This window comes from Sphingomonas sp. LaA6.9, assembly GCF_022601895.1.
GTDB lineage: Bacteria > Pseudomonadota > Alphaproteobacteria > Sphingomonadales > Sphingomonadaceae > Sphingobium_A.
In genome coordinates, this window is sequence record NZ_JAKVIO010000014.1 from 1 (window position 1) to 88,159 (window position 88,159).

General features: G+C 64.9%; 92 protein-coding genes and 3 tRNA genes. 33 read left to right on the forward strand and 62 right to left on the reverse strand.

Annotated elements, in window-relative coordinates; genetic code table 11:
• Positions 1-139: 139 nt before the first annotated feature.
• Complete coding sequence (locus MKI88_RS09140) at positions 140-514, reverse strand: hypothetical protein (RefSeq protein WP_241631042.1); 375 nt, start codon at positions 512-514, stop codon at positions 140-142.
• Between the two features lie 190 nt (positions 515-704).
• Here MKI88_RS09140 and MKI88_RS09145 point away from each other — a divergent pair, with 190 nt between their 5' ends.
• The 4 genes from MKI88_RS09145 (at position 705) to rplI (ending at position 3,384) form a co-directional block, all read left to right on the forward strand.
• Positions 705-1,826, forward strand: coding sequence for a hypothetical protein (locus MKI88_RS09145; RefSeq protein ID WP_241631043.1), 1,122 nt, complete (start codon positions 705-707; stop codon positions 1,824-1,826).
• A 281-nt stretch (positions 1,827-2,107) separates the two neighbouring features.
• The gene (gene rpsF, locus MKI88_RS09150) at positions 2,108-2,533 is read left to right on the forward strand and encodes a 30S ribosomal protein S6 (RefSeq protein WP_241631044.1); all 426 of its coding nucleotides are present in this window, start codon (positions 2,108-2,110) and stop codon (positions 2,531-2,533) included.
• A gap of 13 nt (positions 2,534-2,546) precedes the next feature.
• The gene (gene rpsR / locus MKI88_RS09155; RefSeq protein ID WP_119759194.1) at positions 2,547-2,771 is read left to right on the forward strand and encodes a 30S ribosomal protein S18; all 225 of its coding nucleotides are present in this window, start codon (positions 2,547-2,549) and stop codon (positions 2,769-2,771) included.
• 13 nt (positions 2,772-2,784) lie between these two features.
• Complete coding sequence (gene rplI, locus MKI88_RS09160; protein ID WP_241631045.1) at positions 2,785-3,384, forward strand: 50S ribosomal protein L9; 600 nt, start codon at positions 2,785-2,787, stop codon at positions 3,382-3,384.
• 221 nt (positions 3,385-3,605) lie between these two features.
• Here the strand turns inward: rplI and MKI88_RS09165 are convergent, their stop codons facing one another.
• Entirely contained in the window at positions 3,606-5,057 is a 1,452-nt protein-coding gene (locus MKI88_RS09165) for a PLP-dependent aminotransferase family protein (RefSeq protein ID WP_241631046.1), read from the reverse strand.
• A 60-nt stretch (positions 5,058-5,117) separates the two neighbouring features.
• Between MKI88_RS09165 and MKI88_RS09170 the strand changes: the two genes are divergently transcribed.
• A complete protein-coding gene (locus MKI88_RS09170; RefSeq protein ID WP_241631047.1) occupies positions 5,118-5,726 on the forward strand; it encodes a YitT family protein in 609 nt (202 codons plus the stop codon).
• A 9-nt stretch (positions 5,727-5,735) separates the two neighbouring features.
• Here MKI88_RS09170 and folE read toward each other — a convergent pair whose 3' ends face one another.
• The gene (folE, locus tag MKI88_RS09175; protein ID WP_241631048.1) at positions 5,736-6,353 is read right to left on the reverse strand and encodes a GTP cyclohydrolase I FolE; all 618 of its coding nucleotides are present in this window, start codon (positions 6,351-6,353) and stop codon (positions 5,736-5,738) included.
• A 304-nt stretch (positions 6,354-6,657) separates the two neighbouring features.
• Between folE and MKI88_RS09180 the strand changes: the two genes are divergently transcribed.
• Positions 6,658-9,591, forward strand: coding sequence for a TonB-dependent receptor (locus tag MKI88_RS09180; protein WP_241631049.1), 2,934 nt, complete (start codon positions 6,658-6,660; stop codon positions 9,589-9,591).
• Between the two features lie 102 nt (positions 9,592-9,693).
• Here the strand turns inward: MKI88_RS09180 and MKI88_RS09185 are convergent, their stop codons facing one another.
• The 7 genes from MKI88_RS09185 to MKI88_RS09215 form a co-directional block, all read right to left on the reverse strand.
• Complete coding sequence (locus tag MKI88_RS09185) at positions 9,694-10,404, reverse strand: hypothetical protein (RefSeq protein ID WP_241631050.1); 711 nt, start codon at positions 10,402-10,404, stop codon at positions 9,694-9,696.
• Positions 10,405-10,494: 90 nt separating this feature from the next.
• Complete coding sequence (locus MKI88_RS09190; RefSeq protein WP_241631051.1) at positions 10,495-10,788, reverse strand: LPP leucine zipper domain-containing protein; 294 nt, start codon at positions 10,786-10,788, stop codon at positions 10,495-10,497.
• Between the two features lie 12 nt (positions 10,789-10,800).
• Positions 10,801-11,169, reverse strand: a complete 369-nt coding sequence (locus tag MKI88_RS09195) for a hypothetical protein (protein ID WP_241631052.1) — start codon at positions 11,167-11,169, stop codon at positions 10,801-10,803.
• Between the two features lie 70 nt (positions 11,170-11,239).
• Positions 11,240-11,316: transfer RNA gene (locus tag MKI88_RS09200), tRNA-Met, on the reverse strand.
• 71 nt (positions 11,317-11,387) lie between these two features.
• Entirely contained in the window at positions 11,388-11,891 is a 504-nt protein-coding gene (locus MKI88_RS09205; protein WP_241631126.1) for a 2'-5' RNA ligase family protein, read from the reverse strand.
• Entirely contained in the window at positions 11,888-13,807 is a 1,920-nt protein-coding gene (locus tag MKI88_RS09210; protein ID WP_241631053.1) for a potassium transporter Kup, read from the reverse strand. The genes MKI88_RS09205 and MKI88_RS09210 overlap by 4 nt, the downstream gene beginning before the upstream one ends.
• A gap of 120 nt (positions 13,808-13,927) precedes the next feature.
• Complete coding sequence (locus MKI88_RS09215; RefSeq protein ID WP_281063730.1) at positions 13,928-14,374, reverse strand: Lrp/AsnC family transcriptional regulator; 447 nt, start codon at positions 14,372-14,374, stop codon at positions 13,928-13,930.
• 130 nt (positions 14,375-14,504) lie between these two features.
• Here MKI88_RS09215 and ald point away from each other — a divergent pair, with 130 nt between their 5' ends.
• Entirely contained in the window at positions 14,505-15,611 is a 1,107-nt protein-coding gene (gene ald / locus MKI88_RS09220; protein ID WP_241631055.1) for an alanine dehydrogenase, read from the forward strand.
• On the opposite strand, the gene MKI88_RS09225 is transcribed toward ald, so the two are convergent.
• From MKI88_RS09225 to MKI88_RS09320, 21 genes are all read right to left on the reverse strand, one after another.
• Positions 15,590-16,285, reverse strand: a complete 696-nt coding sequence (locus tag MKI88_RS09225) for a tetratricopeptide repeat protein (protein WP_241631056.1) — start codon at positions 16,283-16,285, stop codon at positions 15,590-15,592. The two genes, ald and MKI88_RS09225, sit on opposite strands and share 22 nt — an antisense overlap.
• The gene (locus MKI88_RS09230) at positions 16,243-16,653 is read right to left on the reverse strand and encodes a cytochrome c-type biogenesis protein (RefSeq protein ID WP_407073325.1); all 411 of its coding nucleotides are present in this window, start codon (positions 16,651-16,653) and stop codon (positions 16,243-16,245) included. The genes MKI88_RS09225 and MKI88_RS09230 overlap by 43 nt, the downstream gene beginning before the upstream one ends.
• Positions 16,650-17,177 carry a DsbE family thiol:disulfide interchange protein gene (locus MKI88_RS09235; protein WP_241631128.1) on the reverse strand — a complete coding sequence of 176 codons (528 nt, stop codon included), beginning with the start codon at positions 17,175-17,177 and terminating at the stop codon, positions 16,650-16,652. Before MKI88_RS09235 ends, MKI88_RS09230 begins: the two co-directional genes overlap by 4 nt.
• A 14-nt stretch (positions 17,178-17,191) precedes the next feature.
• Positions 17,192-19,114, reverse strand: a complete 1,923-nt coding sequence (locus MKI88_RS09240) for a heme lyase CcmF/NrfE family subunit (RefSeq protein WP_241631057.1) — start codon at positions 19,112-19,114, stop codon at positions 17,192-17,194.
• Positions 19,111-19,542, reverse strand: coding sequence for a cytochrome c maturation protein CcmE (gene ccmE / locus MKI88_RS09245; protein ID WP_241631058.1), 432 nt, complete (start codon positions 19,540-19,542; stop codon positions 19,111-19,113). Before ccmE ends, MKI88_RS09240 begins: the two co-directional genes overlap by 4 nt.
• Entirely contained in the window at positions 19,539-19,670 is a 132-nt protein-coding gene (locus MKI88_RS21410) for a hypothetical protein (RefSeq protein WP_281063728.1), read from the reverse strand. Before MKI88_RS21410 ends, ccmE begins: the two co-directional genes overlap by 4 nt.
• 10 nt (positions 19,671-19,680) lie before the next feature.
• On the reverse strand, positions 19,681-20,397 hold the full coding sequence (gene ccmC / locus MKI88_RS09250) for a heme ABC transporter permease CcmC (RefSeq protein ID WP_241631059.1): 717 nt from the start codon (positions 20,395-20,397) through the stop codon (positions 19,681-19,683).
• A 143-nt stretch (positions 20,398-20,540) separates the two neighbouring features.
• Entirely contained in the window at positions 20,541-21,590 is a 1,050-nt protein-coding gene (locus MKI88_RS09255) for a Glu/Leu/Phe/Val dehydrogenase (protein WP_241631060.1), read from the reverse strand.
• An 89-nt stretch (positions 21,591-21,679) separates the two neighbouring features.
• Positions 21,680-21,756: transfer RNA gene (locus MKI88_RS09260), tRNA-His, on the reverse strand.
• Between the two features lie 63 nt (positions 21,757-21,819).
• Positions 21,820-22,542 carry a type II secretion system protein N gene (locus MKI88_RS09265; RefSeq protein ID WP_241631061.1) on the reverse strand — a complete coding sequence of 241 codons (723 nt, stop codon included), beginning with the start codon at positions 22,540-22,542 and terminating at the stop codon, positions 21,820-21,822.
• Positions 22,539-23,015, reverse strand: coding sequence for a type II secretion system protein GspM (gene gspM / locus MKI88_RS09270; RefSeq protein ID WP_241631062.1), 477 nt, complete (start codon positions 23,013-23,015; stop codon positions 22,539-22,541). Before gspM ends, MKI88_RS09265 begins: the two co-directional genes overlap by 4 nt.
• Positions 23,012-24,130, reverse strand: a complete 1,119-nt coding sequence (gspL, locus tag MKI88_RS09275) for a type II secretion system protein GspL (RefSeq protein WP_241631063.1) — start codon at positions 24,128-24,130, stop codon at positions 23,012-23,014. Before gspL ends, gspM begins: the two co-directional genes overlap by 4 nt.
• Positions 24,127-25,107: a type II secretion system minor pseudopilin GspK gene (gene gspK, locus MKI88_RS09280; RefSeq protein WP_241631064.1), complete on the reverse strand. Its 981-nt coding sequence runs from the start codon at positions 25,105-25,107 to the stop codon at positions 24,127-24,129. The genes gspL and gspK overlap by 4 nt, the downstream gene beginning before the upstream one ends.
• Positions 25,107-25,802 (reverse strand): type II secretion system minor pseudopilin GspJ, encoded by a 696-nt coding sequence (gspJ, locus tag MKI88_RS09285; protein ID WP_241631065.1) that lies wholly within the window; start codon positions 25,800-25,802, stop codon positions 25,107-25,109. Before gspJ ends, gspK begins: the two co-directional genes overlap by 1 nt.
• A complete protein-coding gene (gene gspI, locus MKI88_RS09290) occupies positions 25,799-26,161 on the reverse strand; it encodes a type II secretion system minor pseudopilin GspI (RefSeq protein ID WP_241631066.1) in 363 nt (120 codons plus the stop codon). The genes gspJ and gspI overlap by 4 nt, the downstream gene beginning before the upstream one ends.
• Positions 26,148-26,663, reverse strand: coding sequence for a GspH/FimT family pseudopilin (locus MKI88_RS09295; RefSeq protein WP_241631067.1), 516 nt, complete (start codon positions 26,661-26,663; stop codon positions 26,148-26,150). The genes gspI and MKI88_RS09295 overlap by 14 nt, the downstream gene beginning before the upstream one ends.
• 21 nt (positions 26,664-26,684) lie before the next feature.
• Positions 26,685-27,164 (reverse strand): type II secretion system major pseudopilin GspG, encoded by a 480-nt coding sequence (gene gspG / locus MKI88_RS09300; protein WP_241631068.1) that lies wholly within the window; start codon positions 27,162-27,164, stop codon positions 26,685-26,687.
• Between the two features lie 7 nt (positions 27,165-27,171).
• A complete protein-coding gene (gene gspF / locus MKI88_RS09305) occupies positions 27,172-28,398 on the reverse strand; it encodes a type II secretion system inner membrane protein GspF (protein WP_241631069.1) in 1,227 nt (408 codons plus the stop codon).
• A complete protein-coding gene (gene gspE, locus MKI88_RS09310; protein WP_241631070.1) occupies positions 28,391-29,947 on the reverse strand; it encodes a type II secretion system ATPase GspE in 1,557 nt (518 codons plus the stop codon). Before gspE ends, gspF begins: the two co-directional genes overlap by 8 nt.
• Positions 29,944-32,157 carry a type II secretion system secretin GspD gene (gene gspD / locus MKI88_RS09315; protein ID WP_241631071.1) on the reverse strand — a complete coding sequence of 738 codons (2,214 nt, stop codon included), beginning with the start codon at positions 32,155-32,157 and terminating at the stop codon, positions 29,944-29,946. Before gspD ends, gspE begins: the two co-directional genes overlap by 4 nt.
• The gene (locus MKI88_RS09320; protein WP_241631072.1) at positions 32,157-32,984 is read right to left on the reverse strand and encodes a type II secretion system protein N; all 828 of its coding nucleotides are present in this window, start codon (positions 32,982-32,984) and stop codon (positions 32,157-32,159) included. Before MKI88_RS09320 ends, gspD begins: the two co-directional genes overlap by 1 nt.
• 174 nt (positions 32,985-33,158) lie before the next feature.
• Here MKI88_RS09320 and MKI88_RS09325 point away from each other — a divergent pair, with 174 nt between their 5' ends.
• Positions 33,159-33,809 carry a 2OG-Fe(II) oxygenase gene (locus tag MKI88_RS09325; RefSeq protein ID WP_241631073.1) on the forward strand — a complete coding sequence of 217 codons (651 nt, stop codon included), beginning with the start codon at positions 33,159-33,161 and terminating at the stop codon, positions 33,807-33,809.
• Between the two features lie 54 nt (positions 33,810-33,863).
• Here MKI88_RS09325 and MKI88_RS09330 read toward each other — a convergent pair whose 3' ends face one another.
• The 6 genes from MKI88_RS09330 to MKI88_RS09355 form a co-directional block, all read right to left on the reverse strand.
• The gene (locus tag MKI88_RS09330; protein ID WP_241631074.1) at positions 33,864-36,587 is read right to left on the reverse strand and encodes a TonB-dependent receptor domain-containing protein; all 2,724 of its coding nucleotides are present in this window, start codon (positions 36,585-36,587) and stop codon (positions 33,864-33,866) included.
• 78 nt (positions 36,588-36,665) lie between these two features.
• Entirely contained in the window at positions 36,666-38,237 is a 1,572-nt protein-coding gene (locus MKI88_RS09335; protein WP_241631075.1) for a hypothetical protein, read from the reverse strand.
• Between the two features lie 268 nt (positions 38,238-38,505).
• Complete coding sequence (locus MKI88_RS09340; RefSeq protein WP_241631076.1) at positions 38,506-39,936, reverse strand: efflux transporter outer membrane subunit; 1,431 nt, start codon at positions 39,934-39,936, stop codon at positions 38,506-38,508.
• 11 nt (positions 39,937-39,947) lie between these two features.
• Positions 39,948-43,115 carry an efflux RND transporter permease subunit gene (locus tag MKI88_RS09345; protein WP_241631077.1) on the reverse strand — a complete coding sequence of 1,056 codons (3,168 nt, stop codon included), beginning with the start codon at positions 43,113-43,115 and terminating at the stop codon, positions 39,948-39,950.
• Between the two features lie 61 nt (positions 43,116-43,176).
• Positions 43,177-44,460: an efflux RND transporter periplasmic adaptor subunit gene (locus tag MKI88_RS09350; RefSeq protein ID WP_407073326.1), complete on the reverse strand. Its 1,284-nt coding sequence runs from the start codon at positions 44,458-44,460 to the stop codon at positions 43,177-43,179.
• Between the two features lie 22 nt (positions 44,461-44,482).
• On the reverse strand, positions 44,483-44,863 hold the full coding sequence (locus MKI88_RS09355) for a hypothetical protein (RefSeq protein ID WP_241631078.1): 381 nt from the start codon (positions 44,861-44,863) through the stop codon (positions 44,483-44,485).
• Between the two features lie 136 nt (positions 44,864-44,999).
• On the opposite strand from MKI88_RS09355, the gene MKI88_RS09360 reads away from it, so the two are divergent.
• The 4 genes from MKI88_RS09360 (at position 45,000) to MKI88_RS09375 (ending at position 50,997) form a co-directional block, all read left to right on the forward strand.
• Positions 45,000-45,632, forward strand: a complete 633-nt coding sequence (locus MKI88_RS09360; RefSeq protein WP_241631079.1) for a TetR/AcrR family transcriptional regulator — start codon at positions 45,000-45,002, stop codon at positions 45,630-45,632.
• A gap of 82 nt (positions 45,633-45,714) precedes the next feature.
• On the forward strand, positions 45,715-46,656 hold the full coding sequence (locus MKI88_RS09365) for a LysR family transcriptional regulator (protein ID WP_241631080.1): 942 nt from the start codon (positions 45,715-45,717) through the stop codon (positions 46,654-46,656).
• Between the two features lie 213 nt (positions 46,657-46,869).
• The gene (locus tag MKI88_RS09370) at positions 46,870-50,094 is read left to right on the forward strand and encodes an autotransporter domain-containing protein (protein WP_241631081.1); all 3,225 of its coding nucleotides are present in this window, start codon (positions 46,870-46,872) and stop codon (positions 50,092-50,094) included.
• Between the two features lie 150 nt (positions 50,095-50,244).
• A complete protein-coding gene (locus tag MKI88_RS09375) occupies positions 50,245-50,997 on the forward strand; it encodes an SDR family NAD(P)-dependent oxidoreductase (RefSeq protein WP_241631082.1) in 753 nt (250 codons plus the stop codon).
• Positions 50,998-51,007: 10 nt separating this feature from the next.
• On the opposite strand, the gene MKI88_RS09380 is transcribed toward MKI88_RS09375, so the two are convergent.
• Positions 51,008-51,751, reverse strand: coding sequence for an SDR family oxidoreductase (locus MKI88_RS09380; protein ID WP_241631083.1), 744 nt, complete (start codon positions 51,749-51,751; stop codon positions 51,008-51,010).
• A 98-nt stretch (positions 51,752-51,849) separates the two neighbouring features.
• On the opposite strand from MKI88_RS09380, the gene MKI88_RS09385 reads away from it, so the two are divergent.
• On the forward strand, positions 51,850-52,776 hold the full coding sequence (locus MKI88_RS09385; protein ID WP_241631084.1) for an AraC family transcriptional regulator: 927 nt from the start codon (positions 51,850-51,852) through the stop codon (positions 52,774-52,776).
• A 67-nt stretch (positions 52,777-52,843) separates the two neighbouring features.
• Here MKI88_RS09385 and MKI88_RS09390 read toward each other — a convergent pair.
• The 5 genes from MKI88_RS09390 to MKI88_RS09410 form a co-directional block, all read right to left on the reverse strand.
• A tRNA-Arg gene (locus MKI88_RS09390) sits at positions 52,844-52,920 on the reverse strand.
• 35 nt (positions 52,921-52,955) lie between these two features.
• Positions 52,956-53,408: a DUF1178 family protein gene (locus MKI88_RS09395; RefSeq protein WP_241631085.1), complete on the reverse strand. Its 453-nt coding sequence runs from the start codon at positions 53,406-53,408 to the stop codon at positions 52,956-52,958.
• Positions 53,405-54,235 carry a carbon-nitrogen hydrolase family protein gene (locus MKI88_RS09400; protein ID WP_241631086.1) on the reverse strand — a complete coding sequence of 277 codons (831 nt, stop codon included), beginning with the start codon at positions 54,233-54,235 and terminating at the stop codon, positions 53,405-53,407. The genes MKI88_RS09395 and MKI88_RS09400 overlap by 4 nt, the downstream gene beginning before the upstream one ends.
• A 13-nt stretch (positions 54,236-54,248) precedes the next feature.
• Complete coding sequence (gene grxC / locus MKI88_RS09405) at positions 54,249-54,506, reverse strand: glutaredoxin 3 (RefSeq protein WP_241631087.1); 258 nt, start codon at positions 54,504-54,506, stop codon at positions 54,249-54,251.
• Between the two features lie 49 nt (positions 54,507-54,555).
• Entirely contained in the window at positions 54,556-55,287 is a 732-nt protein-coding gene (locus MKI88_RS09410; RefSeq protein WP_241631088.1) for a ComF family protein, read from the reverse strand.
• 43 nt (positions 55,288-55,330) lie between these two features.
• Between MKI88_RS09410 and MKI88_RS09415 the strand changes: the two genes are divergently transcribed.
• On the forward strand, positions 55,331-56,188 hold the full coding sequence (locus MKI88_RS09415; RefSeq protein ID WP_241631089.1) for a methyltransferase domain-containing protein: 858 nt from the start codon (positions 55,331-55,333) through the stop codon (positions 56,186-56,188).
• Positions 56,189-56,191: 3 nt separating this feature from the next.
• On the opposite strand, the gene MKI88_RS09420 is transcribed toward MKI88_RS09415, so the two are convergent.
• Positions 56,192-56,590: a (deoxy)nucleoside triphosphate pyrophosphohydrolase gene (locus MKI88_RS09420; protein ID WP_241631090.1), complete on the reverse strand. Its 399-nt coding sequence runs from the start codon at positions 56,588-56,590 to the stop codon at positions 56,192-56,194.
• An 82-nt stretch (positions 56,591-56,672) separates the two neighbouring features.
• On the opposite strand from MKI88_RS09420, the gene MKI88_RS09425 reads away from it, so the two are divergent.
• Entirely contained in the window at positions 56,673-56,855 is a 183-nt protein-coding gene (locus MKI88_RS09425) for a Flp family type IVb pilin (RefSeq protein ID WP_241631091.1), read from the forward strand.
• Positions 56,856-56,995: 140 nt separating this feature from the next.
• On the forward strand, positions 56,996-57,163 hold the full coding sequence (locus MKI88_RS09430) for a Flp family type IVb pilin (RefSeq protein WP_241631092.1): 168 nt from the start codon (positions 56,996-56,998) through the stop codon (positions 57,161-57,163).
• Between the two features lie 78 nt (positions 57,164-57,241).
• Here the strand turns inward: MKI88_RS09430 and MKI88_RS09435 are convergent, their stop codons facing one another.
• The 5 genes from MKI88_RS09435 to MKI88_RS09455 form a co-directional block, all read right to left on the reverse strand.
• Complete coding sequence (locus MKI88_RS09435; RefSeq protein ID WP_407073327.1) at positions 57,242-58,699, reverse strand: M48 family metalloprotease; 1,458 nt, start codon at positions 58,697-58,699, stop codon at positions 57,242-57,244.
• A gap of 77 nt (positions 58,700-58,776) precedes the next feature.
• Positions 58,777-59,724 (reverse strand): acetyl-CoA carboxylase carboxyltransferase subunit alpha, encoded by a 948-nt coding sequence (locus tag MKI88_RS09440; RefSeq protein ID WP_241631093.1) that lies wholly within the window; start codon positions 59,722-59,724, stop codon positions 58,777-58,779.
• An 11-nt stretch (positions 59,725-59,735) separates the two neighbouring features.
• Positions 59,736-60,659, reverse strand: coding sequence for a tyrosine recombinase (locus MKI88_RS09445; RefSeq protein ID WP_281063729.1), 924 nt, complete (start codon positions 60,657-60,659; stop codon positions 59,736-59,738).
• A gap of 2 nt (positions 60,660-60,661) precedes the next feature.
• A complete protein-coding gene (locus MKI88_RS09450) occupies positions 60,662-62,458 on the reverse strand; it encodes a hypothetical protein (protein WP_241631094.1) in 1,797 nt (598 codons plus the stop codon).
• Positions 62,439-62,576: a hypothetical protein gene (locus MKI88_RS09455; RefSeq protein ID WP_241631095.1), complete on the reverse strand. Its 138-nt coding sequence runs from the start codon at positions 62,574-62,576 to the stop codon at positions 62,439-62,441. Before MKI88_RS09455 ends, MKI88_RS09450 begins: the two co-directional genes overlap by 20 nt.
• Before the next feature lie 98 nt (positions 62,577-62,674).
• On the opposite strand from MKI88_RS09455, the gene MKI88_RS09460 reads away from it, so the two are divergent.
• Positions 62,675-63,229, forward strand: coding sequence for a shikimate kinase (locus tag MKI88_RS09460; RefSeq protein WP_241631096.1), 555 nt, complete (start codon positions 62,675-62,677; stop codon positions 63,227-63,229).
• Positions 63,226-64,323: a 3-dehydroquinate synthase gene (aroB, locus tag MKI88_RS09465; protein ID WP_241631097.1), complete on the forward strand. Its 1,098-nt coding sequence runs from the start codon at positions 63,226-63,228 to the stop codon at positions 64,321-64,323. Before MKI88_RS09460 ends, aroB begins: the two co-directional genes overlap by 4 nt.
• A 1-nt stretch (position 64,324) precedes the next feature.
• Here the strand turns inward: aroB and MKI88_RS09470 are convergent, their stop codons facing one another.
• From MKI88_RS09470 to radA, 5 genes are read right to left on the reverse strand one after another with little or no spacing between them, the layout of a single operon-like run.
• On the reverse strand, positions 64,325-64,654 hold the full coding sequence (locus MKI88_RS09470) for a DUF423 domain-containing protein (RefSeq protein ID WP_241631098.1): 330 nt from the start codon (positions 64,652-64,654) through the stop codon (positions 64,325-64,327).
• Positions 64,654-66,435, reverse strand: a complete 1,782-nt coding sequence (locus tag MKI88_RS09475) for a cation:proton antiporter (protein ID WP_241631099.1) — start codon at positions 66,433-66,435, stop codon at positions 64,654-64,656. Before MKI88_RS09475 ends, MKI88_RS09470 begins: the two co-directional genes overlap by 1 nt.
• The gene (locus tag MKI88_RS09480; protein WP_241631100.1) at positions 66,432-66,866 is read right to left on the reverse strand and encodes an iron-sulfur cluster assembly scaffold protein; all 435 of its coding nucleotides are present in this window, start codon (positions 66,864-66,866) and stop codon (positions 66,432-66,434) included. Before MKI88_RS09480 ends, MKI88_RS09475 begins: the two co-directional genes overlap by 4 nt.
• On the reverse strand, positions 66,863-67,411 hold the full coding sequence (locus tag MKI88_RS09485; protein ID WP_241631101.1) for a CvpA family protein: 549 nt from the start codon (positions 67,409-67,411) through the stop codon (positions 66,863-66,865). Before MKI88_RS09485 ends, MKI88_RS09480 begins: the two co-directional genes overlap by 4 nt.
• A 9-nt stretch (positions 67,412-67,420) precedes the next feature.
• Positions 67,421-68,794, reverse strand: a complete 1,374-nt coding sequence (gene radA / locus MKI88_RS09490) for a DNA repair protein RadA (protein WP_241631102.1) — start codon at positions 68,792-68,794, stop codon at positions 67,421-67,423.
• Positions 68,795-68,875: 81 nt separating this feature from the next.
• On the opposite strand from radA, the gene MKI88_RS09495 reads away from it, so the two are divergent.
• Positions 68,876-69,571, forward strand: a complete 696-nt coding sequence (locus MKI88_RS09495; RefSeq protein WP_241631103.1) for an endonuclease/exonuclease/phosphatase family protein — start codon at positions 68,876-68,878, stop codon at positions 69,569-69,571.
• Between the two features lie 53 nt (positions 69,572-69,624).
• Here MKI88_RS09495 and MKI88_RS09500 read toward each other — a convergent pair whose 3' ends face one another.
• The gene (locus MKI88_RS09500; protein ID WP_241631104.1) at positions 69,625-69,771 is read right to left on the reverse strand and encodes a hypothetical protein; all 147 of its coding nucleotides are present in this window, start codon (positions 69,769-69,771) and stop codon (positions 69,625-69,627) included.
• 95 nt (positions 69,772-69,866) lie between these two features.
• On the opposite strand from MKI88_RS09500, the gene MKI88_RS09505 reads away from it, so the two are divergent.
• The 9 genes from MKI88_RS09505 to MKI88_RS09545 all read left to right on the forward strand — a co-directional run bounded on the left by MKI88_RS09505 (position 69,867) and on the right by MKI88_RS09545 (position 78,467).
• Positions 69,867-72,209, forward strand: coding sequence for a patatin-like protein (locus MKI88_RS09505; RefSeq protein ID WP_241631105.1), 2,343 nt, complete (start codon positions 69,867-69,869; stop codon positions 72,207-72,209).
• 34 nt (positions 72,210-72,243) lie between these two features.
• Positions 72,244-72,579: a lipopolysaccharide assembly protein LapA domain-containing protein gene (locus tag MKI88_RS09510; protein WP_241631106.1), complete on the forward strand. Its 336-nt coding sequence runs from the start codon at positions 72,244-72,246 to the stop codon at positions 72,577-72,579.
• The gene (gene pyrF / locus MKI88_RS09515) at positions 72,576-73,250 is read left to right on the forward strand and encodes an orotidine-5'-phosphate decarboxylase (protein WP_241631107.1); all 675 of its coding nucleotides are present in this window, start codon (positions 72,576-72,578) and stop codon (positions 73,248-73,250) included. The genes MKI88_RS09510 and pyrF overlap by 4 nt, the downstream gene beginning before the upstream one ends.
• A gap of 40 nt (positions 73,251-73,290) precedes the next feature.
• Positions 73,291-73,935 carry a phosphoribosylanthranilate isomerase gene (locus MKI88_RS09520; protein ID WP_241631108.1) on the forward strand — a complete coding sequence of 215 codons (645 nt, stop codon included), beginning with the start codon at positions 73,291-73,293 and terminating at the stop codon, positions 73,933-73,935.
• Complete coding sequence (gene trpB / locus MKI88_RS09525; RefSeq protein ID WP_241631109.1) at positions 73,932-75,140, forward strand: tryptophan synthase subunit beta; 1,209 nt, start codon at positions 73,932-73,934, stop codon at positions 75,138-75,140. The genes MKI88_RS09520 and trpB overlap by 4 nt, the downstream gene beginning before the upstream one ends.
• On the forward strand, positions 75,137-75,364 hold the full coding sequence (locus tag MKI88_RS09530) for a hypothetical protein (RefSeq protein ID WP_241631110.1): 228 nt from the start codon (positions 75,137-75,139) through the stop codon (positions 75,362-75,364). The genes trpB and MKI88_RS09530 overlap by 4 nt, the downstream gene beginning before the upstream one ends.
• Positions 75,361-76,179, forward strand: a complete 819-nt coding sequence (trpA, locus tag MKI88_RS09535) for a tryptophan synthase subunit alpha (RefSeq protein ID WP_241631111.1) — start codon at positions 75,361-75,363, stop codon at positions 76,177-76,179. The genes MKI88_RS09530 and trpA overlap by 4 nt, the downstream gene beginning before the upstream one ends.
• A complete protein-coding gene (gene accD, locus MKI88_RS09540; protein ID WP_241631112.1) occupies positions 76,176-77,030 on the forward strand; it encodes an acetyl-CoA carboxylase, carboxyltransferase subunit beta in 855 nt (284 codons plus the stop codon). The genes trpA and accD overlap by 4 nt, the downstream gene beginning before the upstream one ends.
• A 111-nt stretch (positions 77,031-77,141) precedes the next feature.
• Entirely contained in the window at positions 77,142-78,467 is a 1,326-nt protein-coding gene (locus tag MKI88_RS09545) for a folylpolyglutamate synthase/dihydrofolate synthase family protein (protein WP_241631113.1), read from the forward strand.
• Positions 78,468-78,473: 6 nt separating this feature from the next.
• On the opposite strand, the gene MKI88_RS09550 is transcribed toward MKI88_RS09545, so the two are convergent.
• Both MKI88_RS09550 and MKI88_RS09555 read right to left on the reverse strand, forming a co-directional pair.
• Positions 78,474-78,980, reverse strand: coding sequence for a hypothetical protein (locus tag MKI88_RS09550; RefSeq protein ID WP_241631114.1), 507 nt, complete (start codon positions 78,978-78,980; stop codon positions 78,474-78,476).
• Positions 78,981-78,996: 16 nt separating this feature from the next.
• A complete protein-coding gene (locus tag MKI88_RS09555) occupies positions 78,997-79,251 on the reverse strand; it encodes a hypothetical protein (RefSeq protein ID WP_241631115.1) in 255 nt (84 codons plus the stop codon).
• Between the two features lie 278 nt (positions 79,252-79,529).
• On the opposite strand from MKI88_RS09555, the gene MKI88_RS09560 reads away from it, so the two are divergent.
• Positions 79,530-79,892: a DUF6628 family protein gene (locus MKI88_RS09560; protein ID WP_407073328.1), complete on the forward strand. Its 363-nt coding sequence runs from the start codon at positions 79,530-79,532 to the stop codon at positions 79,890-79,892.
• A 6-nt stretch (positions 79,893-79,898) separates the two neighbouring features.
• Here the strand turns inward: MKI88_RS09560 and MKI88_RS09565 are convergent, their stop codons facing one another.
• Positions 79,899-81,245, reverse strand: a complete 1,347-nt coding sequence (locus tag MKI88_RS09565) for an AmpG family muropeptide MFS transporter (protein ID WP_241631117.1) — start codon at positions 81,243-81,245, stop codon at positions 79,899-79,901.
• Between the two features lie 250 nt (positions 81,246-81,495).
• Here MKI88_RS09565 and MKI88_RS09570 point away from each other — a divergent pair, with 250 nt between their 5' ends.
• On the forward strand, positions 81,496-82,632 hold the full coding sequence (locus tag MKI88_RS09570; RefSeq protein WP_241631118.1) for an aromatic ring-hydroxylating dioxygenase subunit alpha: 1,137 nt from the start codon (positions 81,496-81,498) through the stop codon (positions 82,630-82,632).
• 424 nt (positions 82,633-83,056) lie between these two features.
• Here the strand turns inward: MKI88_RS09570 and MKI88_RS09575 are convergent, their stop codons facing one another.
• Both MKI88_RS09575 and MKI88_RS09580 read right to left on the reverse strand, forming a co-directional pair.
• Complete coding sequence (locus MKI88_RS09575) at positions 83,057-83,542, reverse strand: cupin domain-containing protein (RefSeq protein ID WP_241631119.1); 486 nt, start codon at positions 83,540-83,542, stop codon at positions 83,057-83,059.
• A gap of 32 nt (positions 83,543-83,574) precedes the next feature.
• On the reverse strand, positions 83,575-83,994 hold the full coding sequence (locus MKI88_RS09580; protein WP_241631120.1) for a response regulator: 420 nt from the start codon (positions 83,992-83,994) through the stop codon (positions 83,575-83,577).
• A 92-nt stretch (positions 83,995-84,086) separates the two neighbouring features.
• Here MKI88_RS09580 and MKI88_RS09585 point away from each other — a divergent pair, with 92 nt between their 5' ends.
• From MKI88_RS09585 to MKI88_RS09595, 3 genes are all read left to right on the forward strand, one after another.
• On the forward strand, positions 84,087-84,842 hold the full coding sequence (locus MKI88_RS09585; protein ID WP_241631121.1) for a pseudouridine synthase: 756 nt from the start codon (positions 84,087-84,089) through the stop codon (positions 84,840-84,842).
• On the forward strand, positions 84,839-85,375 hold the full coding sequence (rsmD, locus tag MKI88_RS09590; protein ID WP_241631122.1) for a 16S rRNA (guanine(966)-N(2))-methyltransferase RsmD: 537 nt from the start codon (positions 84,839-84,841) through the stop codon (positions 85,373-85,375). Before MKI88_RS09585 ends, rsmD begins: the two co-directional genes overlap by 4 nt.
• Positions 85,376-85,471: 96 nt before the next feature.
• Positions 85,472-86,419 carry a DMT family transporter gene (locus MKI88_RS09595; RefSeq protein ID WP_241631123.1) on the forward strand — a complete coding sequence of 316 codons (948 nt, stop codon included), beginning with the start codon at positions 85,472-85,474 and terminating at the stop codon, positions 86,417-86,419.
• On the opposite strand, the gene MKI88_RS09600 is transcribed toward MKI88_RS09595, so the two are convergent.
• A complete protein-coding gene (locus tag MKI88_RS09600; protein WP_241631124.1) occupies positions 86,379-87,656 on the reverse strand; it encodes an MFS transporter in 1,278 nt (425 codons plus the stop codon). The two genes, MKI88_RS09595 and MKI88_RS09600, sit on opposite strands and share 41 nt — an antisense overlap.
• Positions 87,657-87,808: 152 nt before the next feature.
• On the reverse strand, positions 87,809-88,159 hold a 351-nt coding region (locus tag MKI88_RS09605; RefSeq protein ID WP_241631125.1), incomplete at its 5' end, for an integrase core domain-containing protein.

Here is an 88,159-nt window from a genome sequence, read left to right on the forward strand (position 1 = left end):
TCCGCGACGTCACCATAGAACACCTCCTTCATCAGCATGATTAGAAGGTGTTGCGATGACCAGTTGAACCCGCCCGGGGAGAACGGCCATTCGTTTGGCACGGCCTGAGGGGTGACCGGACCTGAAGGCCGGTATGCGGCTAAACTCCAACATTCTCCGTGAAGGTTCCAGCGATCCCGATCAGAACCGACATGAAGAAGGTGCCAACGGCCATGCCACTCAACGTGAACTCGGCTCCGAAAATTGCATCTACGACCATCATGAATGGAAAGATGATCCATCCCAGTAAGAAGTACAGAACGCCGCGCTTGGGATTGAAATCCCAAACCTTCTCGGGAAAGTTTTTCCGGTCGTAGAAGGTCATGAACAACGCAACGCACAAGCCCACACCGTGAGCGAGGCTCCACAAGGGGTTCCAGTCATCTTGGGGGATGCCTGCTATGTAGCGGATAGCCAGCGCTAGAAGCAGAAGCAGGGCTAACGCGACAGCACCAATCAATTTACGTGGATTCAAGGCTTTGTATCCTCGGAGACGCAGTGGGCATCATGATAGCTGCGCGGCATCCTGCCAAGCTGGCAACTCAGCTAATGTCTTCTTTGCCAGCGTCACCAGTCATCACCAACCCCAACGTCGTTCTCATTTCGTTCTGTCCTACAGCCGCCCGCTTGCGTTACGCTCCTCGCATTCGGGATGGAGGAACTTCATGGCCATTATCGAAGCCCTTGCGCTGCCCGCGCCAGCCGCGCGCTGCGATGGCTGGAGCCCGGAGCGCCAGCGCGCCTTTCTCGAGGCGCTTGCCGAAACGGGCGTGGTGCGCGCCGCCTGCGAGGCGTGCGGGCTTTCGACGCGCTCGGCCTATAATCTGCGCTTTCGCGTCGACGGCACCGCCTTTCGCCTTGGCTGGGACGCCGCCTTGCTCCTCGCGCGCGCCCGGCTTGCCGACGAATTGATGGCGCGCGCGATCGAGGGGCAGGAGGACGTGCTGGTCCATGGTGAGGACGGCGTGGTGACGCGCCGCCGGCATGATAACCGCCTCGCCATGTCGATGCTGTCGCGGCTCGACCGTCTGGCCGATCCTGCGAGCGATGGCGACGCCGCGCTCGCACGGATCATCACGCAGGACTTCGAGGCGTTTCTCGACATGATCTCGCGCGGCGGGGGTGAGGAGAACGCCGCCGGCCTTGCCGCTGCGACCGCCCTGTTCCTCGCCGCGCGCCGCCCCGATATGGCCGCGCCAGTGCCCGGCCAGGAACGGTGTGAACTTCGCGGGGAAGACGATGTCGCGCCGCCCGCCGATCTTACACCCGAAGAGGCCGTGGCAGCGCTGAGGGGCGTCTGGTGGTGCGATGTCCGCGACGCGCTCAGGACCGATTTCCCGCCCCCGCCGGGTTTCGACGGCGATGAGGAATACGCCTTTGGCGATCCAGGCTACAACCGCGCGCTGAGCGATCGCGAGGCCGCGGCGCAACACGCGATCAACGAGCGGCTGATCGCCCCCATCCGCGCAGCCACCGCCGAGGCGCGCGACGCCTATTTCGGCTTCGTGGCCGGGCGTCCGCGCAAACGCGGCGCGCGCACGCCCCCGCCCCGCGCCGATATCACCGACGCAATGCGCTTTCCCGAAATTCCCCCGCCAGCCGAATATCCAGTCCAGCGAGATCCGGCGGCATACGGCGTTTCCGCCGAACAGGCCGAAACGCCGATCGCAGCCGGCGCCCCTGCGCCATCCACCGCCGACGCGGACCTGCCCTATCGCACCGTGCGCCCTTGCCCCAGGTCGTTCGTGGCACCCGGACGACCACCTCCCTGGGCGACGCCGCTCTGAGCCCGTTCAAGCGCCCACTTCTTCTTTTCTCCGCGCTCTCTGCGTCTCCGCGTGAACATTTTTTGTCGTGCAGAGCCGCAAAGGAAGAAAGAAACAGCTTCCGCCACAAATCTCGGCCACGGCGCGCTCCGCACTTGCATTCCGCCCGGTTTTCCGCCATGGGCCGCTGCAACCGGGGTGGAGAGCCAGTCTCTCTGCCCCTGGTTTTTTTGAGAAGACAGCCGGAGGGGCGACCGCATGGGGCGGCGTCAGCGATCGGCCAAGATGAAGGAACAGCGCGCATGGCTCTGTATGAGCACGTGTTTCTCGCGCGTCAGGATCTGGCACAAGCCCAGGTTGACGCGCTGGCGGAAACCGCCACCAAGATCATCGAAGAGAACAACGGCAAGGTCGTGAAGACCGAGACCTGGGGTCTCCGTTCGCTCGCGTACAAGATCGCGAAGAACCGCAAGGCGCACTATGTGCTGCTCGACATCGACGCCCCCGCTGGCGTGGTCGCCGAGCTCGAGCGCCAGACCGCGATCAACGAAGACGTGATCCGCTACATGACCGTCAAGGTCGACACCCATGAGCAGGGCCCCTCGGTCATGATGCGCAAGGGTGAGCGCGATGGCCGTCGTGGTCGTGGCGACCGTGAAGGTGGGCGCGAAGGTGGCCGTGAAGGCGGCCGCGAGGATCGTCCCCGTCGTGACGCAGACAGCGAATAAGGAGCTCTGAACCATGGCACGCCCATTTTTCCGCCGCCGCAAGAGCTGCCCCTTCGCCGCCAAGGATGCGCCGAAGATCGATTACAAGGACGTCCGTCTGCTTCAGGGCTTCGTGTCCGAGCGTGGCAAGATCGTCCCCAGCCGCATCACTGCGGTGTCCGCAAAGAAGCAGCGCGAGCTGGCCAAGGCGATCAAGCGCGCCCGCCATCTCGGCCTTCTGCCCTATATCGTGAAGTAAGGAGCGCAGGCACATGCAAGTGATTCTGCTCGAACGCGTTGAGAAGCTCGGCCACATCGGTGACGTCGTCACCGTGAAGGACGGCTTTGCCCGCAATTTCCTGCTGCCTCGCAAGAAGGCGCTCCGCGCCAACGAAGCGAACCGCAAGGTCTTTGAAGCCAACCGCACCCAGATCGAGGCCGACAACGCCGCCCGCCGCGTCGATGCCGAAAAGGCTTCGCAGGACGTCGACGGCAAGAGCGTCACGCTCATCCGTCAGGCTTCGAACGCCGGCCAGCTTTATGGTTCGGTTTCGGTCCGCGACATCGTCGAGGCTCTGGAAGCCGAAGGCGCCAAGGTCACCAAGTCGATGGTCGTGCTCGACCGTCCGATCAAGGCGATCGGCGTCGAGACCGTCAAGGTTGCGCTGCACCCCGAAGTCGTGGTGACCGTCAAGGTGAATGTCGCACGTTCGCCCGAGGAAGCCGAGCTTCAGGCGCAGGGCGTCGACGTGATGGCCGCCATGTTCGAAAAGGACGAGGCGGGCTTCACCGAGGAGTTCGATCCCAACGCCGAGCCCGGCGAGATCGCTTCCGTCGCGGTCGAGGTCACCGAGGAAGAAGCCGAGGGCTGATCGCCTTTCGCGACTTCAACGAGAAAAAGGGACCGCCCGGCTCGCAGGAGTTCGGGCGGTTTCTCTTTGCCCCCGCGCGTCACACCCCGCCGAGATACAGGAACAGCGTGACGCCGAGCGTTGCGTAGGACGCGAAGAGCGGGATGATCTGTTTCAGCATGCGCCCTTGATGCATGAAATCACACGCGCCCGCTGTGCGCCCGCGCACATGATGGCAAGGCTCAAAAGACGGCGCTGAGTTCAGCACCAGCGGCCGGGCCGCGATGCCGCGACGCCGTGACCCCGCGCCAGGCGGAGGCCAGCCGCGCAATGCCCTTTTCCAGCATCGCCTCGGGCTGGGTATAGGGTATCCGCAGGAAACGCTCGAAAGACCCATCTGCACCGAAACGCGGTCCCGCTGTCACGCGCACGCCATGCCCCTCCGCGGTCGCCGCGAGCGCGGTACTCAGTCTGCCGGGCATTTCGGCCCAGAGCGAAAGCCCGCCCGGAGGTGGCTGCACGCGCCAGTCGGGCAGGTGCGCGCCGAGCAGATCGATCAGCTTCGCACGATGCCGCCGCAACTCTGCACGGCGCGTTTCGAGATCGGCATCGCCTTGCACGATCAACGCCGCGGCCGCGATCTGCTCCAGCACGGGCGTCCCCAGATCGAGCGACGGGCGGACGCGACCGAGCGCGGCGATGGTGCGCGCGCTCGCGCGGATCCAGCCGATACGCAGTCCGCCCCAATAGCTCTTGCCGGTGGATCCCAGCGTAACCACCCAATCGCCGCTGTCATGCGCAGCGACGGGCGCCGGCGGTGGCGCATCGAGCCAGAGATCGGCCAGCGTCTCGTCTATGACGAGCACCGTCTGCGTCCGCGCGGCGGCGGCCGCGAGTTCGGCGCGTTCCGCGGCATTCATGCAGCGCCCGGTCGGGTTGTGGAAATCGGGCAGCAGATAGGCCAGTCGCGGACTTGCCTGCCGGAAGGCAGCGGTCATCGCCTCGATGTCCCAGCCCTGCACAGGGAGGCCGACCGGCACGGGACGGCAGGACATGCGCTGGATCGCGTCGATCGCATGCGGATATGTCGGATGATCGACCACCACGCGGTCCCCGGGCCCCGCGAGCAACCGCAGGACCAGCGCGAGGCCGTGCTGCGCGCCATGCGTCACCATGATCTGCCCCGGTTCGGTCGGGCAGCCCCGCGCCACGTACCGGGCAGCGATAGCCTCGCGCAGCACATCCAGACCAACCGGTTCATAGCCATGGCCCGGCAGATGCGCCGGCAATGCTGCCAGTGCGCAGGCATAGGCGCGGTGCACGCCAGCGCCCGCAGGGAGCGCCGCAACGGCAAGATCTATGATGTCGCCCGACGCATAATCGGGAATCGCTGCGGGCCGCCCTCCAGCACCGGCGGGGACGCTCGTCCGGCTGCCCGAGCCCTGGACGCTCACGAGATAGCCTTCGTCACGCAGGATTGCGAAGGCGGCGCTCACCATCGTCCGGCTGACGTCGAGTGCCGCGGCCAGATCCCGTTCGCCCGGAATCCGGATAGCCAGCGGCAGCCGTCCGTCGAGGATCAGCAACCGCAACGCGTCGGCCAGTTGCCGGTAACCGGCACTCCCCCTGCCCGCTCCGCGCCATGCGCCAAGTTGCCGAACAAGCGACGCCGTACCGATGGTCCGTCCCAACATACTGCCATTATGTGGCAAGTGGATATTTAAAACAATGCCAATTTTGTTCATTGGCAGGGGATGATGACCCGTCGCCTTGCCCAACTCTATGCCGGCCTGATCCTCTACGGCTTCTCGATGGCCCTGATGCTCCGTGCCAATCTTGGCCTCGACCCATGGGATGTCTTTCATCAGGGCATCGCGATGCGCGCGGGCTGGAGCTTCGGCACCGTGGTCAACGTCGTCGGCGCTTTGGTGCTGCTGCTCTGGCTGCCGCTACGCCAGCGCCCCGGCATCGGGACGATCAGCAATATCGTCGTCATCGGCCTGGCCGTTGATGCCAGCCTGTATTTCCTGCCCGTGCCCGAGACGCTGCCCGTTCGCGTCGCGCTGCTGGCGCTCGGCATCGTGCTCAATGGCGTTGCCGGCGGCGCCTATATCGGCGCTGGACTGGGCCCCGGCCCGCGCGATGGACTGATGACGGGATTTGTCAGGCGGACGGGCTGGTCGATACGCCTCGTGCGGACGGGGATCGAATTGTCGGTGCTCGCCATCGGCTGGATGCTGGGCGGCACCATCGGACTGGGGACCGTATTATATGCGGTTTCGATCGGCTGGCTGGTCCAGATCTTCCTGCCACCGCTGACGATCGTCGAGCGCAGGACCGATCCCGTACTCGATGTGTCGTGACCCGGGGGATCAGTAACCCATCAGGCTGAGCACTTCCTTGCGGCTGCGCTCGTCGTCGCGGAAAACCCCCATGACGCGGCTGGTCGTCATGGCGACCCCGGGGGTGCGCACGCCGCGCGCGGTCATGCAGGCATGGGTAGCCTCGATGACCACGGCGACGCCGTGCGGCTGCAGATTTTCCCAGATGCAGTCGGCGACTTCGGCAGTCAGGCGCTCCTGGACCTGGAGACGACGCGCAAAGCCGTGCAGCACGCGCGCAAGCTTGGAGATGCCGACGACACGATCCTTGGGCAGATAGGCGATCGAGGCAGTCCCGATGATCGGCGCCATGTGATGCTCGCAGTGCGACTGGAAGGGAATGCCCTTGAGCAGCACGACCTCGTCATAGCCGCCGACCTCTTCAAAGGTGCGCGAGAGGTGGAGCGCGGGATCCTCGCCATAGCCCTGACAATATTCACGCCATGCGCGCGCAACGCGCTTGGGCGTATCCAGAAGTCCTTCGCGCGACGGATCGTCCCCCGCCCATCGGATCAGTGTCCGGATCGCTTCCTCGACATGCTCCGGCACATCGACCTTCGCGGGCGAACGGACAAGGTCGCCATCATCGGGTGAAGCGGAATCGGTCATGAAACTCCCCTTGGGTTACCGTTTTTGCCGCTAGCACGCGAAGCCCCTGACACCAAATCGCCCCAATGATCCTGCACTTGCACGCGTTGCTTTGGCGCTGCAGCGAAAAAATGACGTTACGGCAACGCGGCCCTGAATCCGATACGTCTCGAATTGCAACTGTTTCCTTGCTGCAACAGCACCAAAACTCCCGCAAATCCAAAGCTATCCGCGGTTGACGGAGAAAATTTTTGTGCAACATTTGTCTGGAAAACCGCACCAAGCGGACGGCCCGCAAACAGGGCCAACAGAGAGGGGAAAATCCATGACGAAGCTCGAATTGCTTACGGCATCCGCCTTGGCGCTCGTGATCGCAAATCCCGCACTCGCGCAGGATACCGCGAGCGAGACGGGCATTGCAGATATCGTCGTTACCGCACAGCGCCAGGCCGAGCGGCTTCAGGACGTTCCCATCGCAGTATCAGCCTTTTCCGCCGAAGCACTTGAGTCGCAGCAGATCGAGAACGCGACCGACCTCCAGCTCACGCTGCCCAACGTCACCTTCACCAAGACCAACTTCACCTCGTCGAGCTTCACGATCCGCGGCATTGGCGACCTTTGCGTCGGCATCACCTGCGACCAGGCCACCGCGATCCACGTCAACGACATGCCGCTGCTCTCGACGCGCCTGTTCGAGACCGAGTATTTCGACCTTGAGCGCGTCGAGGTCCTGCGCGGGCCGCAGGGCACGCTGTTCGGCCGCAACGCGACATCGGGCGTGGTCAACTTCATCACCGCCAAGCCCGACCTGACCGAATTCCAGGCCTCGGGCAGCTTCGAGTACGGCAATTTCGAGTCGTACAAGATCAACGGCATGGTGAACGCGCCGATCACCGACACACTCGGCGTTCGTCTGGCGGGCTATTATCTGAACCGCGACGGCTATACCAAGAATGTCTACGATAACACGCGTATCGACGGCCGCGACCTTTACGCCCTCCGCGGCTCACTGCGCTGGGAGCCCTCGTCCTCCACCACGCTCGACCTGATCGGCTATTATTTCCGCGAGAAGGACGACCGTTCGCGCATCCAGAACCAGCTCTGCAACCGCGACCCGACGGGCATTCTGGGTTGTGCGCCCGACAAGCTCGAGAATGAGACGACCAACGGCAACTCAACGCTCGCGGCACTGATCGCGTCCAACGAGTTTCTCGGCATCGCATCGGCCGCCTCGGGCGGCGCGCTCGCCCGCTTCGGGCTCGGCAGCATCTACGGCCCCGATGTCTATGCGAACTTCGCGAAGCCGGATGGCCTTCGCAACGTGAACATCGACTTTGCGCCGACATACTTCGCCGAGGAATATCACATCATGGGCCGGCTGCAGCAGCAGCTGGGCGACCAGTTCAGCCTGACCATGACGGGCGGCTACACGCATAACACCGTGGACTCGCGGACCGACTACAACCTCGCGGTCGAAGCGCCGCTCGCCAACAATCCCGGCCTTGCCCAGCTTAACGCGCTTGGCCGCGCCGGTTCGCCGTTCGCGTTTCTCAACGCGGTTCGCCAGGCACTGATTCCCAACGGCCCGGCGGGCGGCGTCTGCCAGTCCGACGCCGACCCCAATGGCGTCGGCGTCTATGGCGGCAACACGATCGGCTGTTTCGGGCAAAGCCTCGACTTCGACCGGTCCAAGCTGACGACGCGCCAATATGCGATCGAAGGCCATGTCGACAGCCAGTTCGACGGCATGTTCAATTTCCTGATCGGCGCCAACTATCTGGACAGCCAGACAAAGGATAACAGCTATTACGTCAACGCCTTTGGCCTCGACTATGCGACGGGCATCCTGGGCGCTGCAAACACCGGCGGCGCCGCCTTTTTCGGCACGCCCTTCTACCGTAACGACTCGGACCTCTTCCGCCTGAAATCCTTCGGCATTTTCGGTGAGGCCTATGTCGAGTTCAACGATCGTCTCAAGCTGACGCTCGGCCTGCGTTATAACGACGACAAGAAGTTCATCAGGGCACGGACGACGCTGCTGCAGGATTCGGCAGGCCAGTTCCCTGCGGTGCCATTCGGCTCCGACAGCTTCACCGATGCGCTCAATTACGCGCTGCTCGATTTCGACGCCACCAAGCCGGGTGCCCAGGAATATGCCGAGCACAATGTAAGCTTCAACGAATTCACGGGCCGCGCGGTCCTCGACTACAAGATCACCGACGACAACCTCGTCTACCTGTCCTACTCGCGCGGCTACAAATCGGGGGGCGTCAATCCGCCGCTGTCGCCGATCTTCGCGGTGCCCGTGACCTTCGACCCCGAGACCGTCGACTCGTTCGAGATCGGTTCGAAAAACACTTTCCTCGACGGAACGCTGCGCCTCAACCTCACGGGCTTCTACTACAAGTACAAGGATCTGCAGCTCAGCCGCATCGTCGCGCGTACCTCGGTCAACGACAATGTCAGCGCCGACATCTACGGCGTGGAGGCAGAGGCCATCATCAGCCCTGTGCGCGCGCTGATAGCCAATCTCGGCTTCAGCTACCTGCATTCGAAGGTGTCGAACGACAAGTTCCTCAGCAATCCGCGCGATCCCTCCGGTGGCCGTTCGGATGCGGTCATCATCAAGGATCTGCAGAACGCGTCGAACTGCGCGGTGGTGCCGACCACCGCGGGCAATGTCGTTGGCGTGAACACCTATGTCACCGCGGTCAACACCGGGCTCGGGCTGCGCGGCCCCGTGGCGGTTCCGGGCACCAACACCACGGGCGCCTTCTCGATCTGCAGCGCGCTCGCGGCCACTGCGGCGAACCCGCCTGCGGCGCTCCGCGCGCTGTTCGGCGTGCCAACGGGCGCCCTGCCCTTCCAGGTCCTCGGCAGCGGCGTGGAGGTCAACCTCAAGGGCAACGAACTGCCCCAGGCGCCGAACTTCAAATTCTCGGCGGGCCTTCAGTACACGGTGGACTTCGACAACGGCATGTCGCTCGTTCCGCGTATCGACCTGACCTATACGGGCGAGAGCTATGCGAGCATCTTCAACGGCAATATCGACCGGATGCCGGGCTATGAGGTGATCAACGCGCAGATCCAGCTCAACGGGCAGGAGGATCGCTGGTTCGTCCGCGCCTTCGTCCAGAACCTGACCAAGAACAACGCGATCACGGGCCAGTATGTGACCGACCAGTCGTCGGGCCTGTTCACCAACGTCTTCACGCTGGAACCGCGCCGCTACGGCCTTGCCGCCGGCTTCAAGTTCTGACGCGACAGAAACGCACAATCTGTGCCCCGGTCCGCAAAGGACCGGGGCCCTTCTTTTGAGACAAGCGATTGCCGGTCGAGCACCTGGCCCGTGCGAAGCGCGTCAGGGTGGGCTCGGCTGCCCCTGAGCATGAAATGCCGCGAAGACCTCGTTCAGAGGCTTGGTCTCCGGGAGGATATAGACCACTCCGCTCGTCTCCTTGAAAAGCGGACTCACGACTTTGGCATAAAAGGAGGCGGGGACATTGATGCAGCCATAGGTGATGCGATTGTCTTCCGGGGAAGGCGAGTTCAGCCGTTGCAGGCGCCGTTCCTTCTTGTTCGCTGTAACGACCGGGTGGAGTGAGATCGCAGTCACATAGTCGACCCAGAGGACTTTGCGATTGCCGCTGCCAATCCCGTACTTGGCCACAAAACGCCCGGCGGGCGTCGTGCGATCTTCAGGCTTGATTGCTGACAACTCGCGGTCGCCGACGCCAGGCGCGGACTCGTCCCCGGGTGCGATACCCAGCAGGGCTGGCGCCGCGCCGAGGAACTGGCCCTGGGCATCGAATATGATCACTTCGGCCGCGACCTTGTCGATGATCATGAAGGGCAGATCGCCATTGTCGCGGGATGCGGTGATCCACTGCGCCATTTGCGCCACAATTTCGGACGATGGTTCCACGGCGTCGGCGGCTGGCGCGTCGGGGGCTGCCACCGCGTCCACGAGCGGCTCGGCGGCGCTCGCCGTCGGCACCTCCTGCGCCGAAGCCACCCACGGCAACGCAACGCATCCAAGCGCGAGCCATGCTGCTGACACGCGAATGTGCATGATCAATCTTCTCTACCTCAAACTAATCTGCCACCGCGGCCGCGGAGTCCGAAGGACAAGGATTCTCCGACGAACTCCGCAGCCGAGCGATTAGTTCCGGGGCCGCTTTTGCGCCAGCTGCTGCTCAAGGCCGTCAACCCGGCCAGTGAGCTGATCGAGCCGCTGGTTCGCCGACTGCGCGGCTTCCGCCGCCGACTGTGCGGTCGTGTTGGCCGTGTTCGCCGTGCTTTCGACTTGCTGCACCTTCGATTCCAGCGCAGCGACGCGAGAGGTGACCGTTGCGACCTGCTCATCCACATATTCGGTAGTTGCGCACGCGCTGAGGCTCAGTCCGCCTGCGATTATCAAGCTGACGGCCGCGATTCTTTTTCCTGGTGAGAGCATTTCCAACTCCTTTCAAAGCGTGCTGCGCAAGCAGCCAAGTTCGCGCCCCAACGCAACAAGAACGCTACCCAACAGAGTTGATTCAACCTTCAGAATATCAGGCATCCGCCAGCTTCGACTAAGAAGATATCCGTAGAAACCCGTAGAAACTCGCAGTTTTTTGCCGATGCCGCGCGCCGAGACATATGCTCCTGCACGAAGCGGCGCCCTGCCGGGCGCGCTCGCTCGCGGTTGACCTTGCGCAACGGGCAGCAAATGCGCGATTGGCGCATCGAGTTCAGCCACCACGCGGAAATTGCGTAGGGGTTTCTTGCCATTGTGCGCGCGGTGAAATGGCGGCAATGCGACAATGGCTTTGCCCAAAGCCAGCGCGGCGGGCATCTGCAATTGCCCCCCCGCATAGCCCTGCCCGCCGCGCACATGATTCCCTAATTCCGGACAGGATTTTTGTTGGTAGCGGAGGAGGGACTTGAACCCCCGACACGCGGATTATGATTCCGCTGCTCTAACCAGCTGAGCTACTCCGCCCCATGGGCCTCGCGCTTGGTGCGCGGACGGGCGCTATAGTCAGCGGCGCGGGGGTGGTCAACAGGGCATTGTCATCCAAAGCGATGTCGCGCCAGCGGCTCCCATGTTCCGGCGCGGTAGCGCCAGGCGGCGAGCCCCGCGATGGCGAGCGGACGCGGCCGGAACGCCTGTTCCAGCGCCTCGGCCAGTGCCCTCGCGACACGCGGTTCGACCTTGTTCTGGATGGTGACATGGGGCCGCCAGCCCGCCTGATCCTGCGCGATCAGGAGGCCGTGGAAATGCTCCGCAAGCTGCACGCGAATCTCGTCGAGCGCGGGGCTGTCGATACGCAGCGCAACGCCCCGGTCCATCCGCATGACACCCGCGACGCGCGCGGCCGGCGACGGCGTGCCGCGTGTCGCCGCTGAAAGCTGATCGCGAAGTTCGGGTTCGATCGCGGGCGGCAGATGCTGGAACAGTGTCAGATGCGCGGGAACGCGATTGTGCTCCGCCGGGTAATGCGCGCGCCGCAGCCCGTCGAGCCACGCGAAATCCGCGTCACCGAAGAACGCGGAGACGATGATCGGCGCGCCTATATCTCGACCTGGCTGCCGAGTTCGACGACGCGGTTGGTCGGCAGCTTGAAGAAGTCCATCGCGCTTTCGGCGTTGCGCATCATCCACGCGAACAGCCGCTCACGCCACAGCGCCATGCCCGGCCGCGCCGAGGGCAGCAGCGTCTGCCGCGCAAGGAAGAAGCTGGTGTCCATCATCTTGAACTCGGGGCCGCAGCCCGTCGTCAGCCTCAGCGCCTCGGGCACGTCGGGCTCCTGCATGAAGCCATAGCGGATGACGAGGCGGTGGAAGCCATGGCCGAGGTCTTTCAGCCCGCAGCGCTGCTCCATCGCGACATAGGGCACGTCCTCGATCTTCACGGTCAGCAGGATGACGCGCTCGTGCAGCACCTTGTTGTGCTTCAGATTGTGGAGCAGCGCGTGCGGCACGCCGTCGGCGGTCGAGGTCATGAACACCGCTGTCCCGGGAACGCGCGTCGCCGAATTGGCGGCCGAGTTGACGAACACCGCGATCGGCATCGCTGCCTCACGCATACGGTCCATCATGAGCTTGCGCCCCTTTGCCCAAGTGGTGAGCAGGGTGAATGCGAACAGCCCAACGAGCAGCGGGAACCAGCCGCCATCGGGCACCTTGGTCAGATTCGCCGCAAAATAGGCGGTGTCGACGATGAAGAAGACCGCGAGCACGACCACGGCGATCGCCTTGTTCCAGTGCCACAGGCTGAAGAGCACCACCGCGAGCAGGCAGGTGTCGATGAACATCGCGCCCGTCACCGCGATACCATAGGCCGCGGCGAGGTTGCTCGACGAGCCGAAGAACAGCACGAGCAGGATCACCATCACCATCAGCGCCCAGTTGATGACGGGGATATAGATCTGTCCCGCGGCGCTGGCGCTGGTGTGCTGGATGCGCAGGCGCGGGATGAAGCCGAGCTGGATCGCCTGCTGGGTGAGCGAGAAGGCGCCCGAGATGACGGCCTGGCTCGCGATCACCGTCGCGAGCAGCGCCAGGATGACGAGCGGCAGGCGTACCGCTTCGGGCGCCAGCAGGAAGAAGGGATTCCTGATCGCCTCCGCGGCACCCGCCGCATCCAGCGACAGGATCATCGCCCCCTGCCCCAGATAGTTGAGCATCAGGCCGGGCAGCACGAAGAAGAGCCACGAAACGCGGATGGGATTGCGCCCGAAATGTCCCATATCGGCGTAGAGCGCTTCGGCGCCTGTCACAGCGAGGACGACCGAACCGAGCGCGAGGAACGCGAGCGTGCCGTCGGTCATGAAGAACTGGACGGCATACCAGGGGTTGAGTGCGATGAGGATCGCGGGGGCCTGGACGATGTGCATGATGCCGAGCACCGCGAGCGCGACGAAATAGATCATCATGATCGGCCCGAAGAGCTGGCCGACCTTGGCGGTGCCGTGCGCCTGGATGGAGAACAGCCCGATCAGAATGGCGACCGCGATCGGAAGAACCCATGTGCCGAAGCGCGAATCGACGGTCACGAGCCCTTCGGCCGCCGAAAGCACCGACATTGCGGGTGTGATCATGCTGTCGCCGTAGAACAGCGCGGTGGCGAACACGCCCAGCATCACGATCGGTGCGCTCCAGCGCTTGCCCTCGGACTGGCGGTTGATCAGCGCGAGCAGCGCGAGGCTGCCCCCCTCGCCCTTGTTGTCAGCGCGCATGATGATCGACACGTACTTGATCGTGACCACGATCATCATCGACCAGAAGATGAGGCTCAGAACGCCAAGGATGTGGAGCTTGTCGGGCGTGAGCGGATGGTGCCCCGCAAAGGTTTCGCGAAACGCGTAAATGGGACTCGTGCCGATATCGCCGAACACGATCCCGATGGCCGCCACCGCCAGCTTCGCAAGAGGCTGGTCGACATGGGCCTGCGAGGCTTGTGCCTCCGCTGCCGTTGCTGTGGTGCTCATCGAGCGTTCAGTTAGCTCGCGTCATACTGACAAAGGCCATAAAAAAAGCCGTCTCTCTTTGCCGAACAAAGGGCTCGCGGCCACTAGCATTTCGCATCTGCACTATCAACTGCGCCTTCGTCACTCGTCCACCGCCAGCGTCCGGATGGTGAACTGGGTCACCAGTCGCTGTACGCCGGGAAGCGTGGCCAGCACCTCGCGATGGACGCGTTCGTAACTGTCTTCGTGACGAATCAATACCTTGAGCAGATAATCCGACTCGCCGCTCATCAGGTGCGCCTCGCGAATGACCGACGTCCTGAGCAGTGCGTCCTCGAAGGCCGCGAGCGTCGTCTGGCGCTGATCGACCAGCGTGACCGAGACGAAGACCGTGGACGGGCGGCCTCTGGCCGCGGGCGATAACCGCGCGCGATAGCCGAGGATCATGCCGCTTTCCTCGAGCAGCTTCACGCGCCGGTGCGCCGCCGAAGGCGAAAGCCCGATGCGCAAGCCCAGCCTCTCGCTTGTCACACCCGAATCATGCGCGAGAATGTCGAGAATTTTGCGGTCGATCGCATCGAGTTTGATAATTGTTGTCAGATACCCCTCCAGATCGGGAGATTATCCCAAATTCCGACCATTGAAAGGATCGTTTTGCAAACACTTCCAGTGGCGATGGCGATATTCTCGACCGCAAAGACATTACAGGAGACGGACAATGAAGGTCGGCGTTCCCAGGGAAATCAAGAACCACGAATATCGCGTCGGCCTCACCCCGCCCTCGGTCGCCGAGCTGACCGCCGCGGGGCATGAGGTCTTCGTCGAGACGCAGGCGGGCGGCGGGATCGACTTCGACGACGCCGATTATGTCGAGGCGGGCGCGAAGATACTCGGCACGCCCGCAGAGGTGTTCGCAGCGGCCGACATGATCGTGAAGGTCAAGGAGCCGCAGCCGCAGGAAATCGCGCTGCTCCGCCCCGATCACCTGCTTTTCACATACCTCCACCTCGCCGCAGACAAGCCGCAGGCCGAAGGACTGATGAAATCGGGGGCGACGTGCATCGCCTATGAAACCGTCACATCGCGCACGGGATCGCTGCCGCTGCTCAAGCCGATGTCGGAGGTTGCCGGCCGCATGTCGATCCAGGTCGGCGCGCACTATCTTGAAAAGGAACAGGGCGGACGCGGCGTATTGCTGGGCGGCGTGCCCGGTGTGGCGCCCGCCCGGGTCGCGATCCTCGGCGGCGGCGTGGCGGGCGTGAATGCGGCGCAGATGGCGGTCGGCCAGCGCGCCGATGTCACCATCTACGACATCTCGAACGAGCGTCTGGCCGAACTCGACATGTTCTTCGGCAGCCAGATCAAGACCGCCTATGCGTCGAAGTCGGCGATCGCGGCGGCGGTGAAGAACGCGCACCTCGTCATCGGCGCGGTGCTCGTCCCCGGCGCTGCCGCCCCCAAGCTGGTGACGCGCGAGATGCTCAGGACGATGAAGCGCGGTTCGGTGATCGTCGACATTGCGATCGATCAGGGCGGCTGCTTCGAGACATCAAAGGCGACCACGCATGCCGATCCTGTGTTCGAGGTCGAGGGCGTGATCCATTACTGTGTCGCCAACATGCCCGGCGCGGTCGCGCGTACCTCGGCCTTCGCGCTCAACAACGCGACGCTGCCCTTCGCGCTCAAGCTGGCGAACATGGGCGCGGAAGCCGCGATGAAGGCCGATCCACATCTGGCCAACGGCCTCAACGTCTCCGACGGCAAGATCCGCCATCAGGCGGTGGCCGAAGCGCTCGACCTGCCCTATTCGCCCTGGGAGGGCTGAAGGGGCGCAGGCGATGCGCCCATCTGCTGCCTGAGCATGCCGAGCTTGGATTCGAGATCGGCACGCCAGGGGGCTTCGGGCGGCGTCCGTGCGAGCAATTCCGCCCAGAGTGCCTCGGCCTTGTCGAGCTGTCCCGACTGCGCGAGCGCAAGCCCCATGAAAAAGGGCGGGCCAGGATGCTCGGGCGAAAGCTGCGCCGCCTTCTGGAACGCATATTGCGCGGCGGGCGAGATCATCCCGTCGCCATGCGCCACCAGCGCATTGCCAAATCCCACCCACAGATCGGCGCTATTGGGATAGGCGTGAACCGCGCCGCGCATCACCGTAACCGCGGCGCGGGTAGAGCCCAGCCGGCCATAGGTGTCGGCGGTGTCGAGCCACTGCGCCTCGGTGCCGAACTGGCCCATCATCGCCTTGCGCTGCGCGATCAGTTCGGGATCGACATTGACGGTATCGGCGCGCGCCTGAACCGGGCTACCGACCTGGCCGGGGTTTCCCTGCCAGGCATAGCCCGCCAGCCCGAGCAGCAGCGCCGCGCCGATCAGTTCCCAGCTCAGCCGGGGCACACGACCGAGGCGCCAGAGAAGCAGCCACGCGGCCAGCGCCATGGCGACAATGATGATCCAGCCCATCAGCGCTTCTTCCGAACGCGAAGGCGGCCGCGCGCGAGCCATATGCCCGTCGCCAGCAGCAGCAGAGGCGCAATCCAGAGCGGCGCCGTGCCCGCGGAAAAGCCCGGCTTGTAGCTCACCCACTCGCCATAGCGCTCGATCATCCACGCGCGAATCGCCTCGGGGCTCTCGCCCTTCTGGATGCGCTCGCGCACCATGGCGCGCATGTCGCCCGCGATCTCGGCATCGCTGTCGGCGATCGACTGGCCCTGACAAACCACGCAGCGCAGCGTTTCCATCAGTGCGACCGCCTTGGCCTCCTGTCGGGGATCGGGAAGCTGGGTGTCGGCGAGCTCAGCGGCAGGCATCGCGGAATCGGCCAGTGCGGCAACGGGTGCCGCAATCAGCATAAGGGCAAGCAGCGCCCTCACCGTGCCTTCCTCAGCTCTTCGAGGATCGTGGGGACATGCTCGGGACGGATATCGCCGATATGCTGGTATCGGATGATCCCCTTGCCATCGACGACGAAGGTTTCGGGCACGCCCGACGAGCCGAGCGCGAGCTGGACCGAGCTGTTCACGTCCGATCCGATGCGTTGATAGGGGTTGCCGTTGCGCTTGAGAAAGGCAGCAACATCCTCAGGCCTGTCGCGGATCGCGATCGCATCGATCACGACCCCCTGTCGCGCCATGCCTTCGAGCACGGGCGCTTCCGCGATGCAGGGCAGGCACCAGCTTGCGAAAATGTTGAGCAGCCGCGGCTGCCCCTCGGCGAAATTGGCACTGCCGAGCGCCGGGCGGCCGTCATACGCAGCTGGCAAGGCGAATTGCGGCAATGGCTTACCGATCATCTTCGATTCTATCGTGCGCTCGGCGGGGTTGATCAGCCCATAGGCAACGATGCCGAAGAACAGCCCGAACAGCGCCAGCGGAATCCAGAGAATTGCGGGCTTCATCGTTCCATCAACCTTCACGCATATGCCTTGCGATCATAGGCTTTGCGCGCACGGCGCGCACGCCCGATCAGCGAGAGAACGCCGCCAAGCGCAATCAGCCCGCCGCCCAGCCAGATCAGCGTCACCCAGGGCTTCCACCACAGGCGAAGCTGCCAGCGCCCCTGCGCATCTTCTTTGCCGAGCACGGTATAGAGTTGCCCGTCGACGCGCGTCGCGATCGCTGCCTCGCTTGTCTCGGTCGGGGGTGATGCGAACATGCGCGCCTGCGGCACGAGCACGAAGGGCTTGCCGTCGCCGCGCCGCGCGGTGAGCGTTGCCTCGAGCGCGGTCCAGTTGGGCCCCGCGATCGGTTCGACCTTGTCGAGCCGGACCGTGAAGGGTCCGACCGACTGCGTCTCCCCGACACGCGCAGCGACGAGCGTTTCCCTGGTGAAGGCGCTTTCGCAGGCCATACCCGCCAGCGCGACCGCAATGCCGAAATGCGCGGTCACCATGCCCCATGTGAACAGCGGCGTGCGACGCAGATTGCGCTTCCACAGCGGGGCGATGCTGGCGGCGGCCAGCCCTCCCGCGAGCACGAGGCCAAGCAGCGGAAAAATGCCCGTTCCCGGCGCGAGGATGATGAGCACAAGCAACGCGACCGCGCTGATCAGGATCGGTACGGCAATGCGGTTGAGCAGCGCTTTGGCGTCATCGCGGCGCCAGCGGAGCAGCGGCCCCGCGGCCATGAGCGCAACCATGATCAGTGCGATCGGGCCTGCGGCGGCGTTGAAATAGGGAGGGCCGACCGACAGCTTCTCTCCCGAGATCGCTTCGGCGGCGAGCGGATAGAGCGTTCCGATGAGCACGATGCCAAGGATGGCCGAGAGCATCAGGTTATTGGCGACGAGCGCGCCTTCGCGGCTCACCAGATCGAACTGCGAACCCTCGCGCACAGTACCAACGCGCAGGGCATAGAGCGCGAGCGCCCCGCCGATATAGATGACGAGCAGTGCGAGGATGAAGCTGCCGCGCGTGGGATCGACCGCGAAGGCGTGGACGCTGGTGAGAATGCCCGATCGCACGAGAAAGGTGCCGACCATCGACATCGAGAAAGCGACGACCGCAAGCATCACCGTCCACGCGCGGAGGCCGTCGCGCGTCGCGAGCACGGTCACCGAATGGAGGAGCGCGGTCGCGGCGAGCCAGGGCATGAGCGAGGCGTTTTCGACCGGATCCCAGAACCACCAGCCACCCCAGCCAAGCTCATAATAGGCCCAATAGCTGCCTGCGGTGATACCAAGCGTCAGGAACACCCAGCTGATCAGCACCCATGGCCGCATCGCGCGCGCGAAATCGGCGCCGACGTCGCGCGTCACCAGCGCACCGACAGCAAAGGAAAAGGCGATCGAAAGCCCGACATAGCCGAAATAGAGCGTCGGCGGATGGAAGGCGAGGCCCGGATCCTGCAGCAGCGGGTTGAGCCCCTGCCCTTCGGCCGCCGCCGGAATCAGGCGCGCGAAGGGATTGGAGGCGAACAGCAGAAAGGCGTAGAAGCCGAGCCCGATAAAGGCCTGAGCGGCGAGCGTCGCCATCAGCGTGCGCTCGTTGAGACGCCGCTCGAACAGCGCGACGAGCGCGCCCGCCAGCGCCAGGATCGTCACCCAGAGCAGCATCGAACCTTCATGATTCCCCCAGGTGCCCGCGAACTTGTAGAGCCAGGGCTTGGCCGAATGGCTGTTGGCCGCGACCAGCGCCACCGACATGTCCGAGCGCAGGAACAGCCAGATCAGCAATCCGAAGGCGATGACGGTCAACAAGCCCTGCACCGCCGCTACCGGCCGCACGGCCTCGAGCAGCGCATCGCGCCCGCTCAGCCCGATCACGCCCAGGGCAAGCTGAAGCGCGGCAAGCGCAAAGGCCAGCCAAAGCGCTGCCAGTCCGGCTTCTGCGATCATTCGACCTTGCCCGTCTTGTGCATTTCGCCCTCCAGCTGGGGCGGCATGTAACGCTCGTCATGCTTGGCAAGAATATTGTCGGCGACGAACGTGCCATTGGCGTCGAAGCGCCCTTCGGCGACGACGCCCGAATTTTCCTTGAAGAGGTCGGGGACGATTCCCTTGAAGCGAACCGGCACACTTTCAGCGTTGTCGTGCACGACGAAACGGATCGTGACGCCATCGGGCTCATGCGCGATCGAGCCATTGGCGACCATGCCACCGAGCCGGATCGCCTGACCCGCCGGAACCCCGGCCTTTTTCGCGTCGGTCGGCGAATAGAAATAGGCGGCCTGATCCTTGAGCGCCGACATGGCGAGCAGCGCCGCGCCGATAATGGCAACGATCGCGACGATGCCGAGGGTGAGGCGCTGATGCTTGGCCTTCACTGGTCGCGCCTCAACTCGTCGGAGAGTCTCTCTGCCTTGCGCATCGACGCCCACGCCCACGCAACGACGCCAAATGTTCCCGCAATGGTCAGCGCATAGGCCGCAATGATGAAAGGCCAGTGATTCATGAGCGCCTCGTCACGTCTGGGCCATCCGCTTCAGGCGCGCCTCGACGCGAATTTCCGCGAGGCTCGCGCGCATGCGCATCAGCACGATCGCGCCGAAGAGCAGCGAAAAGCCGAGCGTCGTAAAGCCAAGCGGCCAGAGGATTGAGGCGTCGATCGTGGAACCCTTGAGCGTGATGCTCGGCCCCTGATGGAGCGAATTCCACCAGACGACCGAACGGTTGATGATCGGAATGTTGACCGCGCCGACGAGCCCGAAAATCGCGGTCGCGCGGCTGACGCTGCCCTTTTCCTCGCTCGCATTCGCCAGCGCGGTATAGCCGAAATAGAGGAACAGCAGCACAAGCATCGAGGTCAGGCGGCCGTCCCATTCCCACCAGGTGCCCCAGGTCGGGCGCCCCCAGATCGATCCGGTGATGAGGCACAGCCCGGTGAACAGCGCGCCCGGCACCGCGATGGCGCGTGCTGCCACGCCGCTGAGCGGGTGGCGCCAGACGAGCTGCATCAGGCTCGCGATTGCGATCCCCGTCCAGCCCCCCATGCCGAGCCATGCCGCCGGTACATGGACGTACATGATGCGCACGCTTTCACCCTGAAGATAATCGGGCGGCGTCAGGAACAAGCCCGCCACCATGCCGATTGCGATCAGCAACGCCCCCGCCCAGCCGAGCCAGGAGGTCAGCGGTCGTGCGATTTTCAGGAAACGTGCCGGATTGGCGAAACCGTGCATCGGGTAAGCGATGAAACCTCAATAAGTTAAATGACGACGCGACCCGCCGGTCCCTGCCGGCGCGGCCTTGTGCCACCATCGCCCCCTCAAGAGCAAGAGATTCGGCTGCCCATCCGCGAACGCCCGTGTTTACGGGAACGGGCTCAACCGCGTCCGATCAGCCTTTTCGCAATCCGGTCCGCCACGTCCGATGCCGGATCGCCGGTGGCGTCGCTCTCGTCCCACACCTGACGGAGGCGATCGGGGATGCGGTGGATTCGCGCCTCGACCTCGGCCCGGTCACCATGGCCGAGATATTCGAGCCCGACATTGATGATGCCGCCGGCATTGATGACATAGTCGGGCGCATAGAGGATGCCGCGCGCCTTCAGCCTTGCGCCATCGTCATGCGTGGCGAGCTGGTTGTTGGCGCCGCCCGCGATCACGGTCGTGCGAAGTGCGGCGATCGACTTTTCGTGGAGGATCGCACCGAGCGCATTGGGGCTGACGATATCGGCGTCGATGCCCAGGATCTCGTCGGCCGCAACCACTGCGGCGCCCAGTTCCCCGGCCAGCGCTTTTGCGCGGTCTGCATTGACGTCTGCCAGCGTCAGCTTCGCGCCTTCCTTGGCGAGCAGCCGCGCCAGACCGCCACCGACGCTCCCCACGCCCTGGATCGCCACGTGCACGCCAGCCATGTCGGACTTGCCGAGACCGCGCTCGGCTGCCGCCTTCACGCCGAGAAATACGCCAAGCGCCGTGAACGGCCCCGGATCGCCGCCGGCATTGCCATGCTCGACCGGCAGGCCCGAGACATGACGTGTGCTTTTGGCGATCTGCACCATGTCGGCGTCGCTGATGCCAACGTCCTCGGCGGTCACATACTTGCCGGCCAGCGATTCGACCGCGCGTCCGAAGGCAGCGAGGAGTTCGGGGGTCTTTTCAGCGCCGGGGCCAGCGAGAATCACGCCCTTGCCGCCACCCAGCGGCAGGTCGGCCATCGCGTTCTTGTAGCTCATTCCGCGCGAAAGGCGCAGCGCGTCGGTGATCGCCTTGGACTTGTCGGTGTAGGACCAGTAGCGCACCCCGCCCATGCCCGGGCCGAGGTGCGAACTGTGCACCGCGATGACCGCCGTCAGGCCGGCGGCCGGGTCACGAAAGAGGTGAATCCCCTCATGATCATCAAAATCGGGATATTCCCACACCGAGTCCATCGCAGATCCACCCAGAAAATTAAATTACCGGTGACCGCAATAATATTATCGAAACGCGATTGCGAGTCCGAATAGCAGCGGGAGGAAAATGGGGCGACCGAGGGGACTTGAACCCCCGACCCCTGGTACCACAAACCAGTGCTCTAACCAACTGAGCTACGATCGCCATATGTGCCGCTCGGGCCGCGCGCTCATAAGTGCGCGCTCCTCCAGCGTCAAGCGACCTCTATCAGAAACGACCCTGCAGCGAAAATACATATCCGTCCTGCGTCTGACGGAAACCCGACAACACCAGCCTGGACCCCAGCGCGGGATCGGCGGGGCGGACCGCAAGATCAAGTTCGTAGCGGCCGTCCTCGAACAGCCTGACCGAGAGCCGCTCCATGCCCGACTGCCCCTGCAGCGGCAGCAATAGTGCCCCGCCATCGCAGCGCGCATTGCCGCCAAGCCCCTGCCCCAGACTGATTCCCGCGATGTCACCCGCGACCGTGGCGCGGACACGCCCCTCGGCACGATCGCATTGCCCGTCCTTGAAGCGCACGCTGACATCGGTCAGGTCGAGCATGTCCACGGGCAGCGGCGCAAACACGGCGCCGACGGGAATTGCGCCCGTCATGTCGTCTATTCCAACGGTATTGCGGCTGACACTGACGGCGCCCTTCAGCGGCGGTGCGCTTTCATCGGTTGCGTCAAGGTCGACACGGGCACGCCCCACGAGAAGCTGGACGGGTGAAAGCCTCGCGCCGAGATCGCCGAGCGATGCATCGCCGAAGCGGGTCTCGGACAGGCGTCCCAGCCAGACGCTGCCCTCGGCCTTGCGTGCGGAAAGACCCTGATCGTCGAGAGTGAACCAGTCGAGCGCGAGCCGGAGCGGCAACAAGGCGAACATCGCGACCAGAAAGGCGCACAGGAAATAGAGGCCGCGCCCCAGCGGAAGCCTGATTCGCCTCATTGCCCGCGCCCCCTCAGCGTCGCCTCGATGCTGAGCGTCCGGTCGCTATTTGCGCGCGCGACGAGCTTTTCCGGCACGATGCCACGCCGTTCCAGATCAGTGAGCCAGCCGAAAAAAGCCTGCGGGCGCGCCGATCCGATCGCGATCGTGACACGGTCGCGCCCTTCGGGCTCAACGCGTGTCAGCACGAAGCCGATCTCTGCCGCCGCCTGACCGACCACGGTGTCGATCGGTGCGGGGAGCGGCTGGGGAGCGCTTTTCCGGTAGTCGCGCAAAGCGTCGACCTTCGCGGCCACCCGGGCGTGATCGATGACCGCGCGGGCGTGGCGCTCGCGCGCCGACGAAACGCCGTTGCCCACCCAGAGAATGAGCAGCCATGCCAGGACGACGCCCATCAGCGCGAACATCACCAGCAGCATCCGTTGCTCGCGTGTGGTGCGCAGCACCCACCACGCCTTGAATTTCCCGGTCATGGCAGTTTCACCGTCATTTCCACAATGTGCCGTCCCGCCGCCTGCTGGGGGGTAGTCGCTGTGCCGTCGAAGCCATAGCGCTCGAGTTGCGCCTGGAAGGCGGTGATATCGCCCGGCGTCGCCGCGGAGAGGCCGATCCGCAAGGTTCCGTCGACGCCGAAGTCGAAGCTGGTGAGTTCGACATTGGGCACGGCGCGCACCGCAGAGAATATCGCCGCGGCCGTCGCTGCAAAGCCGGCGCCGCCGCCACGATAGGCCGCCAGCCGGTCGTCCAGCGCCTGGACGGCCCCCTCGTCGCTGGTCGCATCGGGCGTGACCGTCCGCGCGAGATTCGCGCTGCGCAGTTCAAGCGCGTCGGCCGCATAGTTATATTTGAGAATGAGCGCGAGATTGGTCGTGAGCAGCACCGCGACGATGCCCGCGCCGATCATGGCGAGCCGCCGGATCAATCGCCAGTCGACCGCCCAGCGATGCTTCCGGGTATAATTCGCCTGACGCAGATTGAGAGGGAGCGCCGAAAGCGCCGCGATCCATTCGGACTGCGCCGCACCATTGGACAGCGCCTCGACCGGCGCATTGCCCACGATCAACGGGGTCAGTGCCGCATCATCTGCAAAGACGCTGCCCGGTCCGGCCACGATTGTCTCGCCCAATATATCGGCCTTGACGAAGCCTTCGTCGGGACGGCGCAGCAACAGCGATGCGGGCACGAGCGCATCGGGGTCGAAACCCGATGCCTGCGCCGTACCAAGCCAGGTCGCGATCCTCGCGTGATCGACGGTAGCGACCAGACGATCGCCGCCCTCCCCCTCTTCGCCGACAGCGACGTGCAGCGAATCGAGTGGTGATATGCTGTTCTCGGACGCCAGCAATCGCGCTGCGGCGCGCGCCTGCGCAGGGGTCAGCCCCGGCAGCTCGGCCCAGTTGATCGTGACATCGGCCGCCGGCGCAACCGCAATCACGCGCTCCTCGGCAAGTTGCCTGTCATCGGCAGGCCGAATTGCGACGAGATCATCGCCTTCTTCGACGATGACGCCTTCGGCAACGCGCAGCCACCGGACGGGCGCGTCCACGTCGGGCGGGAACCGCAAGATCAGGAAGCGATCATCGCTCATGAAGGATCGCCCCATTGCCGGCTCACCAGCCGCGCCGGCTTCAACGCACCATCGATCAGGGCAGTCTCCTGCAATTCTGCGCCGCCGAGCTCGATCGTGATGTCGAGCGCGAACCAGCGCGTCGTGAGTTTGGTCTGGCTTTGCACTTCCTGCCCCGGATTCAGTGTGTCCAGCGCTGGACGATCCCAAAATGTGACGGTGCTTCCATAGCCATCGGCCGGTCTTTCCGCGAGCAATTTGCGCGCGGTCTGAACATCAAGCTTTCCGGGGATCAGCATCGAGAACAGCGGCGCCTGTTCGGGAAGCAGCGTGTTGACGTTGATCGGCGAAAGCTCGCTGTTGGGAAGTGCGCACACCCAGGGCCTGAGCCTGTCGTAGAGCTCGGGCGTCACCCCCGCCACGGCGCGCAGCTCGCTCACGTCGTACAACCGCGTATTCGCCGCCAGATAGGGGCTGGCGAGCCCCTGATAATAGGAATCCTCGGCACCGTCGGCGCCCGGAATGTCGTCGGTATCGACCCAGTCGGCGAGCGCGGCGGCGACACGGCGCGCGACATCGGGGCGGATCTCGAGCGCGGCCATGAGCGCCACGAACTGCGCGATGCCCGTGGGATTGGGCTCAAGATCGGCGGCCGAGGCGCCGCGCGAAACGCTGTTGAGGTTGAAGCAGTTGCCGCCATCGCGGACCCGCGCCTGGGCGAGTCCGCCGGGAATCGGCAGATTGGTCCGCTGGCCGTTCCAGCCGCCTACGAGCGTCGTCTTCGCGGCATCGCGATCGACCAGATCGGTGATCCGCATCAGCGCCAGCGTTTCGGCCGCCTGGCTATAGGCGCGCGCCTGATCCATCGCCGCGCCATTGGCGGCGAGATGCGTCGACAGCCGCAGTTTCTCGAGCGCAGCCGCCGCGAGCACTGCCATCACCGCGACCAGCAGCAGTACGCTCAGCAGCGCCGCGCCCTCCTCGCCCCTGCGCGGCATCAGTAGCGCGCCCCGACGAGGAAAAGCTGGCGGATCTCGGGCCCACCGATTGGCTTGATCATCAGGTCGACAGCATCGGGCATCGCCTCGGGCTGGGTCGCATCCCACGCGTCACGCCATTCATCATCCACGCGGAAGCGCAGGCGGATCGATTCGATGTCGTCGAACACGACGGCCGCGGGCAATTCCTCGCCGCCATCGAGCATCGCAAAGCCCGCACGCATCAGATTGCCATTCTCGAACCGGTATTCGACGCGCTGCAGCGACGCCCGCGCTGCGCCCGTCCCATTGCTCCAGCCCGAACGGACAAAGCCCAGCAGCGGTGCCTGCCCGCCCGGCGCCGCCGCCGAAAAGGCCGGAATGCGATCTCCGCGAGCATCGCGCGGCATGCGCGGTACCACCTGGGCGAGATCGCTCGTGAGCACCGCGCCAAGCCGCCGGATCTCCGCCATCTCGGCAAGCCGCACGTTCGCGGCGTCCTGTGCGCGGACACTGAAAGTCAGCAGCGCGACACCCGCCGCCGACAAGATACCGAAGATGAGCAATGAGACCATCAGCTCGACAAGCGTGAAGCCGTGTTCGGCGGAACGCCTCACGGGCGTGAAGCCGTGTTCGGCGGAACGCCTCACGGGCGTGAAGCCGTGTTCGGCGGAACGCCTCACGGGCGTAAAGCCGTTTTGGGCGGGGCGCTTCACTTGACCTGCCTCACGACGGTCAAGCCGGCCTGATTGCGCCCGGTCATGTCGAGAACCGAAATGTCGATCCGGACGATACGTTGGTCGCCTGGGCGCGTCGTGCGGCGCTGCCAGCGCCAGCGCCGGCCGGCGTTCGTCTCCTCGCCGCTGGTTTCGCCGAGTGCGGGTGCGGTCGGATCGGTCAGTGTCTCGACCGCGACATTGCGCGCGACGATCTGCGCGATCAGCTTCTGGTCGAGGTCGGCGGTACTGGACAGCGTCGCGCCTTCGAGGCGCATCAGCGCCAGGGCGGCCAGGCTGAACACCGCCAGCGCGACGAGCATTTCGATCAGCGTAAAGCCTGACTCACGATCCGACATTGACCGTTCCGTCCTGCCCGATCGCGATAGCGACTTCCTCTCCTTCCCGGCGCAATGTCACCGTTGCGGGTTCGCTGAGAAGGCCGGTGGTGTCGAAGATGATCGTCTTGCGGGAATCCCGGCCAATCGTGACGCGCGTCCCTTGCGGCCATTCGGTGCGAGCCAGCGCACGCTGCTGCAATGGACGCCATTCGCCTCGGCGACGTTCCTCAAAGCCATAGCCCAGCGGATCGATGATCAGGCTCGTTTCGCGCCCATCTATTATCGCGCCGTCACGCGCGACGGCGACGCGCGCGGCGAAGCGCTCCGCCTCGGTGACCAGACGGCCACGCGGATCGGGCATCGTCAGGATCACGACGGCGGACATCAGACCGACGATCACGAGCACGATCATCAGTTCGACAAGCGTGAAGCCGTGTTCGGCGTAACGCCTCACGGGCGTGAAGCCGTGTTCGGCGTAACGCCTCACGGGCGTGAAGCCGTGTTCGGCGTAACGCCGCACGAGCGCGGATCCCTGCCGTGCCTAGCGCCAGTTACCGATATCGGCATTCTCTCCCTCGCCACCCTCGGCACCATCCGCTCCCAGCGAATAGACGTCGAATGTCCCGTTCCGGCCCGGAACCGCATAGAGATACGGCCGCCCCCACGGATCGTCGGGCAACCGCTTCACATAGCCGCCGCGCCGATAGCGATCAGGCTGGGTCAGCGATGCGGGCGGCTGAACGAGTGCGCGCAAGCCGTCCGACGCACTGGGGTAGGCCAGATTGTCGAGGCGGTACATCTCGAGCGCCTGTTCGAGCAGCGCGACATCGGCTTCCGCCTTCTTGCCCATCGCCTTGTCCTGGCTCGGCAGGACGTTGATCACGACTATGGTGGTCAGCAGTCCGATGATCACGATGACGACCATGAGCTCCACGAGTGTGAAGCCTTGTTCGCGGCGCTTCCGTTTCCGCACGACGGTGGCGTTGTGTTGCGTGTCTTCGATATGAATTTCTGTGGTCATTTGAACCTCAAACGCCGGCAAGCGACTGGAGTTGAAGGATGGGAAGAAGGATGGAAAGGACGATGAGCGCGACGATCCCACCCATCACGACGATGATGAGCGGTTCGAGCAGCGATAATGCGGTCGCGGTGAAACCGTCGAATTCCCGCTCGAGATAATCGGCGGCGCGTTCGAGCGTCATATCGAGCTTGCCCGCCGCCTCGCCGCTCGCGGCGAGATAGACGAGCAAGGGCGGAAAGACATTTGCGCGCTTCAGCGCCGCCGACAGGCTGCCACCGCCGCGGATCGCCTCGACAATATCCTCGGAAGCGACGCGCAATGCGCGATTGTGGATCGTGGACGTGGTCAGCGTGAGCCCCTCGAGCAGCGGCAGACGGCTCGACACCATCGTCGCGAGCGTGCGCGCCATGCGCGCGGCATGAAGATCGCGGATCAATCGACCGATCAGCGGAATGCGCAGCATCGACCGATCGAACCGTAGCCGGACCGCGGGATCCTTGAGCGCACGCCATCCGACGACACCGAGCAGGACGATCACCGCCAGCAGCAGCCACCACCAGTTCACCAGAAAATCGGAAATCCCGATCACGATGCGCGTGAGCAGCGGGAGATCCTGCCCCACCGTGTCGAACTGCTCGACCACTTTGGGCACGACAAAAACCATGAGCGCGATCACGACGAATATGGCAACGATCGCAAGCACTACCGGATAAGCCATCGCGCTGAGTACCTTGCCGCGCACCTGCGCCTGGCGTTCGAGCAGATCAGCCAGGCGCTCGAGGATCGTGTCGAGCGTGCCCGAGCTTTCGCCCGCCGAGACCATTGCGCGATAGAGCGGCAGGAAGCTCCTGGGCTCGCGGCCCATAGCCTCCGACAGCCGTCGTCCCTCGACCACCGCGGCGTGGACGGTCTGGAGAATCGCGCGGACATGCGCCTGTTCGGTCTGGCGCGAGATGGTGCGCAGCGATTCCTCGAGCGGCGTCACCAGCACAAGCGTAGCAAGTTGCCGCGTGAAGAGCGTAAGCTGCTTGCCGCTCAGCTTCTTGCGCGCGAAGGCGGCGCCGGAGAACAGCGACGGTGTCTTCTGCGGCTGCCCCGATCCGGGTTCGATCCGCACGACATAGAAGCGCCGCTGATCGAGCCGCGCGCGCGCGTCCTCTGCGCTCGGCGCGGCGACGGTGCCCCGCCGCTCGCGCCCGCTCGTGTCGAGCGCGAGATAATCCCAGTCAGGCATCGACGGATTCGCGGCGCGATATCCGGACCGCCTCCTCGGGTGTCGTCAGCCCCTCGCGCACCAGCTTGCGCGCGGCCGACCCGAGATTGGGGTGATTGAGAAAGGCGTGACGCGCAATGATGGCCTCGTCGCCGCCATCGTTGATGAGACGGCGAATGGTATCGTCGATGCGGATCGCCTCGAACACGCCGATCCGGCCCTTGAAGCCGGTGTGGTTGCAGTTGTCGCAACCCACGGGCTCGTAGATCACAGTACCCGGATCGAAACCGAGCAGCGAGCTGACCGAGCCGGACGCCTGCACCGGGCGGCGGCAATCGGGGCAGAGCCTCCGGACGAGCCGTTGTGCCAGCACGGCGCGCAGCGTCGAGGCCAGCAGGAATGGTTCGATCTTCATGTCACGCATGCGCGTGATCGCGCCGACTGCGTCGTTCGTGTGGACGGTCGAGAGCACGAGGTGTCCGGTAAGCGAGGCCTGCACCGCGATCTCGGCGGTCTCGCGGTCGCGGATTTCGCCGACCATCACGACGTCGGGGTCCTGACGCAGGATAGCGCGAAGCCCCGCGGCAAAGGTCAGCCCGACCTTGGCGTTGACCTGCGTCTGCCCGACGCCCTCGATCGCATATTCGACCGGATCCTCGACCGTCAGGATGTTGCGCGTGCCGTCGTTGAGCAGGCGCAAGCCGGCATAAAGCGTCGTCGTCTTGCCCGATCCGGTCGGACCGGTGACGAGGATGATGCCGTTGGGCTCGGCCAGCGCCTCGCGCAGCAGCGCGTTGGTTTCTTCGGACATGCCGAGCACGTCGAGCGTGATCCCGGCATTCTCCTTGTCGAGGATACGCAACACGACGCGCTCGCCCGCGCGGCTGGGCAATGTCGATACGCGCACATCGAGCAGCTTGCCGCCCAGCGTCAGCCCGATGCGGCCGTCCTGCGGCACGCGGCGCTCGGCAATGTCGAGGCGTGCCATGACCTTGATGCGGCTTACGACGACGGGCGCGACGTGCGGCGGCATGCGCAGCGTCTCGCGCAGCACGCCGTCGATGCGCATGCGTACGATCAGGCCCGTCTCATAGGGCTCGATATGGATGTCGGACACGCCCTGCCGCGCGGCATCGGCAATTATGCCGTTGATCAGGCGGATCGCAGGCGCATCGTCCGCGGTGTCGAGCAGGTCGTCGGCGGTGGGAAGATCGGTCGCGAGCAGGTCGAGATCGTCGCCGAGCCCGAGCGAGCCAGCGGCCATTGCCGCCGCCTCGCCGCCAAGGGCATAGCGCTCGGACAGCAATGTATCGAACGCGCCGGGCGCCACGAACTCCACATCGAAGGGCTGGCCGAGCCAGCGCCGCACCTCGAGCAGGGCGCGGGGATCGGCGCCTTCGCGCATCGCGATCCCGAAGCGGCCGCCCTCATCCTTTCCCTTCAGCACCACGCCGAACTTGCGCGCGAAACCATAAGGGATGTTGACGATCAGCACCGGACTGTGTGCGGCTTCCTGCGCCAGCGTTTCGGCCGCAGCCTGCGCAGGCGTGTCTCCGCGGCGGATCTTCATTTCGGTGCCTCACTGGTCGGCACGTCGACCGGCCGGATCGTGTGGGTCGAGCTGCGCTGGCGGATCTCGCCGGCCGTCGGCTCGGGTTCGGCCGGCGCTGGCGCGGCGGCTGGCGCGGGCAATGCGGCGCCCTCCGCAGCGGCCGGCAACTGGTCGGCAGGGATCGGCGGTGCCATGTTCAGGTAATCGCGCACCAGCTCATCGAGCGTGGGCTCGCGATCGGGACGCGCGAGAAGCTGTTCGCGGCGCGCATAACCGTAGCGCTGCTCGGCGATCGCGCGGGCCTCGGACGCACTGCGCACGATCGTCGGACGGATGAAGATCATCAAGTTGGTCTTGGCGCGCTGTCGCGACTTGGCGCGGAACAGTGCCCCGATCCCCGGAATATCGCCCAGCAGCGGAATCTTCTCGATCGTCCGACGCTCATTGTCGTCGAGCAGGCCGCCCAATGCGACTATCTCGCCGTCATCGACGGTGATCGTCGTCTCGATCTCGCGCTTGTTGAGGATCAGCTCGTTGAAGTCGTCCGATACGGGCCCTGCGATCGAACTCACCTCCTGGCGCAGAAACAGCTTGATCGCGCCGCCCGCGTTGATCTGCGGCTTCACCTCGAGCTGGATACCGACATTCTGGCGCTGGATCGTCCGGAATGCATTGTCGAAATTGTCGCTGAGCGCCTCGCCCGTCGAAACCGGAATTTCCTGGCCGACCAGGATCTTCGCTTCCTTGTTGTCGAGCGTGTAGAGCCACGGCGTCGAAAGGATGTTGGAGGTATTGTCCGACTTCACCGCATTGATGATCGCGGCGAATATCCCGTCATCGCCGATATTGGTGACAATGCCGCCAATGCCGCCACTGGCACCGATAATTTCCTGCACGGCCGCTTTGCCGAGATCGCTCAGCGATCCGCCGTCATCGTCAGTGTCATCGTCGTCGTTGTTGATCAGCTCGCGCTCGCTGACCGCTGCTGCGAGCACGCCGATGCGCGGGGCGACATTGGAATAGTTGGTGATGCCGAAGGGCAATCCACTACCCGGCTTGCCGCCAAACAGGAACTGGACGCCGAGCTGCTTTGCCGCGACGTCCGACATCTCGACGATGATCGCTTCGACAAGCACCTGCTCGCGCCGCGTGTCGAGCTGACGAACAACCTCGCTGAGCTGGCGTTGAACATCGGCGGGAGCCGAAATGATGATCGCGTTGGCACCTTCGTAGCGCGTCACGATCGCCTGCCCCCTGCCCGGAGTGCCCAAGGGGTTCACTCCCGTCGCAACGGGCATCGAAACCGGTGTCGGCGCCATTTGTCCGTTGCCGCCTTCGCCCGATGTCGGAGGCTGTACAGGCATTGTCGGCTGCTGCCCGATCAGTTGCTGAAGCACGGGCAAAAGGAGCGCGGCATCGGCGTGCTGCAACCAGACGACGCGGATCTCGGTGCCACTTGCCGCGCGGACGTCAAGGTCACGCGCGATCTCGACCAGTCGCGCGACGGTCGCTGGATCGCCCCTGAGCGCGATCGAGTTGCTGCTGTCGATCGGCACGATGGTGGCGGCGGGGCCACGCGCCGGAGCCCCCTCTCCGCCTCCGGCCACGCCTGCGCCGACGAGCTGCTGAAGCGATGTCGCAATCTCGCGCGCACCCGCATTTTTCAGCGGTACGACCGTGGTGGATGCGCTGTCCCTGTCGATCTGGTTCACGAGCTGACGGATACGCCGGACATTGTCCGCATAGTCGGCAACGACGATCGAATTGCCGCTGCGATTCGCGGTAACCGAGCCTTCCTTGCTGACAAGTGGCCGCAGCGTCTCGACCGCCGAGGTCGCGTCGATCGATTTCAGGCGGAAGACTTCGGTGACAAACGCATTCTGCGCGCCGCCGCGACTGCCTACACGTCCGGGCTGCGAAGCTGCGGTGTCGGCGGGCTGAACGCGGAACGCTCCGCCCGACGTCGGCACCGCAACGAGCCCATTGGCGCGCAGCGTGGCGAGGAACACCTCGAAATATTCGGAGCGCGATAGCGGGCGGTCGGTGACCACCGAAACCTTGCCCTGAACACGCTGGTCGATGATGAAGGTCCGCCCCGTCACGCGCGCGGCATCCTGGATGAACGCACGAATATCGGCGTCGCGCACGTTGAGTGTGTGCTGTGCGGCCAGCGGTTGGGCCACGATCAACGCAAGGGCCGTGGCGGCGCCGGTCAGGAATTTTTTCATTATCTCGCTATCGCAATGGCAATGGGAATGACTTCGGCGCCGCGCTCGACGGTGACCGAAAGGGTGGATCCGGGACGCGCCGCCGCAGCAAGCCGCGCCGCGTCGTCGGGCGATCCGATGGGCTGGCCGTTGATCGCGACCAGAATATCGCCGTCGCGAAAACCCGCCGAACGGAATGCGGTTCCATCACCGCCCGAACGGACGACGAGCCCGGTAACGCGCCCATTCTCCGTGCGCGGCAGAAACTGGATGCCCTGACGGATCTGATCGACGGTGACAGGGCTGCCCGCCGCGCTGTCGAGCGTCGCATCGGTCGCAACGCCCGGAGCGATCTCGGACGCCTGCGGTGCCGCCACTGACTGGTCGATATAGAGCTGCTCGATCGCGCCCCCGCGGTCGATGCTCACGCTGTCGAACGCCACGGATTTCAAAATCACGCCGGGCAGGATCTCGTCGCCGACCCCGAAGCTTGTCTGCACACCGTCAGGCCCGGCGATGATGGCCGACCCGCGCCCCGAAACTTCGTCCAGGCGGGTGCCGAAAAGCGTCAGTTGAAGCGAGGTGACGACTGCCGCGCCCGAATCCTGCAGTCGAAAGAAGGGATCGAAGCTTCGGAACAGTTCGACACGGTTTGCGACCGCGCCCGCCGCACGATCCTGCAGTCGCCAGGTACCCAGTGGATTGACCGGGGTGACGATCGTCCACACCAGCTGCGCGCAGAGCACGGCGAGGATCGTGATGAGCACGAGTTCCGCAATGCTGTATGCACTGTAGCGCGGCAGACGCCGCAACAGCCGTTTGGCTCTGCCATCAAGACTAAGACGCAATTGCTGCTCCCCGGACCAGACGGCTGCGCTAGTGCGGCATTGTTACCTGTCCATGACGCTCTTATTGCCACAATGTGACACTCGGCAACTCCTTCTGCGGGCTTACTCCGTAATTCATCGCGATTTCCGCCCAGCCTCTTGAATTCGGAGGCTCGTCCCGGCTTAAGATCGAGCATGGCGACCATCATCCGCAACGGCGTCGGCTCCAGTTCGACCGACCATCTCGCAGCGCAGCCGCAAGTGCAACGCGTGCCCACCCCGAAACTCAACCTGTTCATCCGCAAAGGCTTTCTCGACAAGGATCGCTGCGCCCAGATCATCGCGCGGATTGATGAACGCCGACGTCCCTCGACGCTGGCGGACCATGATGGCGACGCGAGCTACCGGACCAGCGAGACCTGCGATCTCGACTGGAATGATCCCGTCGTTGCCGAACTCGACGCGATGATCTGCGACTTGCTGGGAATCGAGCCGCAATTCGGGGAGCCGGTTCAGGGGCAGCGCTACGCCACAGGTCAGGAATTCAAGGCGCACACCGACTATTTCGAGCCGCGCGGGGAGGATTTTCTGAAATATTGCGAGGTCTCAGGCCAGAGGACATGGACCTCGATGCTGTACCTGAACGAACCCGATGCCGGCGGTGCGACGCGCTTCAAGGCGATAGACAAGATCATCCAGCCCGAGACGGGAAAGCTGCTGTGCTGGAACAACCTGCGCCCCGACGGATCGCCCAACCCCTCGACCATCCATCACGGCATGAAGGTGCGGATGGGCACCAAATACATCATCACCAAGTGGTTCCGCGAACGGCCCTGGCCCAGATAGAAAAAGGGCCCCTTCCTTTCGGAAGAGGCCCCTTTCCCTTCAGTCAGCAAGTCTTCAGAACTTGAGCTCGACGCCAAGCGAGAAGGTGCGGCCGAGATCATAGGTGTTCACGTCGATCCGGTTGTCGCCGAATTTCTGGAACTCCTCATATTTCTGGCCGGTCAGGTTGCGCGCCTCGAACTTGATTTCCATCGGCTGGCCGAGGAATTCAACGGCTTCGCGCGCAACGAAGTCGAGGCGGAAGCCCGGCTTTTCGATGATGTCGGGCTGGCGGTTCACGCCCTGGATCGGGCCACGGTTCGTGACGCGCTCGCTGGCATAGGTCAGCAGCACCGTCGCCTGCGACAGCGTCTCGGTATCCTCGATGCCGATCTGCAGGTTGGCGAGGTGATCCGACTGGCCCACCATGGGTGCGCCGTCGCGGAACAGCAGATCGGCCTGCACTGGCTGCAGATCAGGGCCGATCACGAGCGAGTCATCGGCTTTGATCTTCGAACTGGTGTAGGTGTAGTTGCCGATCAGGAGCAGACGACGCGTCGCGAAAAAGTCGCCCCCCAGCGTGTCGAGCGGAAAGTATTTCTGGAACTCGATCTCCGCGCCGTAGAGCTCGGCCTTGGGCGCATTGGCGAAGCCCGTGCGCAACTGGCCGCCACCCGCGAAGAACGCTGCTGCCTCGATCGGATTGTCGATTTCCTTGTAGAAACCGGCAACCGTCAGACGCTCGCCCCGGCCGAAATAATATTCGTAGCGGCCTTCGAAGTTGAGCAATTCGCTGTCGACGAGGAACGGGTTGCCCGTGAACTCGCGATCGGATTCGAAGTCCTGGTAGAGCTGCGGCGCCAGTTCGCGAAACTGCGGGCGCGCGATTGTCTTCGAGCCATGCAGGCGAAGCTGCATGTCCTCGGCGAAGTTCCACGTAATTGTCGCCGCAGGGAGCCAATAGTCATTGTTGATCTGCGTCGCGCTCAGGCTGGAACCGACAGGCCGGACACGCTGCTTGCCGTCCTCATAACGCACGCCCATGGTCGTCCGGAGGCCATCCATCAGTTCCGCCTCGGCCTGCGCATAGCCCGCATTGACCTCTAGGTCTGCATTATATGCAGCGGTACCTTCGGCGCCCGAAATGTCACGAAGCTGGATGTTGTAGGTGTAGATATTGTAGTCCGACAGCAGATAGTCGGGCCGTTCCTGCGAAACATCGAGCGGCAATGCACCATCGGGCCGGAAATACTGGAACTGGAAGCGCGACGCATCGCGGCGCGTCATCGAGTAGTTGTAGCCGGCAGAGACCGTGACGGGCATGGCGGTAGGCAGCTTGTACCCGACATCGGCGCCCGCGGCGTAGACGTCCTCGCTGAGGTCGCTGAACGCGATCGTCGAAAACTGGCCGCTCGAGGAAAGGTTGTTTACGTAATCGTCGACATCCCCGTTGCCCTTGGTCGTCGGATCGCCATCCCCGAGATAGAAATAGCCGATCGAACGCTCATAGGGCGATTCCCGCTGAGAGTTGGCATAGGTGCCGCGGAAATCGATGCTCAGGTCGTCGAACTTGAACTCACCGACGAGTTGCGTGTCGATCAGCTGGCGCTCGAACCAATAGGTGTTCTGTTCCTTGAGCGAGTCGGGCAGCGAAGGATCCTGATCCGCCACGTTGCGATTGAAGCCCGAGGCCAGACGCCCCTGCTTCAGCGTGTCGCGGATATAGGCGTTGGTCCAGCGCACCTTGTGGTCGCCGAACTCGGCGCCGATGCCGAGCAGCGCGTTCACGACGATCCGGTTGTCGGTGATGACCGCGCGGAAGCTCTCCTGCGGGATCCCCGCAAGTTCGGGATCGTTCGACGTCTGCTGAAGCGCGTCGCGTGTACGCCAGGTATTGCTGTAGCCCCCACCGAAGATGAAGCCGATCTCGCCATCGTCGAGGAAGTCTCTGGACGCGCCTGCGCTGATCTCGGTCGAGAAATTGGCGGGAATGTCGTTGTTGCGCTGGAGCAGCGTGGTCGGCGCATTGACAAGGCTGGCTGCGAAATCGCGCCGCTGCGCATCTGTCGTGCCGGAGAAGCTGTTGGAGACGACCGCGTTCTTCAGCGCCGACGGGAAATCGCGCGTGCCATCATCGAAACCAGTCCAGTCGGTATCGCTGCCGTAATAGGTATAGCCAAGGTGGCCAGTGGTCTCGCTGTCGACGCTGCCTGTGACACCGACGGTGAGGAAGGGCTCGTCGGGAACCGCTTTGGTCGTGAGGTTGATCACGCCGCCGCCGAACTCGCCGGGATAATTGACCGAATAGCTCTTCTGCACGAGCGAGCTGGCGATCACGTTCGTCGGGAAGATGTCGAGCGGCACGACGCGCTTCAAAGGCTCGGGGCTGGGAAGCGGCGAACCATTGAGCAGTGCCAGTGAATAACGATCGCCAAGACCGCGCACGAACACATAGCCGTTGCCGACGACGCTGAGGCCGGTGACGCGCTGGAGCGCGCCCGCGATGTCGCCCTCGCCCGTGCGTTGAATGTCGGCGGTCGAAAGGACAGAGACCACCTCGGGCGTAGCGCGAACGGGCTCGGGAATGTAGCGGCCGGTGACAACGATCTCGTCGGCGTCAAGACCCGCACCCGTTGTCGAAACGTCAACCTCTTCCTGGGGCGCTTCAGCGGTCTCGGCGGCCGGGGCGTCCTGCGTCGTCGTGCCGGGGGTCTGGTCGGTATTTTGCGCGATCGCCGAAGGAGCGACAAGCGCGGATGTCAGGAGGAGCAAACCTCCGAAGGTGATGGGTTTTCTCATGGCGATTCCCCCGGGTCTCAAAATCGGAAAACGGGGGGTAACGACCGCGGTCGCCACCTCCCGAAGCAATGGTGGCGATCAGGTGGTGGGAATGGCCGTGCACGCGGCGCTCGTGGCACCGAAGTTCGCGTAGCCCGACGTGCAGGTCCAACCCGCATACCAGGTGTCGTTCGCATCGCGCACCGCACCGATATAGGTGACTGCGGTCAGGCGGTTGGGCGCTGCCGCGTTTACGGTGGCGAACTGGTCCGCGTTGAACGTCGTCGGGTCGGTCGCAGTCACTCCGGTTTCAGCAGCGCCGTTCACGAACACATTGGCGAGCGACGCGGTGAACGCGGAGTTGTTGTTGTTCGTGCCGGTGCCAAAGATCGTCGTCACCGCCGCTTCGTTGCCGTCGGCGCGGATCGCAGTACCGCACTGCATCACGACAGAGCGGAACACGGGAGCACCGAGGTCCTGGAGCGCGGCGTCGGCAGCGCGCGTGGTCGTGCCGGCGGTCTCGTCGATGTCGAGACACGCCTGGGGCGTGACGACGACGCTGTTGAGCAACGCATAATCGGTGCCGCCACGCATCAGGATGGCATTGCCGCCCGAGCTGGTGTGGCTCTGAACGAAGGTCGCGTTGGAAACGCGCGTGTACTGGCGGGGCAGCGCATCCTCGTTGCCGTTCGAGTCGGCCTCGATCATCGAGTCGCCGTCGCCGCCCGGCTTCTGGATGCCGATGACAAACTGGATGGTACCGCGATAACCGAGGTCGGTGTCGAGATTGTCGTCGTCCGCGCCCGTGATCACGAGATGCTTCAGATTGGAGCGACCGCCGAAGATTTCGATACCGTCGTCCGAGCTGTTGTGGATCTGGATGTGGTCGATCGTGGTGTTGTTGCCGACGCCACCAAGGGTAAGGCCCTGCAGTTCGTTACCCGGTGCAATTGCAAAACCCGAATAACGGATCTGGACATATTGGAGCGTGCCGCTGTTGTCGTTAGCGGTCGCACCGCCATAGAGCGAGCCCGTCGTGCCTTCGATCACCTGCTGGCAACCCGCCGTTCCGCCGGCGACCGCCGTGTTGCAGTCGCTGATCGGCGCGCGGCCGAGCAGGACGACACCACCCCACAGGCCCATGCTGCTGTCCGTCGTGGTGCCCGCGAGGTTCGCACGCGCGGTGAAGATGATCGGGTTGGTCGCGGTGCCGACGGCCTGGAGGCGCGAACCGCGGTTGACGACGAGATAGTCGTTGCCCGCCGAACCGAAGAGGACGGTGCCGGCCTGAATCGAAAGCGTGACCGGCTGGCCGCCGGCAGCGGTGCCGTCACCGCCTACGTCAGTGCCGACATTGACTGCGCCAACGATCGAATAGGCGACGCCCGGAACGTTCTGGAGCGTGGTATCCTGCGTGAAGCGGCTGGGCAGCTGGCAGGCGCGACGGCTGCCGATCACGCCGCCATCGGTGAAGCCGGTGGGGCACGATGCAGCCGGCTGACCCGGCGTCTGGGGCGGCGTCGGCGTTGGCGTCTGGGGCGGCGTCGGCGTCGGGGTGATGATCACGCCATCGCCGGGCGAGGCGACGTCGTCAGCGCCGCCACAGGCAGCAAGCGTGCTCAGCGCGCAGCCGGCGAGGAAGATCGAGCTAATCCGTTTGATCGAGGCCATGATGCAAGTGCTCCGGTTATCCGGTTTGAAAAAATGAGCTGGCGAAAAACGGCCGAATCAAAGCCCCCTCTTCTCGCCCTCCGGAGCGGCCTCTAGACAGGGTTGATGACGGCCTTGTGCGAGTCAGATGACGTTTTGGAGACTGTCATGTGACGCTTTTATTTCGCGAAATACGCACAGCCGCAGGAATCCAAAGGGCCATGCCGCAATGCGGCATGGCCCCGGTGTCAGAAGCAAACAAAACGGAACAAATAAGTTTACAACGGTGTCAGCCCGTCTGTGCCGGACGGGCTTCCTGCCAGCCTCCTCCCAGGGCGCGGAACAGGTCGACCTGAGCGGTCGCCACGCGCGCGTCGGACAACGCCAGATCGGCCTCCGCGGTCGCCAGCGTGCGCTCGGCATCAAGCACCGCGAGCGAGTCCGTCTTGCCTTCGCGCAGCCTTGCCCTTTCGATCCGCGCCGCGAGCTCGGCCTGTTCACGCGCCGCAGTCAGCGCGGTGCGTCGATCGAGTTCATTGGCATAGCGCGACAATGCGGTCTCGGTTTCCTCGAGCGCGCGCAGCACGGTGCCGTCGAAGCTGGCGAGCGCGGCCTGCGTCGTCGCCTCGGCCTGTTCGATCCGGGCGCGATTGGCCTCCTGGTTGGGGAAGGACCAGCTCAGCAGCGATCCCACCAGCCAGCGCAGCGGCCCGCCGCCGAACATGTCGCCGATCGACGAACCGGTCGACCCGATTGAACCGCCGAAGCTGATGCGCGGATAAAGATCCGCAGTCGCAACGCCGATCCGCGCGGTTTCTGCCGCCAGCCTGCGTTCGGCCTCGCGGATGTCGGGTCGCCTTGCCAGCAGCGCGCGACCGTCGCCCACGGGGATCGGCTGATCGAGGCGCAGGGTGGTCCGGCGCGCGCCCGCCTGGGTGGGGAGCTCGGCGGGCGCGCGGCCGGTGAGCGTGGCGAGGCGGAACAATGCCCCGTCGCGCTCGGCCCGAAGCGGGGGGAGTGCGGCGCGTTGCTGATCGCGGAGGGATGTGACGCGAGCAACGTCGAGCCGGGTTCCACGCCCTGCTTCGTAGCGTTTGGTTGTCAGGTTGAGCGTCTGGTCGATGAGCGCGACGGTGCGCTCGGCGACCGCCAGCCGCTCGGCGGCGGACGCAGCATCGGCATAGGCCCGCGCGGTTTCGGCGGCGACCGCCACGCGCACCGCGTCGCGCGCCGCGGCGACCGCATCGGCGTCCGCATTGGACGCCTCGATCGAGCGGGTAACACGACCGAACAGATCGAGCTCATAGGAAATATTGATCCCCGCATCGAAGCTCCAGTCCTCGGTCGGTGCCCCGGGAGCGCGCTGCTCCGACGGCACACGGCCATAGCTGGCGCCCGCGCCGATCGTCGTCTCGGGGAGACGACCAGCGCGGGTCTCGCGCAGCACCGCCCGGGCGCGCGCAAGATTGGCAGTGGCGATGCGCAGATCGGTGTTCGCCGCAAAGGCATCGGCGATCAGCGCATCGAGCACGGGATCGTTGTAGAGGCGCCACCAGTCGGTATCGGGCTCGGCGGTGTTCACGACCGGGCTCGCCGATCCGACGAACGCAGCTGCCGAGGTGGAGGGCGTCGCCGGCGCCCGAAAATCGGGCCCGACCGTGCAGGCCGCCAGCGTCATCAGGCTGGCGAAACCGAGGGCGGCTGAACGAATGCGGGACATAATACGTCTCCTTATTCTGCGGGCTGCAGCGCTTCAGGCTGCTGCGGCCGCCGCCGGCCGAAGCGCTCGGCGAGGCTCCGGCTGGCGACATAGAAGGTGGGCGTGAAGACGAGACCGAAGAAGGTGACGCCGATCATCCCGTAGAACACCGCGGTGCCAAGCGCCTGGCGAAGCTCCGCACCGGGTCCCGATGCGAACACCAGCGGCACCACGCCCAGGATGAAGGCGAAGCTGGTCATCAGGATCGGCCGGAGCCGTGCCCGCGCCGCCTCGACCGCGGCATCGACGATGCCGGAGCCCCTCTCCTCGGCCTGTTTGGCGAACTCGACGATCAGGATCGCGTTCTTGGCTGCAAGGCCGATCAGCACGACAAGTCCGATCTGGGTCAGGATGTTGTTGTCCAGTCCGCGCAGATTGACGCCCGCCATCGCGGCCAGAAGCGTCATCGGCACGATCAGGATGATCGCGAGCGGCAGGATCAGGCTTTCGAACTGCGCCGCCAGCACGAGGAAGACGAACACCACTGCCATCGCGAAGACGATCGCCGCGGTATTGCCCGCCGCCTTTTGCTGGAAGGCGATGTCGGTCCACTCGCCACCGAAACCGGCGGGCAGATCCTCGGCGATCTTTTCCATCGCGACGATCGACTGGCCCGACGAATAGCCCTTGGCGACCTCGCCATCGATCTCGACCGCGGGGAAGAGATTGTAACGGGTGACGCGGTAAGGCCCGGTCTTGTCCTCGAAGGTCGCGACTGCGCCGATCGGCACCATCTGCCCCGAATTCGAGCGTGTCTTGAGCTGCGGAATGTCCGCCGGATCGTCGCGCCACGCCGCGTCCGCCTGCGCGGTCACGCGATAGGTGCGGCCAAGCAGGTTGAAATCGTTGACATAGGCCGAGCCGAGATAGACCTGCAGCGCCTCGAACACGCGCTCGGGTGGCACGCCCAGCATGTCGGCCTTGGCGCGATCGATATCGGCGTACACACGCGGGGTGGCGGTATTATAGAGCGTGTAGACATTGGCGAGGCCGGGAGTCTGGTTGGCCTTGCCGAGCAGCCCGCCCGCCGCCTGTTCGAGCGCACGTGCGCCCTGCCCCGTGCGATCCTGGACCATCATGCGATAGCCGCCCGCAGCGCCCAGTCCCTGGATCACCGGCGGCGGAATGACGAAGACCATTGAGTCGTCGAGATCCGCCACGGCTGCACGCATGTCGGCCACGATCGCGGCCTCGGTGCGCCCGGTGCCCGAACGTTCCTCGAAGGGCTTGAAGGTGATGTAGGCGGCCGCGGCGTTGGATGCCTGCGTGCCCGAGGCGCCGTCAAAGCCCGAGAACATCACCGCATCCTGCACGCCGTCGACCTCGAGCAGCTTCTTCACGCCCTTTCTGAGCACGGCGTCGGTACGCTCGATCGAGGTGCCGGCGGGAAGCTGGAAGGCCGCCAGCGCATAGCCCTGGTCCTGCGCGGGAATGAAGCCGGCCGGCGTGACCCAGAACAGGCCGATGGTTGCCACGATGAGCCCGGCATAGGTGACGAGCATCTTCTTCGGCTGATGGACGAGCCGGCGCGTGATGTCGCCATACCAGATGCTCAGCCGATCGAAGCCGGCGTTGAAGCGCTGCGCCCCGACAAAGGCCATGCGCCGCCAGCCGCTTGCCGGAGCCTCGGTCGCCTTGGGCTTCAGGAGCCGCGCGGCGAGCGCAGGCGACAGCGTGAGCGACAGGATCAGCGAAATGATCGTGGCGGTCGAGATCGTGACGGCGAACTGGCGGTAGAACTGCCCCGAGATGCCCGTGATGAACAGCGTCGGGATGAACACCGCGCACAGCACGAGCACGATCGCTATCAACGCCATCGACACTTCATCCATCGAACGGTGCGCCGCCTCGCGCGGAGACAATCCGTGTTCGAGATTGCGTTCGACATTCTCGACCACGACGATCGCGTCGTCGACGACGATCCCGATCGCGAGCACCAGCCCGAAGAGCGACAGCGAGTTGAGCGAATAGCCGAGCCCGGCAAGCACTGCGAAGGTGCCGATCAGCGACACCGGGATCGCGATCACGGGAATGACCGCCGCGCGCCAGCTCTGGAGGAATACGAGGATGACGAGCACGACGAGCAGGACCGCTTCGAGCAGTGTTTCCTGCACCGCCTCGATCGACTTGCTGATGAATTCGGTCGGGTTCCAGATCACCCGATAGGTCATGCCCTTCGGGAATTTCTGCGAAGCCGCCTCCATCTCGTCGAGAATGCCCTCCGCCGCGGCAAGCGCGTTGGTGCCCGGGCGCTGGGTGATGCCGAGCACCAGCGAATCCTGGCCCGAGAGATAGGCATTCACGCCATAGTCCTCGGCGCCCAGTTCGACGCGCGCGACGTCGCGCAGCCGGGTGATCTGGCCATCGGCACCCGTCTTGATGACGATATTGCCGAACTCTGCCGGATCCTTGAACCGGCCCTGCGTCTCGACATTGAGCTGATAGGCCGCGCCGGTGTCATAGGGAGGCTGCCCCACCGAGCCAGCGGCAACCTGCACGTTCTGCTGACGCAGCGCCGAAACGATCTCGCCGCCCGTCATGCCAAGCGCCGATGCGCGGCCCGGGTCGATCCAGACGCGCATCGCATAGTCACGTGCGCCGAACAGTTGCACGTCGCCGATACCATCGACGCGCGTCAGCCGGTCGCGGACCTGCGAAAGCACATAGTTGGAGACATAAGCGCGATCGAGCGAGTTATCGGGCGAATAGACATTGACCGCCATCAGCCAGGATGGCGACGTCTTGCGCACCACCACGCCCAGCCTGCGGACCTCCTCGGGAAGCCGCGGCTCGGCGAGCGCGACGCGGTTCTGCACGAGCACCTGTGCCTGATCCAGATCGGTGCCGAGCTTGAAGGTGACGGTGACCGTCAGCCGCCCGTCACCCGTCGACTGGCTCGATATATAGAGCATGTCGTCGACGCCGTTGATCTCCTGCTCCAGCGGCGCGGCGACCGTGTCCGCGACCGTTTCGGCCGAAGCGCCCGGATAGCTCGTGCTGACCGTGATCGTCGGAGGGACGACGTCAGGATATTGCGACACGGGCAGCCCGAAAAAGGCGATCGCGCCGACAATGGTGATGATGACAGCGATCACGCCCGCGAAAATCGGGCGCGCGATGAAGATATGGCTCAGGCGCATATCGTTTTCTCTCTCTTTCCCGCCGCCCCGCAAGGGAACGGGGCGGCGGACGGGGTTGGGATCAGCGCGCGGCGAGCGTCGCCTGCGACGCTGCTGGCGCCGAGAAGGATCGGTTCGGACCCGCCTGTGCGGGCGGCGCGATCTTGCCGGGGCGCGTGGCGACCTTGCTGCCGGGCTGCGCGAACTGGACGCCCGAGATCACCACCTTGTCATTGGCGGAGATGCCCGAACGCACGCTGCGCAGGCCGCCGACCAGCGGACCCAGTTCGACGGGCCGGACCGCCACGCTGCCGTCCTTGCCGACGACATGGACGACCTTGCGCGTCTGATCGGTCTGCACCGCGGCATCGGGGATAAGCAGCGCATCGCGCGTGCCCCCGGCGGAAAGCCGCATGTTGCCGAACATCCCGGGTGCCAGGAAATAATCGGGGTTTGAAATCACCGCACGGCCGCGCATCGTGCCTGAACCGGGATCGATCGCATTGTCGGTGAAATCGACCTTGCCCTTCCAGCTATAGCCCGCTTCGTCCTGCAGGCGGATCTCGACCCCCTGCCCGGCGCTCTTGCCCTCACCCCTTTCGCGGAGCGACTTGAGGTAGAGCGCTTCGGAACCGTCGAAGCTGAAATAGATCGGATCGAGCGCAAGCACGGTGGTCAGCATCGACTCGTTGGCGGAAACGAGATTGCCGATGTCCACGCGGCGATCGGAAATACGCCCCGTCACGGGCGCGCGGATCTGTGTGAATTCCACATCGAGCGCGCGCTGGCGGATGACCGCCCGCGCCGCCGCCACGCCCGCCTCGGCCGAGCGTGCAGCGGCGCGGAGCGTATCCACCTCTTCCTGCGACACCGCATCGTCGTCGATCAGCCGCGACGCCCGCGCCAGTTCGCTGCGCGCCAGAGCAAGCTGGGTTTGCGCACTGGCAGCACGCGCCCGGGCCTCGGACAGCGCAGCGAGGAACGGCCGCTGGTCGATCGTGAACAGCAACTGCCCCTTCTGGACGACATCGCCGTCCTTGAAGTGGATCGCCTGGAGCTGCCCCGAAACGCGCGGACGGATCTCGACCGACTGGCTCGCCTCGAAGCGCCCGACATAATCGTCCCATTCGACGATGCTGCGCTGGAGTGGCGCGCTTACCGTCACGGTCGGCATCGGTGGCGCATCGGCCTTGGCTTCCTGCCCGCCAAAGCCCTTGAGGCCCAGCAGCGCGAGGACTCCCAGGGACGCGGCGGCAATGCCGCCCTTGGCGCGCCGCGACAGGCGTCGCCTGCCGCCCTGATTTGCCGGCACGGCGTCAACGGGCTGCGCGGCCCGATCCTCGGGCTTGTTGAAATACTGATACATGGTGATCCCTCAGCTTGCCCGGTCAGCGGGCGAAGATTTGTGCGTGGACATTGCGTCGCAGCCACGCGGCCTGGACGCGATCAAAGCCCGCACGGAGAAACGCGTTGACCTCTGCGTCGGCGAGCCGGTCTCCCACGCTCCGCGCGAGAATGGCGAAGCGCCGCAACGCCTCCAGACGCGGATCGGCGAGCGGGTTGGGCCGCTTGATCGCGAAGAGCGTTTCGAGAAAGGCGCCAAGCCGCGAGGGCGGCTCAAGGCTCGACGGCCCCTCGGATTTCGACAGCGCGATCACGCGCAATTCGAGCGCGGAGAAAGGCAGTTGCTCGCCGGCCGCCTGCGCGGCCTTTGCGGGCGCAAATGCGGTGGGCGCAAAAAGCCCTTCGTCGAAGGCACGGTATGCCATCGGAAAACTCCCTGTTCTGCTATGCCGTTGACGCGACCGAATCAGATGACAAGAATGTTACTGACAGGTACGTTCCGATGTGATACGTACCGTTCAGTAACATTTCGTCAAGTCGAAACTTTTGGATGAACCGCTCATGAAGGCCAAAGAAAACCTATCAGGGTGCAAAGGGGATGCGCTGGAACCGCGGAAAAATGCGGCACAGCGGGTATTCGAGACCGCGCAGGAACTTTTTTACCAGCGTGGCATCCGTGCGGTGGGCGTCGATGAGATCGTCAGCCAGGCGGGTGTCACCAAGCCGAGTCTCTATCGCAGCTTTGCCTCGAAGGATGAACTCGTCACCGCGTGTCTCGACAAATATGCCGAGGATGCATGGACGCAGATTGACGCCGCAATCGCCTCGGCAGGCGACGATCCGCGCGCGCAGCTCACCGCATTCATTCGCCATTATTCCGATCAGATGCAGCAGCCCGACTTTCGCGGCTGCCCCATGTCCAACACCGCGATCGAGTTTCCCGAGCCGGGCTATCCGGGCCGGGCCAAGGCCGAATCGTGCAAGGTCGAGGTGCGGACACGGCTTGTCGACATGACCCGCCGCCTGCCCGCGCGCGATCCCGAAGGCCTCGCTGACGGGCTATTGATGCTGATAGAGGGCGCGTACAGCACCTATCATATCTTCGGCAGCCAGGGACCAGCGCGTACGCTCGTCGCGTCAGCCGAGACGCTCATCGCAGCCTATGTAGCGGACGGGCAACAGTCTCGGGATTAGTTCGCCGATCAACGCCATCGTTTATCCTGCGTTCATGTGTCGCGGAGGAAATGCTCGTGCGCCTTTCCAGCAAGAAAGCGACATGCGCTTCGATCTGAACCTTCTCAAAAATCTGGCGATGCTGCTGCACACGCGAAGCGTGACCAGCGCCGCGCAGAAGCTCAACATGAGCCAGCCAGCGATGAGCCGGTCGCTCGCGGAACTGCGCCAGCTCTTCGGTGATCCGCTGCTGGTGCGTACGCGCGGCGGCATGCTGCTCACGCGGCGCGCCGAGGAACTCGTGGGCCCGGTGCAGCAATGGCTGCACGAGGCCGAGCGTCTCGTCAGCCCGCCCCGGCTCGATCTTTCGACGCTTCAACGTCGCTTCCAGATCATCGCCGCCGACTACGGCCTGCTTTCGGTGCTGCGGCCCGCCATGCCCGCCATCATGGCCGCGGCCCCGGGGGTCGCCCTCGATATCAGGCCACATATCGGCGACGTGGTCGCTCGCCTCGCCACGGGTGAGGTCGACCTTGTGCTGAGTTGCGCCGAGCCCGACCGGATGCTCGTCCACGAACGGCATCTGATCCGCGAGGAGTTCGTCTGCCTCGTCCGGCACAATCATCCGCTTGCCATGCAGGCCAGCGCGCCCACGCTCGACGATATCCTGGCCTGGCCGCACATCAGCGTCAGCATCGACGAACAGACCGACGATCCGGTCACGCTCGCGCTGGCGAAACGGGGACTGGCACGCCGCGTCGTGACCACCGCACCCTATTTTGCGGGTGCACAGATGCTGCTGATGGAAACCGACATGGTATTGGCGCTTCCCGCCAGCATCGCGCGCGATCCCGCCGTCAGTGCCGATCTTCACGTCATCGCCGCGCCAGCCGAACTCGGTGGCTTCGATTATTGGCTGATGTGGCATACTCGCAGCCATAACGATCCAGCAATTCAATGGCTTATCGATCTCATCGCACAGCAATGCCTGCCACTTGATGCTGAGGGGCGCTGCGACGAACCGTTGCTTGTTGCCGCTGAATAACACTTATCCGGTAGCGGCATTTTCCTTCCGCGCCGGCTTCTGACATGACCCCCGCCAACAGGGGAAATTGATAACTGAGCCGCGCTTGCGCGGTCGCAAGGCGCTCGTCCGCAGGATGTGCGTCTGCGGCCACTTGCGCGCTCTCTGACGGAGCCTCTTGCCGCACGATCGTGCGCGCCTGCCCTTCCCCGCCTTACAAGGACATGATCACCAATGCGTAGCCTGCTTGCTGCCACCTGCCTCACGCCCGTGGCGCTGCTGTCGACGACCGGACAGCTCTTCGCCGAAACCGTCATCAGCACATCGGTCACGACAACCTATCGCACCTCCACCGCCGCAAATGGCGCGCGCGATGATGTCCGCGTCTCGTCGACCGGCACCGTGAAGCCCGCAGCGGGCACCGCCATCACGCTCGACAGCAACAACACCGTCAAGAATGAAGGCACCGTCCAGATCACCGACGCCAACGATGCGACGGGCATTCTCGCCACGCCCGGCGTTTCAGGATCGATCGCCAACTCGGGCAAGATCATCATCGACGAGAGCTACGCGCCCGCCGACGCCGACAAGGATGGCGACAATGACGGCCTTCTGGCGCAGGGTGCGCGACGCTTCGGCATCCGCGTCGCGCCCGGCGGCACCTTCACCGGCAGCATCACCAACAGCGGCGAAATCACCGTCGAGGGCAATGACTCGGCGGGTATCGCGATCGACAGCGCGCTCACGGGAACGTTCAACAGCAGTGGCACGATCGCCGTTACGGGCGATCGCAGCTATGGCATTCGTGCGGGCGATGTCTCGGGCGACATAGCGGTGCGGGGCGCCGTCTCGGTCCGTGGCGCAGACGCCGTCGGCGTGGCGCTCGACGGAGACATTGGCGGCAAGCTCGTCATCCAGGGCGGCATCACCTCGACGGGCTATCGTTCGAGTGCACCGCCTTCGGACACGTCCAAGCTCGACGCCGACGATCTCCTCCAGGGCGGCCCGGCGCTGCGCATCGCGGGCAATGTCGGCGGTGGAATCCTGTTCGACGTCCCACCGGCGGACAAGGATCCCAAGGACACCGACGAGGACAAGGACGGCATCCCCGACGCCAGCGAAACTTCGGCGGCGATCTCGTCGATCGGCGCTGCGCCGGCGGTGCTGATCGGGTCGTCGACCGAGGACATCACCATCGGCGCGGTCGCGGGCAGCGCCAACGGGCATGGCATTGTCTTCAGAGGCGCGATCAGCGGCACCGGCGCCTACAAGGACGTCGCCGCGAACGGCATGGTGATCGGCGGCCTCGGCGGCGCCGTCAACGTCGCCGGCGGGATGACGGTCGAGGGCGTGATCGTCGCCACCTCCAATGGCGCCAATGCCACCGCACTGCGCATCGGCAATGAAGCCAGCGTCGCGCACATCGCGGTTTCAGGACGTATCGACGGTGTGGGCGGCAACGCCGCCACGTCCAACGTCGCCGCAATTGCGATCGACGCGGGTGCCAATGTCGGCAAGATCACCAACAGCGGACTGATCCGCGCGACGCGTTCCGGGACCGACGGCACCGCGGCGGCCATCGTCGATCGCTCCGGTACGCTCACGCTCATCGAGAATACGGGGGGCATCACCGTCGCGGGCCCCGCCGCGGATTCGGGCAAGGCCATCGCGATCGACCTCAGCGCCAACACCACCGGCGCAACGGTGCGCCAGACCGTGGTGACCGGCACCGGTCCCTCAATTGCGGGCGATATAGTGTTCGGTTCGGGCAACGACCTGCTCGAGGTCGCCGACGGCTCGGTGAAGGGCAATACGCGCTTCGGCGCGGGCACCAACCGGCTGAATCTGTCGGGCGATGCGACCTATGCGGGCAATGTCGTGTTCGGCGCAGGTGCCGACGCGATGACGCTGGCGGGCACCGCCAGCCACGCGGGCAACATCGATTTTGGTGGCGGTGCCGACACGCTCTCCATTTCAGGCACAGCAACTTTCACCGGCACGCTAGCGGGCGCCAACGGACTTGCGGTGAATGTCGCAGGCGGATCGCTCAACCTCACCGGCACCTCAACCGCGGCGATCGGATCGCTCAACGTCGGTGCGACCGGCGCGATCGGCGTGAACATCGACGGGGCGACCGGTGCGCACACGACCTATCAGGTCATCGGCAACGCCACGTTCGCGCAAGGCTCGAAGGTGCTTGTCCGCATGTCGAGTCTTGGCGCGGCCGAGGGCGACTATGTGATCGTTCGCGCCGGCAGCCTGACCGGTGCCGCCAATCTGACGAGCGCCGACACCGTTCTGCCCTATCTGTTCGCGAGCACGCTGACCGCCGATACAAACGCCGGGCAGATCTCGCTCAACGTCCGTCGCAAGAACGCGACCGAACTCGGCCTCAACCGCTCGGAAACCACGGCCTATGACGCGATCTATGCTGCGCTGCGCGCCGACAAGCCGCTGGGCGACAGTTTCCTGACCATCGCGGACGGCGACAGTTTCCGCAGCCAGCTTCGCCAGATGATGCCCGATCATGCCGGCGGCGTCTTTGAAACGGTTACCCAGGGATCACGCGCCACCGCTCGACTGCTCGCCGATCCCAACGGCCCCTTCAAGGCCGAGGACGGTTGGGGATTCTGGATCCAGCAGGTCGCATGGGGCACCAGCAAGGATCTTGGCGACACAGGCGCCTACGACGTCACGGGCTGGGGCATTTCCAGCGGCGCCGAGATCGTGACCGAAGGCGCCGGCAATTTCGGTGTCTCGCTCGCCTATCTCAACGGCAAGGACGCCGATGGCGAAACCTCCAATGAGGTACTGGCGGGCCAGTATGAAGCTGCGGCCTACTGGCGCGGACAATGGGGTGCGCTGCGCGCCCATGCCCGGGCGTCGGCGGCCTATGTCGATCTGTCGGGCAGCCGCTACTTCAACTCCGGGACGGGTGACACACGCATTTCGCGAACCGCGACGGGCGAATGGAACGGCATGCTCCTGTCGGCTTCGGGCGGCGCATCCTACGAGGTCAAGCTCGGGCGGTTCAGCCTGCGTCCTGCCGGGTCGCTCGACTATTACCGGCTCAAGGAAGACGGCTATACCGAAACGGGCGGCGGCACGGGCTTCAACCTGATCGTCGACGATCGCACCAGCGACGAGTTCGCGGCGTCGGGAACACTCGCCCTCGCCTATGACTTCGGCGGAAAAACCCCAGATTCTGGCTGGTTCCGTGCTGAAATCGAAGGCGGGCGCCGTCAGCTGATCGGCGGCTCGCTCGGGTCTACCACCGCGCATTTCGCGGGTGGGCAGGACTTCGTGCTGCTCCCCGAGGAGCGTGAAAGCGGCTGGATCGGCGCGCTGCGCCTTGTCGGCGGCAATGCGGGCTTCCGCCTCGGCGGTGAGTTCAACGCGGAAGAGCAACAGGGTCGCGCCGCGATTGCCTTCCGCGCTTCCCTGCAGATCGGCCTCTAGCGCGAGCTGAGCGATCTGCAGGGCATGGCCCGCGCCGGTTCCCCCCACAACCCCCGGCGTGGGCCATGGTTTTCACTTCGATGTTTTCCTTGCATCCGGCGGCGTCTCCGACTTTATCGGCGGCGATTCGGCCCGACGAAAGGAACATATATGACCGGAACCGTCCTCATCACCGGCGCCACGGCAGGTATCGGCGCGGCTGCAGCGCGACGCTTTGCGAGCGCCGGCTGGAAGGTGATCGCGACGGGTCGAAGGCAGGAGCGGCTCGAGCGGCTGGTGGGCGAGATCGGCGCGGACAAGGTTCACGCCTGCGCCTTCGACATGCGTGACGACGCCGCGATCGACGCGGCGATTTCCGCGTTGCCGCAAAATTTCCGCGATATCGATGTCCTGATCAACAATGCCGGTCTCGCGCTCGGGACCGGACCCGCGCAGGAATCCGATCTCTCGCAATGGCGCCAGATGATCGACACCAACATCACCGGCCTTGTCACCATCACCCACCGGCTTCTGCCCATATTGATCGCGCGCAAGGGCGCGATCCTCAACATCAGCTCGACCGCCGCCACCTACCCCTATCGCGGCGGCAACACCTATGGCGGCACCAAGGCATTCGTCTCGCAATTCTCGCTCGGGCTTCGCTCCGACCTCCACGGCACCGGCGTACGCGTCACCTCGATCGAGCCGGGCATGGTCGAAACCGAATTCACGGTCGTGCGCACCGGCGGCGATCAGGCCGCGTCCGATGCGCTCTACGGGGGCGCTGACCCGATGACCGCCGAAGATATCGCTGAAACGCTGCATTGGGTCGCAACCCAACCCGCCCACCTCAATGTCAACCGCATCGAGCTGATGCCCGTGTCGCAGTCCTTCGCCGGCTTCCAGGTAGTGCGAGCGAACTGACCGCCGTCAACTATTTCGACATAGCCAGCGCCACGGCGTCGGGACCGGCAGGGAACCGGAGGCACCCGGACTCGTCATTTGCCGCTACCCACACAACCTCGGCCACGTCGGCCTCCGTCGTCACAGCAGCCGGCTGCGCAAAGGACTCGAGAACCGACCCCGCAAATGGCGCATAGGCCTCCGGTATCATCGCTTCGACGGGCATGGTCGTGTTCTGGGCGAAACGCGTTGTCGGACCGTAGCCCGGTTCGACCAGCCTGACGCGCACATTGAAGCCCTGGAGCTCGTGCGCCAGCGATCCGGTGAATCCTTCGATGGCCATCTTGCTCGCGGTGTAGACCGCAACGAGCGGCATCGGGGCCAGCGTGACGCTGGAGGTCACGTTCACCACCGTGCCTGACTTGCGCGCGCGAAACTGAGGCAGCACCGCCTGCGTCATCGCCATCACGCCGAAGGTGTTGGTCTCAAAGACCTCGCGCGCCCTGTCCATCGGCGTTGCTTCGAAGGCACCGAACAACCCGACGCCGGCATTGTTGACGAGCACGTCGATGGGGCCACTCGCTTCGAGCGCTGCGGCGATGCTCGCGGGATTGGTGACGTCGAGCGCCACTACCCGCATCCGCTCCGATCGCGGCAGGACGTCAGCGCGTGGCGTACGCATCGTCGCAATGACGTTCCAGCCTCGCTCATAGAAGTGACGCGCGGTCTCGAGGCCGTAACCCGACGAGCATCCGGTGATGAGTACGGTCTTCATGCTGCTATCCTCAATGGTTTCGATGACGCCAGCATAGCGACAGCGCAACCGGACTATCCATAATTGAAAATCCAAATTTTATTCGCCATAGTCCTGATATGGTAGATCCGCTGTCCGAAGTGATCGCGCTGCTCCAGCCGCGTGCGGTGTTCACCAAGGGCATCAGCGGGGCTGGCCGCTGGGGCGTTCGCTATTCCGATTTTGGCCAGCCCAGCTTCTGCGCGGTCACCGAGGGCCGCTGCCTTCTCGTCGTCGACGGCCATGCCCCCCTCACACTCGAGGCCGGCGACTTCGTTCTCCTGCCCGCAACGCCCGGCTTCGCCTTGTCGGGCTTCGAGCCGGTCACGCCTCAATTCATTGATCCGAAGATGGCGGCGGGAGCCACGGATGAGGTTCGCCATGGAACACCCGACGGCGATCCCGACGCGCGTCTGCTCGGCGGCTACTTCGTCTTCGACTCGCCCGACGCGGAGCTGCTGGTTTCGCTGCTTCCGTCGGTGGTGCACATCCACGGTGCCGAACGCCTTTCGATACTTGTCCGGCTCGTTCGCGACGAAGCCGCCGAACAGAGGCCGGGTCGTGACCTCGTGCTCTCACGTCTTGTCGAAGTGCTTCTCATCGAGGCGCTCAGGGCGACGCAGGGCGGTGGCGCACCTCCCGGGCTCCTGCGCGGATTGGGCGATGCAAGACTGGCGGCAGCGATCCGGCAGATGCACGCGAACCCCGCGAAACAGTGGACTATAGCCGATCTCGCGAGAGAATCCGCACTTTCGCGCTCCGCATTCTTCGACCGCTTCACGCGCGCCCTCGGCCTGCCGCCGATGGAGTATCTCCTCGCCTGGCGCATGGCGATTGCGAAGGATCTGCTCCGTCGCCAGCAACTCGGGGTTGCCGAAATCGCCGAACGCATCGGCTATGGCTCGGCAAGCGCCTTCAGCACCGCGTTCAGCCGGTATGCGGGGCAACCGCCCGGTCGCTATGCACGGGCGCACGGCCACGCAGCTGCCTTTGCAGAATCAGCCTGAAATTGACGGATTATCCCGCGCAGCCATGCGCAGCCGCATATGCCTGACGACGTCGCGTACTTCATAATGGTGCGCCCGACAGGATTCGAACCTGTGGCCCCCAGATTAGGAATCTGATGCTCTATCCTGCTGAGCTACGGGCGCTCCGTCACGCTGGTTAGGGCGACCGGCGCGCCGGGTCAATTGCGCGCTGCAGGCGGCACGACGGGAAACGGCAGTGGCGCGACCTCGACGCCTTCGTCGACCAGCGCACGCGCCTGTTCAGCCGTCGCCTCGCCGTGAATGGTGCGCTGCTCTGTTTCGCCCAGATGCATAGCGCGCGCCTCGTTGGCAAAATCCTTGCCCACCCAATGCGAATCCTTGAGCGCTGCGGCTTGCGCGCGTGCGAGCGCCTCGAGCGCAGCCTTCATCTGCTCGGGCGCGGGAGTTGCGAGTTGCCTGATTTCCGTGCCACCGCGATTGCCTTTGGGTGCCACATTGGGCGCCATCACGGCCTTGCTCACATCCGCATCGCCACAAAGCGGACAGGCTATCAGCCTGCGCGCACGCTGATCCTCATAATCGGCGCTCGACCCGAACCAGGATTCAAAAACATGACCCGATGACGCGCAGCGCAGATCGAAGACGATCATCTGCGCTCTTCCGGCGCAGGGATCGGCCGCCTGTGGGCCAATACCGGGATACGCGTGCGCACATCATCAAGGCGAGCGAGATCGAGGTCGGCGAATGCGAGCCCCGCACCCTCACCCATGTCGAGCAGGACCTCTCCCCACGGGTCTATGACGAGCGAATGGCCATAGGTCTCGCGCCCGTCCTCATGCGTCCCCGATTGCGCTGCAGCGATGACAAAACATGCCGATTCGATCGCACGCGCGCGGAGAAGCGTGTGCCAGTGCGCGCGCCCCGTCGGCACCGTGAATGCCGCGGGAACGGTCAGAATCTTGGCTCCGCCCCCGGAAAGCTGGCGGTAAAGCTCCGAAAAACGCAGATCATAGCAAACCGAAAGGCCGATCGGCGCCCATGGCGTCTCCACCACGACGCTACGCTCTCCGGGCGCATAGGCCGCCGACTCGCGCCAACTCTCGCCGGTGGGCAGATCGACATCGAACAGGTGCATCTTGTCGTAGTGCGCACGGATCACGCCAGTATCGTCGATCACAAGCCCGCGATTGACGAGGCGGCCGTCCGCGCGTTCACCCTTCAACGCGAGCGAACCGATGTGAACCCATAGCCCCACTTCGGCGGCTGCAGCGCGGACCGCCGCCAGCACAACATCCGAATCAGTATCCTTCAGATTAGCAGCGGCGCGTTCGCGATTACTATCGAGCAGCCCCGACATTTCGGGCGTGAACAGCATGTCCGCTCCGGCCGCACGCGCATCCCGGATGGCGGCAACGACAGTCGCGGCATTTTGTGCGGGATCGACCCCGCTGGTCATCTGCAGAATGGCAACGCGCATGGCTGGTTTCCGGTTAGCCTTCGAGCAAAGGATCGAGCTTGCCCGCAGCCTCGAGCGCGGCCAGATCGTCGGATCCGCCGATATGACGGCCGTCGATGAAGATCTGGGGCACCGTGGTGCGACCATTTGCGCGCTGGATCATTTCGACGCGCTGCGGGCCGCCCATGCTGATGTCATATTCCTCGAATTCCGCGCCCTTGGCACTGAGCAGCGCCTTGGCCCGCGTGCAATAGCCGCAGAGGAACTTGGTATATATCTCGATCTTCGCCATTCTTCGGTGCTTTCCTTCACCCCCGAGGTGAGTTCGCAAAGCGACAAAGTCAATATTCGTCGTTGAGGACGCGAGCCCAGCAGAGCACGATCACGCGCGCAGCGCCCGCCCGCTTGAGCGCCGCGGCGCAGCCATTAGCGGTCGCGCCGCTCGTGTGGACGTCATCGACAAGCCAGACCGTCTTGCCTGCCACGAGGCCGCGTTCGCGCGGCGCGACCGCAAAAGCGCCCCGGACGGCCCTGGCCCTCGCCCGTGCGCCAAGGCCGCGCAATACCGGCGTCGCGCGTTTGCGGACGAGCACATCTGTAGACAGGGGAATGCCCGTGCGTCGCGCGAGCGCACGCGCGATCAGCGCCGATTGGTTGTATCCCCGCGACCAGAGCCGCCAGCGATGGAGCGGGACGGGTATCAGCAGATCGTCGCCAAGCGGCTCCAGATGGCGTTGCAGCAAGCTTGCGATGATTTCCGCCATCGCCGGGCGCGCGCCATATTTGAGCTTGAGCACAATCCCGCGCGCGGCCTCGCCATAAGCGACGGATGCCCGCACGCCATCATGCGCGGGCGGCTCGGCCAGGCATCGCCCGCACAGGAGTCCTTCCTGCTCCGCACTGCCGAGCGGAATTCCGCACGCCCCGCAGCCGGCGGTCGTCAGAAAGTCGAGAGCGCCCCAGCAATCGAGGCAGAAGCGCAGGTCGCCCTCCACCACCGCCCCGCATCCCGGGCAACGCGGCGGCAGCGCGAAATCGGCCACCGATCGTAAAAGTCGCAACCCCGCCCTCATGTGACCCTTGTCCAACGCGTCGCGGCGATGCACAAGCCGCCGCGTGCAGCCACCCGAAATCTTCGACCGCGCGCTACGCCGTCTGCGCCGTGATCGCGCAGCCCACGGCTTTGCCGCGCATGATTTCCTGCGCGCGCACATGATCGAGGAGATTCTGGATCGGCTCGACAGCGTAAAGCGCAACTTCAATCGGGCGCTCGATCTCGGGGCAAGCGACGGTGCGCTTGGAGATGCGTTGAAGGCGCGCGGTATCGCGGTGGTTTCGGCCGACGCGGGCGGCGTCTTCGCGCGACGCACCGGCGGCGTGCAATGCGACGAGGATCGCCTGCCCTTCGCCGACGGCAGCTTCGACCTTGTCGTGCAGGCCGGCGGGCTGGAGAGCATCAATGACGTTCCGGGCGCACTCACGCTTGCCCGCCGCGCGCTGAAGCCTGACGGACTCTATCTCGGCGCATTTGCGGGCAGCGGCAGCCTGTCCGCGCTCAAGGCGGCGATGCTCACCGCCGACATGGCAGTGGGCGATTCGCTTCATGCACGGATCCATCCCCAGATCGACGTGCGCTCGGCAGGCGACCTGCTCTCACGTGCCGGTTTTGCGCTGCCGGTTGCGGATACTGCACGGCTCACGGTGCGCTATCGCGATCTGTTCAGTCTTCTGTCCGATGTGAGGGGCATGGGCGCGACCAATGTACTGCGCGGCGAACGTGCGCCCATCACGCGAGGCTGGCTCGCAGCGGCGGCGGAGGCTTTCGCGACGCATGCCGACCCGGATGGCAAGGTTGCCGAGCGGTTCGAGATAATATGCCTGACCGGCTGGGCCCCTTCCGCCGATCAGCCAAGGCCCGCGCGGCGCGGCAGCGCGACCACCTCGCTCGCTACGGCGCTCAAGCCCAGGCGCTAGGGGTCAGACGAGCGCTTCGAGCAATCCGATCAGCGGCTTGTCGGCCGGCGGCATGTCAAGCGCATGGAGTTCCAGCGGCCGTACCCATTTGATCCCGTCCGAATCGAGCGCGGCGGGAATGCCTCGCCACTTGCGACAGACATAGAGCAACAGGACGAGGTGGCGCTCGCCGAGCGCCTCGCTCGCAAAGCCTGCAGGCGCAAGACACGCCGCCTCGGTCTCTATCCCCAGTTCCTCACGCAATTCGCGGATCAACGCATGTTCGGGGGTTTCACCGGGCTCCACCTTTCCTCCGGGAAATTCCCACAAGCCCGCCATGGAACGATGGTGGCTGCGCTGCTGGACGAGCACCCTGCCGTCGCGATCGACGAGCGCGGCGGCGGTTACAAACAGGATATTCATGGAGGTGCCCTTTTTGGAAACTAGCAATTTGTTAACGCCTCAACCCGCATAACCCGGAATTCCAGGGAACAGGAATATCAAGATGAAGCGAATTCTGGAGAAATTCGCCAGTCTAACCGCGGATAGCGGGGCGGCCACGGCGGTCGAATACAGCCTTATTGCGTCACTCATCGTGATCGCGATGATCGGCGCGCTCAACGCATTGACTGCGCGTACCAGCGAGATGTGGCAGTTTGTTGCCGACGTCTCCAATTCCGTAATGTGATTTTGCGCGCCATTGACGTGGCGCGAATAATTATTCTGTCCGTTTACGCTTTGGCAAGTTTCACAACGTAAACCGGCAGTGTCGATCCAGTAAATTCCGGGTCGACCGGGAAAGTGAAGTTGGAACCAAGGAGACCGGTTATGAAATTCTTCAAGAAGATGCTCCGCGACAGCAAGGCCGCGACTGCCATCGAATACGGCCTGATCGCCGCTCTCATCGCGGTTGCTGGCGTTTCGGCGTTCCAGGTGCTCGGCACTCAGATCAGCACCACGATGAACAACGCCGCTGACAAGATGAAGACCTCGTAATTCCGACTACGTCGTTACGACGACGATTGGAATGCTGACGGGCGGGGACGATGTCTCCGCCCGTTTTGCGTTGTCCTTTCAGTATGTGACGATCTTGACCCGCTGGCCCGCGCTGAGCTGCGCGTTGGCCTGAAGCGCATTGAGCACCAGGAAGCGCTCGAGCTGGTAATCCGGATAGGCCATCCGTGCGGCGAAGGTCTGCGGCGTCTGCCCCGCCTGAACCGTCACCACCTGCACCCGGCGCGGCTTGACCGCAGCCACCTCCGAAGCGTTCAAGCGTCGCACGCTGCGATACATCGGCTCGAACACGCGGGCGTTGTTCACGGGTGTGATCGCGACGAAGTGATACGCCGTGCGCGCATCGAACTGATAAGCGAACACCGTCACCGCCACCTGCCCCGATTGCGTGTTGGCCTGCGCGATCGCATAGGCGGCATCCAGTCCGTTGACCTGGGTCCGCTGGATTTCGCCATAGCGGACATTGCCATTTTGGCCGCCAACCGCACGAAATGCCGAATCGATATAGGATTCCAGATTGCCGTTAAACTGCGCACCCGTGAATTGCGCCTGTCCATTGGAGCCGGAGACCGAGACCGCGGTTGTGCCATTCGCCATGGAATAGCCCTGCGGCACGGTGAACATCAGCTTCAGGTCGGGATGCCGAAAACTGTTGCCCTCGATGATCCCCTGCTTCGGATCGTCGTCATAGAGCACGCCGTTGAGCGCGGTCAGGAACGCGTCGCGATTGCGCACCCCTCCCGCAGCAGTCGTCTTGCGCGCCTGATTGAGCGCGCGGGTCACGCGACTCGCGGGATCGGGGTGGGTGCTTGCCCATTCAGGCAGCGTGCGCGCCGCCCCGCCGCGCTGGCGCGCTTCGAGCGCGGTCTGGGCGGCAAGCGAGGCGAGCATCGTCGAAGACGCCGTGGAATCATAGCCCGCGCGCGCCAGATACTGGATGCCAAGGTCGTCGGCCTGATATTCCTGGCTGCGCGAGAAGCTCAGCGTCGCGAGTTGCGCGGCCTGCCCCACGCCTTGCTGGAGTAGCTGGCCGAGTCCCGAATTGCCCGCGACCGCGCCGACAAGCACCTGCCCCAGCACACCGAGGATAGAGTTGCGCTGTGCCGCGCTCTGCCGCTTTGCCGAATGCCGCGCGGCGACATGGCCGACCTCATGGCCCAGCACCGAAGCAAGCTCGGCCTCGTCGTTCATCAACCCCATCAGCTGGCGCGTCACATAGACATAGCCGCCGGGGATTGCGAAAGCGTTGTTCACGGGCGAATTGAGCAGCGTGATCGTAAAGTCGCTCTGGCTGTTCGAAAGCCCAGACTGCACCGCGATCTTTTGCCCGACGCGCGTCACGTAGGCGACCTGGTTGCCCGAATAGGCGCCGCCGAATTCCTGGAGCAGTTGCGGATGGGCCTGCGCCCCCTGCTGCTTGTCGCGCGCGGAAATCGATTGCGCCTGCTGTGCCTCGCCCGGCAATGCGAGACCCGCGCAGACCACAAGCGCCGCCGCCTGAAATACCCTCGTCTTCACGAAACCTCCTCGAGCCACGGCTCCTAGTTTTCGTGATTCAACGGTCTGGAATCGGGACGGTTCCGTAACTTGTTGCGTCAGATGGCGCCGATAGCGAGAAATTTCTCGCGACGCGCGCGGCGCACCTCATCACGCGACAGGGGGCGCAGTGAGTCGAGTTCCTGACCGATGGCGCTTCCCAGCGCAGCGATCGCCGCCGACGGATCACGGTGTGCACCACCGATGGGCTCGGGGACGATACGGTCGATCACGCCCAGCCGGTGGAGATCGGCGGCGGTCACGCGCATGGCGTCCGCAGCGTCGCTCGCCTTCTCCGCAGTCCGCCAGAGGATCGAGGCGCAACCCTCCGGAGAGATCACTGCATAGACGGCATGTTCGAACATCAGTACGCGATTGGCCGCGGCCAGTGCGACGGCTCCACCCGACCCCCCCTCGCCCACGACAGCGGCGACCATCGGCACGCCGAGTTCGAGGCATTTTTCGGTCGACCGCGCGATTGCTTCGGCCTGCCCGCGTTCCTCGGCCTGCACGCCGGGAAAAGCGCCCGATGTGTCGACCAGCGTGACGACGGGAATGCCGAAACGGTCCGCGAGCTCCATCAGGCGGATCGCCTTGCGGTAGCCCTCCGGCTTGCCCATGCCGAAATTGTGCCTGAGCCTGCTGGCGGTATCGTCGCCCTTCTCATGGCCGATCACCATGACGCGCCGGCCGTCGAGCCGCCCCAGACCACCGATGATCGCCTGATCGTCGGCAAAGGCGCGATCGCCCGCGAGCGGCATGAAATCGGGAAAAAGCCCCGCAATATAATGCTTGAAATGCGGTCGCTCGGGATGACGCGCCACCTGCGTCTTCTGCCAGGGCGTCAGCTTTGCGTATGTTTCGTGGAGGAGCTTATCGGCCTTTGCCTGAAGCCGCGCGACATCGCCTTCGATATCGACGGTTCCGCTCTGCGCGGTTTCCCGCAGATCGGCAATGCGCGATTCGAGTTCGGCGATCGGTTTTTCAAAGTCGAGAAAGCTAACCATCGGCACGCGGGTTAAGCGCGTGTCTCGCTGTCGTCAACGCGTGGCTTTATGTCGGCAAGCGGATGGCGGCTGTTCACAAGCTCGACAAGGCGTTTGCTGTCGACATGCGTATAGATTTGCGTGGTTGCGATATCGGCATGACCCAGCATCGCCTGAAGTGCGCGCAGGTCAGCACCACCCTCAAGCAGATGCGTGGCAAAGGCGTGCCGCAACACGTGCGGGCTGATCCGTTCGGGTGGGATACCGGCACGCGCGCCAAGCGCGCGAATGATCTGATAAAGCCGAATGCGGCTCAGATGCGATTTGCCCGATGGGAACAGCCACGGCGAATCGACGGGCACGAACGCAGCCCACTCAGCGACGGCACGCCGCGCACGATCCGAGATCGGCACAAGCCGCTCGCGCTCGCCCTTGCCGCGCAGTATGAGAAAGGGCCGGTCCGGCGAGATCGCCTTGCGCGGCAGCGATACGAGTTCGGTAGCGCGAAGTCCGGAGCCGTAGAGCAGTTCGATCAGCGCCGCCAGGCGATAGTCGAGCGGGACCGGATTCGCGCGCGCCAAAGCCGCCGCGATCTCGTCGAATATCCGCTCCACATCGCCATGAGTCAGTATCCTGGGAAGCGATCGCTGCGTTGAGGGCCGCGGCAACGCTCCCGACGGATCATCGCCGCGCAGCCCTTCATCGGCCAGAAAGCCGTAGAACCGCCTGAGCGCCGCGGCCTTGCGCGCCGCTGTCGACCGCGCGAGTTGCATCCAGCTTTCGGCCAGTCGCTCCAGCGCGGCGGCGTCGGCATCCCCCAATCGGCCGTGGAGAAATCCAGAAGCACCGCGCAGGTCCGTCGCATAGGCCGTCAGCGTATTTCGTGCAGCGCCAGCCTCGGCAGCAAGCATCTCCAGAAAGCGATCGATCAGCGCCGAATCCTGCCCGGCAGCCACGACTATACCCGCGTCAGCGCTTCCGCCGCGATCATCCGCGCCTCGGGCTCCAGCCCGACCCTGCGCAGTGCCGAGACGATGCGATAAAGGTGCGCGGGCGGAACATAGCGCCAATCCACCGTCTGCATCCCGAGCGCAGCCAGCAGGACCACCGTACCCGGCTGACGCGCCTCGACCGCGCGATCCAGCAGGCTCGCCCACTTGCCACCGCGCGTCAGGTCGAATTCGAGTTCGCCGGCAAGCCCCGAAGCCTCCTCGAGACTCAACCGGTCAAGGCCGGCAAGCGCCGCAACCAGGAACTGCCCCTTCAGCGAATCCACGCTGCCGGCATAGCTCTCTGCACGCGATGCGTTCACCGTGACCAGCGGCCGCGGCGACCCGACTGCGAGAAGCGCCCAGGCGTCGCCCTGTTCGGCATCCTCGACCGCACGCGACCAGCGCGTTGCACCATTGTCGAAGCCCGCCGTGAACATCGCGCCGATCAGGCTCGGCGTATCGGCCACATAGTCGGGATCGACCGGCACGCGCGCCGCTGCACGCGCTGTAAGGATCAGATTGGCGTAGCGCTCGGCTGCGTCGTCGCTTTCACCCCAGATGTCGCGCATTGCACCAAGCCGTGCATCGAGATCTTCGCCTGCATAGGCCTCCCGCAGCGCAAGCGGCGGGGTTCCCGCAGTGTCGGCGGGATCCATCCGGTCGAGCACCGCACCGTAAAGGTCGACCAATGCTGCGCCCGACAGAACGCCAAGCACGGCAGCGCGGCGACCTGTCGCAATCCGCTCGCTGTCGGGAAGCATCGATGCGCGCGCGCGCCAGCCGGCCACCTGCGGCCCAGCCGTCCGGAACAGGCGCGCGGGAATCTCCACATTGGTCGCGGTCGCGAGGCCGTAACGCCACGCGGTCAACTGCTCGACGCCGTCCCATTCGATGGTTACCGAGCGCCGACCATCGACGCCTGCACCCACGACCTTTTCAGCGAGCAGCAGGTCGATCGATCGCGTTCCGCCAAGTCGTGTGCGACGAGCCTCGTCGATTGCGGCGCTGGCGGTCCCCGGTTCGCCCGAAAGTGCGGCACACATGGCACGCGCCAATATCCAGCTGGTCTCGCGGCTCGCGGCCGATGCCGGCTCCGCCAGCGGGCAAAGCCCCGCCGGATCGCCGAGCGCAAGCGAAGTCTGCATCGCGACCTGGAACAGCTTGGGCGAATATTGGCTGACGTCGACGCTCTGAACGAGCAGTCGCGCCGAATCGGCTTCGCCCATTCTGAGCAACAGCCAGGCGCGCTCGGCGATCCAGTCGGGCGCGGAAACGCCTCTCGGCGTGGGCACGTTGGACAGCAGCGCGCGGCGCAGCAAAATCGAAGCCCAGCGCGAGGGCAGCGGCGCGTCGAGCCGACGCATCACTTGCGAAAGAATGGCACCATCCGACGCGCCAAATGCGCCATTGCCCAGCCCGCCATCGCCCTCATGCAACGGCCCGACGCTGTCGATCGGGCGGAGCGGCGCAGAAGGCAGATTGAAGTGCGTCAGGGCCTCTTCCTGCTCCTCCTCGTCTTCCGCACCTTCTTCGGCGGGGACGAGCGGAGATTCGGGCACGGCCACGGCTTCGGAAGGCCGCGCAGGTTCGGCGGGGCGCTGGCCCGGGGGCGGAGCCGGCGGCGGCGCGGTTACCGGATCGCCGAAGCCCTCGGGCAACAGCGATTCGGGCGCTTCCTGACCGATTGCGGGAATCGCCGCGAGCAGTCCGGCGCCCGCCAGCGCGAGCGCGATGCGCGAAACCTTATTGTCCCAGAATCTCATTCGCGACCGGCTTTTCGACGCGCGTCTGCGGTTTTTCGCTGGCGAGCGTGGAGAGGAAATAAAGCGCGCCACCAATGATGACGAGCAGGATGATCAGGTTCCGGATGAGACGCGACATGGCTTTCCTATGCTGTGGCAAGGTCGAGGCGGCAAGAGCGTAGCGATATTTCGTGCGCTTTTGCCCCATCGCCATCGCTTGTGTATAGCCCCGCCGCCATGCATGCCGAGCCCGTAAGCATTCTTATCGACCCGTTGCCGCCGATCGTCCTTGTCGGGCTGATGGGCGTTGGCAAGTCGACCGTGGGGAAACGGCTCGCAACCCGCCTCGACATCCCCTTCGTCGATGCCGACCACGAGATCGAGGTCGCGGCAGACCTCACCATCAGCGAGATTTTCGAGCGCTATGGCGAGGGACATTTTCGCGACGGAGAACGCCGCGTCATCGCCCGGCTGATCGACGGCTCGCCCAAGGTTATTGCGACCGGCGGCGGCGCATTCATGCAGGAGGAGACGCGCGCGCTGATCCTCGAACGCGCGCTCGCGATCTGGCTCGACGCCGACATTCCCGTGCTCGCCCAGCGCGTTGGGCGGCGCGACACGCGCCCGCTGCTGCGCAACAAGGATCCCGAAACCGTGCTGGCCGAACTCGCGGCGGTCCGAAATCCGATCTACGCGCTCGCGCCCATCCATGTGCGCAGCCAGCCTTCGCCACACGACATCACCGTCGATCGCATCCTCCAAGCCTTGCGCGAAAGGGCCCTCATCCAGTGATCATCGTGCCCGTTGCGCTCGGTTCGCGCAGCTATGACGTCCATATCGAAAATGGCGCGCTCGATCGCGCAGGCGCGCTGCTTGCGCCGTGGATAAAGCGTGACCGGGCGATCATCGTCACCGATGCCAACGTCGCGGCTACGCAACTACCTCGCCTCCGGACGGCCCTTGCAGGCATCGAGCAGCACGTCATCACGCTCGCGCCCGGCGAAGGCACCAAGAGCTGGGAGCAACTCGAGGCGCTGACCGACCAGCTGCTCGAAGTCGAGGTCGAGCGCGGCGACCATATCATCGCGCTTGGCGGCGGGGTGATCGGCGACCTGGTTGGTTTTGCCGCAGCGATCCTCAAACGCGGCTGCGGATTCGTCCAGATCCCCACGACCCTGCTCGCGCAGGTCGACAGCTCGGTGGGCGGCAAGACCGCAATCAATTCAAAGGCCGGCAAGAACCTCATTGGTGCGTTCCATCAGCCCGGCTTCGTGCTGATCGACCCCAGCGTGCTCGACACGCTGCCGCCGCGCGAGCAGCGCGCGGGCTATGCCGAGGTCGTCAAATACGGGCTGATCGACGATTTCGCCTTCTTCGAATGGTGTGAAGCCAATGGCGCTGCATTGCTTGCCGGCGACATGGCCGCGCGTACGCACGCCATCGCGAAAAGCGTTGCCGCCAAGGCCAGGATCGTCGCCGCCGATGAGCGTGAGACCGCGGATTTGCGCGCACTGCTCAATCTCGGCCACACCTTCGGACATGCCCTGGAGGCCGACAAGGGCTTTTCGGACCAGCTCCTCCATGGCGAAGCGGTTGCGGCGGGGATGGCGCTGGCCTTCCGCTTCTCCGCGGCGCGCGGGCTGTGCACCGCGCAGGACGCCGCCCGTGCCGCAGCGCATCTGAACGCAGCGGGACTGCCCGACGGGCTCAGGGCGGCTGGCGTCACCGCGAACGGCGAGGCACTCGTCCGGCACATGCTCCACGACAAGAAGATGACGGGCGGCACGCTTCCCTTCATCCTTACGCGCGGGATCGGTCAGTCCTTCGTCGACAAGTCGGTCGGGCTCGCTGAGGTCGCGGCCTTTCTCGACGGCGAGGAGCGCTAACTCACCCCCGAAAGGCGAGCCAGGCGAGCCACAGCCAGCCGAGGATCATCAAACTACCCCCGATCGGCGTAACCGCACCCAGCCAGCGCGGTGCGCCGAATGCCATGGCATAGAGCGTCAGCGCAAAGATTGCACCCCCGACGAGAAACAGCGTAGCAACACCCTTGCCGCCGGCATGCTCCGCGGTTGCGAGCGCGGCGACCGTGTGGATCAGCTGGTAAAAGGCGCCCGTTTTCAACCATTCGGCCGCCTCCGATGATGCGCCATGCGCCGCGAAAGCTCCGGCCGCTACCGCCAGAGCGCCTGACAGGCCGATCAGAACAATCAACATCAGCCGCACTCCCCGCGATTCATTGGACTTCCGGGCCGGAACATCATCTCCTTGGCCGCATAAAGGTCGCCGGCTTCGGCCTGCTTTTCCATGCGTGCCATGTCGCGGCGGCGATATTCGCGTTCGACCTCGGCAATCTCGGCCGCGGGAACGCCGAGTTCCTCGAGCGCGTGACAGCCCATCATCACCGCCGATTCGTACACCTCACGCACCGCGCCCGCGACATTGACCTTGGAATATTCAATCAGCTGGCGGCGATCATAGGCGCGCATCAGGAAGCGTGCGTGCGGGAATGCCTGAACGATCGGTCGCGCGTGCGATGCGTCGAGCGTACGGTCGTCAATGCAGAAGATGATGAGCTGTGCCCGCTCCGCACCCGCGCGGCGCAGCAGGTCTATCCGGCGCCCGTCGCCATAATAGACCTTGAGGCCAAAAGTGCTCGAAAGCTCGATCTGGCTTGGCTTGCGATCGATGAGCGTGACCGAGACTCCGCGTGCCATCAGCATCTGCGCCACCGTCTGCCCGAACCGCCCATAACCGATCACCAATGCGCGTGCCTGTTCGGCCTCCTCGGGGCCTTCCAGTTCCTCAATGCTCTCCGGATCCTTATCGCGCTCATAGCGCCGGGCGATGGCGAGCAGGAACGGCGTGGTCGCCATCGAAAGCGTCACCACCGCGCTGAACAGGCTCGCGGCCTCGGGCTCGATCAGCAATGCATCCTGCGCCTGCGCGAAGAGCACGAAACCGAACTCACCGCCCTGGCTCAGCAGCAAGCCAAGGCTGAACGCCTGCCGCGCCTCGAACCCGAAGGCGCGCGCGATTGCGAAGATCACTCCGGTCTTGAGCACCACCAGCGCAGCCGCCATGCCGATCACGAACAGCGGATTCGAGAGCACCGCGGGCACGTCGAGCACAAGCCCGACCGCGAGGAAGAACAGCCCGAGCAGGATCGAACGAAATGGCTCCACATCGGCCTCAATCTCATGCCGATAAGGCGAATCGGCGAGCATCACGCCGGCGATGAACGCGCCGAGCGCCGTCGAGAGGTGCAACACTTCCATCAGCGCAGCGCTCGCGAATACGGTGAACAGGCCGACGACGACGAACAATTCGCGCTCGCCCATCCGGCCCGCGAGCCTGAGCAGCGGGTTCAGGATGAAGCGCCCTGCGAGCACAAGTCCGGCGATGGCGCCCACAGTATAGACCGCCAGCAGCCAGCCGGGCGGCATGTTCGGATCGGCGGGCGCGCGCGAAAGCGCCGCAATTATCGTGATCATCGGAATGATCGCCAAGTCCTGGAACAGCAGGATCGAAAAGGCACGCTCCCCGAATGCGGTATTGATTCGGCCCGAGGATTTGAGCGAGGGCAGCACCTGTGCGGTCGATGACAGCGCGAGCGGCAGCCCCAACGCGATCGCCGCGCCCAGCGTGAAACCCGTCGCGAAATGGATCAGCGCCACTATCGCGATGCCGCACAGCACGACCTGCGCCAGCCCCAGCCCGAATATCTCGCGCTTGAGCCGCCAGAGCCGCGCCAGATTGAGTTCGAGCCCGACGAGGAAGAGCAGGAGCACGATGCCGATCTCGGCAATATCGAGCTTGGACTCGCCACCCCCCACCAGCCCGAGCGCATGGGGCCCGATGACAACGCCCGCCACCAGATAGCCGAGCACCGCGCCCAGCCCGAGCCGGCGGAAGAGCATGACCGACGCGAGCGCCGCGCCGAGCAGCACGACGCCTTCGGTCAGCAAGAGCCGCGCGCCCTCAGCCTCTTCGGTCATCGTGCCTTCTCCCCTGCCAGGCGCGCAGCCTCGGCGACCGCCTCGAACGCCAGCCTGATGGAGGCGTGGCGCGCCTTGTGCGGCAGCGCGGGCACGAAGATGTCTAGCCCCGGCCAATCGCCGGGATCGGGGCGCTCACCCGCAAGGAAGGCGGCGAGCGCGTCGCGCGCCGCTGCGAGCTCGCTCGCGTCGCGACCGATAGCTTCGGCAGCCATCAGCGATGCCGAGGCCTGCCCGAGCGCACAGGCGCGGACCTCCTGCCCGATCTCCGCCACCCTTCCCTCATCGTCGAGCGTGACGTCGATGGTGACGCGACTGCCACATACGGGGGAGCGCTTCTCGACGCTGGCTTGCGGATGCTGGAGCCGCCTGTGATGGGGGATCGATGCGGCGAGCCGCAGGATCGTGCTGTTGTAGAGCGGCGCGTTCATTCTCCGCTTATAGCGCTTTCGGCGCTCTGGTCAGCCTCATCGGCGCCACGCTGATATTCGACGAAATCGACAAGCGCGCGCCCCGAGGCGTGAAGCAGCGGCCATGTCCGCGATTCGCGCATCCATTCGGGTCGTTCCGCGCGCGCGCCATAGACGACGTCGTAGACCAGCGAGGCCGCCAGATAGAGCACAGTCGCGATGATGAGGCCCTTGAGCGCCCCGAAACCCACGCCGAGCAGCCGGTCGAAACCACCGAGCACGGACTGGCGCGTCCGCCGCCCGATCGCGCGCGCGGCCAGGCGCCCGATCAGGAAGGTAACGCCGAAGACGAGCGCGAAGGCAAGCACGGTTGCGCCGCCCTCGGTCCCAACCCAGCCGCTCAGCAGCGCAGTGGCCGGGCTGTGGAGGAACTTGAGCGCGAAGATCGCGGCAACCCACGCAAGCAGCGAAAGAACTTCGGTCGTGAAGCCCCTCAGGAAACCAAGAATCGCAGCGCCGCCGACGAGCAGGAGGACGACAATATCGAGCGCGGTGAAGGCAGACATCAGGTCCCGCTAATCGCGGCTGAGCATATGGTCAACGAATTGACGCAGCGTGCGGAATCCCGAAATCGAAAGCCCCCCTTTTTCCGCGCTCACCGATGCCGGCACGAGCGCGCGATTAAAGCCCAGCTTCGCCGATTCCTTCAGGCGCAGCGCGCCGTGCGCGACCGGACGGATTTCGCCAGAGAGCGAAACTTCGCCAAAGGCGACCGCGTCGGCGGCAACGGGCCGTTCGCTGAGCGCTGAAACCAGCGCTGCGGCCACCGCCAGATCGGCGGCGGGGTCCGACAGGCGATAGCCGCCCGCCACATTCAGATAGACCTCGCAGGTCGAAAAGCTCAGCCCGCAGCGCGCCTCCAGCACCGCAAGGATCATCGCCAGCCGGCCCGAATCCCAGCCGACCACTGCACGCCGCGGTGTCGCGCCGCTCGCCAGCCGCACCGTCAGCGCCTGGATCTCGACCAGCACCGGCCGCGTTCCCTCCAGCGCGGGAAATACCGTCGAACCCGTCACCGTTTCGTCACGGTGAGTCAGAAACAGCGCGGAAGGATTTGATATTTCTGTCAATCCCTCCTGCTGCATGGCGAACACGCCAATCTCGTCGGTGCCCCCGAAGCGGTTCTTGATCGCGCGCAGGATACGATATTGATGGCTGCGCTCGCCCTCGAAGCTGAGCACGGTATCGACCATGTGCTCGAGCACGCGCGGTCCCGCGATCGACCCGTCCTTGGTGACATGGCCGACGAGCACCAGCGCGGTACCGCGCTCCTTGGCGAAACGGATCAGTTCCTGAGCGGACGCGCGAACCTGGCTCACCGTCCCGGGCGCACCCTCGATCAGGTCGCTGTGCATCGTCTGGATCGAATCGATGACAAGCAGTGCGGGCGGCGTCCCCTGCCCCAGCGTCGTCAGAATATCGCGCACCGATGTCGCCGCGGCGAGCTGAACGGGAGCCTGTCCCAGCCCCAGCCGCCGCGCGCGCAGGCGCACCTGGTCGGCCGCCTCTTCGCCCGAGACATAGGCCACGCGCACGCCGCGCTCGGCCAGCCTCGCCGCAGCCTGCAGCAGCAGCGTCGACTTTCCGATCCCCGGATCACCGCCAATCAGCGTTGCCGATCCCTCGACAAAGCCGCCGCCAAGCGCGCGATCGAGTTCCTTGATGCCGGTCGCGGCGCGATCTGGCAGCTTCACATCGGCGTTGAGCCCGACGAGTTCGAAGGCGCGTCCACCCGACTGCAGATTATGTTTCGCGGCAAAAGGCGTCACGACCACGCCCGCCTCCTCGACCAGCGTGTTCCATTCGCCGCAATCGGCGCACTGGCCCTGCCATTTGGACGCCACCGAGCCGCAGGCCTGGCACACATAACGCTTCAAGGGTTTCGCCATGGCGCGACAATTAGCATTGCCACGGAGAGAAGCCACACCATAACGCGTTAGAGACAATCAAACATCGAACGCGGAGAGCCGATGACGGTCGTGGCCAGCTACAATATCCGCAAAGCCATTGGTGCCGATCGTCGCCGCCGCCCCGAGCGCACGCTCGAAGTCCTCCGCGAGGTTGATGCGGACATCGTCGCCCTGCAGGAGGCGGATCGCCGTTTCGGCGCGCGCGCGGGCGTCATCTCGCCCCACATGCTCGACGAGCATAGCGACTATAAGGCGGTGCCCTTTGACGTGCGGATGCACAGCATGGGCTGGCACGGCAATGCGATCCTCGTGCGCAAACGCGCGGAGATACTCCACCGCGAGATCATCCACCTGCCCTCACTCGAGCCGCGCGGCGCGGTGATGGCGGAGGTCCGGCTCGACGGCCACGCGCTCCGGGTCGTCGGCATGCACCTCGACCTCTCCGGGCTGTGGCGCCGGCGACAGGCGCATGCCGTGATCGCGCATGTCGAAGCGTGCGACCGGAAACTGCCGACCGTGCTGATGGGCGATCTCAACGAATGGAGCCGCATGAACGGCTGCCTCCATGATTTCGCGCACCATTTCAGCTTCGCGCATTGCGGCAAGAGCTTCCACGCGCGCCGCCCGATCGCGACGCTCGACCGGATCATGGTCTCGGACCAGTTCCGGATCGCCGAGGCTGGCACCCACCTCAGCGCGGCAGCGCGACACGCATCGGACCACCTGCCCGTCTGGGCGCGGCTCAGGCGCGCCTGATTGCGGCCTGCTGCTTCTGGCCGCTCAACGTCCTGCTGCGAATCTGGTTCGGCTCAGCTGCACGCGGGTTCGGACGATTCCAGGAAATGCGCATCCCACCAGCGTTTCCAGCGCGCTTCGATCTCGTCGAATGCCGCATCGGACAAGCCATAGGTCGTCAGTATCACCATGCCGCGCCCGTCGGGCGACGTGTCTGTCACCGATTTGTCGGTCGCGATCAGCAGGCCGTCACCCCATTGGCCGAAGATATTGCTGGACGCTCGACAATCCCGATCCCCGCTGCCAGTCTTGCACCATGCGGGAAAAGGAACTGCGGCTGGCGCTGGTCTGTTATGGCGGCATAAGCCTTGCCGTCTATATGCATGGAATCACGAAGGAAATCTGGCGGCTCGTGCGGGCCAGCCGGCATTTCCACGACGGTGACACCCCGGCCTCGGGAAGCCAGGGCGTCTACCACCAGATGCTGCAGACGATCGAAGTCGAAACCGGAACCCGGATGCGTGTGCTGGCCGACATCATAGCCGGCGCATCGGCGGGCGGGATCAACGGGATCTTCCTCGCGCAGGCGATCGCGACGGGGCAGTCGCTCGATCCGCTGACCGATCTCTGGCTCGATTGCGCCGACGTCGACCGGCTGCTCGATCCCGATGCCCGGCCGCTATCGCGCTTCTCCAAATTCTGGGCGCAGCCCTTGGTCTGGGTCGCGGCGGGCAAGAGCACAACTGTCGAGCGGACCGTCGAGCCTTCGACGCGCGAGGAGGTGCGCGCCAAGCTATCCAGCTTCATCCGTGCGCGCTGGTTCGAGCCTCCGTTCGGCGGCGAAGGCTTCACCAACCTTCTGCTCGATGCTTTCGAGGCGATGGGCCGGAGCGAGACCGGCCCCGCCCTGCTGCCCGACGGCCAGCCGCTCGACCTGTTCGTCACCGTCACCGATTTCCACGGCCATCCCGAGCGGCTCAGGCTCAACAGCCCCGCCGAGGTCGTCGAGACCGAACACCGGCTCGTCATCGGCTTCTCGACGCGCGCGCAGGGCGTGCCCGGCATCGGCGACGTCGCGGAACTCGCTTTCGCGGCACGCGCTACCGCCAGCTTTCCGGGCGCCTTCCCGCCATTCACGGTCGGCGAACTCGACGCGGTGCTCGACGCGCGCAAGCACGCCTGGCCAGGCCGTGACGCCTTCCTCGCGCGCGCCCTGCCCCGCCAGAGCGCCGCGGGCGTCGTCGAAAGCACCGCGCTCATCGACGGTTCTGTGCTCGCCAACGCCCCGTTCGCACCAGCGATCGGTGCGCTCAGGAACCGCCCGGCACGGCGCGAAGTCGATCGCCGCTTCGTCTATATCGATCCAAAGCCGGGCATACGCAGTATCCAGATCGGTCGCTCCGCCAATGGCGAAGCCTCGCTGCCCGGCTTCTTCGGGACGATCTTCGGCGCGCTGTCCGATCTGCCGCGCACCCAGCCCATCCGCGACAATCTCGAAGCCATCGAGAACCGTTCGTCGCGCATCCGGCGGATGCGCACGATCGTCGAAGCGCTGAGGCCAGAGGTCGAGGAATCGATCGAATCGCTGTTCGGCATCACGCTTTTTCTCGATCGCCCCACCGCCGCCCGGCTGGCCACCTGGCGCGCCAGGGCGCAGGACAAGGCGGCGCGCTCGGCGGGACACGCCTATCCCGCTTATGGTCATCTCAAGCTGTCGGGCGTGATCGAAGAGGTCGCAGCGATGCTCTTCGCGCTTTCGGCGCGCAGCGACAGCCACGCGCGCGAGGAGGCGCGACGTGCGATCTGGAACGCGGCGCGTGCTGGCGGCCTTGATCGCGTCACGGGGCGCCGTAACGGCGCGACCGAACCGGTGATTGATTTCTTTCGGGCACACGATCTGGGCTTTCGCATCCGTCGCCTGCGTTTCCTGGCGCGACGCCTGTCGGAATTGTCCGAGGCTGTGGATGCGCCGCTCGCTGCGCTCGATGCGATGAGCAAGGTCACATATGAGTGCCTTGCCCTCTATCTCGATCGCGAAATTCTTGATTTTTATGGGCTCGCGGTGCGCGAGGCGGCAACCGCTACATCCGAAGATCCGCAGGCGGCGATCGACGCGCTGGCCGCCGCACGTAACCTGCGCGTGATCGACCAGATGACCGACGAGCGCATCGCCGAAGCGCTGGCCGAATTGCCCAAGGCCGAACGCCGCGTAATGTTGCTCACCTATCTGGGCTTTCCCTATTACGACATCGCCACGCTGCCGCTGCTCCAGGGCGAGGGGCTCGACGAGTTCGATCCGGTGAAGGTCGACCGGATTTCACCCGACGATGCCACCACCATCCGTTCGGGCGGTGCTGAAGCGACGCTCAAGGGCATCCAGTTCAACAGCTTCGGCGCCTTTTTCAGCCGCGCATATCGCGAGAATGACTATCTCTGGGGACGCCTGCACGGCGCAGACCGGCTGATCGACATTCTCATTTCCAGCCTTCCCGTCGGCAAGACACTCGGGGCGGGCGCGGTCAGCGCTATCAAGCAGGCGGCCTTCGCCGCGATCCTCGACGAAGAAGAACCGCGCCTTACGGCTATTCCAGAACTCTTTCGGGATCTGCGGCGGGAGATCGGGGTCGATCCCTTGGCAAATGCCGCCCAAACGGCTTAGTGTTGTAGTCGCGCAACAATAACAGGGTCACCGCATGCAATTCCTGAGGACGATCTTCTGGGTGATTCTCGCCGTCACCGCGGTGATCTTTGCGGTCGCCAACTGGACCTCGGTCACGATCAATCTGTGGGGCGATATCCAGGTCGATTCCAAACTGCCCGTCCTGCTGTTCGGCGCCTTCCTTCTTGGGCTGGTGCCTACGCTGATTCTGCACCGCGCGACGCGCTGGCGACTGAAGCGCAAGCTCGATTCGACCGAGCGCGCACTCGCCGATGCGCGCGGTCTTTCTACCACGCCCGCGGCACCGGCCGTCGAGCCCGACATGCCGCCGGCTTATGTTCCCACCGCCGTCCCGCCAGGTGTGTCATGAGCAGCCCTGTCTACGTCGCAATCGACACCCCCGATCTCGATCAGGCAAAAGCGATCGCCGCCAAGGTCCGTAACCATGTCGGCGGCATCAAGCTGGGCCTTGAGTTCTTCTCGGCCAATGGCCGTGCGGGCATAAAGGAGATGGCGTCGCTCGATCTACCGATCTTCCTCGATCTCAAGTTCCACGACATTCCCAATACTGTCGCCAAGGCGATCCAGGCGCTGCGCGCGCTTGAGCCCGCGATCCTTACGGTCCACGCAGCCGGGGGGCAGGCGATGATGGAAGACGCAAAGGCCGCCGCCCCCAATGGCACCAAGGTCGTGGCGGTGACGATGCTGACCAGCCTCGACGGCAATGACATGAGTGCGATCGGCCTCACCGACGATACGCATGATCAGGTCGTGCGGCTGACCGAACTCGCCAAGCGATCGGGCGTCGACGGCGTGGTCTGCTCGGGCCATGAGGTCGCCGCCGCGCGCAAGGCCTGGCCCGACGGTTTCTTCGTCGTTCCCGGCGTGCGCCCCGCTGGTGCGGCGACGGGCGATCAGAAGCGGATGATGACCCCGCGCGGCGCGCTCGATGCGGGCGCCTCGATCCTCGTCATCGGTCGCCCCATCACGCAGGCGGAAGACCCCGACCAAGCCGCGCGCGACATCGCCGCGACGCTCTGACCCCTCCCGCTCGCGCGGGATTGTCCCTAAGGCAGCCGTGATGCCCCGAATCAGCGCAAAGATCTGCGGCCTTTCGACGCCCGAAACGCTCGACGCTGCGGTCGCTGGCGGCGCGAGCCATGTCGGGTTCGTCTTCTTTCCGAAAAGTCCGCGCCACGTCGCGTTCGAACAGGCGGCCGCGCTCGCGCATCGCGTGCACGATCATGTGCTGAAAGCTGGTGTATTCGTCGACCCAGACGACGCGCTGCTCGATGCCGCGATCGCGGCGGGCGGTCTCGATGTGATCCAGTTGCACGGCAAGGAAACCGCTGAGCGCGCGGCTGCGGTCAAGGCGCGAACGGGCAAGGAGGTCTGGAAGGCGCTTCCCGTCTGCACCAGCGCCGATCTCGCCGGCGCGGGCGCATTTCATGGCGCTGTGGATCGCCTGCTTTACGACGCCAAGACCCCCGAAGGGTCACAACTTCCGGGCGGCATGGGGCTGCGCTTCGACTGGCGGCTGCTCCAGGGTTTCCGGCATCCGCTCGCCTGGGCGCTTTCGGGCGGGCTCGACGCCACGAATGTCGCCGAGGCGGTTGGCATCACCGGCGCGCGGCTGGTAGACGTGTCCTCCGGCGTCGAAAGCGCGCCGGGTATCAAGAATGTGGACAAGATCGCCGCATTCCTTAAAGCGACGACCCAGCTATGAGCATCATCAACTCGCTTCGCACCCAGCCCGACGAGCGCGGGCATTTCGGGCAATTCGGCGGGCGCTATGTCGCCGAGACGCTGATGCCGCTGATCCTCGACCTCGAGCGCGAATATCGCGCCGCGAAGCAGGATCCGGCGTTCAAGGCGGAATTCGACTATCTGCTCAGGCAATATGTCGGCCGTCCGAGCCCGCTCTACTTCGCCGAACGGCTGACCGAGGCACTCGGCGGCGCGAAGGTCTATCTGAAGCGCGAGGAACTCAACCACACCGGCGCGCACAAGATCAACAACTGCATCGGCCAGATCCTGCTCGCCAAGCGCATGGGCAAGACGCGTATCATCGCCGAGACGGGCGCGGGCCAGCACGGTGTCGCGACCGCGACCGTGGCGGCGCTCTTCGGCCTGCCCTGCACGATCTTCATGGGTGCGGTCGACGTCGCGCGCCAGCAGCCCAATGTGTTCCGCATGAAGCTGCTCGGCGCCGAGGTCCGCGCCGTGGAATCGGGCGCAAAAACGCTCAAGGACGCGATGAACGAGGCGCTGCGCGACTGGGTCGCGAACGTCCACGACACCTTCTACATCATCGGCACCGTCGCGGGCCCGCACCCCTATCCCGAGCTTGTCCGCGACTTCCAGTCGGTAATCGGTAACGAGGCGCGCGAGCAGATCCTCGAAGCGGAGGGCCGGCTGCCCGATATGCTGATCGCGCCCGTCGGCGGCGGATCCAACGCGATCGGCCTTTTCCATCCGTTCCTCGACGATCCCGGGATCGAGATCGTCGGCGTCGAGGCGGCGGGCGAAGGCCTCGACAAGAAGCACGCCGCAAGCCTCGCGGGCGGAACGCCCGGCGTGCTGCACGGCAACCGTACCTATCTGTTGCAGGACGAGGACGGGCAGATCACCGAGGCGCATTCGATCTCGGCGGGGCTCGACTATCCCGGCATCGGCCCCGAGCACGCCTGGCTCCACGACATCGGCCGCGTCCGCTACGAGCCCGTCACCGACGCCGAAGCACTCGCGAGCTTTCAGCGCCTCTGCAAGCTCGAAGGCATCATCCCCGCGCTCGAATCCGCGCACGCGCTCGCGGCTGCCGAGCGGATCGTGCCGGGCATGGACAAGGACAAGATCGTGATCGTCAACCTCTCGGGCCGCGGCGACAAGGACATCTTCACCGTCGCCGACGCGCTTGGGGTGAAGCTGTGACGAGCTTGATCCGGTTGCTGCGATTTTATCATATCCGGCAGGATGGGCATGCAACGCTGCGTTGGCGTGGTATCGCCGCGTTCGTCATCTTGCTTACAGCGGCAAATCTCTTGCTGCGTCTGATCTTCCACCCAATCGACAAGTTTGACGTCATTTCGGCTAGCACGCTTTCGATCGTGATCGCGGTTTTTGGAATCTTTCAGGTGAAACGGCAGATTAAATGACCGACCGTCTCTCCAACGCCTTTGCGCGTGCGGCCTCCGAAAATCGCGCGGCACTCGTCACCTTCGTGACTGGCGGGGATCCGACACCCGCCAACACCGGCGCGATCCTCGACGCATTGGTCGCGGGCGGTGCCGACGTCATCGAGCTTGGCATGCCCTTCACCGATCCGATGGCCGACGGCCCCGCCATCCAGCGCGCCAACCTGCGCGCCCTGGGCGCGGGCACGACGACCGCCGACATCCTCGGCATCGCCAAGGCTTTTCGCGCGCGCCATGCCGAAACGCCGCTGGTGCTGATGGGCTATGCCAATCCGATGGTGCGCCGCGGACCCGAATGGTTCGCGGCCGCCGCCAGCGAGGCAGGCGTCGATGGCGTGATCTGCGTCGATATTCCCAGCGAGGAAGACGATGCACTCGGACCCGCGCTGCGCAATGCGGGCGTCCACCTCATCCGCCTGGCCACGCCGACCACCGACGCGGCGCGACTGCCCGCGGTGCTCGAAGGTGCCGGGGGCTTCCTCTACTACGTATCGGTTGCGGGCATCACCGGCTTGCAGCAGGCCGCGCAGGGCTCGATCGAGACCGCCGTAGCGAAGCTCAAGGCGGGCACCGACCTTCCGGTCGCGGTCGGCTTCGGCGTCCGCACCCCCGAACAGGCAAGCGCGATCGCGCGCGTTGCCGATGGCGTGGTGGTTGGCTCGGCCATCGTCGACCTCGTCGCCGAGCACGGCGCCAATGCCGCCGGCCCCGTCAAAAACTATGTCGCATCGCTCAGCAGCGCGATCGCGGCCGCACGAAAGGAAATGGCCGCATGAGCTGGCTCGACCGCGTTCGCAACTCGATCCCGTTCATCGCCAAGCGCGAGACGCAGGACACGCTCTGGCACAAATGCCCGGGCTGTTCGCAGATGATCTTCATCAAGGAATTTCAGGAAAACCTGTCGGTATGCCCCAAATGCGGGCATCACGGACGGATCGGTGCCAAGGCGCGCTTCGAACAGCTTTTCGATCAGGGCAGCTGGTATCTGCTCGCTTCGCCTCAGGTCGCCGACGATCCGCTCAAATTCCGCGATTCCAAGAAATATACCGACCGCATCAAGGCCGCGCGTGCCGCGACGGGCGAACAGGATGCGCTGCTCAACGCCAGCGGCCGGATCATGGGCCACAAGGCCGTCGTCGGCGTGCAGGATTTCGCCTTCATGGGCGGATCGATGGGTCTCGGCGTCGGCGCGGCCTTTGTCGAGGGTGCGCGCAAGGCGATCGCCGAGCGTGCGCCCTATGTGATCTTCACCGCAGCAGGGGGCGCGCGCATGCAGGAGGGTATCCTCTCGCTGATGCAGATGCCCAAATCGACCGTCGCGATCGCCGAACTGCGCGAGGCGGGCCTGCCCTATATCGTCGTGCTGACCGACCCGACCACGGGTGGCGTAACCGCCTCTTATGCGATGCTCGGCGACGTCCAGATCGCGGAGCCCGGCGCGCTCATCGGCTTCGCCGGCCAGCGCGTGATCGAGAACACGATCCGCGAAAAGCTGCCCGAAGGCTTCCAGCGCGCCGAGTATCTGCTCGATCACGGCATGCTCGACATGGTGGTCGAGCGTAAGGATCTGCGCGAGACGCTCGGCCAGCTCATAGGCTTTCTCTGCGAGGACAAGGCGGCCGCATGAATCCTCCCCTCCCTTCCAAGGGAGGGGGCGGGGGTGGGTGCGAGCGAAGCGAGCCTTCCGTCCGGCCACCCACCCACCCCAACCCCTCCCTGAAAGGGAGGGGCTTTTATTATGCCTGACTCCGCGCGCTCCTCCGATCCCGCGGTCCAGCGCCAGCTCGACCGGCTGACGATGCTTTCGCCCGGCCGCGACGTGCTCGGGCTCGAACGCATCTCGGAACTGCTGGCGCGCCTCGGCAACCCGCAGGAAAAGCTGCCTCCCGTCTTCCACGTCGCGGGCACCAACGGCAAGGGTTCGACCTGCGCCTTCCTGCGCGCCGCGATCGAGGCAGCGGGCATGCGCGCGCATGTCTATTCCTCGCCCCATCTCGTCCGCTTCAACGAACGCATTCGCATTGCCGGCAAGCTGATCGAAGACGCCGAACTTGCGCCGCTGCTCGCCGAAGTGCTCGACTGTTCGGAGGACATCCACCCCAGCTTCTTCGAGGCCACCACCGCCGCAGCCTTCCTCGCCTTCACACGGCACGAGGCAGAGGCGTGCATCATCGAGGTCGGGCTTGGCGGCCGGCTCGACGCGACCAATATCATCCCCGCGCCCGCGATTTGCGGAATCGCGCAGCTCGGCATCGATCATCAGGCCTTTCTGGGCGAGACCGAGGTCGAGATCGCGGGAGAAAAGGCGGGCATAGCAAAGCGCTTCGTCCCGCTCGTGACAATGAAATATGCGCCGGCGCTGACACGGCGAATTGCGGATGTCGCGGCGGCCGCAGGCGCGCCCGTGCTCGCCAAGGGCACGACCTGGGAAGCGACGCTCTACAACAACCGGCTCCACTATCGCGACGACAAGGGCAAGTTCGACGCGCCACGCCCAAGGCTGGCGGGCGATCACCAGGTGATGAACGCGGCTCTCGCCTTTGCGATGCTGCGCCATCAGAATGCGGTCGCCATTCCCGAAACCGCGCTCAAGGCCGCGACGGGCTGGGCGCAGTGGCCCGCAAGGCTCCAGCATCTGGAGGAAGGGCCGCTGACCGCGGATCTGCCCGAGGGCACCGAACTCTGGCTTGACGGCGGGCACAACCCGGCGGCCGGAGAGATGATCGCCGCATGGTTTCGCGGGCATCTCGACGGGCGTCAGTTCCACCTCGTTCTCGGCATGCTCGACAACAAGGATCCGATGGGCCTGCTGGCGCATTTCGCGGGCCTTGCGACGAGCATCCATGCGGTACCCGTCCCCGATCATGGCCACCACGCGCCCGACGCACTCGCCGCGATGGCCGATCGGATCGGCGCGCGCGGCTCGGTGGCGGCCGATGTCGCTTCCGCGCTGGCGATGCTCGGCCGGACACTCGATCCCGGCAAGCCCGGCGTCGTGCTGATCCTCGGCTCGCTCTATCTCGCGGGCGAGGTGCTGCGCCTTAACGATCAGCCGCCCGAATAGGCCAGATCAGGGAAAGCTCGTCCGCAAGTGCGGGTTCATCGCGCCGACCCAGCTCCAGAACGCCGTCCGCAACACATCGAGAAGATCCTGCACCACGTCGGCGGTGGCCGCGAAGCGCATTCCCGTCAGCTTGCGCAGGAACAGCCGTACCGTCGCATGCGTCACCGGCAGCTCGGGTTCGCCGCGCTTGCCGCGATACAGATAGATATTGGGCGTGGCCGCCAATGCCTCTTGGCATCGCCGTGCATAGAGCGCGCCGATCTCGGGATCGCTCCGCCGGATCACGCGATTGAGCATCCGGCGCGAAACCCAGCGATCGAGTTCCGACGTCCGCGCGTTGACGATGCCGACATGCACCGACCAGAAGACGAACGCCGCGCATTCATGGGCCACCGCGACGCCGGGCTCCACGCCATGCTGCGCCAGACATCCCTTCACCTCGGCCTGGAGCGCGACGATACGGTCGGGAACCAGTCGCACCGCCGTTCGCCCCTGCCGGCTAAGCTCGAACATACCCCCTGCCACCTCCTCAGAAGCGCGGTAGCCCGGCGACATCCTCGGTCGCCCGCAGTCGATATGTCCCGCGCCGCGACCACAGCCCAGCGCCGATGGTGAACTGCCCCCGGTCCGGATCGAGCAGCACCAGTTCATCGGGCCGCCCAAAGGCTTCGGCAATCGCGGCGCGCGCGGCGTTCGCGGCCTCCGCGTCGTCGCTGGCTTCGAAGGCGACCGATTCGTCGGGGTCTGTCGGATTCATGCGGATGTCGAGGCGATAGGTGATCAAGGGAATCGTCCTGAAGGAAGCGCCGCGCGCGCACGGCACCGTTCCATCTGCGCCCGTCGCTCCGCTTTGAAAAGGCACGATCGACGCGCTTTCGCAACGCACCGTCGATCCCTGCCGAATACGCTCTTCATTATTGATATTGACTTGCAATAGCTCACAGGCAAAGCTGCCTGTCTAAAGCCAAGCGAGGATGTCCCATGGCCCAGCCCGCCGATCTCAACTATGCCGATGCCCCGTCCATTCCCGATCTGCGCACAGGCCGGCTGCTGCTCTTCGCGATGCGGCGCATGGCGGTTGCGGGACTTGACGACGCGCACGCCGCGCACGCGATATTCGCGCATTTCGGCATCAGCTATCGCCGGCCGCTGATCCTCGTCCGCGCCATGATGGCGGAGATCGCGCGGGCCTCCAAACAGACCGTGAAGGTGGCGCCATGCTGCTGTCTCAGGATGACCGCCGATGAAGCGGTGCTCCTTAGCACCGTCGAGCACGCCCAGAGCCACCCCCGCCGCGCGCATACGCTGCTGAGCGATCTGATGGGCACGCCCGACTGCCTTGGCGTTCTCACAACGGCGCAGGCGGTCGGTCAGGCTTTCACCGATCTGGGCAAGCCGCTGGCACTGTTTCTGCGCGAAATGTGAAGCCGGTCAGGTCGGGGCCGCGGCGTCGCCATTGCCCTCGCCATTCCTGCCCGCGCTGCCGATCGAGGCGTCGATCAGCCCGGCGCGCATCATCAGCCAGAACAGGATGATGCCCGGCACCGCCGCGAGTGTAGTCAGCAGGTAGAAGTTCACATAGCCGGTCGCCTCGATCAGCGCGCCCGCCGTGGTGCCCGTCAGGAAGCGCCCCACGATGCTCGCCGCCGCCGAGATCAGCGCATATTGCGAGGCTGTGAAGCGCAGGTCCGTCAGCGCCGAGAAATAGGCGACGACGGTGACGCCGCCGATTCCGCTCGCGAAATTCTCGAAGCCGATCGCGGCTGCCATGCCCTCGTTGCTGTGCCCCGCAGCTGCAAGCAGCGCAAAGCTGAAGTTGGACACCGCCATCAGGATCAGGCTGAGCAGCACCGAACGCTTCATCCCGAGCTGGGCATAGAGGAAGCCTCCGACGAAGATCCCCACGAGATAGGCGAAGAAGCCCAGCCCCACATCGTAAAAGGCGATCTCGTCATTGGTGAAGCCGAGATCATTGAACAGCAAACGGAAGGTCAGGTTGGCAAGCGTGTCGCCGATCTTGTGGAGCAGGATGAAGAGCAGCACGAGCAGCGCGCCTTGCCGCTTGAAGAATTCGAGGAACGGCCCGGCGATCGTGTTCCCCAGTTCGGCAATGCCCTTGCGCTGCGCGGCCTCGCGGTGGCGTTGGGGCTCGCCCATGATGAGCCCCGTGGCTATCGCGGGCAACGCCAGCGCAGCGCACGCCAGATAGGCAGCCTCCCAGCCCGTGCGCGCCGCAATCACCAGCGCCACCGCGCCTGCGCCCGCCGATCCGATCCGCCAGCCATATTGCGACATGCCCGAACCCGCGCCGAGCTGATTGGGCTTGAGCAGCTCGATCCGGTAGCCGTCGATCACGATATCGAACGTCGCACCCGCCACGCCGACGAGGATCGCGGCATAGGCGGTCTGCAACAGGCTGGTCTGCGGATCGACGAGCGCGAGGTTCGCCACCGCCGCCATGACGAACAGCCCGGCAAGGATCAGCCACGACACGCGCTGCCCGAGCCGCCCGAGCACTGGAATGCGAACGCCATCGACCACCCATGCCCAAAGCCATTTGAGGTTATAGGCAAGGAAGGCGAGCGTGAAGGCGGTCACCGCCTTCTTGTCGATCCCGTCCTGCGCGAGCCGAGTCGTCAGCGTCGCGCCGATCATCGCGAACGGAAAGCCGGAAGAAACGCCAAGGAAGAACGCCGCGATGGGTGCTGCTTCGGTATAGGGCCTCAGACCGGCAGGAAGATTGCCGCGCCACCCCAAGCTTTCCGTAGCGTCCACCATGCAATGCTCCCCAACCCTCGAAATTTGGCGAGAAACTAGCGGATAATTGCGATATGCCTAGACCTTGATCGCTTCAGACTGAAATCAGTCTGAAGCGCGAATCAAGGTCTTGATTTGGAAGCGGAGCCTGATTCACGATTTCGGCGGAAGCGCATAGCGCTTCCCCCTTAACCGATCAGGCTCCAGGGCAGATTTGGGGAGCTGCCGCATCAGACGGCCGCCCCGACGAGCGAGAGGACATGCAGGCGCCATGAACGCCATCACCCCCACCCCGGGCCAGATCGCGCTGGCCGACGCGATCGCGCATGGCTGCGCGCGCAAGAGCGATGCAATCACCTATGTCGAGGCCTCCGCCTATACCGACCCCGCACGCTTCGCGCTTGAGCAGCAACGCATCTTCCACCGCGCGCCGCAGGTGATCGCGCCCTCGGCGCTGTTGCCCAAGCCCAATATGGCAGTGCCGCATGACGGCTTCGGCAAGCCACTGCTGATCGCGCGCGATGGCAAGGGCGTGGCGCACGTCTTCCTCAATGTCTGCCGCCATCGCGGCACGCGGCTGGTCGAGGGCGGCGAAACCGTTTGCGCCTCGCGTATCGTCTGTCCCTATCACGCCTGGACCTACAAGCTCGACGGCAGCCTCGTCGGCCTCCCCCGCCCCGACAGCTTCCCCGGCTTCGACAAGAGCGAGTACGGGCTGAAGCGACTGCCCACCTTCGAGGCGGGCGGGCTCATCTGGTTCTCGTTGGACGAGGGTGCCAGCTTCGCCGAGGCCGAAACGCTGACGCACGATTTCGACGCCTTCGCGCTCGGCGAGCAGCATCTCTTCGCGCGCAAGACGCACGACGTGCCCGCCAACTGGAAGCTCGTCATGGACGCCTTCCTCGAAAGCTATCACGTCCAGCGTCTCCATGCCGAGACGATCGGCCCCTTCTTCCAGGACGGCGTCACCAGCGGCGACACGATCGGCCCGCACCAGCGCTCGGCCGTGGGCCGCGAATCCGCGGTGGCGGCGCTCGACCTCAACGACTGGCGCGCGCTCCGCGCATCGATCACCTTCGCGTATCAGCTCTTCCCCGCGACGATCATGATCCTCAGCCCCGATTATGTGAACATCATGGTGCTGATGCCGCAGGCCGTCGACCGCGTGCTCGTCGAGGATTTCATGCTGATCCCCGAACCGCCCAGAACCGAAAAGGCGCTCGACCACTGGCAGCGCAGCTGGAAGCTGCTCGACGAGGGCGTGTTCGCGGGCGAGGACTACCGCGCCGCGGCGCTTGGCCAGAACGGCCTGCAATCGGGCGCGATCGACCGCCTGACCCTGGGCACGCTCGAAACGGGCATCCGCCATTTCCACGACACGGTCGAGGCGCGGCTGGCGGCGAACTAGGCCGCTACCGATAGCAGACGACGACTGGAATGTCGTGGTTAGTCGCCGTCTGGATCCTCCCCGGTACGGGGAGGGGGACCACGCGAAGCGTGGTGGAGGGGCTGGCATAAAGCCCGCAAATTCAGCGCAGCCCCTCCGTCAGCCCTTCGGGCTGCCACCTCCCCGTACCGGGGAGGATCTTAGGTCGGCAATGTCGTCGATAGCTGTCAGAAATCGCTGTCCTACATATTTCCGGTCTGTCGGCCTGCAGCGGCAATCGGCTCTTTGACCATGTGCAAGATGACAAAGCGAAGCATTGATCGAAAACGCCGATCAGTGCACGCGCACTGATTGAGCGGATTTTTCACACAGGGCTGACCTTGCTGAACTTTGGATGATCAGGACGTCGAACGGAGGCGATGGGCGCTAATCCCGAACCGTCCGATCACCCTTCCTCGCGGTCGTAATAGTCAACATCGGCTTCCGCGCGGAACATCTTGCGCAGGCCACGATCACCGCGCTTGCCCGCCACCACCGACACCTTGCCCGAATCCGGATATTCGCACGCCTCGACCTCGACCAGCGTCGAAATCGCCAGATAGCGCATCGTGGTCGTGCCGGTGTTGATGATCTGGTGCGCCACCTCCGGTCCGCCGGGCGGGCAGGCGATCACGTCATGCTTGCGGATCGGGTAGCGCTGGTCGCCAAAGCGAAGCTCGCCCTCGCCTTCGAGGATGAAGAACATCTCCTCCTCGCCGTGATGCGAATGGAAGGGGCATTGCACCTTGCCGGGCGGAAGCACGGTCAGGTTATAGCCCAGATCGCGCGCGCCGATCAGGTCGCTGATCGTCGCACGGCTCGACGTGAAGCGGCCATTCTCCTCGACATCGTCGAACTCCACCGCGTCGAGATTGATGATCGGCTTCACCATGGCGCTTTCTCCACAATCGAAACGGCGCAAGCTCAATACAGCGTCAGCCCGCGCGGAAGTTTTCTGGGCCGCGCGCCGCCAAGGCAGGCTTCGATCGCGTCGAGCGCCGCGAGCAGCTCCTTGTGCGCAAAGGGTTTTGCAAGGCACCCGATCGAGATTTCGGGCGCGTCGACGGGGCAGCTCGCGGTCACGAAGATCAGCCGCACCTCGCGGCGCATCGCCTCACGCGCCAGTTCGGCGCCATCGCGATCGCCTGTCAGCCGCACGTCGCTGAGGATCAGATCAACCTCGGCGGCATCAAGCACCGCCACCGCGTCGCGATAGCGGTCGACCGTCCCGACCACGTGATAGCCCGCCTCGGTCAGCACATGTTCGTTGTCGAACGCGACCAGCGGCTCGTCCTCTACAATGAGAAGCCGGTTGATCAGCCTTTGCTTCCTGCCAAACAGCATATATGCGCTTGTCCTCTCCCGCGCCCGGGCAGAGCGCATACTGGCTCGCGACGGCACACGCACGGGTTTATTTTCACGACTGGAGACGAAATTTGGCCCCGCCACCGAAAAAGCGCAGCGAAGACCGCCCCGAAGGTCAGCGCATCGCGAAACTGCTGGCACGCGCAGGGATAGCCTCGCGCCGCGAGATCGAGCGCATGATCGCCGAGGGCCGCATCGCGCTCAATGGCGATGTGCTCGACACGCCCGCGACGATTCTGACCTCGCTCCACGGCATCACCGTCGACGGCCAGCCCGTCAAGCAGGCGCCGCCCGCCAAGCTCTTCCGCTTCCACAAGCCCTCGGGCGTGCTCACCACCGAACGCGATCCCAAGGGCCGACCCACGATCTACGACCGCCTGCCCAAGGGCTTGCCGCGGCTGATGCCTGTCGGACGCCTCGACCTCAATACCGAGGGTCTGCTTCTCCTCACCAATGACGGCGAGTTGAAGCGCCAGCTCGAATTGCCCAAAACGGGCGTCGTGCGCACCTATCGCGCGCGCGCCTATGGCGATGTGACGCAGGCGCAGCTCGAGGATCTGATCGAGGGTATCGAGATCGACGGCATCCGCTACGGCTCGATCGACGCCAATCTGGAGCGCCGCACGGGCGCCAATACCTGGATCGAGATGAAGCTGACCGAGGGCAAGAACCGCGAGGTCCGCCGCGTCCTCGAATATCTGGGGCTCAAGGTCTCGCGCCTGATCCGCACGAGCTACGGCCCCTTCGAACTTGCCGACCTGCCCATTGGCGAAGTCGACGAGATCCGCCGCCACGACGTCATCACCTTCCGGAACACGCTTGGATGAGGATCATTGCCGGCGAATGGCGCGGGCGCGCATTGAAGGCCCCCGCGGGCAGGACGACGCGCCCCACGAGCGACCGCGCGCGCGAGGCGCTGTTCTCGATGCTGACGAGCCGCCTCGGGAGCTTTGAGGGATTGCGCGTTGCCGATCTGTTCGCTGGCACCGGCGCACTCGGCCTCGAAGCACTGTCGCGCGGCGCGGCGCACTGCACTTTTGTCGAGAATGATCGCGGAGCGATCGCCGCGCTCAAGGCGAATGTCGATGCGCTTGGTGCTGGCGCGCGCGCCGAGGTCCGGGCGCAGTCCGCGCTCACGCCTGTGGGCGGTCCGTTCGACCTTGTCATGCTCGACCCTCCTTATGGCACCGGGCTTGGCCAGCAGGCGCTCGCAGCGCTCGCCGGGCGGCAAGGCTTCAACACGGGCTGCCTTGTCAGCATCGAAACCGCGCGCGACGAAGCGGTCGACATTCCGGGCCTCGCGCCCGACACGGAGCGCACCTACGGAAAGGCCAGGCTCGTCCTGCTCCGCGCGCTTTGAGCGCAAGCGCCGGGAGGCGCTTCCATAGGGTGCGCTTATGTTTCGCGTGTGAGAATTAGTGGGCGATCGTCCCCGATCGGTTCTATTGAGAATGGCATGAGCGCAATGATCCAGCAACGCATGGGGCCACGCGAATGGCTCGTCTTCGGCGTGCTCTCGGTCGTGTGGGGCGGTTCGTTCTTCTTCATAGAGATCTCGCTGCGCAGCTTCCCGCCGCTCACGCTCGTGCTCCTGCGCGCCAGCATTTCGGCAGCCGCGTTGATCATGTTCCTCGGACTCTCCGGACGCAACCTGCCAGCCTCGCCGCGTATCTGGCTTGCCTTCCTGCTGCTGGGCGCGCTCAATATCGCGCTGCCCTTCGTGCTCGTCGCCTGGGGGCAGACGCACATTCCGATCGGGCTTGCCTCGATCCTCAACGCCACCACCCCGCTCTGGGGCGTCGTCGTCGCGCACGCCTTCACTGCCGACGAAAAGGCGACACCCGGCAAGATCGTCGGCGTGTTGTCGGGGATCGCGGGCGTCGCGATGATGATCGGCGGCGACGCTCTGGCGGAGCTCGGCGACAATCTGCTTGCGCAGATCGCATGCGTCGCGGCGGCACTCTCCTATGCGCTTGCCGGCGTCTATGGCCGCCGCTTCAAGGCGATGGGCGTCGCCCCCGTCGAAGTCGCCGCGGGCCAGCTTATTGCGGCTGCCGCGATCATGCTTCCGCTCGCGATGATCTTCGACACGCCCTGGCGGCTGCCCGCGCCCTTGTTCCAGTCGGTTGCGGCGATGGCATGTCTCGCGCTCGTCTCGACCGCCTTCGCCTATATCCTCTACTTCCGGCTGATCGAGACCGCGGGCGCAACCAATGCGCTGCTCGTCACCTTCGTCATCCCCATTCCCGCGATCCTGCTCGGCACCTTCCTGCTCGGCGAAGCGCTCGAGCCCAAGCATTATGCGGGAATGGCGCTGATCGGCATCGGCCTCGCCGCGATCGACGGCCGCCCCTTTGGCTGGCTCAGGCGCGCGCGCGCATCGACAGCAGCGCCACAAGGCTGACGCTTGACGCCGCGGCCAGATAGACGCCGACCCAGACCAGCCCGTGATCCTCGGCGAGCCACTGCGCCGCCACCGGGGTCAGCGCGCCGCCCAGTATGCCCGCGACGTTGAACGCCATCGACACACCCGTATAACGCACGCGCGCGGGGAAGAGGCCCGGCAACCACGCGCCGAGCGGGCCATAGACCAGCCCCATGACCACCAGCGCGAAGCTCATGCCCGCAAAGATCATGGTGAGCGAACCCGATTGCAGCGCCACGGGCAGCACCAGCCCCGCGATGATCGCGGCGACGCTACCCCATAGCAGCACGTCGCGCGCGCTGAACCGATCCGAAAGCCAGCCAGAGGCCGCGATGCTGAAGCCCATGAAGAAGATCGAGAGGATCTGGAGGCCCAGGAAAACCTGCCGGTCGATGCCCAGCGTGGTCGTCGCATAGCCAAGCGCAAAGGCGGTCGCGAGATAATAGACCGCGAAGCAGACGATCGCGCCGCAGGTTCCGCCCAGCGTTGCGCGCCAGTGATCGCGCAGCATCTCGGCAAAGGGCACGGCTGGCGGCGGGGCTTCCTCCAGCGCCGCGGCAAAGGCGGGTGTCTCGGTCAGCTTCAATCGCACCCACAGCCCGACGCCGACGAGCAGGATGCTGCCGAGGAACGGGATGCGCCAGCCCCAGGCCATGAACTCCTCCTGGCTCAGCGTCATGCCGAGGATGAGGAACAGCCCGTTGGCGGCGATGAAGCCCACGGGCGCACCCAGTTGCGGCACCATGCCATAGCGTCCGCGCCAGCCCTCGGGCGCGTTCTCCACCGCGAGCAACGCCGCCCCGCCCCATTCGCCGCCGAGCCCGAAACCCTGCCCGAAGCGCAGGATGCAAAGCAGCAGCGGCGCAACCCAGCCGATCTGCGCATAGGTTGGCAGGAAGGCGATCAGCAGCGTCGATGCGCCCATCAGCAACAACGAGGCGACGAGCGTCGACTTGCGCCCGATCCGGTCCCCGAAATGCCCGAACACGCTCGCTCCCAGTGGCCGCGCGATAAAGGCGACGCCAAGGCTGGCATAGGCCGCGAGCAACTGCGCCGACGCCGATTCCGAAGGGAAGAAGATCGGCCCGAATACAAGCGCCGCCGCAGTGGCATAGATGTAGAAATCGTAGAATTCGACCGAGGTGCCGACGAGGCTGGCGAGCAGGATGCGGCGATTTGAGGGCTGTTCCGCCACCGCGTTCATCGTCGTCGCCATTCGTCCGAATCCCCTCGCTATCTCGATCTCGACCTTGGTCGTTTCAGGCTGAATCAGCCTGAAACGTGAATCAAGGTCTCAACTATTTGAATAGAGCCTGATTCACGCTTTCGATTGAAGCACGCAGTGCTTCAATCTCAACCTATCAGGCTCTAGGTGTGGAGCCTCAAGAGGTTGTTCATCGGTTGAGCCAGTCGGCTGATGGGCGGCATGGATTGTAGGCTGCCGTGCGGGCGATGCCAGTTGTAGTTGTGTAGCCAGGGGTCGAGCGCCTGTTTTCGGTGCTCTGAGGTTGGATATGCGCGGGCATATGCCCATTCGCGCAAGGATGTCTGGATGAAGCGCTCGGCCTTGCCGTTGGTCTTGGGTGTATAAGGTCTTGTGCGGATGTGTTTGAGGCCGAGAGCTTTACAGGCATCGCGGAAGGCGAAGCTTTTGTAGCATGATCCATTGTCGGTCATGACGCGGGTCACGGTGATGCCGAGGCTGCGGTAATATTCGAT

What these genes read in the sequence shown, in the direction of transcription:
- MKI88_RS09385 (WP_241631084.1), top strand. Translation starts at nt 51,850, where the DNA reads ATGGTAGATCCGCTGTCCGAAGTGATCGCGCTGCTCCAGCCGCGTGCG.
- MKI88_RS09570 (WP_241631118.1), top strand. Translation starts at nt 81,496, where the DNA reads ATGAACGCCATCACCCCCACCCCGGGCCAGATCGCGCTGGCCGACGCG.
- MKI88_RS09395 (WP_241631085.1), bottom strand. Translation starts at nt 53,408, where the DNA reads ATGATCGTCTTCGATCTGCGCTGCGCGTCATCGGGTCATGTTTTTGAA.
- MKI88_RS09330 (WP_241631074.1), bottom strand. Translation starts at nt 36,587, where the DNA reads ATGAGAAAACCCATCACCTTCGGAGGTTTGCTCCTCCTGACATCCGCG.
- MKI88_RS09145 (WP_241631043.1), top strand. Translation starts at nt 705, where the DNA reads ATGGCCATTATCGAAGCCCTTGCGCTGCCCGCGCCAGCCGCGCGCTGC.
- MKI88_RS09410 (WP_241631088.1), bottom strand. Translation starts at nt 55,287, where the DNA reads ATGAGGGCGGGGTTGCGACTTTTACGATCGGTGGCCGATTTCGCGCTG.
- MKI88_RS09575 (WP_241631119.1), bottom strand. Translation starts at nt 83,542, where the DNA reads ATGGTGAAGCCGATCATCAATCTCGACGCGGTGGAGTTCGACGATGTC.
- MKI88_RS09545 (WP_241631113.1), top strand. Translation starts at nt 77,142, where the DNA reads ATGCCTGACTCCGCGCGCTCCTCCGATCCCGCGGTCCAGCGCCAGCTC.
- MKI88_RS09340 (WP_241631076.1), bottom strand. Translation starts at nt 39,936, where the DNA reads ATGTCCCGCATTCGTTCAGCCGCCCTCGGTTTCGCCAGCCTGATGACG.
- MKI88_RS09365 (WP_241631080.1), top strand. Translation starts at nt 45,715, where the DNA reads ATGCGCTTCGATCTGAACCTTCTCAAAAATCTGGCGATGCTGCTGCAC.
- MKI88_RS09380 (WP_241631083.1), bottom strand. Translation starts at nt 51,751, where the DNA reads ATGAAGACCGTACTCATCACCGGATGCTCGTCGGGTTACGGCCTCGAG.
- MKI88_RS09235 (WP_241631128.1), bottom strand. Translation starts at nt 17,177, where the DNA reads ATGAAGCCCGCAATTCTCTGGATTCCGCTGGCGCTGTTCGGGCTGTTC.
- radA (WP_241631102.1), bottom strand. Translation starts at nt 68,794, where the DNA reads ATGGCGAAACCCTTGAAGCGTTATGTGTGCCAGGCCTGCGGCTCGGTG.
- MKI88_RS09345 (WP_241631077.1), bottom strand. Translation starts at nt 43,115, where the DNA reads ATGCGCCTGAGCCATATCTTCATCGCGCGCCCGATTTTCGCGGGCGTG.
- MKI88_RS09595 (WP_241631123.1), top strand. Translation starts at nt 85,472, where the DNA reads ATGAGCGCAATGATCCAGCAACGCATGGGGCCACGCGAATGGCTCGTC.
- MKI88_RS09430 (WP_241631092.1), top strand. Translation starts at nt 56,996, where the DNA reads ATGAAATTCTTCAAGAAGATGCTCCGCGACAGCAAGGCCGCGACTGCC.
- folE (WP_241631048.1), bottom strand. Translation starts at nt 6,353, where the DNA reads ATGACCGATTCCGCTTCACCCGATGATGGCGACCTTGTCCGTTCGCCC.
- gspL (WP_241631063.1), bottom strand. Translation starts at nt 24,130, where the DNA reads ATGAGCGATGATCGCTTCCTGATCTTGCGGTTCCCGCCCGACGTGGAC.
- MKI88_RS09180 (WP_241631049.1), top strand. Translation starts at nt 6,658, where the DNA reads ATGACGAAGCTCGAATTGCTTACGGCATCCGCCTTGGCGCTCGTGATC.
- MKI88_RS09455 (WP_241631095.1), bottom strand. Translation starts at nt 62,576, where the DNA reads ATGTCGCGTCTCATCCGGAACCTGATCATCCTGCTCGTCATCATTGGT.
- MKI88_RS09185 (WP_241631050.1), bottom strand. Translation starts at nt 10,404, where the DNA reads ATGCACATTCGCGTGTCAGCAGCATGGCTCGCGCTTGGATGCGTTGCG.
- MKI88_RS09325 (WP_241631073.1), top strand. Translation starts at nt 33,159, where the DNA reads ATGGCGACCATCATCCGCAACGGCGTCGGCTCCAGTTCGACCGACCAT.
- MKI88_RS09255 (WP_241631060.1), bottom strand. Translation starts at nt 21,590, where the DNA reads ATGGACTCGGTGTGGGAATATCCCGATTTTGATGATCATGAGGGGATT.
- MKI88_RS09560 (WP_407073328.1), top strand. Translation starts at nt 79,530, where the DNA reads ATGCGGCGCATGGCGGTTGCGGGACTTGACGACGCGCACGCCGCGCAC.
- gspD (WP_241631071.1), bottom strand. Translation starts at nt 32,157, where the DNA reads ATGAAAAAATTCCTGACCGGCGCCGCCACGGCCCTTGCGTTGATCGTG.
- trpA (WP_241631111.1), top strand. Translation starts at nt 75,361, where the DNA reads ATGACCGACCGTCTCTCCAACGCCTTTGCGCGTGCGGCCTCCGAAAAT.
- MKI88_RS09510 (WP_241631106.1), top strand. Translation starts at nt 72,244, where the DNA reads ATGCAATTCCTGAGGACGATCTTCTGGGTGATTCTCGCCGTCACCGCG.
- MKI88_RS09565 (WP_241631117.1), bottom strand. Translation starts at nt 81,245, where the DNA reads ATGGTGGACGCTACGGAAAGCTTGGGGTGGCGCGGCAATCTTCCTGCC.
- MKI88_RS09225 (WP_241631056.1), bottom strand. Translation starts at nt 16,285, where the DNA reads ATGGCTCGCGCGCGGCCGCCTTCGCGTTCGGAAGAAGCGCTGATGGGC.
- gspE (WP_241631070.1), bottom strand. Translation starts at nt 29,947, where the DNA reads ATGAAGATCCGCCGCGGAGACACGCCTGCGCAGGCTGCGGCCGAAACG.
- MKI88_RS09400 (WP_241631086.1), bottom strand. Translation starts at nt 54,235, where the DNA reads ATGCGCGTTGCCATTCTGCAGATGACCAGCGGGGTCGATCCCGCACAA.
- MKI88_RS09480 (WP_241631100.1), bottom strand. Translation starts at nt 66,866, where the DNA reads ATGAACGCGCCGCTCTACAACAGCACGATCCTGCGGCTCGCCGCATCG.
- gspK (WP_241631064.1), bottom strand. Translation starts at nt 25,107, where the DNA reads ATGCCGCGCAGGGGCGAGGAGGGCGCGGCGCTGCTGAGCGTACTGCTG.
- gspI (WP_241631066.1), bottom strand. Translation starts at nt 26,161, where the DNA reads ATGTCGGATCGTGAGTCAGGCTTTACGCTGATCGAAATGCTCGTCGCG.
- MKI88_RS09240 (WP_241631057.1), bottom strand. Translation starts at nt 19,114, where the DNA reads ATGATCGCAGAAGCCGGACTGGCAGCGCTTTGGCTGGCCTTTGCGCTT.
- MKI88_RS09170 (WP_241631047.1), top strand. Translation starts at nt 5,118, where the DNA reads ATGATGACCCGTCGCCTTGCCCAACTCTATGCCGGCCTGATCCTCTAC.
- ald (WP_241631055.1), top strand. Translation starts at nt 14,505, where the DNA reads ATGAAGGTCGGCGTTCCCAGGGAAATCAAGAACCACGAATATCGCGTC.
- MKI88_RS09335 (WP_241631075.1), bottom strand. Translation starts at nt 38,237, where the DNA reads ATGGCCTCGATCAAACGGATTAGCTCGATCTTCCTCGCCGGCTGCGCG.
- MKI88_RS09440 (WP_241631093.1), bottom strand. Translation starts at nt 59,724, where the DNA reads ATGGTTAGCTTTCTCGACTTTGAAAAACCGATCGCCGAACTCGAATCG.
- MKI88_RS09355 (WP_241631078.1), bottom strand. Translation starts at nt 44,863, where the DNA reads ATGGCATACCGTGCCTTCGACGAAGGGCTTTTTGCGCCCACCGCATTT.
- gspM (WP_241631062.1), bottom strand. Translation starts at nt 23,015, where the DNA reads ATGACCGGGAAATTCAAGGCGTGGTGGGTGCTGCGCACCACACGCGAG.
- MKI88_RS09520 (WP_241631108.1), top strand. Translation starts at nt 73,291, where the DNA reads ATGCCCCGAATCAGCGCAAAGATCTGCGGCCTTTCGACGCCCGAAACG.
- MKI88_RS09475 (WP_241631099.1), bottom strand. Translation starts at nt 66,435, where the DNA reads ATGACCGAAGAGGCTGAGGGCGCGCGGCTCTTGCTGACCGAAGGCGTC.
- MKI88_RS09550 (WP_241631114.1), bottom strand. Translation starts at nt 78,980, where the DNA reads ATGTTCGAGCTTAGCCGGCAGGGGCGAACGGCGGTGCGACTGGTTCCC.
- MKI88_RS09350 (WP_407073326.1), bottom strand. Translation starts at nt 44,460, where the DNA reads ATGTATCAGTATTTCAACAAGCCCGAGGATCGGGCCGCGCAGCCCGTT.
- accD (WP_241631112.1), top strand. Translation starts at nt 76,176, where the DNA reads ATGAGCTGGCTCGACCGCGTTCGCAACTCGATCCCGTTCATCGCCAAG.
- MKI88_RS09450 (WP_241631094.1), bottom strand. Translation starts at nt 62,458, where the DNA reads ATGAGATTCTGGGACAATAAGGTTTCGCGCATCGCGCTCGCGCTGGCG.
- MKI88_RS09265 (WP_241631061.1), bottom strand. Translation starts at nt 22,542, where the DNA reads ATGAGGCGAATCAGGCTTCCGCTGGGGCGCGGCCTCTATTTCCTGTGC.
- MKI88_RS09360 (WP_241631079.1), top strand. Translation starts at nt 45,000, where the DNA reads ATGAAGGCCAAAGAAAACCTATCAGGGTGCAAAGGGGATGCGCTGGAA.
- MKI88_RS09580 (WP_241631120.1), bottom strand. Translation starts at nt 83,994, where the DNA reads ATGCTGTTTGGCAGGAAGCAAAGGCTGATCAACCGGCTTCTCATTGTA.
- MKI88_RS09495 (WP_241631103.1), top strand. Translation starts at nt 68,876, where the DNA reads ATGACGGTCGTGGCCAGCTACAATATCCGCAAAGCCATTGGTGCCGAT.
- MKI88_RS09420 (WP_241631090.1), bottom strand. Translation starts at nt 56,590, where the DNA reads ATGAATATCCTGTTTGTAACCGCCGCCGCGCTCGTCGATCGCGACGGC.
- MKI88_RS09470 (WP_241631098.1), bottom strand. Translation starts at nt 64,654, where the DNA reads ATGTTGATTGTTCTGATCGGCCTGTCAGGCGCTCTGGCGGTAGCGGCC.
- MKI88_RS09485 (WP_241631101.1), bottom strand. Translation starts at nt 67,411, where the DNA reads ATGTCTGCCTTCACCGCGCTCGATATTGTCGTCCTCCTGCTCGTCGGC.
- MKI88_RS09600 (WP_241631124.1), bottom strand. Translation starts at nt 87,656, where the DNA reads ATGGCGACGACGATGAACGCGGTGGCGGAACAGCCCTCAAATCGCCGC.
- gspG (WP_241631068.1), bottom strand. Translation starts at nt 27,164, where the DNA reads ATGACCACAGAAATTCATATCGAAGACACGCAACACAACGCCACCGTC.
- MKI88_RS09165 (WP_241631046.1), bottom strand. Translation starts at nt 5,057, where the DNA reads ATGTTGGGACGGACCATCGGTACGGCGTCGCTTGTTCGGCAACTTGGC.
- grxC (WP_241631087.1), bottom strand. Translation starts at nt 54,506, where the DNA reads ATGGCGAAGATCGAGATATATACCAAGTTCCTCTGCGGCTATTGCACG.
- gspF (WP_241631069.1), bottom strand. Translation starts at nt 28,398, where the DNA reads ATGCCTGACTGGGATTATCTCGCGCTCGACACGAGCGGGCGCGAGCGG.
- rsmD (WP_241631122.1), top strand. Translation starts at nt 84,839, where the DNA reads ATGAGGATCATTGCCGGCGAATGGCGCGGGCGCGCATTGAAGGCCCCC.
- rpsF (WP_241631044.1), top strand. Translation starts at nt 2,108, where the DNA reads ATGGCTCTGTATGAGCACGTGTTTCTCGCGCGTCAGGATCTGGCACAA.
- MKI88_RS09195 (WP_241631052.1), bottom strand. Translation starts at nt 11,169, where the DNA reads ATGCCCGCCGCGCTGGCTTTGGGCAAAGCCATTGTCGCATTGCCGCCA.
- pyrF (WP_241631107.1), top strand. Translation starts at nt 72,576, where the DNA reads ATGAGCAGCCCTGTCTACGTCGCAATCGACACCCCCGATCTCGATCAG.
- rplI (WP_241631045.1), top strand. Translation starts at nt 2,785, where the DNA reads ATGCAAGTGATTCTGCTCGAACGCGTTGAGAAGCTCGGCCACATCGGT.
- MKI88_RS09190 (WP_241631051.1), bottom strand. Translation starts at nt 10,788, where the DNA reads ATGCTCTCACCAGGAAAAAGAATCGCGGCCGTCAGCTTGATAATCGCA.
- MKI88_RS09425 (WP_241631091.1), top strand. Translation starts at nt 56,673, where the DNA reads ATGAAGCGAATTCTGGAGAAATTCGCCAGTCTAACCGCGGATAGCGGG.
- MKI88_RS09505 (WP_241631105.1), top strand. Translation starts at nt 69,867, where the DNA reads ATGCGGGAAAAGGAACTGCGGCTGGCGCTGGTCTGTTATGGCGGCATA.
- trpB (WP_241631109.1), top strand. Translation starts at nt 73,932, where the DNA reads ATGAGCATCATCAACTCGCTTCGCACCCAGCCCGACGAGCGCGGGCAT.
- ccmC (WP_241631059.1), bottom strand. Translation starts at nt 20,397, where the DNA reads ATGCACGGTTTCGCCAATCCGGCACGTTTCCTGAAAATCGCACGACCG.
- MKI88_RS09210 (WP_241631053.1), bottom strand. Translation starts at nt 13,807, where the DNA reads ATGAGCACCACAGCAACGGCAGCGGAGGCACAAGCCTCGCAGGCCCAT.
- rpsR (WP_119759194.1), top strand. Translation starts at nt 2,547, where the DNA reads ATGGCACGCCCATTTTTCCGCCGCCGCAAGAGCTGCCCCTTCGCCGCC.
- MKI88_RS09460 (WP_241631096.1), top strand. Translation starts at nt 62,675, where the DNA reads ATGCATGCCGAGCCCGTAAGCATTCTTATCGACCCGTTGCCGCCGATC.
- MKI88_RS09375 (WP_241631082.1), top strand. Translation starts at nt 50,245, where the DNA reads ATGACCGGAACCGTCCTCATCACCGGCGCCACGGCAGGTATCGGCGCG.
- MKI88_RS21410 (WP_281063728.1), bottom strand. Translation starts at nt 19,670, where the DNA reads ATGAATCACTGGCCTTTCATCATTGCGGCCTATGCGCTGACCATTGCG.
- MKI88_RS09370 (WP_241631081.1), top strand. Translation starts at nt 46,870, where the DNA reads ATGCGTAGCCTGCTTGCTGCCACCTGCCTCACGCCCGTGGCGCTGCTG.